The sequence below is a fragment of the Azospirillum oryzae genome (genome assembly GCF_900177515.1).
GTDB lineage: Bacteria > Pseudomonadota > Alphaproteobacteria > Azospirillales > Azospirillaceae > Azospirillum > Azospirillum oryzae_A.
The window spans coordinates 1-114382 of the sequence record NZ_FXAK01000009.1 but is presented as its reverse complement, the minus strand read 5'-3'; the positions used below and the strand labels follow the sequence as shown (position 1 = coordinate 114382).

The window sequence follows — 114382 nt, the reverse complement described above, 5'->3', positions numbered from 1 at the left end:
GCAACGAAACGGACGCGGAGGTCGCGGCATCCCTGCATGACGCCAAGCTCCGCGGCGAGACCGTGACGGCGGAGATGATCAATTACCGCAAGGATGGCGTTCCCTTCTGGAACATGGTCCGCCTCGCGCCCGTGCTCGACCCCGGCGGGTCGACGCTGGCGCATGTCGCCGTGCTCTGGGACACCACCGAGGCGCACCGCCACGAGGCGGAGGAGCTTCAGCGTCAGAAGATGGAGGCGCTTGGCCAGCTTGCCGGCGGCATCGCCCACGAGATCAACAACCTCCTGCAGCCGGTCATCACGCTGTCGAACCTGAACATCGGCGCTCCGGACCTGCCGGCGCCGGTTCGGGAGGATTTCGCCGACATCCTCAGCGCCGGGCGGCAGTGCCGTGACGTGGTCGGCGCCGTGCTGGCCTTCGCGCGCAAGGAGGGGACGGCCACGCAGCCCCTCGTGCTCGGCGACGCGGTGTGTCGGGCGCTGAGCTTCGCCCGCGGCGTGCTGCCTCCGGCGGTCGTCATCGACAGCCGGATCGGCGACCGCGAGGCCGTTGCGATGATCGGCGCCACCGAGTTGACCCAGGTGCTGATGAATCTGCTGACCAACGCCGCGGACGCGATGGACCGTTCGGGGACCGTGACCGTCACGCTCGACCGGCTGCCCGGGGGCGGCAGCCTTCGGTTGACGATCGGCGACGAGGGCTGCGGCATGGACGAGCGGGTGCGTCAGCGCCTGTTCGAGCCGTTCTTCACCACCAAGCCCCAGGGGAAGGGGACCGGGCTCGGGCTGGCGGTGGTGCACGGCATCGTGCGCGGGTGGCGGGGAACCATTTCAGTGACCAGCGCGCTGGGTCGGGGAACCTCGTTCGAGATCATGCTTCCCGTGGCTGAGTCACCCACAATCGGATACCCGGCGATCGAATCCCCCTCAGCATGACGGAGGCGCACGCAATGGCTCGCATTCTTCTGGTCGACGACATGCCCCTGATCCGCAAGACGGTCGGCCGGCTGCTCCGCCAGCATGGCCACGAGGTCGTCGCGGCGGCGGATGGCGAGGAGGCGCTGGCCGCATTGGGCGACGCCCGGCCGGAGCGGGCCGCGTTCGACGCCGCTCTGCTGGACATCTGGATGCCCCGGGTCGGTGGTCTGGAGTTGATGCGGACGCTCAAGGAGCGGTGTCCGGACCTTCCCGTCATCATCATGTCCGGCGGCGGACCGCGGGCCCCGCTGGAATATTCCCTGGCGGTGGCTGAGACCGAAGGGGCCGCCGCTGTGCTGGTCAAGCCGTTCGAGGACCAGCAACTCCTAGACGTCCTCGCCGTGGTCCTCGGTTCCTGAGCCGTCCGCTCCGGCCGACAGCAATCGGCCGAGCAGATCGCGCAATCCCGTGGACAGCCCCTCCTGCGCCTCCGGCGGCATGGCGGCGATGGCGGTCTCGACCACGAGCAGGGGATCCTGGGTGAGCAATGTCCGCCCCGCCTCGGTCAGCGACACGATCCGTGCCCGCTTGTCATCCGGCGAGACCACCACGGCGAGCAGCCCCCGCCGCACCAGCGTTCCGATGGTGCGGGACGCTGTGCCGGGATTGGTCCCCTGGTACCTGGCCAGCCCCACGACGTTGCGTGCGCGCTCTCCGGCCTTGCCGAAATAGCGCAGCGCCGACCATTGGGCCGCCTGCATGTCCGTTGTCCAGCACAGATCATGGACGGCGCGGGCCGTCTGTTCGACGAGGCTGGCGATTCCATGGAGTCGCGTGGCGCGGGGTGGGGCGGCGGCGGTTCCGGATGGGGTGGGTTCCGACGCCGGGGCAGGGGCGGGGCGGTCGGGAGGCGCGGTGGGAGCGATTTTATTTGTCACTGACAAAGATCTTCCCTCCGCATAGGCGCATCGGTATAGTTGTCTCTGACAAACATGTGGCGGGCCCGTAACCTCGGCAGGGCTGCCCGTATCACCCCAGGACCGGAGATTGCCGATCGCATCATGGTTCCCAAACCGTTCGCCCACACTGGCCATGGTGGATTGTGCATTGCCATATACGGTGTCATGGACGCAATGGATCCTAATTGCCGCGTGGTTTTGTGCGTCCGCAGCGGATTAGGGTGCTTCCGAAGAATGACGCTAGCAAGAATTTCGCAGTCAAAGATCACGGCTAAATCGAATTCAGATAATTTCATAAAATTGTTTTGTTGAGAACAGAATATTCTTCGAATCTTTAAGTATAGAAATGATTTCTTAAGAAAATCCGGAAATATTGAGAGCATGTGCTTTCAATATCGAAAGATAAAAACGCGATGACCGCCGTCTCTCTGAACTTATCGATCCGCGGAAAACTGTGGGGGCTTGTCGTGGCTGCGAGTGTCGCTTGCTTGGCAATCGCAGGCGCCGGCCTGTACCTGAACCACGAGCGCATGCATCAGGACCGGGTGGCCACGCTGAAGTCGCTGGTCGACATTGGGTACAGCATCGCCGAAAAATACGAGGCCGATGCCGTGGCCGGAAGGATCACGCGGGAAGAGGCGCAGGCGCGCTTCAAGGAGGCGTTGCTGTCGCTCAGATACCAGGGCAACGGCTATCTCTTCGCCTATACCTACGACAACTATGGCTTCGCGCATCCCAACGCCAAGGTAATGGGCAAGGACGCATCGGGCCTGAAGGACGCCAACGGCGTACCGATCCTCCCCGCCATGGTGAGAGTCGCCAGACAGGGGGAGGGTACGTACCTCTATCCCTGGTTCGTCAACAACAACGGGACCGACGAGACCGAGGAGAAGCTGTCCTATGTCCGGGGCTTCGAGCCCTGGAAGATCTTCATCAGCACTGGCATCACCATCGGCGATCTACAGGCCGCTACGGTGGGGCAACTCTGGAAGCTGCTTGGGATCGCGGCCCTCCTGGGGCTGCCGGCCATCGCGCTGATCGCGCTGGTCGGCCGGAACGTCAGCGCCGACGTCGCGCGGCTGAGCCGGAGCATGCACGCTCTGGCCGGGGGCGATCTGTCGGTCGCCCTTCCGGAAGCCGAGCGGCATGACGAGATCGGCGCTATGGCCAAAGCGGTCCAGGTGTTCAAGGAGAACGCCGCGGGCAAGGCCCGTCTGGAAGCGGAGCAGGCCGAATACGCCCGACGGGCGGAGCTGGAAAAGCGCCAGACCATGCTGACGCTGGCCGCCGACTTCGAGGGCCGCGTGAAGGGCATCGTCGACATGGTGGCGGCGGCGGCAACCGAGATGCAGGGCTCCGCGCGCTCCCTCTCGCATGTGGCGGAAGACAGCGTCCACCAGATCACGGCGGTGGCGGCGGCGTCCGAGCAGGCCTCCACCAACGTCCAGACCATCGCCGTCGCGGCGGAGGAACTGTCGGCATCCATCACGGAAATTGGGCGTCAGGTCGACACCTCCACCCGCATCGCCGGACAGGCGGTGACGGAGGCGCAGCGGACCGGCGATGCGATCCGCAGTCTGGTGGAGGCCGCCCACGAGATCGGCCAGGTGGTCGAGCTGATCAACAGCATCGCCGGCCAGACCAACCTGCTGGCGCTCAACGCGACAATCGAGGCCGCCCGCGCCGGCGAGGCCGGAAAAGGCTTCGCCGTCGTCGCCAGCGAGGTGAAGGCTCTGGCGACGCAGACGGCGCGCGCCACCGAAGGCATCCAGAGCAAGGTCGTTGAAATCCAGGCGGCGACCACCGGCGCGCAGGACGCGATCGGGGCGATCGCCAAGACCATCGGCCAGATGAGCGAGATCGCCACCGGCATCGCCTCCTCCATCGAGGAGCAGAACGCGGCGACGCAGAACATCGCCGGCAACATCACGCAGGCGGCGCGGGGCACGGAGGTCGTCTCGACCAACATCGTCGGCGTGAATCGGGTGGCCACCGACACCGGCAGCGCGGCGATCCAGGTGCTGGGCGCATCGCAGGGGCTGGCGCTCGAAGCGGAGCGCCTGCGGGAAGAGGTGGCGGGCTTCATTGCCACCATCCGGGTCGCCTGACGACCGGCCTAAGACGGCGGGGGCGGCATCGGCAGCGGGCCGGCGGATGCCGGTCGGTTCGGGCCGCCCCTGTGCGCACACCAAGCAAACCAATGGAAAGATGACGATGAGACGTACTGTGATGCTCGGGCTCGGCATGGTGCTGTACGCCCTGGCCTGTTCGGCCGGTTCGGCCGCCGATGGGATCACCGGGGCCGAGCATTGGGTCGAGAATGGCGGAATCCGGATTTATGTCTGGGAGAAATACGCCGACAAGCCGGCCGGCAAGAAGGTCGTGGTCCTGGCCCACGGTTCTGCCACGGCGGGCCGGGAAAGCTTCGACCTGCAGGTTCCGGGCAAGCCCTCCTACAGCCTGATGGACCGGTTGGCACGCGAGGGGTTCGACGTCTTCGCGCTCGACACCCGCGGGTTCGGACGCTCGACGCACCCCGACACGCACATGACCACGGCGCAGGCGAAGGACGATCTGAAGGCGACGATCGATTACGTCCTGAAGCTGCGGGGCGTGTCGAAGGTCAACCTGCTCGCCTGGTCCTGGGGAACGCAATATGGCGGGATGTATGTGATGGACCATCCCGGTACGGTCGATAAATACGTCAGCTATGCCCAGATGCACGCGAACAGCCCGGACGTCGCCCGGCGCCGCGCCCGGATCGACTCCTTCCGTGCGACTCCTTACATCACCATTCCCGAGGCCGGCTGGAAGCCGCGCTTCACCTCGATGGCGCCGGCAGAGGTCAATGAATCCAACGTCGTCGATGCCTTTGCCAAAGCCGCGGCGAAGGTGGAGGTGAAGACCGCGACCGGGCCGCAACTGGACCTTGCCACGCTTCTGCCGATGGTCAACGCCCGACTGGTATCCGTGCCGACGATGGTCATTCATGGGCAATACGACGATGTCGCCGATCCCGATGGCCTGTTGCCGTTCTTCGCACAGCTGCCAAACCCACAGAAGAAATACGTGGTCATCCCCAACGCGGGCCACATGATGCACCTGCAAACGGGGCATTGCCTGTTCCAGCATGAGGTCGTCAGCTTCTTCAACAGCCCGTGAACCGCCAATGGTGTGAGCAAAGTTACGAGCCGTTTCCATTCCTGTGCTTGACGCTCGTTGCCGATGGGCGTGCGGGCGTAAACGCTGACGAGGATGCCGCGCGCTGCCAGCATCTCCTCGACCATCCGCAGGCTAAGGGGGGAAGCGGAAGTACAGCCAGACCGCCGTCGCAATGACCTCGGCGGGGTAGCGGCAACCAGTATAGCGGTGGTCAGCGGGTGTCGTCATGCCGCTCCATATCCCGCCCTCGCCCGCTCCCGCAACCCGTTCAACGCCAACTTGACGGTGCCCCCGGCGGGTCATGAGACCGCCGGGGCCGGCCTTTCAGGCAAGCCCCAGCAGGCGGCGGGCGTTGCCGCCCAGGATCTCCGCGCAGTCCCCGTCCGTCAGGTCGGAGGCGAGGATTTCCAGCAGGGGGAACGGAACACTGAACAGTTTGGGCGAGGAGTAGAAATCCGTGCCCAGCAGCAGCCGGTGCGCTCCCACCTCGCGCACGAAGCGCTCGATCATATGGGAAACCGGAACCATCACCCCTGTGTCGAACAGGATGTTCGGGTGGCGCCGCGCGATGTGCGGCATCCAATGCGCGAAGTCGGGAGACGAGAAGGCGTCCAGCGCCACGAACTGCACATCGCGGAAACGTTCGGCCAGCACCTCCAGTTTCCAGGGCGACTCCAGCTTGGAATCGCCGATGATGTGGATGAAGGCCGGCACGCGGTGATGACGAACGCGCTCCAGCAGCGCGTCCATGCGCGGATGGTCGATGGCGCAGCCCTGGAACCGGTGGTGCCAGACGATGCCCTTCATCCCGAGCACCTGGATGCAGCGGTCGATCTCGTCCAGCGCCGCGTCCCCTTCCAGCGGGGACACGGTGGCGAGCGCCGCCGGGAAGCGGTCGCTCCAGCGGTCGCGATACTCGGCGACCTGATCGTTGACGTGGCGGGTGTCGGCGATGCCGTTGGGTGCCTGATAGCCGTTGGACGGCATCAGCAGGGCCTGGGCGATGCCGCAACGATCCATGAAGGCGATCCGCTGTTCGGCATCTGCCGCCATGCCGCCCGAGGCGCCGCCGCCTTTTGCGCCGCCGACGATGTCGAGCGAGCCGACATGGTGATGCAGGTCGAAGACCTGGAAAGATTTGGCGTCACGCATCCGATGTTCTCCAGAATTCGCTGTAGTCGGGCCGCCGCCGGTCGCGGAAGGCGCCCAGCCCCTCCGTCCATTCGCCGGCAGGCACTTCGGCCAACATTCCCCGCACTGCCGTCCAGTCGAGCGGCGCCGCGCGGCGCACCGCGCGCTTGACCGTGGCGATGGCGCCCGGCGGTGCTCCGTCGGTGATGGCGCGCGCCAGTTCCACTGCACTGTCCACTGCGTCTCCGGGCGGGACGACCCGGGAGACCAGCCCCATCGCCGCCGCCTCCTCCGCCCCGATGCGGCGCCGGCTCAGGATCAGGTCCAGAGCCTGGCGGGGGCCGGCGATCTGCGCCAGTCTGGCCAGCCCGGTGTTCGGCACCACCCCCAGCCCGAGTTCCGGCAGAGCGAAGACGGCGTCCGCCGCCGCGACCACCAGATCGCAGCACAGCGTCAGCTCGAACCCGCCGCCGAGCGCCCGCCCATGGACGGCGGCGATGGTCGGGCGGGAATGCCCGTCCAGCCGTTCGAACAGGTCCATCGGCGTCGGTCTGCTGGGCGCCGGCGTCATCCAGCCGGCGTCCAGAAGATCGCCGATGTCCGCCCCCGCGCAGAAGGACGGGCCGTCGCCAGCCAACACCAGGGCGGCAGCCTCGCGCGCGTCGGGCCGATCGAGCGTGGCGAGCAGGTCGGCCACCAGATCGGCGGCCAGCGCGTTGTGGCGGTCGGGCTTCGACAGGGTGATCAGCCCGACCGTTCCGCGGCGTTCGAAGCGGACCGTCATCTCACGGCGCCGGATAGACGAGCTTGCCGCTCGCCTTGGCCGGCGGATAGACGACCTCCTCGCCTTCCTTGCGGTGCTGTACGATGACCATCGTCTCATCCGACAACAGCTGGTGCAGGCCGCCGCCTTCCGACGGCCGGTAGCCGATCTTGCCATAGGGAGTGTCGAAGGTGGCGGTGGAGAGCACCTTGCGCACCTTGTCCTGGTCCAGCGTGCCGGCGCTTTCGATGGCCTTGGCCAGCGTCATCATGCCGGTATAGCCCTGGGGAAAGACGGGGGCGATAGTCTGGCCCTTCGCCTCCACCTTGCGGATCAGCTCGACGGCGGCAGGGGTGCGGTCGGCGGTGGACCATTCGGTGATCACGGTCAGCCCCTCGCTCATGTCACCGTAGTCGGCGCGACGGTCGCCGGCGGACACCACCATGGTCAGCTTCGGCTTGATCCCCAGGCTCTTCATCTGGCGGACGAGCTGGAGGTTGTCGCCCGAATAGCCGACGGAGAAGAAGGCGTCGGGGTTCAGCGACTTGACGCGGGTCAGCACCGGCGAGAAGTCGGGCGAGCCGGATTTGAACGGCTCCTTCATCACCAGCTTGATCCCGGCCTTCGTCAGATACTCTTCGGCATATTTGGCCGCGTCGGCGCCGTACAGGCCGTCCTCATAGGCCAGCGCCACCGTCTTGACCTTGGGGTCGATGGAGGCGAGGAAACTGGAGGCCGCCTTCTGACGGTGATAATCCCAGATGTAGATATGGTAGTACCAATCTTCCGTGCCGAAGGTCTTCTCCAGCTTGACGGACGAGGAGCCGGTGTGGATGAACAGCGGCTTGTAGCGCCTGACGCTGGACAGCAACGCGAAGTCGGCCGTGCTGCCGTATCCGCCGACGAAGGCGTAGACCTTGTCCTCCGTCACCATCTTGGACGCGATGGTGGCGGCTGTGTTCGGCTCGCTCTTGGTATCCTCGATCAGCAGCGAGACCGGACGGCCCAGCAGGCCGCCGGCGGCGTTGATCTCGTCCGCCGCGAACTGCACGCCGGCCAGGATGGTCTGCCCGCCCACCGCCAGGACTCCGGTCAGCGGCAGCGGCACGCCGATCCGGATCGGTTCCGCCGTCTGGGCGGCGGCCGGAGTTGGACCGGTCATCGTCAGCGCGGCGATACCGAGTGCTGCGGCGCCGGCCGCCAACCGTTTCACGAAGCGCATGGTTTCCTCCTGTTTTTATGGTCGTTGTTCGCGGGTGGCCTCCGCCGCGGGTTCAGCCGGCGGCGGCGCGTTGAAAGAAGGGGTATCGGCGGTCGCCGATCCGGGGAAAGACGACGGACACCGCGTCGCCACCGCGCACGGTCGAGGCATCGTCGCCGATCAGCCGACTGAGCATCCGGGGACCTTCGGCCAGATCCACCAGCACCACCGTGTAGGGAAGCTGGCCGCTCCATGCGCCGCCCTGGAAGGCGACATGGACATGGCTGTGGGAGAAGACGGTTCCCCGGCCCGACATCCTCTGCCAGCCGAGCGCCGTGTCGCCGCAAAGCGGGCAATGCCGGCGCGGGTAATAGAAGAGGTGTCCGCAGCGTCCGCATTTGGGGAACAGCAGTTCTCCCCGGTCGCACGCGTCCCAGAAGGGGGCGCTGGCCCCGGTCGGGTTCGGCGAGGTGGCGAGCAGATCCAGCATCAGGGTTTCTCCAGAATCATGGCGCCACAGACCGAGAAGATGCCGCCGTTGCCGCTGACCAGCGCCCGGCGCGCACCCTCCACCTGCCGCCGCCCGGCCTCGCCGCGCAGCTGGCGCACCGCCTCGGTGATGTGGAGCATCCCGCCGATGTGGGCCTGGGACAGCAGGCCGCCATGGGGGTTCAGCGGCCAGCGACCGCCGAGATCCATGGCACCCGAGCGCACCAGCGCTCCGCCTTCGCCGGGCCGGGCGAAGCCCAGGGCCTCCAGCGACACCAGCACCGAGATGGTGAAGGCGTCGTGCAGGTTGGCGACCTGGATGTCCTCCGGCCCCATCCCCGCCGCCTCGTAGGCGTCGGCACCGGCGGCCGCCATACCCAGTTCGGGGATGTCCGGCATCAGGGCCACCGAATTATGGGTGGTCTTCATGCCAATGGCGCGGATGGCGACGCCGCGGCCCCGGCCCTGCGGTGCCCGCCCGATCCGCGTCAGCACCAGCGCCCCTCCGCCGTCCGACACCAGCGAGCAGTCGAGCAGGCGCAGCGGGCTGCTGATCTGGCGGCTGGCCCGGTAGTCCTCCAGCGTCATCGGCTTGCGCATCTGCGCGTTGTCGTTCAGCAGAGCGTGACGGCGCGTGACCAGGGCGACCGCCGCCAGATCCGCGTCGGTGGCGCCGTAGAGGTCGAGATAACGCTGGGCGAGCAGGGCGTAGGGGATCACCATGCCGTGCAGGCCGAACGGCTCCTCCCACTCCTCCCCGCCCAGCAGATTGTGCATGTGCAGTCCCTGCGCGCCGGCCGGACGGCCGGTCAGGGCATTCTCGCCGTAGACGCAGGCGGCCACCTCGCAATAGCCGCTTTCGATGGCCCAGACCGCCTGTTGCAGCATGGTCATGCCGGTGACGGTGCCGCCGACATCGACCGTGCAGGCGAAGCGGGGCGCCACGCCCAGATGCTCGGCCAGCGTGGACGAGAACATGCTGTTGGGGGTGGCGTAGGGATCGAGGTTGATCAGTCCGTCGAGGTCGGACAGGGCGAAGCCCGCGTCGCGCAGCGCCGCGAGAACGGCCGCCGCCTGGATTTCGACCGGCGACCAACCGGGCAGGCGACCGACGGGGGTCTCGCCGATGCCCGCGATGACGACGTCGGAACCGACTGTCGGCATGGGGTGTCCTCCGTTTCCGATGCGTCAGATGCCGAGATAGGCGCTGCGCAGCTTTTCGTGATTGACGACCTCGGCCATCGGTCCGGAGAGGGCGGTCCGCCCCTCCTCCAGCACGACGCAATGGTCGGCGATGTGGGTGGCGTAGCCGACATTCTGTTCGGCCATGACGATGGCGCAGCCGGTCTCCCGCTTGATCTTGGCGAGGGTCACGAACAGCTCCTCGACGATGATCGGGGCCAGCCCGGCCGACGGCTCGTCCAGGATCAGGGCCGACGGCTCGGCCATCAGGGCACGGCCGATCGCCAGCATCTGGCGCTGGCCGCCGCTCATGGTGCCGGCGATCTGGCGGCTGCGGTCGCGCAGGATCGGGAAATAGCCGCACACCATGTCGCGCAATCGGCCGTAGGGCACCTGTTTCCGCCGCCCCGCCGCGGCGCCATGGGCGCCCAGCAGATTGTCCTCGACGCTCAGGTTCGGGAAGCAGCGCGCCCCGTCCGGGACCAGCACCACCCCATGGGCCGGAAGCTGCCAGGGCGCGCAGCCGCTCAAGTCCTCGCCGTCGAGCGCCAGATGGCGGCCGCTGGTGGCGACGGTGCCGGCGAGCGCCCGCAGCGCCGTGGTCTTGCCGGCGCCGTTGGAACCGAGGATGACGAGCATGTGCCCGCTCTCCACCGCGATGTCGAGCTGGTGGAGGACGCGCAGGCGGTCGTAGGAGGCGCCGCCGACCCGTCCGACGAAGCGGCTCATGACGCGAACCCCTTGCCCAGATAGGCCTCCCGCACCGCCTGGTCGGCCAGCACCGTGGCCGGCGTGCCTTCGGCCAGCAGGCGGCCGTTGTTCAGGACCACGACGCGGTGGCACAGGGTGGTGATGACGCGCATCAGATGCTCGATGATCACGATGCTGATCCCCTGTTCGTGGACATTGCGGATGAGGCCCATCACCTCCACCGAATCCTCGTGCGACAGGCCGGCCATTGCTTCGTCCAGCAGCAGGAGGTCCGGCGCGCAGGCGAGCGCCCGGGCGATCTCCAGCCGCCGAAGATCGGTGACCGACAGGTCGCCGCAGTAGCGGCGGAACAGCGGACCCAGGCCGCAGAAGGCGGCGATGGCGGCGGCGTCGCCCAGCCCCGGCAGCCGGTGGCGGTCACGTCCGGCATAGAGCAGGGGAACCGACAGCACCTCCTCGACCGTCAGGGTGGGGGGAACGCGCGGAATCTGGTAGGTGCGGGCCATCCCGGCGCGGACGATCCGGTCGGGGCGCCGCCCCGTCACGTCGCCGCCGCGCAGACTGATGCGCCCGCCACGGACGGGAAGCTGACCCGACACGGTGTTGACCAGCGTGCTCTTGCCCGAGCCGTTGGGGCCGATCAGGCCGGTGATCTCGCCCGCCGCGATGGACAGCGACACCCCGTCGAGCGCCTTCAGCCCGCCGAAGGCTACGGTCAGATCCTCTACCGCCAGGATCGCGCCGCCGGATTGCTGTGCAGACCGCCTGGCGGGGCTCAGAGAGGCTGTGTCACGCATGGCGTTCCCGTTCCTTCTTCTTCTCGCCGGTGGCGGTCCGCCGTCCGGCCAGCTTTCCGGCCTTGCGCAGCAGGCCGACGATCCCCTGCGGCATGCCGATGACGAACAGGATGATGACGGCGCCGTAGACCACCTGATAGCCGGTGCCGCCGATCACCGAGCGGGCCACCTCCTCCAGCGCCTTCAGTACGATGGCGCCGAGCAGCGGGCCGATGGTGGTGTCCATCCCGCCCAGCGTGGCGATGGCCAGCGGCAGCACGCTCCAGTTGGTGGTGAAGACGTCGGTCGGCACGACATAGCCGTAGAGGCCGCCGTAGCAGGCGCCGGCCAGACCGATCAGCACGCCCGACACGATGAAGGCGAAGATCTTCATGTGCACCACCGGCACGCCGCTGGCCGCCGCCAGTTCCGGCTTGGTGCGGATCATGAAGAAGGCCGGGCGGAAGCGCAGCCCCAGCAGCGTGTCCGACAAGGCCACCGCCGCCAGCAGCAGCAGCCCGATCAGCCCGAGCTGCCAGCGCGGGTCGCCGTCCGCCAGCACCGGCGGGGCGATGCCGCCCGAGCCGCCGGTCCAGTCGGGGAACACCACGACCAGCACCTGCATCGACAGGGCGAAGCCCAGCGTGGCGATGGCGAAATACATCCGGCGCAGCCGCAGGGTCAGCAGCCCCAGCAGAGTCGCCGCCAGCGCGCAGACCACAACGACCGCGACCCAGGCCAGCGTCAGCCCGATCAGCGGCTCGAAGATCGCCAGCGTGTAGGACCCGATGCCGAAGAAGGCGGCCGATCCCAGCGAGACCTGCCCGGTGCGAGACAGGATGTCCCAGGCCAGCGCCGTGATCGCGGTGATGGCGACGCCGATGGCGAGTTGGATCCAGAAGGGCTTGTCGATCCAGACCAGCGCCAGCGTGACCAGGAGGATGAGGACGTAGGGGAGAAGCCGCGTGAGTCCGGTCTTCATGCGCGCCGCTCCGATCCGAACAGCCCGGTGGGCCGCACGACCAGCACCAGGACGATGATGACGAAGGCGACCCCGTAGCCCCAGCTTCCCCCACCCGGCACGAAGGTGGCGGTCAGGTTCTCCGCCGCCGACAGCAGCACCGCGCCGATCAGCGCGCCGCCGATGCTGCCCAGCCCGCCCAGCGCCACGATGGCGAAGGCGCGCATCACCAGATCGACGCCGACCAGCGGCTGGACATACAGGATCAGCGCCACCAGCCCGCCGCTGACGCCCGCCGTCAGTCCGCCGATCAGGAAGGACAGGCGGAACATCCGCGTCACGTCCACCCCGGCCAGGACGGCCAGCTGCGGGTCGTCGGCGGCCAGACGCAGCAGCAGCCCCTGGCGGGTGTGCCGCATGAACCAGATCATCCCGGCATAGAGCGCGATGCCGACCAGCAGCACGACCAGATTGTTGCCCGGAACGATGACGTCGCCGAGCTGCAGCGGCGGCAGCAGGGGCGGGGCGTGCATCACGCGGGCGTCCGGCGTCCAGGCGATCATCGCCAGATTGATCAGCAGGATCGACAGGCCGATGGTGGCGAGGATCTGGTTGTGCTCGTCCTGTTTCAGCACCCTCGACAGGAAGCCGTCGAAGACGAGCCAGGACAGCGCGGTCATCGCCAGACCGGACAGGACCATGCCGGCCAGCGGCGGCACGCCCACCGCCTCGTACAGGAAATAGGTCAGGAAGGCGCCCAGCATGACGAACTCGCCATGCGCGAAGTTGATGATGCCGGTAACGCCGAATTCCAGGGTGAGACCGGAGGCGATGGCGGCGTAGAGCCCGGCGGTGGTCAATGCCAGCAGCAGGGATTGAACCAGAAGTGTGCTTTCCATCCGGGGCTGTCCTCACATCCGGTCGATCAGACTGCGCGCGATCTGGAGGCGCTGCATCTCGGAGGTTCCCTCGCCGATGCGGAAACCGCGGGCGTCGCGATAGATGCGCTCCACCGGCAGGTCGGCCATGAAGCCGGCACCGCCGAAGATCTGGAGGACCCGGTCGGCCACCCGCCCGACCATCTCGGTGCAATAGAGCTTGGCGCGCGATGCGGCGATGCGGGCGTCAGGATGCTTCTGGTCCGACAGGCGCGCCGCCTTGGCGCAGAGCAGCCGGCCGGCGTCGATCTCGACGTCGCAGTCCGCCAGCATAAAGGCGATAGCCTGATGGTCGGCCAGCCGCCGCCCGAAGGTGGTGCGGTCGCGGGCGTACGGCACCGCCAGATCGATCAGCCGCTGGGCCATGCCGACGCAGCGGCAGGACACGAACAGCCGGTCGTTGTTGATGGTCGCCATCATCACGCCGAAGCCGGCGCCGGGCGCGCCCAGCACATGGTCGTCCGGCACGAAGCAGTCGTCGAAGCTGAGCGCCGAGAGGTGGTAGCCGTGCCAGCCCAGCTTGCGGAAGCGACGCTCGACGATGAAGCCCTGCGCCCTGCGCGGCACGATGAAGGTGGTCAGCCGCCCCTTCAGCGGCGCGTCGCTGTCGGTCACCGCCAGCACGATTGTGTGGTCGGCGGTCTCCGCATGCGAGATGAAGGTCTTGGCCCCCGACAGCAGCCAGCCGCCGCCGGTCCGCCGCGCCCGCGTCCGCAGCGCGTTGAGGTCGGAACCGGCGTCCGGTTCGGTCAGGGCGTAGGCGACGGTGCGTTCACCGCGCATCAGCGGTCCGACGAACCAGTCGCGCTGGGACGCGTCGGCGAACAGCAGCGATCCCGGCAGATGGCCGCAGGCCTCGGCGAGCGGCATGCTGGTGTGGCCGGTCGCCTCGTCGATGGCCGAGATGGCGACCCGGCTCAACCCCGGTCCGCCGATCTCCTCGGGCATGTTGTAGCCGTAGATGCCGAGGTCGGCGGCCGACCGGCGCAGGTCGCGCATCAGGCCGGGATCGACGTCGTCGGCGCGGTCCACCGCCTCCTCGTGTGGCCGCAGGGCGGTCTGGACGAAGCCGCTCACCGTGCGGACAAGGGCGTCGAGCTCGGCGGCGTCGTCGCCGATGGCGGCGGCGGCATATGTGGACAGGCTGTCGCTCATGATGGCTCCACCGTCTGGCTTTCGACCCAACTTTCGATGACTCCGCGCTGCACCTTGCCGGTGGTGGAGCGGACGATGCGCTCGGGCGGTACGAAGTGGATGGCCTTGGGTTGCTTGAATCCGGCCAGCTCTCGCCGGCACAGGGCGGACAGCTCGGCGGCCTCCAGGTGGGGGTTTGCCGACACCACCACCGCCACCGGGATCTCGCCCCAGCGGTCATCCTTCTTGCGCACGACCACGGCGTCGCGCACGTCGGGATGCCCGACCAGAACCCGTTCGATCTCCGCCGGGTAGATGTTCTCGCCGCCGGACTTGATCAGGTACTTGGCGCGATCGACGAAGTCGTAGAGCCCGTCCGGCCGGCGGCGGAGCAGGTCGCCCATGTGGAACCAGCCGTTGCGGAAGTCCTTCCGGGTGGCCGCCTCGTTGTTCCAGTAGCCGCTGAACAGCGTCGGGCCACGCATGGCCAGTTCGCCGATCCCGCCGTCGGGAACGTCGTTGTCGTCCGGATCGACAAGCCGGATTTCGGCGCCGACGCTCGGCGCCTTGCCGAGATCGCCGGTGGCGCCGCGGGGAAGCTGGCGACCGGAGAGGGGCGGGGTGCCTGTCTCGGTCGATCCGAAGCAGTTGAGGAAGTCGGCGCCCAGCAATTCGCTCAGCCGCGCCACCTCGGCGGGGGGCGACAGGTCGGCCATGACGCCGCAGGTGCGCAGACCGAGCGGCTTGGTGCCGCGCCGTTCCAGCACCTCGATCATCCGGGCCAGCGTGCCCGGCATGATCGACACCCATTCGAACCGTTCTGTCTCGATCTTGTCGGCGATCCGTTCGGGATCGAAGGCGTCCAGCACGATCACCCGCCCGCCGGTCAGCAGCGCGTAATGGGCCGGCTCGGTGCCGCCCATGTGGTAGAGCGGCGGCCAGCACAGGTTGGTGTTGCCCGGCCGCACCCCGAGGTCAAACGGTGCCGCCGTCATGCGGGCCAGTTGGCTGCGATGGGTCAGCACCGCCCCCTTGGGCAGGCCGGTGGTGCCGCTGGTGTAGAGGATCAGCAGGGGATCCTCCGGCTCGGCGATGTCCGGCGGCGTGTCGGCGGATGCGGCGGCGAGGCGGCGCTCCCACTCCGGACCGAATTCGATCACCGGGACCCCCGCAGTCGCGGCGTCCGAGAGAGTACCCGTATGCCGGGGCGAGACCAGAATCGCCGTCGGCGCGACGAGGCCGATGCAGTGCTCCAGCTCGCGCGGGCTGAGGCGCCAGTTCTGGCAGGCGGTGATGGCTCCCAGCAGGGCGCAGGCAAGCTGCGTCTCGATATATTCCAGCCGGTTCTCCGACAGTACGGCGACGCGGGCACCGCGCGTCACCCCCAGCGCCGCCAGCGCCGATGCGCTGCGGTTCACACGTTCGGCCAGCTGGGCGAAGGTCAGGATGCGGACCTCTTCCTGGCCGTCATCCTCGATGGCGATGCGTTGCGGATAAAGCCGCGCGGTGGAAAGAAACAGGCTTCCCACGGTGGAGGCGGCAGCCCGTGCTACCAGTGCGGCGGCCGATCGGTCCATGCCGGTTGTCAAACTCATGACCAAGCTCCTCCCTGTTTTTCATTAGACTGTTGAGGACTTTTTTCCTTTTTGAGTCGTAATTATCAGCAATCCAAATGATGTCGAATATTCCGGTATGCACTCAACGGGGAATTCCGGTGGACTGCGCGTGGCTGCGTCTCAGCCAGGGCATGGCCCGTCCGCCCAGTGGCCGGCCCAGCAGGTGTCCGGCGACATCGACCGCTTCGATCAGGGCAGGCAGATCGACGCCGGTGGCGAGGCCGGACTTCTCAGCCAACAGCACCAAATCCTCGGTGGCGAGATTGCCGGCGGCACCGGGGGCGAAGGGGCAGCCGCCGATCCCGCCAGCGCTGGCGTCGAGCCGGCGGATGCCCGCTTCGATCGCAGCATGGGCGTTGGCGACACCGAAGCCGCGCGTGTCGTGAAAATGCATGCCGATCCGTTCCGCCGGCAGGCTGGGAAGCAGCGCCTGCAACAGGCCGGTCACCTGACCGGGAGCGGCTGCGCCGATGGTGTCGGCGATCACCACCTCACCGGCGCCGATGGCGGCGAAGCGTTCCGCCAGCCGGACGACGGCTGCCGGCTCCACCGGCCCCTCGAACGGGCATTCGAAGGCGACGGCGACATAGGCACGAACGCCCACGCCCGCCTCCAGGGCGCGGCCGATCACCTCCTCTGCGGCGGCGGTCGCTTGATCCAGCGTCATGTTGATGTTGCGCCGGTTCATTTCCTCCGTCGCCGCCACCACTGTGGCGATCTGCGGCGTTCCGCAGGCCAGTGCCCGGTCCAGTCCCCGCCCGTTCATGGCCAGGGCGGAGATCTCCACGCCCGGCAGCGAACGCGCTCCGGCGACGATCTCCTCGGCGTCGGCCATCTGCGGCACCGCCTTGGGCGAGGCGAAGCTGGCGGCCTCGATCCGCGTCAGCCCGGCCTTGGCCAGCTGCCGGATCAACTCCAGCTTGCCGGCGGTGGAAACGAGGATCGGCTGGTTCTGCAATCCGTCGCGCGGGGCGACCTCGGTCAACAGCAGGCGGTCCATGGCTTACCCCACCCGTCCGGCACGGCGCAGTTCGCCGATGTGCTCCGGCCCGTAGCCCAGCAGCGTTTCCAGAACCGCGTCGGTGTCGTGGCCCAACTCGGGGGGTGCGGTGAAGCGGTCGGGCTTGCCCCCGGACAGCTTGATCGGGTTGCCCGGCATTCGCACCGAGCCGCCCTGCGGCAGCGGCACCTCCACCACCATGTCGCGGGCGACCACCTGGGGATCGGACATCGCCTGGGCGAAGTCGTTGACCGGGCCGCAGGGCACCCGCGCCTCGCGCAGCCGGGCGAGCCAGCTGGCGGAGCTGTCCTTGACCAGTTCCTCCCCGACGATTCGCTCGATCCGCTCCTTGTCGGCGTAGCGGCCGGGTTGGAGGCGGTATTCCGGTGCTTCCAGTTCCGGTCGCCCGATGACCGGCAGCAGCCGCTCGAAGAAGGCGTCCCCGATGCAGGCGATGATGATGTGGCCGTCGGCGGTCCTGAAGGTGTTGTAGGGAACATGGACGAAGTGGCCGTTGCCCAGCCGTTCCGGCACATGCCCGGACATCAGGTGCATCGTGCCCATGTAGTTGAGCAGCGAGATCTGCACGTCCAGCATCGACACGTCCACATGGCGGCCGACGCCGGTCCGCTCCCGCTCCTGCAACGCGGCGAGCACGCCCAGTGCGCCGAACAGTCCGCCGCCCAGGTCGCCGATGGGAATGCCGGACCGCAGCGGCGGCCCGTCGGGCAGGCCGGTGATGCTCATGCCGCCGCCCATCGCCTGCACCACCTGATCGAAGGCGGGCCGGTTCGGATCGGGGCCGTTGCCGCCGAAGCCGGTGACCGAACAGGTGACGATGCGCGGATTGACGGCCGACAGCGACGCGAAATCGATGCCCAGCCGTTCCGTGACGCCGGCGCTGAAATTGTCGAACACCACGTCGCTCTTGCGGACCAGATCGAGGAAGACCGCGCGCCCCTCCTCGCTTTTCAGATCGATGCAGACGCTGCGTTTGCCGCGGTTGAGCGTGAGGAAATAGGCCCCCATGCCGTGCCGGGAATAATCGGGATCGCCGGCCAGCAACTGCCGCGTTCCTTCGCCCCGACCCGGCGGTTCGACCTTGATCGTCTCGGCCCCCAGATCGGTCAGCAGCATGGTGCCGTAGGGACCGGACAGCATGTGCGTCAGGTCGATCAGCCGGATGCCGTTCAGTGGTGCCATACCCTTCGCCCCAGATGCTTCGTTTGTGGAATGTTTGTTCGCTCATCAAACAGCAAGGGGTGTGCCAATCCGGCGCCCGATGATTTGTTCCTTCAATATCAATCGATTGATGAATCACGGGACTGAGAGAAGCGTTTCATGAAACAGGTGGCTTGTTGCGATGAAACGTGCGATGAAACGTTTGTTTGCGACGCTGATGAAACGGTGGCTGTCCCGGATCAATGTCGCCGGCCCCGTCGGGACGGATGCGGAGGGCGGATGGCCGGGGGTAAGGAACCATGCCAATGACGTTGGGCTATCCGAACAATGGGCGGTTGCGGCTGTGCTTTCTCAGCTACCGCCATCTCACCCGGCTGGCGCGTGCGGTTCTGGACGAATATGCCCAACGTGCCGAGATCGAGGTGATCGACCAAGCTTATGAGGCGGCATTGGCCGTGGCGCGGGAGCGCGAGGCCTCGGGTGCTGTGGACGCCTTCGTCAGCGCCGGCGCCAATGCCAGCTACCTGCGCAGCACCGTGAAGTCGCCGGTCGCCACCATCAAGGTCGGCGGCTACGACATCCTGCTGGCGCTGCTGAAGGCGCGGGAGCGGTCGAACCGGGTCGGTATCGTCATGCACCGCCGCATCATCCCGGAACTGGACGCCATCAAGGGGCTGCTGCGGACCGAGGTGGAGCAGGGCTGCTACGAGACACCGGACGAGGCCGTCGCCTGCGTCAAGGGCATGGCGGAGCGCGGCTTTCCCGTCATCATCGGGTCGAGCGTGGTGGTCGAGGCGACCGAGCGGCTGGGAATGGAGGGCATCCTGGCCTATTCGGTGGCGGGCGTGCGCCAGGGGCTGGACGACGCGCTGGAAATGGCCCGCATCGCCCGGCTGGAAAATGCACGCTACAGCCAGTTGAACGGCGTCCTCCAGAATGTTCAGGAAGCGGTGCTCGCAGTCGATCCGGCCGACCGGGTGACGGCGGTCAATCCGGCGATGGAAGCCCTGCTGGGCTTTCCCCCGAACGCCATTCTCGGCCGGGTCGCGGCGGAGGTGGCGCCGGAACTGTCGTTGCGCGGAGTGCTGGGCAGCGGCGAGGCGGAAAAGGGCAGTGTCCTGACGTTCCGCCGCCGCGACTGGATCGCCAACCGCATCCCGATCCGCGAGCATGGGCAGGTCACCGGTGCCATGATCACAGTCTACGACGCCCGCGCCATCAGCGAAGCGGACGTCAGCCTGCGGTCCCAGACCCGGCGGCGCCCCAACCGGACGACCCGCTACACGCTCGACGATATCCGCGGCGACAGTCCGGCCATCGAACAGGCGCGCGCCACGGCGCGGCGCTTCGCGGCGAGCGACCTGACGGTGCTGATCTCCGGAGACAGCGGGACGGGGAAGGAGCTGTTCGCCCAGGCCATCCACAATCTCGGCCCGCGCTCCGGCCGCCCCTTCGTGGCGATCAACTGCTCGGCCTTTCCGGATTCCCTGCTGGAATCGGAGCTGTTCGGCCATGAGGAGGGGGCCTTCACCGGGGCCCGTAAGGGCGGCAAGGTTGGGCTGTTCGAGGCGGCGCACACCGGCACGCTGTTCCTCGACGAGATCGGCGACATGCCGCTGGCCCTGCAAACCCGGCTGCTGCGCGTGCTTCAGGAGCGCGAGATCGTTCGTCTGGGCAGCGTCGTGCCAGTTCCGGTCGATCTGCGGGTGATCGCGGCCACCCATCAGCCATTGGAGGAACTGGTGCCGCAGCGCGCGTTCCGGGCCGACCTGCTTTACCGGCTGAACACGCTGCGCCTGCGCCTGCCGCCGCTGTGCGACCGGGTGGAGGATGTGCCGGTGCTGGCCGAGGGGTTCGTCGCCGCCTGCCTGGAGCGCACCGGGATCCGGCTGGCGCCTTCGGTCGTCGTCGAGCCTTTGAAATCCCGGCTCGCCACCTACCGGTGGCCGGGCAACGTCCGCGAACTGGAGAATATCTGCGAGCGTCTGACCATGCTTGTTCTGCAATTCGGCACCGTCGAGGACATTCCCGCCGGGATTCTGCGTCATGACTGTCCTGAGCTGTTTCTCGAACCGCCTGGGCAGGACAGGCCGGCCGGCGGGCACAGGGGCGAGGCTAACGGCCGGGAAGGGGCAACGGACCGGGATGGGGACCACGCGCGGGCCGCCATCGAGAGCGCGCTGTCCCGCACCCACGGCAATCGGGCGGAGGCGGCGCGCGCTCTGGGCATCAGCCGGGCGACGTTGTGGCGGCGCATGCGCCAGCTTGGTCTCGGCGGCTCCGCGGATGGCGAGTGCGCCGCAAGGGATTAGCGGCGCATCACCCCTTGTGCCGCCCCAGATCCACGATGTCGCCGGGATGGTCGTGCAGCAGATGGCGCTGAACCTTCTGGGTGGCCGTCTTCGGGATTTCCGTCCGCAACTCGACGAAGCGCGGACACATGAAGGCGGGGATGCGGCCGGTCAGGAAGGCCGGCAGTTCCAACGGGTCGAAGCCGGGGCGGGGAACAATCACCGCCTTGATCTCCTCGCCGAGGATGTCGTCCTGCACGCCGACGACGGCGCAGTCCTGAACGGCCGGATGCTTCAGCAGGGCCGTTTCGATCTCGACGGGGGCGATCATCTCACCGGCGCGCCGGATCAACTCCTTCATCCGGCCGTCGAAATGCAGGAAGCCGTCGGCGTCGATCATGCCGCGGTCACCGGTATGCAGCCACAGGTTCCGCGTCGCCGCCACTGTCGCTTCGGGTTTTTTCCAGTAGCCGTCGAACATCAAGCCGGGACGGCGGGGACGGACGACGATCTCCCCCTTCTCGCCGGGAGGGAGCTGGGTGTCGTCGGCATCGACCACACACAGCTCGGTGTCCGGCCGGGCGGCGCCGACGCTGCCGAACTTCGCGGCCTGCGCCGTGTTCATCGACACCCAGCCGCCGGTCTCGGTCATGCCGTATAGTTCGCGCACGGCGATACCCAGCCGCTCCTCGATCTCGCGCCAGACGCCGGGGGGTGCGCCGCCGCCGACCGCCCAGCGCAGGGAATGATCGCGCTCCGGCTCGGTCAGCCGCTTGGCGAGGATGCTCAGCACCGTGCCGACATAGGTGAAGCCGGAGGCGCCGTAGCGCCGCGCATCCTCCAGCAGCCGCGAGGCCGAGAAGCGCGGCAACAGTGCCAGCGCCGCCCCGGCCCGCAGGCAGGACATCACGCCGTACATCTGCGGGTTGGCGTGGAACAGCGGCAGGAACAGCAGGATCCGGTCCTCGTCCGTCAGTTCCAGCGCCGCGGCCATATGCTCGCCTGCCAACTCGTAGCAGGCGTTCGGAATGACCGCTCCCTTCGGCAGGCCGGTGGTGCCGGAGGTGTAGAGGATGGCGTTGGCCGTTCCGCCGGGCAGCGCGAGACGGCGGCGCGGTGGCCGTTCGGGGTCGGCAGCTATCTCTAAGAGCTCGTCCATCGGCAGCAGCGCCGGGGCCGAAGCGGGCAGGGCGGGGAGAAACTCCTCTTCGGCGATCAGCAGGGAGGCTTCGCTCTGTTCCAGCAAATAGCGCAGCCCCTCGCCGACCAGGGCGGTGTTGAGTGGAACCGTGATGGCGCCGAGTTCCGACAATGCGAACCATGCGACGAGAAAACCGGGCCGGTTGCCGACCATCATCGCCACGGTCTGGCCGGCCGTCACGCCCTGCGTGGCCAGCCGCTCGACGGCGTTGTCCACCAGCGCCGCCATGGCGCCGTAGGTGATGGTGAGGTCGCCGAACAGCAGGAAGGGACGGTCGGGCGTGGCGGCGGCGCGGGCATAGAGCGGATCGGCGATCACGACAGCGCCTCCTGCTGCCGGATCACATGCTGTTGCAGCCGCTTGGCGATGGTATTCTTGAGGATTTCTGACGATCCGCCGGCGATCTCGTAAGCCTTGGCATCGCGCAGGTACCGTCCGAAGCGCGCCGATTCCATGACGCCGTAGGCGCCGCAGATCTGCACGGCGCGGGCGGCGGTGTCGGTGGCGACCCGACTTGCCAGCAGCTTGGCCTCACTGCCGAAACGGGCGATGTCGTCATGGTCGTCCAGCTTGCGCGCGGCTTCATAGGTCAACAGCCGGGCGGCGTCGATTTCCGCCAGCATGTCGGCGAAGTACCATTGGATTCCCTGGAAATCGAGGATCTTGCGGTCGAAGGCACTGCGCCCGGCGGCAAAGGCCAGGGCACCGTCGAAGGCGGCCCGCGCGATGCCGAGGCTGATGGCAGCGGCCATGGTCCGCGAATAGTCCAGCGTCGTCACCGCTTGGCGGACGCCCTTGCCCTCCACCCCGATCAGATGATCGGCAGGCAACGCCACCCGGTCCAGCACCAGATCGACGTGCGGGCCGTTGCGCAGGCCGAAGGTGGCGGCGTTCGGCCCTTCCTCCGTCGACACGCCGTCCATGCCCTGACGGACGAAGAAGGCCGACACCCCGACCGGCGTTTCCGCCAGGATCACATAAGCTTCCGCCGCCGAGCCGGAGGTGATGAAGGACTTGCGCCCACTCAGGATCCAGCGGTCGCCGTTGCGCACTGCTTTGGTGTCGAGGCTGCGGATGTCGCTGCCGTGGTTGGCCTCGGTGAGGGCGTAGGAGGTGATGAGTCCGCGGCCGAACTCCGGCAGCACCGCCCGCTTCAGGCTGTCGGTGCCGAACAGGTTGATGATGGTCTGGGCCTGCAGGATGGTGATCAGGCTGATGCCGACGGCGGCGCTGGCGTAGGAGGCTTCCTCGAACAGCGCCGCGCAATGGGCGAAACCCAGGCCGCGCCCGCCCAGTTCCTCCGGCAGCGTCAGGCTGGTGTAGCCCCGGCGGGCCAGTTCCTTGATCGCCGCCACCGGATAGACGTCCTCGCGATCGACGGCGTCGGCATCGGGCTCGACATGCTCGGCCACGGCGCGCCTGAGGGGGTCGAGAAAGTCCGGTTCGACCAGATCGGTCCACAACGCTGCCGGCGTCTGCATCGGTGATGTCCTCCCTTGGAATTCTGTCGGAACCGGCAGCGGCGGCCGGCTCCGAGCGGCCGGCCTTCAAGCTGCCGGATGGGCCTGCTCCGGCTCCGCTTTTTGTTCGGTTCACTGATCGTTGATGTTTTCCATTGAACCCGTCCGCATACGATAATATGGTACCGATATATCGGCTGTACATCAACAGTATCTTCGGTTTGGAATTGAGGGAGGATGCCATGAGGCTGACCGACGCCCAGATGGCGGAGTATGAGGAGCGCGGATATCTGGTGTTTCCCGACCTCGTGTCGCGTGAGGAGGTGGAAATCCTGCGCCGCGACCTTCTGAGGGTGACGGGAAACGAGGCCGAAGGGGTGATCCGTGAGAAGAGCGGCACCGTTCGGACGGTCTTCCGAGTCCACGACAAACGCAGCCCGACCGCCTCGCCGCCGTTCCAGGCTCTGGCGACGCTGCCGCGGGTGATTGATCCGGCGCGCCAGGTGCTGGGCGACGAGCCGGTTTATGTCTACCACACCAAATGCAACCTGAAGGACGCGATCGACGGCGCCATCTGGCAGTGGCACCAGGACTACGGCTATTGGAAGACCGACGGCGTCGACCGGCCGGACATGACCACTTCGCTGCTGATGCTGGACGAGGCAACGGAGATTGGCGGCTGCCTCTACTTCATCCCCGGCAGCCACAAGCTGGGCCGGCTCGATCCTGAGATGGACGAAACCACGACGTCCTATAAGCTGTGGACCGTGCCCAAGGATCAGGTCATCGACATCATGCAGCGCTTCGGCGATCCGGTGGCGATCACCGGCAAACCGGGCACCGTGGTGCTGTTCCATCCGAACATTGTCCACGGCTCCGGCCACAACATGTCGCGCCATTCGCGCTGGCACATCTACACCGTCTACAATCAGGTCTCCAACCGGCCGCATGGCGTCGAAAATCCCCGCCCCGAATGGGTGGTGGCCCGGAACTGCGAGCCTCTGCAGACCGGTAGCGACGACGGCATCCAGCGTCAGGCCGAGGCCGAAATCCGGCAGCCGGCGGCGGAGTAGGGTGGATGGCGGGATCGACCTTCCAAGCGGCGGTGCTTCGCGAGACGGGAGCGCCGCTGTCCATCGAGCCGCTGACCCTCGCGCCGCTGGAGCCGGGCGACGTGCTGATCCGCATGCATGCCGCCGGCCTGTGCCACACCGACCGCGAGGCGATGACCGGAGCCTTCGCGGTGCCGCCGCCGGTGGTGCTTGGCCATGAGGGCGCTGGCGTGGTCGAGGCGGTCGGCTCCGCGGTGCAACGGGTGAAGCCGGGCCAGCATGTGGTGTGCACGATCTACGCCGCCTGCGGCCAATGCTATTACTGCCGCCGTGACCAGCCGATGCTGTGCGACATGGTGGTGCCCAACCATCGCGCCGCCACCCTGTCGTCAGGCCGCAAGCGGCTGCGCGATGCCGCCGGGGCGGAGGTCGGCCATTTCCTCAGCGTCTCGTCCTTCGCCGAATATGCCGTGGTTCCGGAGGCCGCGGCCATCCCGGTGCCGGACGATATTCCGTTCGACCGTGCCTGCCTGCTGGGCTGCAGCGTCATCACCGGCGTCGGTGCGGCGCTGCGCGTTGCCCGTGTCGGCCTGGGCGACAGCGTGGTGGTGGTCGGCAGTGGTCCGGTCGGGCTGAACGTCGTGCAAGGGGCAAGGCTGGCCGGGGCCGGGGTGATCATCGCCGTCGACCGCCGTGCCGACAAGCTGGAGCGCGCAGCCGCCTTCGGCGCCACCCACACCATGCTCGGCGGCGAGGATCTGGCCGCCCAGGTGCGCGCAATCACCGGCGGGCGCGGGGCCGACCATGCCTTCGAGGCGGCGGGCGTCATCGGTTCGTTGCAGGATTCGGTGGATTGCACCCGGCCCGGCGGCAGCGTCACCATCCTGGGCAAGACCGATCCCAATCGGCTTGTCGAGCTGCGCTTCGGCTCGATCAGCGGCGAACGGCGCATCCTGCGCTCCAGCCTGGGCGGGGCTAAGGCGGCCGACGATTTCCCTGCCTATGCGCAAGCCTATCTCGACGGTCGCCTGTGCCTGGACGAACTGATCGACCGGCGCCTGCCGCTCGGCTCCATCAACGAAGCCTTCGAGGACGTGGAGCGCGGCGACGTGATCCGCGCCGTGGTGGTGATGCATGAGTGACGATACCGACGAAGGCGCCGGCACCGTCCGGCTGGAACGCCGGGGCGCCGTCGCGATCCTGACGCTGGACGCGCCGAAGACCCGTAACGCCGTCACAGATCCGCCGGTGCTGGAGCCGCTGTTGGCGGCGCTGGAGGAGGTGGGAGCCGACCGGTCGGTGCGCGTGCTGGTGCTGACCGGCGCTGGCAAGGCGTTCAGCGCCGGCGGCAACATCCACGACATCCGCGACCGGCGCGGCATGTTCGGCGGTCCCGCCGATCAGGTGCGCAACGCCTACCGCGCCGGGGTGCAGCGCATTCCCCGTGCGATGGCGGCGCTCGAAATCCCGGTGATCGCGGCGGTGAACGGCCCGGCCTATGGAGCCGGCTGCGATCTTGCCTTCATGTGCGACCTGCGCATCGCCGGGGATTCGGCGCGCATCAGCTCCAACTTCGTGAAGCTGGGGCTGATTTCCGGCGACGGCGGGCTGTGGTTCCTGACACGCGTCGCCGGACCGGCGGTCGCCGCGGAAATGGCATTCACCGGACGGGCCGTCGGCGGGGCGGAAGCCGCGGCTCTGGGGCTGGTGTCCCGCATGGTTCCGGACGCTGAACTGATGCCGGCGGCACTCGCGCTGGCGGAGGAGATCGCCGCCAACCCGCCGGAGGCGGTGCGGATGACCAAGCGCATGCTGCAGCAGGCAGGCCGGGTCGATCTTTCCACCATGCTGGACATGGCTGCGGCATTGCAGGGCATCTGCCACGCTGGCGAGGAATCCCGTCTTGCCATCGCCGCGGCGATGAAGCCGACCAGCTGACCTTCTGAATTTCCGACCTTCAAGCCTCTGCGAAGGGCAGGCACCCAAAAGACCTGCCCGCCAGGACGGCTTCCTAAAACCAGACGATCACCTAACAAGGGAGGGACGCTCCATGATGACGCTTGTACTGCGCGGGTTCCTGGCCGCCACGGCCGCAGGCATCGCGCTGACCTTCTGCACGCTGTCAGGAGACGCAGCGGCCCAGACGCCGGCCACCCCGGCACCGGCCGCCCAGGCGCCCGCCGCGCAATCCGCGCCCGCCAAGGCGACCGGCCCGATCCGCATCGGCGTGCTGACCGACCTTTCCGGCTCGCTTGCCGATCTCAGCGGCAGCGGCAGCGTCGAAGCGGTGAAGATGGCCGTGGAGGATTTCGGCGCCTCCGTGCTGGGTCGCCCGGTGGAGGTGCTGTCCGCCGACCACCAGAACAAGGCGGACATCGGCGTGCAGATCGCCGCCGACTGGTACGACAACAGGAACGTCGAGGTGGTGATTGACCTACCCAATTCGGCGGTGATGCTGGCGATCCAGGAACTGACCCGGCGCAAGAACAAGCTGGCGATCCAGGAACTGACCCGGCGCAAGAACAAGATCGTCTTCGGCACCGCCGGCGGCTCGTCGGACTTCACCGGCAAGGCCTGCTCGCCCAACGGCATCCACTGGGTCTACGACACCTATGCGTTGGCCGCTGGAACCGGGCGTACCATGGTGAAGCAGGGCGGCGACAGTTGGTACTTCATCACGCTCGACTATTCCTTCGGCCTGTCGCTGGAGCGCGACACCGCTGCCTTCGTCACCGGGGCCGGCGGCAAGGTGCTGGGCTCAGCCCGCCATCCGCTGAACAGCGCCGATTTCTCCTCCTACCTGTTGCAGGCGCAGGCGAGCGGCGCCAAGGTCATCGGGCTGGCCAACGCGGGCGGCGACCTGATCAACACCGTCAAGCAGGCGGCGGAATTCGGCATCACGAAGCAGGGCCAGAAGCTGGCCGGGCTTCTGATGTTCCTGTCGGACATCCATGCGCTCGGCCTGGAGACGGCGCAGGGGCTGGTGCTGACCGAAGCCTTCTATTGGGACCAGAACGAGGAGACGCGGGCTTTCTCCAAGCGCTTCTCCGAACGGACCGGCCGCATGCCGACGATGGTGCAGGCCGGCAATTACGGCGCGATCACCCATTACCTGAAGGCGGTGAAGGCGGCCGGCACCACCGACACGCCAACCGTGATGAAGACAATGCGTGACACGCCGATCAACGACTTCATGACCAAAAACGGCCGCATCCGCGAGGATGGCCGGGTGTTGCGCGACATGTACCTGTTCGAGGTGAAGACGCCGGCGGAATCCAAGGACAAATGGGACTACTACAAGCAGCTGGGCGTCATCGCCGCCGCCGATGCGGCCCGTCCGCTGGCCGAGAGCGAGTGCCCGCTGGTCCGCAAATCGGCCGATGCCGGCAAGCCGTAACCAGCGGATCGGTATCGGGCGCCTCCGCCCGCTTGCGTCCCTGGTCCCGGCGCGCTAAAGCCAGGATGGGAAACGCATGCGAGTGTTGGATCGGACCGGGCTCGAACCGGCGGCAGGAGACGGGGGCGACAGGGTGACAGGGCCGGCCAGTCAGCAGATGGGGCAGCAGGCGGGAGCCCAGATCGAAGCCGGGTCGATGGCCGATCAGGCTTATGCCGCCATTGAGGAACTGATCGTGTCGGGCACGCTGCCGCCGCGTAGCTTCGTGTCTGAGAAGCAGATCAGCACCCAGCTCGGGATCGGCCGCACCCCAGTGCGCGAGGCGCTGAAGCGGCTGGAGATGGACGGCATGGTGACCATCGTCCCGTCACGCGGGATCATGGTCACCGAAGTGGACGTGAAGCTTCAGCTCTACGTGCTGGACGTGCGGCGCGAGTTGGAGCGCCTGATCGCCCGGCGCGCTGCCCGTTATGCGCTTCCGGCAGAACGGGAGCGATGCCGCGCCATCGCCGGTGAGATGCTGGAGGCGGCCCGCAACGGCGACGGCATGCGTTTCATGCATCTCGACCAGGAGGTGAACCAACTGCTGGACCAGAGCGCCCGCAACCCGGTGGCGACCCAGACCATTCGGCCGTTGCGGTCGCTATCCCGCCGATTCTGGTTCCAGAATTGCCACGCCCATATCGGCAGCCTGGAAGATGGGGCCAAGACCCATGCCGACCTGATGCTGGCGATCCACCGCGGCGACGCGGAGGAAGCGGCCGCGGCCTCGGACCGGCTGATGGCGTATGTCGAGGCTTACGCGCGCGAGACCCTGCGTTACCCGTTCGATGGTCCCGCGCCTCAATAGAGCGGGCCGACGGGGTCACCGGACGGGAAGGGTGCGGCGATTGCTCAGCCGATGCTGGAGCGCACCAGCCGGGCGAATTCGAGGACCGAATCTGAAATCAGAAAGCGGAGTTCGCCATCGTACGCTTTCGGGCATCGAATGGGGGGCTCGCAAGCCGCGGGCAACATCCAAGGTTGTCGGTCTTGAAAAAAGAGCAAGCATGATCGTATCCTCTCCCGAAAGGAGAAGCCGACCAATGCCGCCCAGTCCACCCGCCGATCCCGTCGCCGACCGTGCGGCCGAGCTCGTCCGCTCCGTCGCCGTGACCGCCGCCCCCGACGACACCGGCGTGGTGATCACCTCCAAGATCCTCGACGACCTCCTCCTGCCCGGCGCGCATACGTCCGAGCAGATCGTCGAGATCACCCGCCTCGCCAAGGCCGCCGCCCGCACCGTCGCCGCCCGCTACAGCCGCAACACCGAACGTGCCTACCGCGCCGCCTGGGTTGCCTACCAGGCTTGGGCCGTCAGCCTCGGCTTCGCGCCGCTCGGCGCCGACCCGCGGGTCGTCGGCATGTACCTCGCCAAAGCCTCCGAAACCCGCGCCCTGCCCACCCTCAAGGTCCACCTCTCGGCCATCCTGCTCGCCCACCGCCTCGCCGGCCGCTCGCTCGACGCCAAGCACCCCCTGATCGCCGACCAGCTCGCCGGTGTCGCCGCCCTGCAGGCCCGGCGCAAGGTCAAACAGGCCGCTCCCATCCTGCCGGATCTGCTCAGCCGGCTCGTCGCCGCCCAGCCCGACAGCGCCGCCGGACGGCGCAACGCCCTGCTGCTTCTCCTCGGCTTCGGCGCCGCCACCCGGCGCAGCGAGTTGGTCGGGCTGGACGTCGGCGATGTGGTGATGGTGCCGGGGCGGGGGCTCGAGGTGACGATCCGCGGCGGCAAGACCAAGCGCGGCCGCACCGCGGCGCTCTGGGCCGCCGACGACCCGGCGGTGTGCCCGGTGGAGGCGCTGCGCCGCTGGCGCGCCGTCTACAGCATGGAGGACGCCGACGCGCCGCTGTTCGTGTCGATCAACAAGGGCGGGGCGTTCGGCGGCCGGCTCTCCGACCGCAGCGTAGACCGGGTGGTGCGCGAGACCAGCCAAGCCATCGGCGAGACCGACGCCGATCTGATCCGCTGGACCCAGGGGCCCGAAATGGCGCAGCGCCTGGGCAGCCGCTTCTCCGCCCACTCGCTGCGCAGCGGCTTCGCCACCGCCGCCGCCGAGGAGGAGGCGTCGCTCAAAAAAATCATGGAGCAGACCGGGCACCAGAGCAGCGACGTTGCGCTCAAGTACATCCGCCACGCCGACCGCTGGCGCGACAACCCGACCCAGCGTCTGTTCCGCCGCAAGACCGACGCGGACTGACGACGCACAACGGTAGGGACAGGGCCCCGCTCAGGACCGAGCGGGGCCTGTCTCGGCGTCACACCACCTCGTAGGCGCCCACGTACAGATAGCCCTGGCTGCCCATGGCCGAGGCCATCGCGCGCAGACGCGGGTTGTCCGGGTGCTCCGGAGTGCCCAGCTCGCTTCCCCTGTGTCCAGAAGCTCGCGCCCTCCGCTTGGCCCGCCCCCTCGCCTCGGAAGGCCGGAGTTGTCTCCCAGATCCAGCCGCCCGCCTACTCCATCGCCGTCCCCGGCAGGGTGGGTGGATGACCGCGGCGGATGAAGGCCGGCTCTTCCAGCTCAGGCCGTGCCGCCGGGCAACGTGCCCGCAGAACCTTGTGCCCTTCGGCGACGCAGGCGAGCAGGTAAGCGTCCATCGACAGGCCCAATGCATCCGCAACCAGCTTGGCACGCTCGAAGGCCGCTCCTTCCTCACGGAACCGCAACGTCACACTCATCGATACCTCCTCATCCATCCTGTCCGTCGCAGCGGGGGAACCCTTGGGTTCGCGGCTTCACTCCGTTGTCTACAGCGCTCTGCCGCTTCACCCCACCGGAACCCCTGTCCGGATCGAATCTCCTGGCGGTTCCGCGGGCTCGAACTCCTGAGCGGCAGCCAAGGCGGAGGCCTTGCAGGGGGACCGGCAGCTTTCGCGCCGCTTGATCGAAACGGCGGGATGGAGGCGGAGGGCCAGTGGCTGAAGGGTGGCACAGCTCGCTCAGCCTTGCCATGGTCATGTGACGCCGGCACACCGTTGATCCATCGTGCTGTTCCAGCAACAGGGCGTCCACGAGGTGCATGACGACGCGTTCCCCAAGGACGATGCCAACAACGTTGGTGCGCCGCTTGATCTCGCCGTTCAGGCGCTCCAGCGGGTTTGTGCTGTGTCGCTCTCCGCCGTTCGCCGCGGCTTCAGGAAGGCCGTGACGTAGGAGCCGCGCCACAGTTTGGGGACGCGCACGTCGATCGCACCAGCCCGCGTCTCCCAAGGGCCCTCCCGCTATCCAGGGCGCTTGATCAGTCGCTCATCCGAGCGTTCGCCATCGCCGGCGCCGGTAACGCCTCGACCTCCGGTTCCATCAAGCGCTGGGCGGCGAAGCCAACCATCTCGTGCAAGACGTCGGCGTCGGCACTCTTCCCAATCAGATCCTGACGAACGATCCTGTCCTCGGTCATCGTGATCTCCGTCACGGTTGATGGTCGTCAAGCAGCCTCAACTTAGTTGAAGAATACGGTGACCGCCCGCTCCCGAATGGCTGTCCCGCCTGCGCCAGCTATAAAGGAACGCTCTGGCAGGCCAGCCTCACGCTTCAGACACCACCTGCCGGGGACATGGCCATGGCAGGACTTTCGCCGTATCGCCCCCCTACGACCGGCCCGCCATCAACCTCGCCGCCATCGCCCAAGATTTTCCAGGAAGGTCCGGTCAACTCGAGAGTTTGACGGCTAGAGCGACGATGACGCCGACCGCAGCAACGGTGACGATCAGGGCGCCGCCGATCCAGAGCTTCATCTCACGGAGGAAGTCGCGCATGGCGCTATCCAGGTCCGCCTTGGTGGCGAGATCGCCGGTCAGTTTACCCAGCATCTTGGTCATGCCTTCCGCCTCGGGCGTGTTGCAGCCATCCAGCTTCAGTGTGTTGGCGACAGCCTGGATGTCAATCATCCGTCTGACTTTCCCCACAGTCGTTGTCGTTCGTCGTCATCGACGGCTCCTTGGCCGTGAAAATTCGGTGGTGGCGAACCGCGCCACCGGTTTGGTCCGGAAAGCGAGGCGAGTGTTGCACGTCATCAAGGGCTGCGGAGGAGCGTAAGCGGGGCCGCATGCGCTTTTCGCATAACTCGCGTTGCTCACCCCGTTGATGTCAGCGCAGCGCCGCTCTATGCCGCGCTGCCCTTGCGGTCAGGGCACCGCTTGCAGACGGGTCTTCGGGAAATACGCGGTGCGCGGACTGGCACAGGACACTGGTCTGGTCATTCTCACACGCCCGGAACACCCCAATCCTCGGCCTCGTGGTCGGGCATCGGCGACGAACGAGCACCTGGAGGATCTCTTCAGGTTCCGCCAAGCGACCGGCAGCACAGGCGACCTCGCGGGCAGCCAGAACATAGAGGACCTGCTGAGCGGTGCCGCAGAGTTCAGCCAGGGTCTGCATGAGCCGTTCAGAGCGGTTCGCCGCGTCCTTGGCACCGCTCAAGGCACCGTCAGCTTGTCGATCCGGGCAGAGTGAACACACAGCGGACGGCAGCAGTCTGCTGATTACGCGGTCAGCGGCGCGCCGACGGTCCAAACCTGGAGTCGTCCGGGTACGAGCCTCTCGATAATCGGCAGAAGGGCGGTGGTCGCGCGAAGGTGGAACCGGTCCTGGCAACCAGCCAACCGACAAGTTGACGGCACCTCCCGTGCTCATCGCCACCATTTGAAGCGGCCGGAATGCCTTGGGCGGATCATGCCCGGGAGATAGGGGCGTGGGAAAGGGGCCAAAACGGCTAAAACCGGGCCGAAATATGGACCAACACATTGACGCAAAACGAAAGTAGCCGACTTTCTTCCGGAAATCCCGTGCATCTCAATGCAAAGGTGTGATCGAAATTTTCACCCTCTCCCTACCAGGGCGACACTCCATGGCCGAGCCGCTGCCGAACGTCCAACTGACAACCCAAGGTCGCGATTGATGCCGCGAGGCGCAGCCATCAGCCAAGCCTGCGACGCTGACCTGTATCGATGCCCCACTGCTGCGTCGTGTCCGCTGGCCTTCTGGATTCCGCGAGTGTGTCAACGCAGGCGTTTGCACCCCTGTAGCTGCTGGTTTGACCGCGCCCTGCTGTTCGCTGCTGCCCTGCAGATCAAAGGCAGACCCGCGTCAAGCCCCTGAATATCCGTGAGAAACGACCATTCTGTGGCGCGTCCGCTTTGAACCATCAGTCGTTGAGGCCCTGATCTAGCCGACAGCCTGGCCGACGTCCTGGTCACACTGAGCAGCTAAGAAAAGTGATCAAGATCGCGCGGCGCCGAAGGCGTCGCGCCGCGAATTTTCAGGCCACCCGACTGGCCAGAAACCACGCGCAGGGGTGGTGGTGATCCGCCACCAAGGCTCCGCTGAGAGCGGATGAATGGCCGCCACCCAGACGCAGGAGGGCGTCATGGGCGGACCATGTGGCAGGCAGAACACCGCCGTCGCACCAGCCGTGCAACGCCGTCGCACCAGCCGTCGCACCAGTCGAATCAACGGGAGCAACGCACAGCACCAGTCGCACCCTGGGAGCACTAAAGCGAGCAACGGACGTCGCAACGCCGTCGCCACGCCCAGTGCAACGTCGTCGCACCGGCCGTCGCAACGGGAGCTACGGCCGATGCACTGGACGTCGCTACGCGGCGTAGCACCCAACCGTGAAATCCGTTGCCGAGGTTCATCCAGTGGCCGGAGATCGAGAAGCGGCTACGCTGGCAGTGGCGCTACCCACGGTCGACCAGCTGGCGGGTCGACGAGACCTACGTGAAAGTGGGCGGCAAGTGGACCTACCTGTACCGGGCTGTCGACAAGCATGGCAACACCATCGACTTCCACCTCTCTCCCGTGTGGAACACCGCCGCCACCAAGCGCTTCCTGTCCAAGGCACTCAACGGTCTGAGTGGCTGTTTGTGGATGTCATGCGGGGGCTGCCTGGGTGACGAGCCGCTTCAGGCGACGTGAGAGGATCGAGATGAAGGCGATCTCGATGAAAGCGACGAGGTGCTCCTTCGTCCGCTCAACAATGGTGTTCAATCGTCGATAGCGGCTCAGCCATCCAAAGGAGCGCTCCACGACCCAGGCGATTTCGGTGGGAATGAACACGCCGTCGCGCCCTCTGGCGATCGGCTGAATGGTGATGCCAAGCGCCTCCCCGGCTTTGGCCAAGCGCTGGCCGCGATAGCCCAGGTCACCAATGGCCGGGCCATGGAAACCGCGGCCGGCGATCTCCCGCAGGACCGGGACGATGCCCTTGGTGTCGTGCACGTTGGCCGGCGCTGCATCAATCGCCAGCGGAATGCCGTACTTCTCGACGGCAATATGGACCTTCACGCCGCGGATCTTCTTGCCGCCGTCCACGCCCCGCGCGAAGCAGCTCGGGGCCGAAGGGCAGGTGCGGCTGTCGATCACCACTGTGCTCGGCTCGGCCGTATCGCCGCAGGCCAGCCGCCAAGTGCGGCGCAGCCGGTCGAGAAGGCGGCGCCACAACCCGAGCCGGGTCCAGCGGGCAAACAGAGTGTACAGCGTGCCGAACGGGATGCCGGAGAGCTGACCGATGGCGCCATTGCATGCCGCAGAAGCACACGCACCACACCGCCATGATCGCCTTGCGCAGGGTAGTGCCGGTGAGTGCTGGCTTCGAGCCGGATCGCGTTGTCCGCGTCCTCTCCGCCGCCATGGTTGTTAACTCCGTCAGCACCTCATCCACAAAGGCATCGACATTCGAGAACGCGTCCCAGGAAGCGGGCATGGTGCTTGCGGGACGAACGGCGCTGCCCATAGACTGCTGACCCAAGGCTGTTGACGACGCTCACAGCCCTACCAGATGGGCCACCCGGCGCAACACCCCTGTTCATCTTAAAGTAGCATCCCGCGCAGCACCGGTCAGGACGAGCCCGTCACGAACAAGCTCTCAAACATAATCGAGAGACTCCGATCAAACGGGCATCGGTCGGCCGGTAGTCCATGAAGGATCCCCAGCTGCCGCGCCATTGAGGGCCAAGCTTTGAGCAAATCGAATCCCGACAGATCGACTGCCGGCACGCCGGGGATCGCGGTCATCACCAAACAAGCCCCTTCCTCACCGTCACGCCAGTCGACGACTTCCGGGCAGGCTACGCATTGGCCATGGAGCCAGGCGAGCCGGTCACGTTCACCGGCCAGTTCCGCGGACCACGCAGCTGGCGCGATCTTCGCAAACGCGCGCCCATCGCCCCGTTGATAGACAAGATCGCCCGATTCACCAGACCTGACGGAGACCCAGTCGAAGCGCCTGCGGTCTAGTAGTGCATGCGTCCAGTCCAATTGTTCTCATCCTCTGATAGGCTGCACCCCGAATCAGGACACTTATAGTCCAGAGCACGTAAGTCTGCAGCCCCGAAACTTCGGCAGGATTGTATCCACTGACATAGACAAATAGTGATTTGCCTCAAACTGGGTGTGCATCGGCCTGCAACACTGGGCCAGTTTCAGGGGTGATCGGCGTCCAATAACCAGCCACCCCTGATCTGGCAGACTACCACCCTGGGTTTGGACGACAGGGTGGCGGACAGGGATGTTGACGGTGGAGACGATCGCACGGATACGACGCGAGCACGCGAAGGGGAAAAGCATCCGGGCCATTGCCCGGTCGCTGAAGGTGTCGCGGGAGACGGTGACGAAATACCTGCGCTCGGGCGAGACGGCGCCGCGCTACGAACGCCAGCACCAGCCGCTTCCGAAGTTGGCCGGGTTCCAGGAGGAGCTGGAACGGCTGATCACGGAGAACGAGCGGCGGCCGGTGCGTGACCGGCTCGATTATCTGGGGCTCTTCGGACGGCTGAAGGATGCCGGGTTCCAGGGCGGCTACGACACGGTGCGGCGCTACATCAAGCGCTTCAAGCAGCGCCAGCCGCCGAGTGGGCCGGTGAACGCCTACGTTCCGCTCACCTTTGCCCCGGCCGAGGCGTACCAGTTCGACTGGGCGGAAGAGTGGATCATCCTGGACGGCGTGACGACCAAGGTGCAGGTGGCCCATGCCCGCCTGTGCCACAGCCGCATGCCGTTCGTGGCGGTCTACCCGCGCCAGACCCAGGAGATGGTGTTCGACGCCCACGCCCGTGCCGCGGCCTTCTACGGCGGCCTGTGCGAGCGCGGCATCTACGACAACATGAAGACGGCGGTGGACGCCGTATTTGTCGGCAAAGAGCGCCGCTTCAACCGCCGCTTCGCCCAGATGTGCTCGCATTACCTGGTCGAGCCGGTGGCCTGCACCCCGGCTTCGGGCTGGGAAAAGGGCCAGGTCGAGAACCAGGTCGGCACCTTGCGCCAGCGGCTGTTCACGCCGCGCCTGCGCGCCAAGACGCTGGAAGAGGTGAACGACCGCCTGCACGACGAGGTGATCGTCTGGGCCCAACAGACGCCGCATCCAGAGGATAGGAGCCGGACGGTGTGGGAGGTGTTCCAGGCGGAGCGGCCGGCGTTGATCACCGTGAGCGATCCTTTCGACGGCTTCCACGAGGCCACGCTCAGCGTCTCGAAAACCTGCCTGATCCACTTTGACCGCAACCGCTACAGCGTGGCCGCGATCGCCGCCGGCAAGCCGGTGCAGGTCCGCGCCTACGCGACACGGATCGTGGTGTGGTTCAACGGCGCGATCGTCGCCGAGCACCCACGAGCTTTCGGGCACGGCCACACGCGGTACAATCCGCTGCACTACCTGCCGGTTCTCGTCCGCAAGCCGGGGGCGCTGCGCAACGGGGCGCCGTTCCGGGACTGGGATTTGCCGCCAGCCCTGGCGACGGTGCGGACCCGCCTGGGCCGCGGCGACGACGCTGACCGGCAGTTCGTTGGCGTGCTCGCCGCCATCCTCACCGATGGCCTGGAGGCGGTGGAGGTCGCCTGCCGCGAGGCACTGGCGAGCGGTACGCACAGCCGGGACGTGATCCTGAACATCCTCGCCCGGCGCCACGACGTCACACCGGCACCGGCCATGGCGGTGCCGACGGCGTTGACGCTGTCCATCGAGCCGGCCGCCGACTGCGGGCGCTACGACCGCCTGCGCGCGGTGCGGGAGGGCTGCCATGGAACGGCATGAGCTGATGGCGCTGATGGCCGAGCTCAGCTTGGCCGGCATGCGTGCCGCCTACGACGAGGTGATGAGCGACGGGCTGAAGCGGCAGCGCACCGTCCAGCAGATCCTGGGCGATCTGCTGGCGGCGGAGCGGGCGGAGAAGCAGGCGCGCTCGATCCGTTACCAGCTCGGCGCCGCCAAGCTGCCCCTGGCCAAGACGCTGGCCGAGTTCGACTTCACCGCCAGTCCCCTCAACGAGGGGCTGGTGCGCGACCTGCACGATGGCGGCTTTCTGGAAACCCAGCGCAACGCCGTGTTCATCGGGGGAACCGGGACCGGCAAGACGCACATGTGCATCGCCATTACGGCCAACTGCGTGCGCCGCGGCGCCCGTGCCCGGTTCTTCAACGTCATCGACCTGGTGAACCGGCTGGAGGCCGAAGCCCGGATCGGGCAGGCGGGCAAGCTCGCTGACCAGTTGACCCGCGTTGATCTCGTGGTGCTGGACGAACTCGGCTACCTGCCGTTCTCACAGAGTGGCGGCCAACTGCTGTTCCACGCGCTCAGCCAGTTGTACTCGCGGACCTCGGTGTTGATCACCACCAACTTGAGCTTCGCTGAATGGCCAACGGTGTTCGCTGGCGACGCCAAGATGACCACCGCTTTGCTCGACCGGCTGACGCATCACTGCGACATCCTGGAAACCGGCAACGAGAGCTGGCGGTTCAAGAACCGCTCCTGATCCAAAGCCCTCCCCCCGTCCGTTGCCCAGGGGGGCCCACAGGCCCCTCCCACACGCGCCGCTGCGTCAGCCATGAGGGCACTCCGCGGCGCGCGCGGGACCCTCCCGTGGACTCCCTGGACAACAGGTTCTGCAACCGCAAGCGTGGCTGGAAATTGCAAGCCGATGCCGGCTGGAAATTGGAAGCCGGTTGACACAGGGCCGGATTGGTGAACTCCACCTGCAGGTTCGCCGCTTCCGGTGTGCGGCGGCGGACTGTGCCCGCCGCATCTTCGCCGAGCCGCTGCCCACGGTGGCGGCCCCTCGGGTCCGGCGCACCCGGCGGCTTGCCGAGGCGCAGCGCGCCATTGCGCTGAGTGCCGGCGGAAATCCCGGCGCCCGGCTATCCACCCGGCTCGCCATGCCAGTCAGTGGCGACACACTGCTCCGCCTGATCCGCGCGGTGCCCGTGGCGCCGGTCTCGACACCTCGGATCATCGGAATCGATGACTGGGCTTGGCGCCGGGGCAAGCGTTACGGCACCATCGTCGTCGATCTCGAGCGTAACCGCCCCATTGACCTTCTACCCGACCGTCAGGCCGACACCATTGCCGCATGGCTGAAAGCCCATCCTGGCGTCGAGATTGTCGCCCGTGACCGTGCCGGCGCCTACGCCGATGGCGTCCGCCAAGGCGCCCCCTCCGCCGTCCAGACCGCAGATCGCTGGCATCTCCTGCACAATGTGACCGACGCCCTGCGGGAGATCCTCACCGGTCATCATCGCGACCTTCGGGCTGCCGCCAAGCTGGCTGTCGCTCCGGTGGAAGAAACTGAGCAGGAACTGCTCCTGACGCCGTCGGATGAGGTTTCCAGGCCACCAACCCGGCGAGAGCAGCGGAGCGCTGCCCTTCATGCCGCCCGTCATACCCGCTACAAAGAAGTCGTCGCGCTGAAAGCTCGCGGGTGGTCGCAAACGCGCATCGCTGAAACGCTCCACCTCGACCGCAAGACGGTGCGGGTGTGGCTGCGATCCGGGCAGCCGCCGGCATGGCGTCAACCGACCAAGGGGAGTCGGCTTGATCCGTTCCTTGATCACCTGCGGCAACGCTGGGATGACGGCTGCCACAACGCCGCTCAGCTCTGGCGGGAGATCAAGTCCCGCGGCTTCACCGGTCAGCGAACGCTGGTCCGGGACTGGGCACGGCCCCTGCGACAGGCCGTACAAAGCGCCGCGTCCATGGCATCGGCATCATGGCCGGCACCGTCGCGCCGACGGGCTGCATGGTTGGTAATCGCCGACGAGCAGGAGATCGACCCGACCGAACAGGTCTTCGTCTCGGCCCTGATCGCCCGTTCGCCGGAACTGGGACGAACCATCACCGTGGCCCGTGCCTTTCGGGCGATGGTCCGAGGACAACGAGCCGGAGAGCTGGACAACTGGCTGTTGACGGCGGAGGGCACCCCCTTGGCGGGCTTTGCCAATGGCTTGAAGCGCGATCTTGCTGCGGTACGGGCGGCTCTGTCCCTGCCGTGGAGCACTGGGCCGGTGGAGGGGCAGATCAGCAGGCTGAAGACGATCAAGCGGACGATGAACGGCCGCGGCGGCTTCGATCTGCTGCGTCATCGCGTGCTTGAGGCTGCCTGAATGCCCACGCCTAGGCTGCTACCCTGCACCGAGAATGCGGATGGGCCAAACTTCGTTCGGCCTTTACACGGCCCCGCTCGTCCAGGCTCGGACGCAGAAGGGCGTACTGGCGACGCAGCGCGGATTCATCGATCATGTCGCCGAGTCTACCGGCCCCCACTCCCGCTGAGAATCCCCAACCGCACAGAAAGCCCGGTCGATTCATCTATTTTGGCTCGGCTCCTTAGGGTGGTATCAACGGCACACGGCTTCTACGCCGAACTGCAAGCCACCGCCAATCCCGCATCCCTGCACCACGCTGACGTGGCCCCGTCACGGTGGTTGCTTCACTTGTCGGTGGATGCCCACGGCACGACAGTCGGAGTGTCGCCGATGTCGATTCGCATCAAATCCGTTCCGACAACGATCCGCCCCTCGGGCCACTGGCCCTGCGCCCGCTGCTTCAGTGCGGCGTCGGTGTTGGTTTCATCCTGCGGGCCGGGTCGGGAGATGTGCGAGAAGACGGCGAGTTTCGGATTGGCTTGCGCGAAGACCTTGCCCGCCTCCTCCGGGCTGGTGTAATGCGCGACCGACGGCTTGGCCCAGGCATCGTTGACATGTTTCGTCGCGATGATACTGACCTCGTGGATCAGCAGGTCGGCTCCTTTGGCCTCCTTGATGACGGCTGGGCTGTATCTGGTGTCACCGGACATGACGACACTGTGGCCGTTGTACTCCACCTTGTAACCGACGGCTGGCTTAATCGCCTCGCCATGATCGACCGTGAAGGCGGTGATGCGGACCCCGCCATGTTCGAAAACAACGCCGTCCTGTGAGAATTCATGCACGTCGATCCGTGTGGATTCCTCGGTCGATTCATGATCCTCCTGCCGGATTTTCACGTCGTCGGCGAACGTCATCTGCAGGCCATCGGCGACCTGCTTAGTTCCTTTCGGACCGTACAGCGCGAACGGGGTCTTTCGGCCGTTCTGGGGAGTTGGTAGGAAGCTGGTCGTCCAGAGGTCTCCCAGCCCATTCAAATGGTCAGAGTGGAAATGGGTCAGGAAAGTCGCGTCGACCTTGCCGAGCGGCAAATTGATCTGCGCCAAGCGGAGCGCATTGCCACGTCCGGCGTCGAAGACCAGATTGAGACCACCAGCCTGGACCAGCGTTGAGAAGCCGAACCGATTGGTGTTCAGGGTGGGCGTTCCGGTGCCCAGCAAGGTCACCGAAATGGCGGGGTTGGTGTCGGCGGACGGGGCGGAAGATTGCGCGTGCACCGTCATAGAAAAGCTGGCCAGCAGGAGGCCAGCGAGTGTGGATCTCCAGGTGTGCAGCATGTGCGGTTCCTTTCCATTTGGACAGGCTGCGGGCGGACTGTATTGTTCCCGTGGGGCCAACCCATTGTTATTGACGGCTGCTGATCAGGCGGTCGGGCTCGGTTCCACCTTGCGCTCGTCCCGCGCGGCGTCCCAAGCCAGCGCCGCGGCATCCTTGCCGGCTACGGAATAGAGAGCGCCGGGGGCGTTGCGCGTCTTCTGGAACTCCTCCAGCGTTTCGCCGCGCATGGCGGCGTAGATGTGCAGGTTGGAGGTTCCGACCACCGCCCCCAGCTTTTCCAACATGAAGAAGATCACGCCGTAATGGATCATGCCGCGCCAGTCGCGGTCGCGGACCAGTCGGCGTTCCTCCTCCGTCAGGCAGGCTTCTTCGAAGGCGGCCTCCGCTTCGGCGAGGAAGCGGGCGCGGTGCGCCGGCTCCACCATCCGGTGCAGGAAGCGGTTGAGGCGGTAGGCCTTGGCGCTGGTGGCGTGGGTGAAAGGGTAGGTGCCGGCGAGGTCTTCCGATCCCGCCAGTTGGCGGGCCATATGGGCGCGATGCGCGCCGACGATATCGGCCGGCGGCTCGATGGCCTCGTTCTCGTAGATGACGGTGGCGATGCCGGTCATCGAAGGCAGGTAATAGGTCTGGTGGATCTTGCGCACCGTCGCCGACATCGCCCCGCGCATCACCAGCCACATGATGACCTCTGCCCCCTCAAGCCCGCCAAGACGGGCGAAGTCGGCATGGGTCATGCGGGTCAGCGCCTCCGGGTCCTTTTCGATCATTTCAAGGAAGCGGGCGTCCCACTCGACATTGTTGAAGCCGGCGCGCTCGCCGTGGACCTGATGCGACAGGCCGCCGGTGGCGACGATCACCACCTTCAGATCCTCTGGATAGCTTTCGATGGCGCGGCGCAGCGCCTGTCCCATCTTGTAGCAGCGCAAGGCGGTGGGGATCGGGAACTGTAGAACGCCGACCTGCAACGGCACGATGGGAACTGGCCAGTCCGGCTCGTGCGGCAGCAGCATCGACAGCGGCGAGAAGCAGCCATGGTCGAGCGGCCGTTCCTGGAAGAAGGACATGTCGAACTCGTCCGCCATGAGCGAGGTGCCGATGTGGCGGGCGAGTTCCGCATGCCCCTTCACCGGCGGCAGCGCCCGCGCCCCACCACCCTCGTCGGCGACATGGTAGGATTCGCCGATGCCCAGCGTGAAGGCGGAGTAATGGTCGAAGAAGAAGGAAGTGACGTGGTCATTATAGACGAAGAACAGCACGTCCGGCTGCTTTTCGGACAACCACTGGCGGACAGGTTCATAGGCGGCGAAGATCGGCGCCCACACGGGATCGTCCTGCTTCTGGCGGTCGAAGGCGAAACCGATGGTCGGGGTGTGAGAGGTCGCGATCGACCCAACGATGCGTGCCACGTTGTCCTCCTGGAGCGTTCTTTGATTGGTATGACGGATCGTCCCGCCCACCCCTGTGCTCCGCCATTGTGATGCGGCAGGGCGTTGTTGTTTGAAGGAGTCGGCCGTTTCAGTTCTTGGCGGCAATCGCTGCCAGCACCTCGCGCGCAATGCGCCGCGCGTCCGCCGGCACCTCACCCCCGAAGCCCTCCTTCACGCCCAGGTCGGAGATCCATTGCTGATGGGCGGCGGTGGCGGTGGGGAGGAAGCTGCTGACGCCGGCATGGTCCAGCGTCGCCGCGACCTCGCGCATCTCGGCGGCGCGGCGCTTGCCGTGGACGACGACCCGCTCCATCACGTGATCGGCCAGATCGGCGAAGTCGATGTTGGACAGCGACGAGGCGACGGACGGGATGATGCGGTCCTCGATCCCCAGCTTCACCGCGGCGGTGACGCATTCCATCGTCACGCTTTCGAAGCCCTTGATGGCGATGCTGCGGATCATCTTGATGGTGGAGGCGTCGCCGGTCCGCTCCGACACCAGCTCGAACTTCATGCCGAGCGCCGTCAGGATCGGGGCCGCCTTTGCTGCCGCCGGACCGCTGATCAGCAGCGGCGTCTCGTGCAGGCGCGGATACACCGGGGCCATCACCGCGACATCCACCGTGCCTGCGCCACGCGCCGCCACCCGCTCCGCCGCGTCGGCCTTGCGGAAGGGGGCGGCGGAGTTGATGTCGAGCCACAGCAGACCTGGATGCACGCCCGGCAGCACGCTGTTCGCCGCGGCGAGCACCTGATCTGCGGTGACGGCGGAGATGACCATATCGGCCCTCGCCGCGGCCTCGGCGGCGCCGGCGACCGGCTCCACGTCCAGGGCGCGGCATTCGGCGCGCTTCGCCTCAGCGTGGACGGGATCGTCGAACAGGATGTCGTAGGCGATGACATTGACGGGACCGCGGGAGCGCCAGCCGCGGGTGAAGGCCTGGGCGGCTTCGCCGAAGCCGATGAAGGCGATGATGGGAGTGCTCATTCTGGTGTTCCGGGGCTCAGTGCAGGCCGCCGATGCCGCAGAGGGCGTCGAGCTTGGCGGGGTCGTCGATCAAGGCTTGGCTAGCGCCGTCGAAGGCGATACGGCCGCGGCTCATCACCATGGTGCGCGGAGCAAAGGCGAGCGCCAGTTTGGCGTGCTGCTCCACCATGATGATGGACAGGTTGCCCTCGTCGCGCAGGCGCAACAGGGCGTGGAACAGCTGCTCCACGATCACCGGGGCCAGCCCTTCGAAGGGTTCGTCCAGCAGCAGCAGGCTGGGGTTTGTCAGCAGCGCACGGCCGAACGCCAGCATCTGCTGCTCGCCGCCCGACAGCTGGTTGCCCATGTTGGTGCGGCGCTGCTGCAGGCGGGGGAACAGGTCATAGATACGCTCCAACGTCCAGGCGCCGGGACGCAGGCCAACCAGAAGGTTCTCCTCCACCGTCAGAGAGGGGAAAATCTCGCGCTGCTGGGGGACGAAGCCGATGCCGGCATGGGCGCGGCGGTTAGGCCGCAGCGCTGCGATATCGACGCCGCCAAGGCCAATGCGGCCAGCGTGCAGGCGGGTCAGCCCCATGATGGTGGCGAGCAAGGTGGTCTTGCCGACCCCGTTGCGGCCGATGATCGACAGCTTGCCGCCGACGGGGAGGTCGAAGCTCAGATCCTCCAGCACCACGGTGGCGCCGTAGCCGGCGCGCACGTTCGACAGGGACAGCGCCTCAGGCATGGATGCCCTCCCCCAGATAGACGGACTTCACGGTCTCATTGTTGGCGATCTCGTCGGGCGTTCCGCGGGCCAGCACGGCGCCCTGCACCAGCACGGTGATGCGTTGGGCGAAGCGGAAGACAAGATCCATGTCGTGTTCGATGATCAGCACGGCGAGGTTGCTGGCGAGGTTCTCCAGAACCTCGATCACCGTCCCGGTCTCGGTCGAGGGGATGCCGGCCGCTGGCTCGTCGAGCAGCAGCACCTTCGGCCGCAGGGCCAGCGCGATGGCGATCTCCACCAGCCGCTGGCGGCCATAGGGCAGTTCCCGAACCTCGCGGTTGCCCCAGGGGTCGAGGCCGAGGCGGCCGAGGATCTCGTACGCCTCGTCGCGGATCAGCCGGCGGCGCGACGGGCTGGGCAGCGGGCGCCAGCCCTGGCCATGGAACTCGTCCAGCGCCAGGATGACGTTCTCCGCCACCGTCAGGCTGTTGAACAGCGTGTTGATCTGGAAGGTGCGGACGAGGCCGCGTTTCACCCGAGCCTCGATCGACAGCGCAGTCACATCCTCGCCGTCGAGGATGACCGAGCCGGAGGTCGGCTGGACGAGGCCGGTCAGCAGGTTGACGAAGGTGCTCTTGCCGGCGCCATTGGGGCCAATCAGCGCCTCGAAAGTGCCGGGCTCCAGGGAGAAGTCGATGTTCTGCGCGACGGTCAGCGCGCCGAAATTCTTTTGGAGCGCGCGTGTTTCGAGAATTGGGGCGGACATCACGCGGCCTCCTTCGAACGGAACAGGGCGAGCAGGCGGTCGACCAGACCGATCAGCCCCTTCGGTGCGAACAGCACGATCACCGCCAGCAGCAGGCCGAGCCAGAAGTACCAGTAGGCGGGGTCGAGCGCCGACAGACGGTCCTTGAACAGGGTGAAGACCACCGCCCCCAGCAGGGCGCCCCACAGCCGGCCGGCGCCGCCCAGCGCCACGATGATCAGGATTTCGCCCGACAGGCTGAAATGCAGGACGTTGAGGCCGACGAACTGCGAAGTCTGGGCCAGCAGCGCCCCGGCAATGCCGGCGAGTGCGGCGGAGACGATGTAGATCGACAGCAGGCGGCGCTGCACGCCGGTGCCGATAGCCTGCATGCGCACCCGGTTCTCGCGGATGCCGACCAGCGAGCGGCCATAGGGCGAGCGCGTCATCAGCACGGCGAAGATCACGACGACGATCAGCACCGCCAGCGTATAGACGAAGGCGGTGAGGCCGAAGATGTCGAACTCGAACAGGCCGGCGACGGGGGAGACGACCATGCCCTGCAACCCGTCGGCGCCGCCGGTCAGTGGCTTCGCCCGGTTGGCGATCTCATAGACCAGGGAGGCGAAGGCCATGGTCAGCATCAGTTGCCCTAGGCCGCGGGTGCGCAGAACCAGGACGCCGGTGGCCGCCCCAAGCAGGGCCGAGACCGCGCCGGCCAGCAGCAGCGCGGACAGCGGCTCCGTCCAGCCGAACTGGACCGAGGCGATGCCGACCGCATAGGCGCCCAGCCCGAAGAAGACGGCATGGCCCAGCGTGACGATCCCGGCGAAGCCGACCAGAAGATCGACCGACAGCGCGAAGATCATGGTGATGGCGACCTGGGCGGCGAGCAGCCAATAGGCCTCGCCGAACAGCAGGGTGGCGAGCGCTGCCAGACCGAGCAGGACGGCGATGACGAGGTCGCTGCCGCCCCGCCCCATCGCCAGCCCCCGCCATGTGGAGGAGGCGGCAGCCCCCTGGTAGGAGACGGAGAGGCTTTTCACAGGTTCGTTCCTTGGGATTGGCCGTGCCATGTCTCAGCTCCGCACGCCGAAGAAACCGGCCGGCTTCGCCAGCAGGATGGCGATGACGACGCCGTAGATGAAGAAGGCGCCGAATTCCGGGATCAGGTACTTGCCCGCCACATCGACCACGCCGATGCACAGCGCCGCCAGGAAGGGGCCGAAGATCGAACCCAGTCCGCCGACCGCGACGACGATCAGGAACAGGACCAGATATTCCTGCCCGTAGGTCGGCGTGATCGACAGCACGTCGGCGCCGATGCCGCCGCCGAGACCGGCGATGCCGGTGCCGAGCGCGAAGGTCAGCGTGAACAGCATCCGGGTATCGACGCCGACGGCTTCCGCCATGTTGCGGTTGTCCACCGCCGCCCGGATGCGCATGCCCATGCGGGTGCGGCCGATCAGCAGCCACAGCGCAGCCAGGATGGCGACGCCGGCGACGATGACGAAGGCGCGGTAGGCCGGGAAGTCGATCCCGCCCAGCGTCACCTGACCCGACAGGGCCGCCGGGATCTCAGGCTGCTGCTGCAGCGGGCCGAAGGCCAGCGTGAAGCCGGCGATGGCCATGAACAGGAGGGCGATGGAGAACAGCACCTGCCGCAGCTCGTCAGCGCCGTAGAGGGTGCGAACCACCAGCCGCTCGACCACCGCCCCGGCCAGCGCCACGGTGACGAAGGCAGCCGGCAGGGCGACCCAGAAGGGCAGCCCCAGCGACCGGGTCGCCATGACCACGACATAGCCGCCAGCCGCGGCGAAGGCGCCGTGAGCGAGGTTGGCGAAGTTCATCAGGCCCATGGTGATGCCGAGCCCGACGGAGACGATGTAGAGGACCATCGCGAAGGCGAGGCCGTGGAACAGGATGGTCAGAGCAGCCGTGATCACGGGGCCGCACTCCCTTTTTCAAGAGCGGTGTTACTTGGCCTTGCCCGGATCCTTGACCGCGGCGAAGGTCTCGAATTCGACGTTGCGCAGCGCGCCGTTCACCTTCTCCACCCGGCGGATGTAGATGTTCTGCACGATGTCGCGGGTCTCCGGATCGATGGAGACGGATCCGCGCGGGCTTTCCGCCGTCCACTGGCTCATGGCGTCCACCGCGGCTTTGCCGTCGCCCTTTCCCTTCATCGCCTTGATGGCGTGATGGATGGCGGCCATCCCGTCATAGCCGCCGACGGCCATGAAGGTCGGCGTGCTGTCGGCGCCATAGGCGGCCTGCCACGCCTTCAGGAAATCGGCGTTGGCCTTGCTGTCATGCGCGGTGGAATAGTGAAAGCCTGTGACCACGCCCAGCGCGGCATCGCCCATGTTGGGCAGTTCGTCCTCCACCGTCACTTCGCCGGAGCCGATCAGGCGGATGCCGGCCTCCTTCAGGCCCAGGCTCTGGTACGCCTTCATCAGCGCGGTCGACTGGGTGCCGCCGGGCAGGAAGACATAGAGCGCGTCGGGCTTGGCGTCCTTCACCTTCTGCAGGAAGGGCACGAAATCGGGGCTCTGCACGGGCACGCGTACCGACTGCACGACCGATTTGCCGTCGCCCTTGAAGCCGGCGGTGAAGGCCTCTTCCGCCTCGATGCCGGGGGCGTAGTCGGAGACCAGCGTATAGACGGTCTTGATGTCGACCTGCTTGGACGCCCACTGCGCCAGCGGCTGGGTGAATTGCGGGATGGTCTGCGACACGCGGACGATGTAGGGCGAGGCCTTGGTCGTCGCCGACGCGGCGGCGTTCATGATGACGAAAGGCACCTTCGCCTGGGTGGCGATGGGAGCGATGGCGTTGGCGTTCGGCGTGAAGATGATGCCGGCCAGGAAGTCGACATGGTCGCGCACCACCAGCTCCTGCGCCAGCCGCTTGGCGACGTCGGGCGCCGGGCCGGTGTCGTCGCGCACGACCAGCTCGATCGTGTCATCGCCGAGGTCGGTCTTGTGCAGCTGTTCGTAGAGCCGCGCCCCGCGCTCGATCTGCTGGCCGAGCGATGCGGTCGGGCCGGACAGCGAGGCGATCAGTCCGACCTTGTAAGCCTTGGCATCGGCGCTGGCCGCCATCGGCAGCAGGGCGGCGGCTGCCATGGCGGTGCCGAGGGTGAGGGTGCGGAAGCTGGTCATTGTGGTGGGTCCTCCCAGGGACTTTGTTGTGGGTGTTTTGGGTAGGGGCGAGAAAAAGCGCGTCAGCGCCCCAACTCCTCCAGGCGGTCGACATAGACCAGCCCGGCCTCGGCCAGCGCCGGACGCATGTCGTACATGTCCAGGCCCAGTTCCCCGGACGCGAGGCGCTTGCGCTTGCCCTCCTCGTTGGCCGACCGCTTCTGGCCAAGGGCAGCCACGTCCGCAGCGCGCGAGGCCGGCACCACGACGACGCCGTCGTCATCGGCGACGATCACGTCGCCCGGATTGACCAGTGCCCCGGCGCAGACCACCGGAATGTTGACGGAGCCGAGCGTCGCCTTGACGGTGCCCTTCGCCGAAACCGCGCGCGACCAGACCGGGAAGCCCATCTCCTGCAGGCTGGCCACGTCGCGGCAGCCGGCATCGATCACCAGCCCGCGCACCTGCCGCGCCATCAGCGAGGTGGCCAGCAGGTCGCCGAACATGCCGTCCGTGTTGTCGGTGGTGACGCCGACCACCAGGATGTCGCCGGGGCGGCACTGTTCCACCGCCACATGCAGCATCCAGTTGTCGCCGGGCTGGGCTAACACGGTGACGGCGGTTCCGGCGACCCGCGCCCCCGGCCAGACCGGGCGCATGTAGGTCTTCATCAGCCCCAGCCGCCCCATCGCCTCATGAACGGTGGAGACGCCGAGCGTGGCGAGGCTCTCGACCGCCGCCCCATCGGCACGGTCGATGTTGCGGACGACGACGCCGAGTTTGGTCGGGATCATGCCAGTTCCTCCAGCACCATTGGGAAGACGCGCTGGTAGGCTTCGCCGTGGGTCATGCCCTGCTTGGTGCCATAGGTGGCGCCGCGTCCGGCGTTGCGGCCGCCCTGGGCGCCGCGCTGCAACGCTACGCGGGTGTAGTAGTCCCACAGATGCGTCTGGGCCGGCAGCGTCTCGAACGCCTTGCGCTTGATGTCCCAGACCTCGTCGATGTTCAGGATCACGTTCGGCTTGAAGTCGCACTGTTCGGGCTGGTGCGGCTCGAACAGGAAGACCGGCGGGGCGCCGAGCGTCTTCGTGCCGGGATCGTGGCCGGCGGCCTGGGCGATGATGCGGGCCTGCTGGGCGAAGCGGGCGGCGTCGGGATGGTCGTAGTTGTAAGGGTCGGCCGCCGCGTGGGTCAGGACGAAGGCGGGCTGGACGTCGCGGAAGATGTCGACCAGCCGGTCCAGCATCTCGCGGTTCAGCGCCAGCGGATAATCCTCGGTATCGAAGAACTCGATTTCCGCACCGAGGATTTCGGCGGCACGCAGGGCCTCGTCATGGCGCTGGCGCTTCACCGCCTCGAGCGTGGCGCCGGGCTGCTTCCACGCACCCTGGCTTTCGCCACGGGCGCCGTAGGACAGGCAGACGATCTTGACGCGATAGCCGCGTTTGGCGTGCAGGGCGATGGCGCCGCCGGCGCGCCAGACGAAGTCTCCCGGATGCGCGCTGACGACCAGCGCGCCCTTTTGCGATTGCGTGCTCATGGCGGTGTGCGCCTGTGGTTTGGAGGTTTGGTTGAATGACCGCCACATTTGGACGGCTGTACAAATGCTAGGCACCGCCGCAGTCCTGTGTCAACATGAATTTGACGGACGTACAATCGGTCTGTTTCAATGTTCAAATAATTTGTACAGACGACCAAATGGCGCTAGGATGGCGGCAGTTGTTCCGCTCCATCCGATCCGGAGGTCGATCCCGTGCTGACCGCGCAACGCCAGAACTCGATGAGGGAGGCGATCCTCGATGCCGCGGAAGATCTGTTCTCCAAGAACGGCTTCCGTGCGGTGTCGATGCGGGAGATCGCCCAGGCGTCGGGCGCCAATCTCGGCAGCATCAGCTATCATTTCGGCTCTAAGGACGGGCTGCTGCGCGCGATCTACGAACGCCACTCAGGCCCGATGAACCGGCGCCGGCAGGAATTGCTGACGGAGGCGCAGCGAATCCGTGATCCCGACGACCGGCTGGAGGCGATCGTGCGCGCCTTCATCCTGCCGTCGCTGTCGCAGACGGAGGGCAGCATCGGCGGCGGCGCCCGCTTCGCCCGGCTGCGCGCCGTGGTGATGGCGGAGCGTCACGAGGACGCGCAGAAGATCATCGCGGAGACCTTCAACCCCATCAATCTCGCCTTCATCGATGCGCTGCAGGCCTGCCTGCCGCATCTGCCGCGGGCCGACATCGTCTGGCGCACGCATTTCCTGCTGGGGGCGGTCAGCTACACGCTGATCAACCCGTGGCGGGTCACGCGCCTGTCGGACGGCGAGGCGAATGGCGAAAACACCGAAGAGGCGCTGGTCCAGATCGTGCGCGCCGCCGTTGCCGCTTTCCGCGCGCCGGCGGGGAGCGATCCCGCGCCCTGACCGATTAGGGAGCTTGAAACGATGACCGAGCAGATCGGCATCCGCTGCGCGCTGATGCGCGGCGGCACCTCGAAGGGCGCCTATTTCCTGGCGTCGGACTTGCCGGACGACCCGGCGGCCCGTGACCGCATCCTGCTGGCGGCACTCGGCTCGCCCGATCCGCGGCAGATCGACGGCATCGGCGGGGCGCATCCGCTGACCAGCAAGGTGGCGGTGGTATCGAAATCGGAACGGCCGGACTGCGACGTCGATTACCTGTTCCTGCAAATCGTGCCGGACAAGCCGATCGTCTCCGACAAGCAGAACTGCGGCAACATCCTGGCCGGCGTGGCTCCCTTCGCCATCGAACGCGGGCTGGTGCGGCCGGCGGGAGAGCGCACCACCGTGCGCGTCTACATGGTCAATTCCGACAGCAAGGCGGAGGTGACGGTGGAAACGCCGGCCGGCCGCGTGCGTTATGACGGTGACGTCGCCATCGACGGCGTGCCGGGCACCCATGCGCCGGTGACCCAGGCCTTCCTCGACACCGAAGGCTCGGCCTGCGGCGCGCTGCTTCCGACCGGACGGACGATGGACAAGATCGATGGCGTGCCCTGCACGCTGATCGACAACGGCATGCCGGTGGTCGTCCTGCCGGCCTCCGCCCTCGGCCTGACCGGCTACGAGGATGCCGACGCGCTGGAAGGCGACGCCGCCTTGAAGGAACGGCTGGAGCGAATCCGGCTTGCCGCCGGGCCGCTGATGGGGCTGGGCGACGTGCGGGCACAGACGGTGCCGAAGCTGACGCTGGTGGCGCCGCCCCGCGACGGTGGTATCATCTGCACCCGGACCTTCACGCCCTTCAGCCTGCATGCCTCGATCGGTGTGCTGGGCGCGGTGACGGTGGCGACGGCCTGCCTGCTGGACGGATCGCCGGCCCATGCGCTGGCGGCGGTGCCGGCTGGGCCGTCCAAAATCTGCGATGTGGAGCATCCGTCGGGCCGGCTGACGGTGGCGCTTGAGATCGATACCGCCACCGCGGGCTTCAAGCTGCGCCGCGCAGCCCTGGTGCGGACGGCGCGGCTGCTGATGGACGGGACCGTGTTTGTTACACCTGCCGCCCGACCTTGACCGGCATCGCTCAGCGCTTGGTCATAGCAGTCGCGCGCTGACCTTCTGGAACACGAGCCGCTTCAGGTGAGAGCTTGTTGGTGGCAGGCACGTCCCGGCTGGCGCTGAGCGGGATGCTGCTTTAAGCTGAGTAGGAGTGGTGCGGCGGGGCGCGGTCTGGTAGGTCTGAGGCCCTCGTTCTGACCGCTATGATCCGCACTCTATGGGCACTGCCGTTCGTCCCGCAAGCACCACGTCGGCGTCCTGGGATGCGTTTTGGGATGTCGATGCTTTTGTCGATGAGGTGCTCAGCGAACTGACAGCGATGGCGACCGACGGCAGTCGCCCAACCCGTTCCGGGCCGAAGCCGGCGCTCACGGGAGCAGCGTTGCGCAAGGCGATCATGGCAATCTGGTGCGTGTGCTTTTGCGGCATGCGATGGCGCACCATCGGTCAGCTCACCGGCATTCCGTTCGGCACGTTGTACACCCTGTTCGCCCGCTGGACCCGGCTCGGACTGTGGCGGCGCTTACTCGACCGGCTGTGCCGCATGTGGCGCATGGCATGCGGCGACACGGCCGAGCCGAGCACGGTGGTGATCGACAGCCGCACCTGCCCCTCGGCCCCGAGTTGTTTTGCGCGGGGCGTGGATGGCGGCAAGAAGATCCGCGGCGTGAAGGTCAGCATCGCGGTGGAGAAGTACGGCCTCCCGCTGGCGATCGACGCCATGCCGGCCAACGTGCACGACACCAATGGCATCGTACCGGTACTGCGCCAACTCGCTGGACGTGGGTTCCAAGGCCCCGCCATCGGTGATCTCGGCTATCGGGGTGAACGCTTGGCCAAAGCCGCGAAAGCGCTCGGCATCACCGTCCGGCCGGTCGTCCGCGGCCGTGACGGGGTGTTCATCCCTACCGAGATCGCCTGGGTCGTGGAGCGCTCCTTCAGCTGGATCAGCCGTTACCGACGATTGAACACCATCGTCGAGCGGACGAAGGAGCACCTCGTCGCGTTCGTCGAAATCGCCTTCATTTCCATCCTCTCCAGGCGCCTGAAGCGGCTCACGCCCCAGGAGGTCAGCACATGACGTCTACGAACAGGTTCTGAGGGCTTGCCTCCTGTGCCCGCAATCAAAGAACCAACGTCGCTCAGCCCCCGTTTTCTCCATTAGCGTGAGAGGCCCCCGGTTGTTCCTCAACGGCAGAACCCAGGCCCGATTACCGCATCTACCAAAAGTCACAGACCCACGAAATAGGAATTTAATTCTATATTGAGGTGGCGCTCACGATCACAATCGTTAACTCTTTAGCCGGATAGACTGCATCGAGCTGACCACCCGATAAGCAGTTGGCAGAGTCTCGGACAACCCAAGGCCGCTGTCCCCTCATCGGGTTGGTCGTCAGTAAAATGCTCATTGATTGTGTCTTTGCAAAGTGAACCCAAGTGAGCAGCCGGAGCGTTAGCGAGCACACGGAACAGACACTCTTCCAGCCTTTTAGGGTAACCTTGGACATGGGCAGGAATGCCCGGCTGCGATTGTTTATACGGTCGCATATCTCCGTGTCCTGCGCTGAAAGATGTGACTAGAAAGGGATAATCATGTCATCCCGGCAGACGGATGATTAAGCCGCCGTCCCATCCAAGTGGCCAAATTTTGCCACAAGCATCGGTAAGATTTTAACCAAATCAGCAATGTTTCGTTAACGTTTTCCACGCCAGCATGACTGCCAACGCAGCAAAAATAGGATAATAGTCATGAGCTCGACCGCAACTCTGAGCACGATCATCGTCAACGCCTATGGCAAGTCGGGGGATGGCGTCGCGCCGCATTTCAAACTTCTGGTCGACGGGCAGGAAGTCGGGGAAGCCTCCACGACATCCACCTCGTCCAAGGACTACAGCTTCACCACCGCGCTTGAAGAGGGAACGGCGCACACCGTCCAGATCGTCTACGACAACGACGCGGTGAACAGCGCCTATCGCGACCTCTATGTGCAATCGATCACCGTCAATGGCCATACGCTGGCGGCGACCGATGCCACCTATTCCCGCTACGATGACGCGGCGACCAGTGCCAATCAGGCGGGGCAGGAAAGCATGTGGTGGAACGGCGCGCTGACGTTCAGCACTCCGGCCAGCTACTATGGCGCGAGCACTGCCAGTTCCGCTGGAACCGCCACGAACTCCACCTCCACGGCTACCAGCATCGTGGTGAACGCCCAGGGCACTGCGGCCGGCGGGAAGAACGCTCATTTCACTCTCCTGGTCGACGGCCAGAAGGTGGGCGAGGGCACCGTCGATGCCGATAGCAAGGATTTCACCTTCACCACGGCGCTGGATGCGACCAGCGCCCACAAGGTGCAGGTGCAATACGACAACGATGCAGTCGTCGACGGCACCGACCGCAACCTGCAGGTCAACACCATCACCATCAACGGTCACGCCGTAGAGCCGACCGACAGCATCGTCAGCTATGATAGGGGCGCGCTCGATGGCAAGGACATGATCGACGGGCAATCGGACATGTGGTGGAACGGTTCGCTGGTGGTCGATGCGGACAAGAGCTATTTCGCCACACCCTCCGCCAGCACGTCCGCCAGCACCACCGCCGCGCAGAACGTGATCACCGTGAACGCCGCCGCCAGTACAGCCGGCGGCGAAGGCGCACACTTCACGGTGCTGGTTGACGGCAAGGAAATCGGCGAGGGCACGGCGACAGACACCGCCGCGAAGGATTTCAGCTTCACCACCAGCCTGACCCAGGATGCCGCTCACACGGTTCAGGTGAAATACGACAACGACGCCATCGTCGACGGCATCGACCGGAACCTGTACGTCAAGAGCATCAGCGTCGACGGAAAGTCCGTGGTGGCGACCGATGAGTCCGTGTCGGTCCACCGTGACGACAACGGCACCGACATCGGGGCGACCGGCAACCTCTATTGGAACGCCACCCTGACCGCCAAGCTGGATGCCGGCTATTTCGATGCGGCGGGAAGCAGCACGAACGACGGTTCTGTGGGCTCGACTGGCAGCAGTTCGGGCAACGGCACATCCGACGTCTCTACCGGCAGCAGCGGCGGCACACCATCAGTTACCGTCGGCAACGTTACCGTGTCCGATCCGGGCATGGTCGAAAGCAGCGGCTCGATCGATGGCTTTTTGCACACCGAAGGCAACCAGATCGTCGATGAAAGCGGCAACAATGTCAGGCTCACCGGCGTCAACTGGTTCGGCGGCGAGGGCTACAACTACGTGCCCTCCGGCCTGTGGGCCGACAGCTACCAGAACCACGTCGACAGCATGAAGGATCTGGGCTTCAACGTCATCCGCCTGACATGGTCGGACGATCTGTTCTCCAGCGACGCCGTCACCAATGGCATCGACTATTCCAAGAACCCGGATTTGGCCGGCCTGACCCGGCTGGAGGTCTATGACAAGATCATCGACTATGCCGGCTCGGTCGGCATGAAGGTGATCCTCGACCACCACCGCAACGACGGCGGTGCCGGCACCAACGAAGGCGGGCTCTGGTACACCGACAATTATTCCGAAGCCGATGTGATCGACCACTGGCAGACGCTCGCCACTCGCTATGCCGGTAACGAGGCGGTGATCGGCGCCGACCTGCACAACGAGCCCAGCGTGTCGGCCACCTGGGGCGACGGCAACCAGGCCACCGACTGGGCCGCGGCGGCCGAGCGCATCGGCAACGCCATCCAGTCCGTCAACAAGGACTGGTTGATGATCGTTGAGGGCACGGAATGGAGCAGCACCCTGGCCGGCGTTCAGGAAAGCCCGGTCGAGTTTGACGTGCCGAACAAGCTGGTCTATTCCCCTCACGCGTACGGTCAGAGCGTCTATAATTTTAGCTGGCTGCAGGATTCGAATTTCCCTGACAACCTGCCGGCTCAGTACGACAGCATGTGGGGCTACATCTACAAGAACAACATCGCCCCGATCCTGCTGGGCGAGTTCGGCGGTCAGATGACCAGCAGCGCCGAACAGACCTGGGCCAGCTCGCTGATCAAGTACCTGAACGGCGACTGGAATCTGGACGGCACCAGCGATATCGCCTCGGGCGATCAGGGGATGAGCTGGACCTATTGGGCCTGGACGCCGGAATCGGGCGATGTCGGCGGATTGCTGGAAGACGACTACAAAACCGTGGACTCCACCAAGATGGACATCATCAAGGCCGGCTTGGCGTCCAGCACCACCACCACAGTGGCCGGCACCGAGGAGGCGGTGTTCACCGTCCAACTGGCCAACGCGGTGACCACAACCACCACCATCGACTACGCGACCGAGGACGGCACGGCCACGGCCGGGTCTGACTACACCGCCGCCAGCGGCAGCCTGACCTTCGAGCCTGGTGAAACGACCAAGACCGTCACCGTTTCAATCATCGGCGACAACGCCACCGAAGGGACGGAGAATTTCCTTCTCCACCTGACCAGCGGCAACACGCTGATCGGCACCGCCACCGGCACCATCATGGATCACGTGGCATAGAAGCCGGCCAGACGACGCATTTAGCAAAAGAGCAGCCGGACCATCAATGGTGCCGGCTGCTCTACTCCAGCAGGGTGGCCGGCCTGTGGGTAACCTTACTTGCATGTGAGCAGTCGGGCCGCTCTTGGACAGTGCAGCCCAGTTCATCCACGCAGAATACAGAAGAACCATCGAACCGAGGCCAATATCACCGACGTCCTGTCCGTTTGGCTGAACGAGGCCGCCAGCAGCGACCTGCGGTCCTCCGCCGATGGTCTGCGTTCGGATTTCGCCGCGGCTCACGCCGCTTCTACCGCCCCATGGAACAATGGACAGACGGTAGGGCAGATTACACGCCTCGAACTCGTCAAGCGCTCGATCTACGGCCGCGCAAAGTTCTACTTTTCTCAATCTAAGCAACACAGTTATGCCCATTTTTATCACAGGAGGCACCTCCGGTCTTCGCGCATGAAATCTTTAGCTGCCTCGTAAGAGGTAATACGAAAGGTTTGGCCGCTATGAGGAGTGTGCTTATGGCAGAGAATCCGACGACCATTACGGTCACTGCTTGGAGAGCCGGTACCCACTGGGTTGCTCCTGATTTCACCCTGCTTATTGATGGAAAAGAAGTTGGGGTGGCTTCCGCCGATACGTACAGTGCGATGGATTATTCCTTTACCGTGGATCTCGATCCCGATCAGGCGCACACGGTGCAGGTTCGTTACCAGAGCGATACGTCCACCCGCGATCTTTTCGTCAGCGGTATCCAGATCGGCGAATTCACGATGAAGAGCACCGATCTCGGCGTGACCTACGACAAGGGCGCGATCGACGGTCGCGACGTCGTATCCGGCCAGGAGGCACTCTACTGGAATGGCGCGCTGAACTTCGAAATTCCGGCCGGCAGCATCGACTTGCCTCAGGCCGATGACGACAACCTGGTGTCGATCATGGTCACAGCCTCGGGCACCAGCACCGACGGGGAGCCGCCTCGCTTCAACCTGCTGTTGGACGGTGAGGTCATCGGCCAGGGAAGTGTCAGCTCCGGCAGCCCGACCGATTACGTCTTCAAGGTCGAGGTGCCCGCTGGACAGGAGCACGAGGTCCAGGTCCAATATCTGAACGACAGTTCCAGCCGCGATTTCTACATCCACAGCGTCACCATCGACGGCCAGGAGATCAAGTCGACCGACCCGAATGTCACCTACGATAAGGGGGCGCTGGATGGTCGGGACACCGTCGCCGGTCAGGAAGCGATGTACTGGAACGGCACGATGGTCTTCGGCGCTCCCGCCTCAATGTTCCCGGAAAGCATCGAAATCACGGTGACCGCCCGCCGAACAGGTTCCGATCCGACGCCGCCGCACCTCAAGTTGATGCTGGATGGCGAGGTAATCGGGGAAGCCGACGTCACCACGACCACCGACAGCACCTATCTCTTCACGGCGAAGGTCGCCCCCGAAGACGTCGAGCGCGTTCAGGTCCAGTACACCAACGACGCCTCGGGGCGCGACCTGTTCGTGACTGGCGTCGCTTTCAATGGGACCGACTATTTCTCGACCGGTTCAAACGTCGTCTACGACAAAGGCGCGCTGGACGGGCGGGATACCACCGCCGGCCAGGAAGCGATGTACTGGAACGGCACGATGGTTTTCGCGATCAAGGCCGACGGCTCCTCCGATCCCGCGGAGCCCACCGGGACGGACACCTCGACGGACGACAGTTACGATCTTGTCGTGACGGCATGGCGCACCGGAACGAACGCCCGGCCGCCGATCATGAAAGTCTTTATGGACGACGAACTCGTCGGCTCGGTATCGGTTTCCGCGACCTCGGCCACAGATTATGCCTTCACGATCACTGGCGATCCCAACGAGGCGCACAAGATCCAAATTATTTACGACAACGACGACTATGACCGGGACCTGCACGTGACCGGCATCACCATCGACGATCAGTTCATCGCCTCGACCAGCAGCTACGCCTCCTACGACAAGGGCGCGGTGGATGGCATCTACGTCGTTTCCGGCACGGAAGACCTCTACTGGGGCGGTGGCTTGACCTTTGGCTTGCCGGAGAGCGTGTTCAACGGATCGGCAACCGTGGAAACACCCTCCGAAACCGACGCGGGTGGCGATCTCAAAACGGTGGACATCACCGTCAACGCCTCTGGGACAGCCTCCAGCGGCACGACCCCCTATTTCAAGGTCATGGTGGACGGTCGGGTGGTCGGCGAAGCCAACGCTTCGGCATCCGACAGCAAGGCTTACACGTTCAGGGCCGACGTGGATCCGTCCGAAGCGCATGAGGTCCAGATCGTCTTCGACAGTGACGGCCAGGGGGGCAACCTCTCCGTTGACAGCATCGTCGTGAATGGCCGAACGGTGGACTCGACCGCTTCCAACGTGACTTACGACAAGGGTGAACTGGACGGCGAGGATGTCGTCGCCGGGCAAGCCAGCCTCTCGTCCACCGGCACTCTCGGCTTTGATATACCCGCCGGCACCTTCAGCGATACTGCCACTCCGCAAGCCCCGATGGAGACCGCCTACTATGTGTCGGCGGTCGGCAACGACAACTGGTCGGGTACATTGGCCGAACCGAACGCCGACGGTACGGACGGGCCTTTCGCCAGCCTGGAAAAGGCGCAGGCTGCCATGCGGACGAGCGACATTGAGACGACATATGTCCGTCAGGGCACCTACCACCTGGCGGAGACGCTGACCCTGACATCCCAGGACAGTGGGGTCGCCTTCAAGGCCTACCCGAGCGAGACAGTTGTGCTGTCTGGCGGCGAGGTGGTGACCGGCTTCACCGACGAGGGGAACGGCGTCTACTCCGCCAAGCTGGACGAGGCGACAGACCTCGATCTCAGCATCGGCGGCGAGCGCCAGCGTCTTGCCGAAAAGGGTGAGTGGGACGAAGACGACGTGACCGCCGGCTGGTATTTTGCCGACGCCGCGGCTGCTGGGGCAAGCAGCACCTCGCTCCGCTATCAGGGAGACGATGTATCCTTGAGCGACCTCGCTCCCGGAACCCGAATCCAGGTCATGAATTATGACCGTCTCGAGGACGCGATCGTCGAGATCAAGAGCATCGACACGGAAACCAAAACCATCACCTTCGAAACGAGCGCGGGGTTCGCGCTGGAAGAGGGAACGACCTTCCGTCTGGTCGATAACGCCGGCTACGTCGATCAGGAGACGGAATTCGCCTGGCGCGAGTCCGATGGCCGTCTGGTCTTTAAGCCGGCAAGTCCGCAGACCCTGGAGGAGGATGGCGTCGAGGTCGCGCGGCTCGATACGCTGATCTATCTCAACGAGGCGAAGAACGTCACCATTGAGGGCTTTACCTTCACCAACACCAAGTCCGGTGGGGAGGCGCTGCTTCTGAAAGACGCCGACAACAACCAGATTAGCAACAACGCCTTCCACAGTGTTGGGACCGGCATCGCACTGACCGAGGGCTCGAGCAACAACGTCGTGAGCGGGAACGACCTCGAACAGCTTGCCGAGCACGGCATCCTGCTGACCTATGGCAGCGACGCCAACCATATCACGGCCAACGACATCAGCCAGATTGGCATGGTTACCAAGCACGCCGGCGGAATTTATGCCTATGGCGTCAATGACAATATTATCTCGCATAATGAGATTTCGGACAGTTCGCGTTACGGCATCTCCATCAAAACCTGGGACGAATCGACGACCAGCAGCAACAATATTATCGAATACAACAAGATCGCAAACACCATGCTGGAAACTGCCGACGGAGGAGCCATTGAGACTCTCGGCCGCCTCGGAATGGACTCCGGCAACATCATCCGAGGCAACTGGATCGATGGTGCGGAGGGCTTGGCCACCAGCGCGAGCGACAAATGGATCGAAGGTCAGAAGGGCTTCGGCATCTATCTCGACGACATGTCCGGAGGTACGACGGTTGAAGGCAATTTCATCATGAACACGTCATGGGCCAGCATCATGATCCATGGCGGCGACAACAACTCTGTCACCAACAACATCGGCATCCTCGACGACAACAAGGAGGATTTCATCTGGATTGCCGCCGCGAACCCTTCCCATGGCGAGAAGGCCGTCCCTGTCAACAATACCGTGACCGGAAACATCATTTATGGCGAACTGCCGCTGGACGATTATATTCAGCTCGAGGCGGCCGGCACCTTTACCATCAACAATAATCTGGTCTACGACGCACCGACCTATGGATTGGACGATGTGACCGGCAATCCCCAATTTGCCAACCGACTGGCAGGAGACTACAGCCTCCAAGATGCCTCCCCGGCAAAGGTCATGGGATTCGAGGATCTCCAGTGGGAACTGATGGGAAATATACAGGGGTTGGATGCGTGACTTAAGTGACGGTTCTCGACTATGAAGAGGGCAGGCGCGGGGTGCTGTCAGGTTGACGAGCTCGCCCTGTCCTTGGCAGGCTTCCGGTCATGAGCACGCCCATCAACCCGTACCGCGGCTTCCGCTTTCCGGCGGCGATCATCAACGAGGCCGTATGGCTGTACCATTGCTTCAGCCTGAGCCTGCGCGAGGTCGAGCTGATCCTGGCGGCTCGCGGTATCGAAGTCAGAGCTTGTTGGTGGCAGGCACGTCCCGGCTGGCGCTGAGCGGGATGCTACTTTAAGCTGAGTAGGAGTGGTGCGGCAGGGCGCGGTCTGGTAGGTCTGAGGCCCTCGTTCTGACTGCCTGGATCCGCACTCTATGGGCACTGCCGTTCGTCCCGCAAGCACCACGTCGGCGTCCTGGGATGCGTTCTGGGATGTCGATGCTTTTGTCGATGAGGTGCTCAGCGAGCTGACAGCGATGGCGGCCGACGGCAGTCGCCCAACCCGTTCCGGGCCGAAGCCGGCGCTCACGGGAGCAGCGTTGCGCAAGGCGATCATGGCAATCTGGTGCGTGTGCTTTTGCGGCATGCGATGGCGCGCCATCGGTCAGCTCACCGGCATTCCGTTCGGTACGTTGTACACCCTGTTCGCCCGCTGGACCCGGCTCGGGCTGTGGCGGGGCGTACTCGACCGGCTGCGCCGCACGTGGCGCATGGCCTGCGGCGACACGGCCGAGCCGAGCACGGTGGTGATCGACAGCCGCACCTGCCCCTCGGCCCCGAGTTGTTTTGCGCGGGGCGTGGATGGCGGCAAGAAGATCCGCGGCGTGAAGGTCAGCATCGCGGTGGAGAAGTACGCCCTCCCACTGGCGATCGACCCATGCCGGCCAACGTGCACGACACCATGGGCATTGTACCGGTACTGCGCCAACTCGCTGGCTGCGGGTTCCAAGGTCCCGCCATCGGCGATCTCGGTTATCGGGGTGAACGCTTGGCCAAAGCCGCGGAAGCGCTCGGCATCACCGTCCGGCCGGTCGTCCGCGGCCGTGACGGGGTGTTCATCCCTACCGAGATCGCCTGGGTCGTGGAGCGCTCCTTCAGCTGGATCAGCCGTTACCAACGATTGAATACCATCGTCGAGCGGACAAAGGAGCACCTCGTCGCGTTCGTCGAAATCGCCTTCATTTCCATCCTCTCCAGGCGCCTGCAGCGGCTCACGCCCCAGGAGATCAGCGCATGACGTCTACGAACAGGTTCTAAGCGCCGCCACAGTCCGAGCCGGGTCCAGCGGGCGAACAGGGTGTACAACGTACCGAACGGAATGCCGGTGAGCTGACCGATGGCGCGCCATCGCATGCCGCAAAAGCACACGCACCAGATTGCCATGATCGCCTTGCGCAACGCTGCTCCCGTGAGCGCCGGCTTCGGCCCGGAACGGGTTGGGCGACTGCCGTCGGCCGCCATCGCTGTCAGCTCGCTGAGCACCTCATCGACAAAAGCATCGACATCCCAGAACGCATCCCAGGACGCCGACGTGGTGCTTGCGGGACGAACGGCAGTGCCCATAGAGTGCGGATCCAGGCAGTCAGAACGAGGGCCTCAGACCTACCAGACCGCGCCCTGCCGCACCACTCCTACTCAGCTTAAAGTAGCATCCCGCTCAGCGCCAACCGGGACGTGCCTGCTACGAACAAGTTCTCAGCGATGAGGCCGTGGAGCAGTGGAGCGCCGAGCCGAGCCGAGCCGAGCCACGCCGGGCGGGCAGCGCACCTGCTTCCACTTGGCGATCCTCATGGCGTTGATGCTGCGCGCGGTGTACCGCTTGGCTTTGCGGCAAACGGGGGGGCTGCTCGCCTCCATCATCCGGTTGCGCGGGCTCGATCTGGCGGTGCCAGATCATTCGGCGCTCAGTCGTCGGGCCAAGACCGTCACGTTCCTGACCCCGCCGGCAAAATCCACGGAGCCGGTCCGTCTGCTGGTTGACAGTAACGGCGTGAAGCTGTGCGGGCCCGGTGACTGGCTGGTCGAGCCGCACGGCGCGCGCCGGCGCCGCGTCTGGCGCAAACTGCACGTCGGCCTGAATGCCGCCATTGGGCGCATCGTCGCCGCGACCCTGACCGCCCATGATGTGGATGACGCCTCACAAGTCGGCCCACTGCTGGAGCAGATCGCCGAGCCCCTCGATGCCGTCATCGCCGATGGCGCCTACGACCAGAGAGGCGTCTATGAGACCGCGGCCAAACGGCATCCGGGAGCGGTCGTGGGCGTGCCGCCACGCTCCACGGCGGTGCCGAGCGACAACGCGCAGGCTAACCAAACACTGCGGGATCGGCATCTGCAGGCCATCGCAGACGGTGGTCGCATGGTTTGGCAGGCGACGTCCGGCTACAACGTGCGCGCGCTCGTGGAAGCCTTCTTTAGTCGCTACAAACACGTGATCGGAGATGGCCTACGCTTCCACACCGACGATCGACAACAAACCGAGATCGCGGTTGCCGTCCTCGTCCTGAACTGCATGCTCCACCTCGGACACCCGGACTCTGTCCGCCTTGTGTGATCAGGGACACCAACCCGCCGGCATCAGCTTTTGCTGCCTCCATGCAACAGCGTCGCGCCGGCACGACGATCAAGCTGGCGCGAAATCTGCCGGAACCGCTGCCAAACCCCGGGTGCATTGCATCAGTCCAAACAGAAGTTTTGCAAATGATAATTATAATCGTTAGCATGCGTCGGCGGACCGGCCCGGGGGGCGCGTCGGTCCTTTCTGCCCGGTCCGGGCCTGTCATGCGCCAAAACGCTCAGGCGTCTGCCGGCGCCCGCAGGTCCGGCGCACTCTGGATAATCTTGGGAGTTGTGATGACCATCGTGACGCGCCGCAGGGATCTGTTGACGGCAGGCCTGGCGATCGGGGTTTCCGGCTTGACGCCCCTCCTCATGCCGCGCGCGGCATTCAGCCAGACCGCCGCCGCTGGCACCATTCGCCATTCCCAGGGCGAGACGAAGCTGCCTAAGGCGGTGAATAAGGTCCTGTGCTTCGACATGGCGTCGCTCGACACACTGGATGCGCTGGGCATTCCGGTGGCGGGCGTGCCGACCGGGCTGAAGCCCGCCTATCTCGCCAAGTACGACGGCCCGGGCCATGTCAAGATCGGCACGCTGTTCGAGCCGGACTACGAAGAGGTGAACGCCGCCCAGCCCGACCTGATCATCGTCGGCGGCCGGTCCGCCCCGAAATACGCCGAGCTGTCGGCCATCGCCCCCACCATCGACCTGACGGTGAAGCCCGAGCGCTTCTTCGACAGCGCGCTGGAGAACGCCGACATCCTAGGCCGCATCTTCGGCAAGAGCGCCGAGGTGAAGACCCGTGCCGACAAGCTGCGCGCGTCGGTCGCCGAGGTTAAGTCGATCGCGGGCGGGGCGGGCAAGGGCCTGCTGATCCTGACCACCGGCGGCAAGATCAGCGCCTATGGTCCGGGGTCGCGCTTCGGCGTGCTCCACACCGAATATGGCGTGGTGCCGGCGGCCGAGAAGCTCGACACCTCCAACCACGGGCAGGTGATCAATTTTGAGTTCATCCTGCAGACCAATCCGGACTGGCTATTCGTGATCGACCGCGATTCCGCCATAGGGCGGGAAGGCCAGTCGGCGAAGCAACTGCTGGACAACGAGATCGTGCGCCGGACCACCGCATGGCAGAAGGGGCAGGTGGTCTATCTGAACGCGGCGAACTGGTACCTGATCGGCGGCGGGCTGACCGCCATGCAGCAGGATGCCGACGACATCAAGGCGGCCCTGACGAGAAAGGCGTGACCAAGTCCGCCTTCGCAATCGCTGCCGGCGGTGGGTCGCCGGCATGAGAGGGCTTGTTCTGGCTGCCGCCGGCGTCATCGCGCTGGCGGCAGCCAGCCTGTTCGTCGGCGTCAGCGACGTGACGATCGGCACGATTCTGAGCGGCTCCTCGGACGAGGCGACGCAGGTGCTGCTGGTCAGCCGCATCCCGCGCACGTTTGCCCTGGTCCTGGCCGGAGCCGGCATGGCGGTGTCGGGCCTGATCCTGCAGATGCTCGCCCGCAACAAGTTCGTGGAGCCGTCCACCGCCGGGACCGCGGAATCGGCGGTGTTCGGCATGCTGATGGTGACGCTGCTGGCGCCGGAAACGGCGATGTTGGGCCGGATGCTGGTGGCGGGCGTCTGCGCACTGGCCGGAACCGTGCTGTTCCTGGGCATCCTGCGGCGGATGCCGTTGCGCTCGCCGCTGATCGTGCCGCTGGTCGGCATCATGCTGGGGGCGGTCATCACCGCCTCGACGGAGTTCGTCGCCTACCGCTTCGACATGCTGCAGTCGGTGCGGGCGTGGGAGACCGGCGACTTCTCCGGCGTGCTGCGCGGGCGCTACGAACTGCTGTGGATCGGCGCCGCGCTGACCGCGGTCGCCTATGCCGCGGCGGACCGCTTCACCGTCGCCGGGCTGGGGGAGGATTTCACCACCAACCTGGGCCTGAACCATCGGCGCGTGGTGTCGCTTGGGCTGATCATCGTGTCGCTGGTGACGGCGGCGGTGATCGCCACCTGCGGCATGATCCCGTTCCTCGGTCTGATCGTTCCCAATCTGATCAGCCTGATGCGCGGCGACAACATGCGCCTCTCGCTGCCCTGGGTGGCGCTGTTCGGTGCCGGACTGGTGCTGGCCTGCGACATCGCCGGCCGGCTGGTGATCCGTCCCTACGAGATTCCGATCGGGACGACCATGGGCATCGTCGGCAGCGCGATTTTCCTTTACCTGCTTCTGCGGAAGAACCGCCATGCCGCCTGATCGCCGTTCGCTGCCTCCGGCCGTCCTGATCGCAGGCCTGGGCGGGCTGGCGGCCGCGTCCATCGTCCTGTTCCTGACCGTCGGCGCCAAGGGAAGCTGGAGCTTCATCCTGACCTTCCGCGGCACCAAGGTCGCGGCGATGGTGCTGGTCGGCTATGCCATTGCCATGTCCACCGTGCTGTTCCAGACCATCACCAACAACCGTATCCTGACCCCGTCGATCATGGGGTTCGACGCTCTCTACCGGCTGATCCAGACGGTGCTGGTGTTCCAGCTGGGATCCGCCGCGGTGGCCGGCTTCGACCCGCGCCTGCGCTTCGGAATCGAGGTCGCGGCGATGGTGGCCTTTTCCTGGCTGCTCTATCGCTGGCTGTTCTCAGGAAGCCTGCGCGGCCTTCACCTCCTGATGCTGGTCGGCATCGTCTTCGGCGTGCTGTTCCGCAGCCTGTCCGGCTTCCTGCAGCGGGTGATCGACCCCAACGAGTTCCTGGTGGTGCAGGACAGGCTGTTCGCCAGCTTCAACCGGGTGGACGCCCAGCTTCTGGCGGTGTCGGCGCTCGTCGTGCTGGCGGTGTCAGTGGTGGTGTGGCGCAAGGCCGGCGTTCTGGACGTGCTGGCGTTGGGACGCGACGCCGCCATCAATCTGGGCGTCGATCACCGGCGTGAGGTGATGCAGATGCTGGTGACGGTGTCGATCCTGGTGGCCGTCTCCACCGCGCTGGTCGGTCCGGTCACCTTCTTCGGCCTGCTTGTCGCCAATCTGGCCTACCTGCTCGTCGACACGCACCGTCACCGGCTGATCCTGCCGGTGGCGGCACTGGTCGCCATCCTGGTGCTGATGAGCGGCCAACTCGTCCTGGAACGGCTGCTGGGCTTCAACGGCGCGCTCAGCATCGTCATCGAGTTCCTGGGCGGAATCGTCTTCCTGATCATCCTTGTGCGGAGAGCGGCCCGATGATCGAGGTCCGGAATGCCAGCAAGTCCTACGGCGAAACGCTCGTGGTCGACGACGTGTCGATCACGCTGCCGGCCGGCGGCGTCATCTCGCTGATCGGGGCGAACGGAGCAGGCAAATCGACCCTGCTGTCGATGATCAGCCGCCTGCTGCCGGTGCCTGCCGGTACGGTGACGGTGGAGGGCATGGACGTTACGACGACGCCCGGCGACGTGCTGGCGCGACACCTGTCGATCCTGCGGCAGGACAACCAGATGACGGCGCGCCTGACCGTGCGCGACCTGATCGCCTTCGGTCGCTATCCCCACAGCAAGGGCCGGCTGACGGTGGAGGACCAGGGCCATATCGAGCGGGTCATCCGCTATCTGGAACTGGAGGCGGTCGCACACCGCTTCCTGGACGAGCTGTCGGGCGGCCAGCGCCAGCGCGCCTTCATCGCCATGGTGCTGTGCCAGGACACCGACTATGTCCTGCTGGACGAGCCGCTGAACAACCTGGACGTCAAGCATGCGGTGGCGATGATGAAGCTGTTCCGCCGCACTGCCGACGAGTTCCGCAAGACCATCATCCTGGTGCTGCACGACATCAACTTCGCCTCCTGCTATTCGGACCGGATCGTCGCGATGCGCAACGGCCGCATCGCCCATCAGGGCCCGCCGGAGGACATCATCACCCCTTGCGTCATCCGCGACGTCTATGGCGTGGAGGCAAACATCCACGAGATCGACGGCAAGCGCGTGGCGCTGTATTTCCGCTAACTAATCGTCCCAGGGTTTGGGATCGGGGCGGGTGTCGGGCGGCAGCAGGTCGTTGGTGTCCCAACTGAGCATCAGCAGCAGCACCCACTCAGCCCGGTTGGAGAAGCCGTATTGCGGCCCGCTGGCATCGCCCGTCCATTGTGCCCATGCCGGGCAGGATGTTGACGTCCATTACCGCTGGCATCCGCTGCATGGCCGTCGCGTCCGGGTGATGTGGAGCGAGGCGCGCGCCATCGGCCGTCTGGTTTTCGTCGAGGCGGCACCCGGCATCATCACGGTGCTGCCGGAATGGATGCTGGACCCTGTCATCTGCGCTGGCATGGAACTCGGTACGCCGCGGATCGCGGTGGAAGCGCTCATCAACCTTCAGCGTCAGCTGAGCGACGGCGGATTCAGGCGAAGCTCTCCAGGCGATCCGATCATCGTCCCGGAGGAGCGACATGAAAATGCCGTCAGCATCAACACGACGGGTCAAGACCCGGCGCCAGTTCAGCATGGCCTTCGACACCGCAAGGCTGCGGACGATCAGCCCGGCCGACCGCGCCGCGGCGGTGGTGCAATTGGCCCTTCTCCTAATGGAAGCCGCAGGTGCCGGAACCGGGGAGCGTGACGATGGCGAACCCTGATCTCCTGCCGCCGTCGGTGCTCAAGCGCAAGGCCGTGGTCTACGTCCGCCAGTCCTCCCCGGCGCAGGTCCAGACCAACCTGGAGAGCAAGCGCCGGCAGTACGAACTCGTCGACGCGGCCAAGCGCCGTGGGTTCCTCCGGGTCGAGGTGATCGACGACGATCTGGGACGCTCGGCCAGCGGTACCACGGCGCGGCCCGGGTTCGAGCGGCTGGTGGCGTCGCTCTGTGCCGGTGAGATCGGCGCCGTGCTGTGCCTCGACGCCTCCCGGCTCGCCCGCAACGGCCGGGACTGGCACCACCTGCTCGAACTCTGCGGGCTCGTCGAGGCCAGGGTGATCGACCTCGACGGCGTCTACGATCCGGGGCGGCCGAACGATCGGCTGCTGCTGGGCATGAAGGGCAGCATGAGCGAGTTCGAGCTGGGAGTGCTGCGGACCCGGATGCTCGATGCCGCCCGCAGCAAGGCGCGGCGGGGCGAACTGCGCATCAGCGTGCCGATCGGCTATGTCTGGCACCGGGAGATCGGTCTGGGCTTCGATCCCGATCTGCGGGTCCAGGAAGCGATCCGCCTCGTCTTCGCCCGCTTCCGGGAGCTGGGCAGCGCGCGCCAGGTCCTGCTGTCGCTGGCAGCGGAAGGAGTCTGCTTTCCGCGGCCGTCCGACGGGAAGAGACTGATCAGCTTCGACTGGACGCCGATCCGCTACCGCAACGTCATCAGCGTGCTCAAGAACCCCTTCTATGCCGGCGCCTACGTTTACGGAAAGAGCCAGCACCGCACCGAAATCGTCGAAGGGCGGGCGCGGAAGAGCTATGGCCACGGCAAGCCGCTTGAAGAGTGGGAGGTTCTGCTGAAGGATCACCACGAGGCCTACGTGGACTGGGACGAGTTTGAGCGCAACCAGACGCTGCTCGCCGCCAACGCCTACGGCCGGGTCGGCGGCGCGAAGTCGGGACGCGGCGGGCGCGCCTTGCTGGTCGGCGTCCTGAACTGTGCGCGGTGCGGGCGGCGGCTGACGGTGTACTACCGTGGCCGCAGCCCGAGCCAAGCCGGCTATCGCTGCGACCGCCCGAACCAGATGCTCGGGCTGCCACGATGCCTTGGGTTCGGAAGTTCCCGGGTGGACGAGGCGGTCGCCGGCGAACTTTTGCGAGCCGTCGAGCCGATGGCGATCGAGGCCGCGCTGGAAGCTGAGCGGAGGCATATGGAGCACCAGACCGAACGACGGCGGATGGCGGAGCTGGATCTTCAGAAGGCGCGCTATGAGGCGACGCTTGCGGAACGGCGCTATGCCGCCTGCGATCCCGACAACCGGCTGATCGCCGCGCAGCTGGAAAAGAACTGGGAGGCGGCGCTTCAGCGTGTCGAGGCGTGCGAAGCGCGGATCGCGTCCGTGTCAGCTCCCGTTCCGGCTCCCGCGGCGCCGGACTTCGCCGGGCTGGCGGACGACCTGCAGGCCGCCTGGAACGCGCCGGGGGTGACCACCAGGGCGCGTCAACGGCTACTGCGGACGTTGATCGTCAACATCATCGCCGACGTCGACGAGGCGGCGCGCGAGGTCATCCTCACCATCCATTGGCGCGGGGGCCAACACTCGCAGCTGCGTCTCATCAAGCCGCAAACCGGGGAGCACGGTTGCCGAACGCCGGAGGAAGCGATGGCGGTGATCCGCAGCATGGCGACGCGCTGGTCGGATGCGGACATCGCCGCGCAGCTGAACCGGATGGGCATGCGCACCGGGCAGGGGAAATCCTGGACTGGGCACCGTGTCAGCTCGTTGCGCCGGGTCCATGGCATCCGCGCCTACCGGTCGGCCGAGAAGGATGGCGAATGGCTGACCCAGTACGAGGCCGCCGCAGCGCTCGGCATCTCGCGCCACCGCCTTGTCCGGCTCATCAATGCCGGGCTGATCGTCGCCGAGCAGGTCGTGCCCGGCGCTCCCTACCAGATCCGCGCCTCCGACCTTCGGGAGCAACGGGTTCTTACCGCTATCGGGCGGAAGGGAGAACCGTGTCGCCTCGCTTCCGAGGATCAACTTTCAATGTTTCCAGACACTTGAAGAAGAGGGGCATAATGAACGCATCATCGGAGGAGACCAGAGCGCCGGTGTTCTTGTCATAGGCGGTGGCGGCGATCTTGGCGACGCCCTGGGTCAGCTCCTTCTTGAACAGCGAGATCTCCGGGGTGGAGGAAGTGCCGCTGACGGGCATCGGAATGTCGATGCTGGGAATGCCGAGAAGCGAGCTTTCGCTGTCCACCGACAGGGCGCCGACCCGCAGTTCCACGACGGTGGCCGCGGCGTCGCGCGTCTGGGCCATGGCAGCGCCATGGCGCAGCAAGGCGTCGCGGACGGCGAAGACGGCGTATTTGGTGTCGTAGCCCTCGACGCCGCTGGCATCGACATAGACGCTGCCCTTCACCGCCAGCCGGCCGGCCAGACGCTCCGCCGCCTGATCCGCGGCGGTGGAGATCAGAAGCTGTTCGGTGGCGGAACGGGCAGGCGTCGTCACATGCGCGGTGGAGCATCCGGCGAGACCAAATCCGACGGCGGCGAATAGAAGAAAGGCGGAGTTCCGGTATGGACGGTGCAGCGCCCTGTTCTTTCCCAATCGTGGCATGTGAAACGAAGTGACCCGTCTGCCGAACATTATGCCTTTCCCTGGCCTTTGCCACCGGTGGCCGCGTGCGCAGCAGGGAGCCACCTGAAGCGGCCTATCCAGACCGACGCCTCCGTCGCGGTCAACGGTGCAAATGTTCAGGTCCGGCGCTATGCGCTCGGAGCAAGCCCGCGGGGCACGACCTTGCGCGAAGGTCAGGGATCAATGGAAATCGGCGCTTCCCGCGCAGCATCGATATTGATAATCATTCGCAATACTGCTATCAGCGACGGACGGGCTTTTCCCGTTTCCATCCCCGGCTCCCTGAACCTAGCCCCAACCCATTGGCCCCAACCCATTCTGGACGGACATGGCATCCAACCGGGCTTCCGATATGGCCTCCCCCATGCGCCGCCTGTTGGTCGATGGCCTCTTCCGGCAGCACAACTCGGGTCTTCTGCGCTTCCTCGTCCGCCGGCTGGGCTGTCGGGAAAGTGCGGCCGATGCCGCGCAGGAGGTCTATCTGCGCCTGCTGCGCTTCGCCGGGTCGGGACCGATCAGCCATGAGACGTCCTACCTGTATGCCGCCGCCGCTAATGTCGCGGCCGACCTGGCCCGCGCCCGCCGGGCGGAGGAGCAGCGCGCGGCCGGCGACCTGCCCGATTGCCTGCCCGACCCGGCCGGCGCGGCCGAGACGGTGCGGCCGGACGATGCCGCCGCTGCCCGCCAGCGGGTGCGCCTGATGCAGGCGGTGGTGGACGAACTGCCGCCGCGTTGCCGCGAGGTCTTCCTGCTCAACAAGGTCGACGGGTTGAGCCACGGCGACATTGCGAATCGCCTTGGAATTTCGCGCAACATGGTGGAAAAGCACATCATCAAGGCGCTGCTGCATTGCCGGCAGAGGCTGGGCGACGGCACAGGCGACCAACCGTAGGGGGTAATCCCCCTTTGGACGTCAGGGAGGAAGCGCCTTCCCAGGTCCGATACGGTATGGGTCCAGCGAGCGTCAGGAACAGGCGATGACCTCCGAACACAGAAGCGCATCGGGAACCGCACCGGATGCCCTCACCGAAGAGGCGGCGCGGCGTCTCGTACGCCTGCAGTCCGATGCGGTGACGGATGCCGAACGGCGCGATACCGAGGCGTGGCTCGCCGCCAATCCGCAGCACCGTGCCGCCTTGGACGGCCTGCGCGCGGTGTGGAGCGCGCTGGACGCGATGCCCGACCCGCGCCCGACGGATTCCGTTCTGCCGATGCGCCGGAATGCTGCCGCCCGTCCCTCCGTCAGCCGCCGTATCGCCCCGCTGGCGTTGATGGCCGCGAGCCTCGCGGTTGCGGCGCTCTTCGGCCCGGCGACGCTGGACCGGTTGGGAAGCGACCACAGCACCGCGGCGGGGGAGTGGCGGACCGTGACGCTGGTCGATGGATCGCAGGTCCAGCTCAACACCGACAGTGCCATTGCGGTCGATTTCAGCGGTTCGAGCCGCCGCGTGACCCTTCGCCGGGGCGAGGCCTTCTTCACGGTCACGTCCGACCGCAGCCGCCCCTTCGAAGTGACGGCGATGGGTGCGGTCACCCGCGTTGTCGGCACGCGCTTCGCCGTGCGTCGGATGGACGGCTCCACCCGCGTGGCGGTGGAGGAGGGCACGGTCGAAGTCCATTGCCCGGCCGGCATGGCGTCGGCGGAGGACGGCGTCCGCCTGACCGCGGGGGAGACCGCGCGCTATGAGCAGGGCGCCTGTCCGGTGCGCGAGACCGGACTGAACGTCGCCCGCCTCACGGCATGGCGCGACGGCCGCGTGGTCTTCGACGATCGCAGCCTCAGCGAGGTGGTGGGGGAACTGAACCGCTACCGGCCGGGACCCATCATCCTGCTCGATTCCAAACTGGGGGAGCGGCGGGTCACCGGCGTCTTCGACATCCGCGATCCCGACCGCGCCCTGTCCGCCATCGAACAGGTGCTGCCCATCCGCGTCCACCGCATCGCCGGCTACTTCGCCGTCCTGACCGGGCAAGAGGGGTGAGCGTCTCTCAGAACATCCTCTGAGAATAATTCGCAAAATCGTCAAAACCGACGTCAGGGGTTTCGCGCCACCGCCGGTCTTATCAATCAGGAGGATCCCGGCTTGGCCTTGGCAACGGGCGGCGGGATCGATTGGAGATCGAAGAGACGACGATGGCGAGCGACATCCGCACGGCGGGGGGCAGGGGCCTGCTTCCGCTGCGACATTCCCTGCGGCATTACTTTCCCGGCAAGACCCTGCGCGTCCTGCTGCTGGCGACCATGGCCGGCGTGGCGGTGGGCGGCGGCGCGGCGCACGCCCAGCCGGCCGCGGTGAGCGATGCCCGCCAGTACGACATCCCGGCGCAGCCGCTGTCCACCGCGCTGACCGATTTCGCCAGCAAGGCCGGCATCCAGCTTCTCTACAGCTCCGACATGACGGCGAACCTGCGGTCGCCAGGGGTCAGCGGGCGGCTGTCGGTGGATCAGGCGCTGCCGAAGCTGCTGCAGGGCACCGGCCTGACCTGGCGCTACACCGATGCCGGCACGGTGACGCTGCTGCCGACGCCACCGGTGTCCGGCGATGCGGGCAGCGCCATCCAACTGCCGGAGGTCAATGTCCAGGCCACCGCTTGGCGGAGCTGGCAGCCGGTGGACGGCTATGTCGCGGGGGTGACCACCACCGGCACCAAGACCGACACGCCGCTGATCGAATCGCCGCAGTCGGTCAGCGTGGTGACGCGCGACCAGATGGACGACCAGGGATCGCAGACGGTGTCGCAGACCCTGCGCTACACCCCCGGCGTCCTGGCGGAGGTGCGGCCCAGCGCCCGCTATGACAGCGTGTTCGTGCGCGGCTTCGGCGGGCAGGGCGCCGGTGCGGCCTATGTCAACTTCCTGGACGGGCTGCGGCAGCAGCGCAGCATCTCCTACGCCATCCCGACCGTCGATCCCTGGCTGCTGGAGCGCATCGAGATCCTGCGCGGTCCGGCCTCCGTCCTCTATGGGCAGGCGGGCTCGGGCGGCATCGTCAATCTGGTCAGCCGGCGCCCGACCGAAACCGCCACGCACGAGGTGCGGGTGGAGGCCGGCAGCAACAACCGGCTGCAGACCATGTTCGATACCGGCGGCAAGCTGACGGAGGATGGACAGTTCCTGTATCGCCTGACCGGCATCGGCCGCAAATCGGGCACGCAGTTCGACGATGTGGACGACGACCGCATCGCCATCGCACCGGCCATCACCTGGAGGCCGACGTCCGAAACCAGCCTGACCGTGCTCGCCAGCTATCAGCGGGATCCTGAGGGTGGCTTCTACAATTTCGCGCCGGCCGTGGGCACCGTGCTGCCCAACCGCAACGGCAAGCTCAGCTCAAGCTTCTATGCCGGCGACCCGGCTTACGACAATTACACGCGCAACTCCGCGTCCATCGGCTATCAGTTCGAACACCGGCTGAGCGACGTGTGGACCCTGCGGCAGAACGCCCGCTACAACCACCTCAACTCGTCCTTCAACGCCATCTCCTTCTCGTCGCTGCAGGCCAACCAGCGCACGGCCAACCGGTCGATCAGCGACGTCAACGACATGGCCAACACCGTGGCGATCGACAACCAGGCGCAGGCCACGGTGATGACCGGGCCGGTCGACCACACGCTGCTGTTCGGCACCGACTGGTCGCGTGGCTTCGCCCGCCGCGATCTGGGCCAGTTCACCGGCGTGACCGTGCCGACGCTGGACATCTTCAACCCGGTCTACGGCTACAGCTATCCCACCGCGCGCAGCGTGCAGACAACGCGCCAGATCCAGACGCAGCTGGGCTTCTACGCCCAGGATCAGGTCGCCTACGAGAACTGGCGCCTGACCGTCGGCGTGCGCCACGACCGTGCCGACAGCGAGACGACGGTGCTGACCTCCAACAACAGCCGGACCAGCCAGTCGGACAACGCCTTCACCTGGCGGGCTGGGCTGCTCTATCTGTTCGACAACGGCATCACGCCCTACGTCAACTACTCCACCAGCTTCCTGCCGAACTCCGGCAGCTATTCACCGGCACGCGGCGGCAGCGCCTTCAGCCCGACCAAGGGCGAGCAGTATGAGGCCGGCGTCAAGTATCAGCCGCCGGGTATGAACAGCTTCATCCAGCTGGCCGGATATTCCATCCGCCAGCGCAACGTGCTGACCGTCGATCCGCTGAACAATCTCTACAGCGTCCAGACCGGCGAGATTCGCTCCCGCGGCATCGAGCTGGAGGGGCGGGCGAGCCTGACCAGCAGCCTGGACCTGATCGGTGCATACAGCTACATCGACGCCGAGGTGACCAAGTCCAACACTGCCGGCGTCACCGGCAACCGTGTGCCGCAGGTGCCGCACCACATGGCGAGCGGCTGGGTGAACTACCGCTTCCAGAGCGGCCCGCTCACCGGGCTGGAACTGGGCGGCGGCGTCCGCTATGTCGGTCCGACCGCCGGCAACGACGTGAACAGCTTCGAGGTGCCGGGTTACACGCTGGCCGATGCGGCGATCCGGTACGACCTGGGCGCCCTGAAGACGGAGCTGACGGGAGCGGAACTAACGCTGAACGTCACCAACCTGTTCGACAAGGAATTCGTGTCCAGCTGTTCCAGCGCGACGGCCTGCTTCTTCGGCGACCGGCGGCTGGTACTGGCGGGGGTGCGCTACAAATGGTGAGCGATTCGAAATTGACGCGGCGCGGCTTGATCGGCGCGTCGGTAGCGACCGCTGCGGCTGCCGACCTGATGCTGTGCGGTCCCGCCGCCGCCAGGGAGCCGGTGGCGGTGACGCTGCCCCGCACGGTGCAGTGGGACATGATGGCCGGCGGCGACCCGGCCCGGCCATACCGCATCTTCGCCTCCTGGCCGGAGACGCCGTCGCCGGAAGGCTGTCCGGTGCTGTATCTGCTGGATGGCAACAGCATCTTCGGCACGGCGACCGAGGCGATGCGGGTGGTCGGCGGCCATGGCGCCGCGGTGGGGATCCCGCCGGCCCTGGTCATTGCCATCGGTTATCCAACCGATAAGGCGTTCGACCAGCCCCGGCGCGGACGGGACTATACACCACCGGCCGCCGGCGCGCCGGCCGGGTCCGGCGGGGCCGACGCCTTCCTGGATTTCATCGAAGCCGAACTGAAGCCGGAGGTGGAGCGGCGATTCCGCGTCGACCGTAGCCGCCAAACCCTGTTCGGCCATTCCTATGGCGGGCTGTTCGTTCTGCATGCGCTATTCACGCGCTGCGAGGCGTTCCAGCGCTTCGTCGCCGCCAGCCCGTCGATCTGGTGGCAGGACCGCGCCATCCTGGGCGAGGAACGCCGCTTCACCGAGGCTCTGCCGCCAGCCGCCGCCACGCGCAGCCTACTGGTGACGGTGGGCGAGAACGAACTGCAGGCCCCGCCCGGCGAGCCGCCCGACCCGGCGCGCGAGGAGCGGCGGCGCAAGGCGCGGTTGGAGGAGAATGCCCGCGAACTAGCGGAGCGGCTGGCGGCGCTGGGTCCTCGCGGGCCGGCGGTGAGCTTCGTGTCCTTCGCCGGCGAGAACCATGGTTCGGTCATTCCAGCGGCAGTCAGCCGCGCGGTGGCCGTGGCGCTCCGGCGTTAGCCGGAGCCTTCACCGGGTCGGCAGACGGTCGAGGTGGTCGGGGTTGGGGATGCCATCAATGAGGCCACCGCGCCGCCCGGCTATCCGGTATTCCTGGTCAAGATGGGGCTTCTGATCGCGGTACCGGCCAATATCGCCCTGTTAGTTTGGGTGTCGGGACCTGGCGGGGCGGCGGGATGCTCTGTGCCCGGAGCCTGCTGGCTGCTCAAGAGGACGAGGCCGCCGCCGTCCGAAAGCCGATGACCGCGCAAAACACGACGCCCGCGGCCAAGCTGGTGTGGCCGCTGAACATGACGAGGCTAAGCCCCCAGCCCTGCCAATTCACCAGCAGCCCCAGCGCCAACAGCAAGGCGCTGGCTCCCATCACGCGGAGGGCGCGCGTCACGGCCGGCTTCAGTCGTCGCCCGAACAGGTCGTATTGCTGGCGCTCCATCCCCAGAGCCAGCGCCGCGAAGGCGGCAAGACACAGGGCGATAGACAGAAGGTGCATCATGTTCGTCCCTCTTCCGGTACGCCGCCGATGACGCCGACCCGCCCCTTCGCGGCGGTGGTCTGCGGCTTCGGCCGATGTCGGGCGGTGCGTACCGCCAGCACCGCATGGAGCACGGCCAGCGCCCAGCACATCAGGTCCATGCCGATGAACACCAAGTCGGCCTGACCCACGCTGTGCCACAGCGGCCGGTTGGTTGTGATGGCATTCAGCATCGGCAGCAGCGCCAGCAGCGCCGTCGCCGCCCACAACTGCTCGATCCAGGCCGCCTTGGCCGGACGCAGCACCGCGTGCGCCAGCGTCAACACCCAGACCGCGAAGAACAGATGGATTTCCCAGGCCGCGCGGTCCGCAATCCCTGCCGGCAGCAGCCGGTTGCCCCACAGGAATGCCGGCATGGCGACCGACAGCCCGGCGATGCTGGCGATGTTCAACCGCTCCACGATGCGGAAGCCGATATGGGGCAGCTCGGGATCGGCCAGCTTCTGCCGCCGCTTCACCGTCCACATCACCAACCCCGTGCCGACCATGGCCGTGCCCATCAGGCTGACGAGGAAATACAGCCAGCGTGTCACTCCGTCGCTGAACCGCCCCAGATGCAGGGCATAGAGCACGCCGCGCGTCTCCGCCGCCGAGCCGACGCCCTCGCGAATCTCCAGCAGCCGGCCGGTCGTGCCGTCGAACAGCATGTATTGCGGGCTCATGGAAACGCGGCCGGACTCGCCGCGCGCCACGGCCACGCGGGCGGTGGAATCGCCGGGATTGGTGGCGGTGACCCGGCCGATAGTGTCGCTGCCCCAGCGATCCTGAGCCTGCCGTACCATCGCCGCGACAGGGGCCAGCGGTACCGCCTGCCCGCTGGGCTTGCCCGGCTGGATGAAGGCGTTCAGTTCGGCAGTCAGTTGCTGGCGCTCGGCCTGCGTCTTGATCGCCAACTGCTCGCCCCAGGGCATGTAGAGCGCCATCAGCGTGACCAGCCCGGTGTAGGTGATCATGAAGTGGAAGGGCATGCCGAACACCGACAGCGCATTGTGGGCGTCGAGCCACGACCGCTGCCCCTTGCCGCCGCGGAAGGTGAAGAAATCGACGAAAATCTTCTTGTGGGTGATGACGCCGCTGACGATGGCGACCAGCATGAACATCGCCGCCGCCCCGGCAATCCACCGTCCCCACAGCGCCGGCATGTAGTGGAACTGGAAATGGAAGCGGTAGAAGAAGTCGCCGCCCAGCGTGTCTCGCGCGGTCACCTTGCCGCCGGTGGCGGGATCGAACGCCGCCTCTCCGAAGGCGCGCCGACCGGCTCCCGCCCCCGCCTCCCCGGGCGCCAAGCGCCAGAAGGCGTAGACGCTGTTGGTGCGCGCATCCGGCAGGCGCATGCTCCATTGCGGGCTGCCGGGCGCGATTACGGCCAGTTCGTCGGCGATGCGCTGGGCCACCAGGGCGGGGTCGGGCAACTCCGCCTGATGGGACAGTTCCGGCCGCATCCATTGCGACAGCTCGTCCTTGAAGTAGGACACCGTCCCCGTCAGGAACATGGCGTACAAGATCCAGCCCATCAGCAGGCCGGCCCAGATGTGCAGGCCCGACATGCTCTGGCGGATGCCGCGCCCGGCGGGACGCTGCGCCTTGTCCGTTTTTATGGTGTCCGTCTTCACGGGCTCTCTCCCCCTTACCAGATCGACCACGCAGCCGTCAGCAGCGGCACTGCCGCCGCCAGCAGCCCAGCCCAGGCCCGCAGGGCGCTGCGCGCCGCGAAAACCCAGACCACCGCGCCTGCATAGATGGCGAAGCTCGCCAGCATGCCGGTGAGCACGGCCTGCGGTTTGCTCATCGGCAGGGCCAGCGCCGCCACGCTGCCGAGCGCCGCCAGCGCATAGCCGCCGAACAGGGCGGCGACGATGCGCGAGCAGAGCGGCCCGACGCGGCGGACGCGGTCGACCAGCGGGGTCATTGGTGCGGCGCTGCCGCCGGACCGGCGGGAAGCGGCGCCAGACCGTCGCCATGGACGTAGGTCACCGTGGTGGCATAGCTCACGGCGTCATAGCGCTCCGTGCCGTTGGCGCCCGGACGCTCGCCAGGGGTGCGGTCGGTGAGGCTGACCTCGGCCACATAGGTGCCCTTCCACGGCAGGTCGAAGCTGACGAGCCCCTGGTCGTCGGTGTAGGCCTCCTTGGCCCAGCCGGACTGGGTCACCAGCGACACCTTGGTCTTCGCCTTGGGCTGCCCCTTGAAGAACAGCTTGAAGCGGCCCGGCTGGCCGGCGGGCACCAGATCCAGGGCCAGCTTCGGCTGCTGCTCCTTGAAGCCGGTGATCAGGCGCGCCGACGGGTGGTACCAGTTGGCGCTCTCCTTTCCGTTCTCCTTGCCGGGATAGAGCGGATAGAGCGGGTCGTCGGCGACGATGCTCTCGCCCTCGCCGGCCTTGAAGGGCAGGGTGAAGCCGGTGGCGGACTTGGCCGCTTCCGACGCCCGCTCCCCCTTGGCGGAGACTAGCGTGCCGGCCGGCTTGACGAACTTGTCGAGCAGGCCGGGAGACGCCTCGCGCAGGTTCTCGCCGAACTCGCCGAAGCGGATCACCGCGTTCTGGCCCTCGGGCTGTTCGATCCAGATCTGGTGGGCGTTGGCGGGCGCCGCGAGCCCCAGCAGGGCGACGATGGCGATGGACAGTCTGTTCATGGCTAATCCACTGGATCAGGGATTGGGGGATCAGAAATCGGCGGAGGCGGACAGCAGCACCGTGCGCGGCGCACCGACGGTCACGTAGGTGCCGGTGGTCAGCCAGTAGTCCTTGTCGAACAGGTTCTCGACATTGGCGCGGAAGGTGACCGGCGTCCCGACGATGGTGGCGGCATAGCGCGCGCCGATGTCGAAGCGGGTCCAGCCGTCGAAACGCAGGGTGTTGGCGTCGGTCAGGTAGGAGCCGGAGGTGTAGATTACCCGCCCGTTGAGGGCGAGGCCCTCGACCCACGGCGTTTCCCAATCCAGCCCGGCCGAGAACGTCTTGTCCGGCACGCCGGCGGCGTCGTTGCCCTGTACCGCGGCGGTGGCGGTGCGCGTCAGCTTCGGGTCCATAAAGGCGGCGCTGGCCATGCCGCGCAGGCCGGGCAGGATTTCGCCATAGACCGACAGCTCCAGGCCGCGGTTGCGCTGCTCGCCGTCATAGGCAAGCTCGTTGGCGGCGTTGCGAATCGAGTTCGGCTTGGTCAGTTGGAAGACCGCCGCCGTGGTGGTGATCGAACCCCAGTCGACCTTGACCCCGGCTTCGTACTGATTCGACTTGTAGGGGGCCAGCACTGCGCCGGTGTTGGCATAGCCGGCGCCGACCACGGTGCCGCGCGTCAGCCCCTCGGCATAATTCGCGTAGACCGAGACGTTGGACAGCGGCTTGACCACGAAGCCCGCCAGCGGCGAGGTTGCGCTGGCGTCGTAGGTGCCGGTCTGCAGGCCGGTCGTGGTGCTGAAGCTGTCGACATGGACCTTCTGCCGGCGGACGCCCAGCGTCAGCATCACCCGGTCGTCCAGCACCGACAGCGTGTCGGCTAGCGCGAAGCTGGTCAGCGTGGTTTCCGTCGACTTGCGCGCCGAGGTGCGGGCCGCGGTGATGGCCGGCAGCGCCGACGGGTTGTAGATGTTCGACAGGACGGAGCCGGCCGACTGGATGTAGGCGTTGCCCTCGTCGCGCTTGAAGCCGGTGTAGCCGACATTCAGCGAGTGATGGACCGGGCCGGTCTCGAACCGCCAGCGGGCGCCCGCGGTGCCGGTGACCGTGCGCGAGTAGGAATCGTAATAGGCGTTGCGGACCGTGAAGTTGCCCAGCGCGTTCACCGCGGCGGTCGAACTGGGGAAGGTCTGGTCGTTCTCGCCCTTGCGGTAGCCGATGCCGGCATAGGCGGTCAGGCTGTCGGTCAGGTCCACCTCGACGTTGGAGGCGACGGTGACGTCCTTCTGGACCAGGGTCGTGCCCGGATACCAGTTGCTGCGCGCGTCGGGCGGCGAGGGGATGGCGGTGGTGGTGGACAGCAGGCTGATCTGCGGACGGAAATTGTCGGTATCGTCGCGCTGGCTGATGGCGTCCATCGACCAGCGCAGGCGCTCGCCGCGGTAATCGACTGCCAGGGAGCCCAGGCCGGAGCGCAGGTTGCCGCCGTCGACCGACGCCTCGCCGTTGCGCATCAGGCCGTTGAAGCGGACGCCCCATTCCTTGTTCTCGCCGAACCGGCGGCCGACATCCACATGGGCGGTCAGGTTGGCGTCGCTCATGTAGGTGGTGGTGACTCGGGTGAGCGGCTGGTCGCCGGCCCGCTTGGCGAGGATGTTGATGCCGCCGCCGATGCTGCCGCCGGGAGCGATGCCGTTGGCCAGCGCGCCCGGACCCTTCAGCAGCTCGATCCGCTCGACGATCTGCGCCGGCACGCGGTTGGACGACACCAGCCCGAACATGCCGTTGAAGCCGACGTCGCCCGCCCCGACCGCATAGCCGCGGATCTGGAAGGTGTCGTCGAAGCCGTTGCTGCCGGTGGTGAGCCGGACGGAGGCGTCGTTGATCAGCGTGTCGGCCGCGGTGCGCGCCTGCTGGTTCTCGATCAGCTCCGACGTGTAGTTGACCGTGCTGAAGGGCGTGTCCATGACGTCGCGGCTGCCCAGCAGGCCCACCGATCCGCCCCGCGCCACCTGCCCGCCGGCATAGGGCTCCGCCAAGCCGCCGGGCATCATCCCGGAATTGGCGGTCACCTGCAGGGCCGGAAGGGTTGTGCTATCCGACGGTGAGGCCGGAGCCGCAGCGCTCTGCGCGACAAGGGCATAGCCGGACGACGTGCGAGCGATCCCGTAACCGCTGCCCGCCAGCAGGCGGCGGAAGCCGTCTTCCACCGTGGTGGCGCCCTTCAGGCTGGGCGAGGTTTTGCCCCGGACGATCGCCGGATCGGCCTGGACCGTCACGCCCGCCTGCGCGGCGAACCGGATCAGCGCCTCGTCCAGCGGACCGGCGGGAATGTTGGCGTTTACGGTGTCCGCCGTCGCCTGGGCATGGGCCGCAGGCGCAAGGAATGCACCGCCCGCCAGGACCGCGGCGGCCAGCCCGGCCGCGACGGCGGCGGGTCGCAGACCGGATTTGCGGATGTCAGCCGCGGCTGATCGGCCTCCACATGCATTGATTGTGTGGCGGACGGCGGCCTTGCCGCGAACTCGTTTCATGCTGTCGGCTCCCCTGCCAAACGATGTTTCACTACACCACGTCGGCGGCCGGCGCAGTTCCCCCCAAGCCGGTCGACCGTCGGTCTATATAAGCGATTAATAATTATTCGCATCGATAATGCGAATAATTCGCACTATAAGCAGCGAATTTCGTTCATTGCAACAGCGAGCTTTCCCGGCCGTCATTTCCGTGATGCTGCCGGCGGGTTTCGCGCCACCTTGCCGGTGGTGCAGCAGACTTCCGGACTTGGCGACGCATGACGCAAGTCGATCCGGCTCTATCTGCCGGTCGGGTAATCGCGACCATCATGCACAACACGCGTTCAGCGGCTCAGCCGCGCCTCGGGAACCGTTGCGACAGACTTTGGTGCAGAACTCGGCCTGAGGACGGTTTTTGCCCGGAGGCGATGGAATTCAGGCGACCTTCCGGGAGGTCGGCATGCCGAGGCTGGTCATCCGATTGATGACGGCGCAGGCGGCCCGGGCCTCGGCTTTTTGTGCGGGCAGAGTCCGGGCGCGCAGGCTGCGTCCGATGAGGACCTTGTACCTGAGCATCGCCACCTCGACCAACGATCTTCTGCCGTACTGGACGGCCCGCTGCCAACCCAGCCGACCACGATCAGCGATCACCTGGATATGGCGGTCGCGTTGGCTGGGGGCGGTCTCGGCGGTGTCGCTCACCACCGCGGTGGCACGCGGCGGGATGATGACGTCGGCGTTCGGCGCATGCGCCGCAACGGTCCGGTAGGTTGGCTCGCCGTCGTACGCACCGTCGGCGATGACCGCATCGATCGGGCGGGTGATCTGGCCGAGCAACGGGCCGACCAGTGAAGCGTCGCCCTCCGCGTTGCCCGTCAACTCCGAGGCAAGGACCTCGCCCGTGTCGGGATCGACCGCCAGATGGAGCTTCCTCCAACTCCGGCGCGGCGGGCCGCCGTGTTTCTGCAGGTGCCATTCGCCTTTGCCGAACACCTTCAGCCCGGTGGAGTCGATGGCCACGGTGACCGGCCCATCCGTCCTGGCCAGCGCCGTCGCGACTGCCAGATCGGCGCTGTGCCGGGAGAAGGTCGTGTGATCCGGGACCGGCAGGTCCAGGCCGAGCAGGCGCATGAGCGAGCCCAGCAAACCCTCGGTCTGTCGCCACGGCCGACCGAACGCCAGGCGCAGCATCAGCCCGGTCTCGATGGCGACGTCGGAGTAGCGCGCCGGCCGGCCACGCCGTCCCGTGTCGGGTGGCGTCCAGGCGGCGATCGCCTCCGGTGTCACCCAGATGGTCAGATCGCCGCGCCGACGCAGCGCCGCGTCGTAGGCCGCCCAGTTCTCCACACGGTACCGGGCCTTCGGGATCTTGGCGCGGCGGGGCTCGTTGGCCTTGTACGGCATCGGGGTCTCGGCTTCAGCGGAGGCCGATCCTTTACCCGCTCGCCCTCCCGGCCGCCACCACTCCGGTCCTTTTTGCACCAACGCCCTTCAGGTTGGTTCGCCGATGCTCAGCGAGATGGTGCCGACTTGGCTTATCGAGCCTTCGATCCGGCTACCGGGCTTGACGGGGCCGACACCCTCCGGGGTGCCTGTGTAGATCAGATCGCCCGGTTGCAGGTGGTAAAGGGGGTTCTGCCAGCCTTCGCGCCAGCTTGTTTGACGGCACAGGGTTGACGTAGAGGATCACCACCATTCCGGAGGTGACCGATGCACTGTCCACACTGCTCTTCGACCGCGACGACGGAGCGTTCGGATCGGACGGCCCACGGCTACCGCCGCTTCCGCTGCCAGGAGTGTGGGCGCGGTTTCAACGAGCGCACCGGCTCGCTGCTGAACCGGCTGCAGTTGCCTTCCGACATCGTCTTCCTAATCGTGCTGTGGCGCCTCCGGTTCAAGCTGAGCTTGCGCGATCTCGCCGAAATCCTGCTCCTGCGCGGCTTGGTCTTCTCGCACGAGGCGGTACGCGACTGGGAGACCAAGCTGGCGCCGTTGCTCACCCATGCCCTGCGCCAGCGACGCAGGGGCAAGATCGGCCGCAGCTGGTACGTGGATGAAACTTATCTGAAGGTTAGCGGGCGGTGGCAGTATCTGTACCGCGCCATTGACAGCGGCGGCAACTTGGTCGACGTCTATCTCAGCGCCAGCCGCGACCAGGCTGCCGCCGAGGCGTTCTTCGGCTCGGCCATTGAGGTGACGGGCGTCATCCCGGAGACCATCACCACCGACAAGCACGCCAGCTACCCGCCGGCCCTCGAGGAGGTGTTCGGAGACAACGTCGAGCATCGCATGTCGAAGTACAAAAACAACCATTTGGAGCAGGATCACCGCGGGGTGAAGGGCCGCACGCGCCCGATGCGCGGCTTCAAGTCCTCAACCAGTGCACACCGGTTCTGCCGGGCCTATGACGAGGTGCGCAACTTTCTACGGCCGGCGACGCAGCGCAAGCAGCACGTCCCGGCAGGCCAACGACGGGCAATCCATGTTCAGAGAATCGCCGCCCTGCGCGACATGCTTGCCATCGCGTAAACACGGCCGCTCGCGGCACGGCAATCCTCACCTCCAATCCGATGTTGGCGCGAGAACTGACGCAACCCCTTGATGATCCTGGCGCCGAAATCCCCCAGCATCTGGCTTGCGTATGGTCCTGCGATCACGGTGCTGAGGTCGATCACCGTTATCCCGTCGAGCGGCCCGGCCATGGCGTGCATCCTTCCCCTGACGATGTGTTCCCCTTGTGGCGTCGGCATTGGCTGCTGGCGGTGGACGGACGATTCACCGCCAGCAGCCAATGCCGGACTTAGCGGGCGGTGAAGCCGCCATCCACCGGCAGCGCGACCCCGGTTACGAAGGACGCGTCGTCCGATGCCAGCCACAGAACGGCGTGGGCGGCCTCTTCCGCCTTGCACAGCCGCCCCATCGGAACGGCGGTCAGCATCCGCTCCTGGTTCGCCGCCGCCTCGACCGGATCCCCCGAGCGACCGGTGAAGCCGAGCTTCATCGGAGTATCGGCGAGACCGGGGCAGACGACGTTCACGCGGACATTGTCCAGTGCGAAGCGTTGGGCTAGCGACTTGGTGAGACCAACGACGGCGAACTTGGCAGCGGAATAGACCGGGCTGAACATGGAGCCCACCAGCCCCGACACCGAGGCGGTGAAGACCACCGAACCGCCACCGCGCTTGCGCATGTGACCGATCACTTCGCCGGCGGCGAGGGTGGCGGAGGTGATGTTGAGCGAGATGGCGTGCTCGTAGGCGACAAGATCGAGGTTCTCGACACCGGCCGGACCGGGCGTGCCGGCGTGGGCCCACAGGATGTCGACGCCGCCCAGGCACTCCGCCGCGTCGTTGATGGAGCGGCGGACCTCCTCGGGTCGCGACAGGTCGGCGCGGACGATGTCGATGTCGTATCCCTTGGCCTTCATGTCCGCGGCAAGTGCGGCAAGGCCGTCGGCGCTGATGTCGATCGCAGCGACGCGGGCGCCTTCCCGCAGGAACAGTTCGACACCGGCGCGGCCCATGCCGGAGGCGGCCGCCGTCACCACGGCAAGCTTGTTGGCAAGACGCATGTTCGTTTCTCTCCTCGGACGATGTGGGATCAGACGGCGTAGGCGTCGGGGAAGCGGCCGGTGGTGCTGACCACCGTGGTGCGGGTGTCCAAATAGGAATCGAGCGCCTCAATCCCGTTCTCGCGGCCCCAACCGCTCGCCTTGAAACCGCCGTAGGGGGTGGACCAGCGGATGAACCGATAGGTGTTGACCCAGACCATTCCCGCACGGATGCGGCTGGACACACGGTGTGCGCGCCCGACGTCGCCCGTCCACAGGCCGGCGGTCAGGCCGTAGCTGGTGTCGTTGGCGATGGCCACCGCTTCGTCCTCGTGGTCGAAGGGAATCAGCGCGGCCACCGGACCGAAGATCTCCTCCCGGGCGATGCGCATCGCGTTGGTCACGCCGGCGAAGACTGTCGGCTGGATGAAATAACCGCCGTCGAGACCGGCTCCGCTCAGGCGATTGCCGCCGGCGACCAGTTCCGCACCCTCCTGGGTTCCGATGTCGATGTATGAGAGGGTCTTGGCCAACTGCTCGGCATGAGCCTGTGGCCCCATGTGGTTGCGCTCGTCCATCGGCTGGCCGACACGCACACGGGCGGCACGACGAACGAACTCCTCGACCACGCGGTCGTAGACTGGCCGCTGCACAAGCACGCGGGAACCCAGCGCGCAGCTTTGCCCGCACAGCGTCCAGGCGGAATTGGTGGCGGCGTTCAGGGCCTGTTCGACATCGGCATCGGCGAAGATGATGTGCGGAGACTTGCCGCCGAGTTCGAAGGTGAAGCGCTTCATCGTCTCGGCGCCGGTGCGCAGGATCGCCTTTGCCGTGGCGCCTTCGCCGGTGAAGGCGATTTTATCGACGCCCGGATGCGCCACCAGATACTCGCCCGCTCCATCCCTGCCGTATCCGGGGACGATGTTCACGACGCCGGGTGGAAATCCGGCCAGTTCGAACAGCTTGCCCAGCTCCAGCGAGGTGACGGGGGTGTGCTCGGCCGGTTTCAGCACCACGGTACAGCCGGCTGCGAGCGCCGGCCCCAGTTTCCAGGCGGCGGCCATCAGCGGCACGTTCCACGGCGTGATGGCACCGACAACACCGACCGGAACACGCGTCGTGAAAACGTGGACGCTGTCGTCGAAGGGAATCGTCCGGCCCGAATGCTTGTCGGCCAACGACGCCCACCAATGATATCCGTTGCAATGGCCGCCGACGTCGAGCAGGGATTCGCGCAGCGCCCGGCCGGAATCACGGGTCTCCAGAATGGCCAGCGTCCGCGCATGTTCCTTGTACAAGTCGGCGAAGCGGCGCATCAGCGCGGCGCGCTCGTGACCGGGCATGCGGCCCCAGGGACCGTCCAATGCGGCGCGGGCCGCAGCGACGGCCTTGTCGATGTCGCGCTTGCCACCATAGGCGACCATCGCCCAAGGCGTGCCCTGCGACGGGTCGATACTCTCCATGACCCCGCCATCCTCCGGGGCGACCCAGTCCCCGCCGATGAACAGATGGTCGTATCGGGCGATGTTTCCGGCCGGCGGCAAAGCCGGGGCGTTGGCGGTGGCGCTCATGCCCCCTCCTCGTATTGCGGTTGGATTGTTGCGGTGGTTGCGGCCGGAAGCCGATTCGGTCACGGGACCGGGCGAGGCCGTCCCGCACCGTCGGCGTCACTTGGCCAGCGGACACACGCTGTCGGCCAGCGGATGGAACGCCTGTTCGGCAGGGATCGTCGCCAAGACCTTGTAATAGTCGTAAGGTCCCGTGGATTCGGACGGCTTCTTCACCTGGACCAGCATCATCGGATGGGTGACGCGGCCGTCCTTGCGCAGGCTGGTCTTTCCGAACAGCGGATCGTCGAAGGTGCCGGCGTCGCGCATGGCCTTCACGACCGCAGCACCGTCCTTGGGCGATCCGACCTTTTCAACGGCCTTGAGGTAGGCCAGCGTTGCCGAATAGGCGCCTGCATGATTCATGGTTGGGTACCGGCCTCCGTTGCGGGCGGCGAAGCGCTTGGCGAACTCACGAGTCTTTTCGTTTTCGTCCCAGTAGAAGCCCGTGGTGAGTTGGAGTCCCTGTGCGGTCTGCAATCCCAGCGAATGGATGTCAGACAGGAACAGCAGCATGCCGGCCAGGGTCTGACCGCCGTCCGTCAGACCGAACTCGGACGCCTGCTTGATCGCGGTGATGGTGTCACCCCCGGCGTTGGCCAGGGCGACCACCTTCGCACCCGATCCCTGCGCCTGCAGAAGATAGGAGGAGAAATCCTTGGTATCGGTCGGATGGCGCACGCTGCCTACGACCTTGCCGCCGTCGGTCTGGATCACTCGCGAAGCGTCATTCTCCAGCGAGTGGCCGAGTGCGAAATCGACCGTCAGAAAGAACCAGGAGTTTCCGCCCTGCTTGACGATGGCATCCGCCGTGCCGTGGGCGAGCGCCCAGGTGTCGTAGGTCCAGTGCACTGAATTCGGCGTGCAGGCCTTGCCGGTCAGGTCGGATGTGCCGGCGGCCGTGAACAGCGCCACCTTGTTCTTTTCCTTCACCAGCGGCGCGATCGCCAGCGAGATGGCGCTGGTCGGAAGATCGACCACGGCATCCACGCCGTCGGAATCGAACCATTTGCGCGCGATGCCGCTGGAGATGTCGGGCTTGTTCAGCGCGTCGGCGGAGACGACCTCGACCTTCAGCGCGTCGCCGCCCGGCATTTTCTCGAAGTCTTCGACAGCCATGCGCGTCGCTTCGAGCGCGCCCTTGCCGCCGATGTCGGAGAAGATGCCGGACATGTCCGCGAGCACGCCAAGCTTGACCGGCACCTGCGAGGATGCGGCCGATGCGGCGGCGGTGGTTCCGAGAAGCACCGACAGGGCGAGCGCGAGCGTGGCTCCACGCCGGGATGACTGCATTGTTTCCTCCCAATCGCTTTGTTGAGTTCGTACGCCTGCGACGAGGCATCTGAACGGCTGGTTTTGCCGCTCACCGTGTTCACACTGATGAATTTCTTGTACATGAACTTTCTGTCCTGAGAAAGGAATTTGTTGTGTGAACCAACAAAGTCTCCGCAACCCAGCCAGATAGCGGGAGCGTTCATAGCTTTGTCGCGGCTTTGAATAAACTAAAGATCATGTGGAGTGGGAACCGTTCACGCCGGGATTGAAACCGGAAGGCCAATCGCGCCAGCCAAAAAATTCTTGTATATGATTTTAAAATTCCGATATACAGACAGGGTGCAACGCTGATGCACGGGCCTGAGCCGCTTTCCGATCAGCGGGGGCAGCCGGACGGGATCCGCGGCGCCTTCCAGGCTCGGTTCGGGCTTGGCGTCGTCAGGATCGATGGAAAAATGATCGACAAACCACGCCTGAAAGCGGCAGAACCGCTTCTGGCCGGAGGACGGCCATGAAGCATCCGACGCCACCCATTCCCCAGCCGCGGACACAGCAGGCCAGAATGCACGTCAAGCAGGCAGCCAATGTTCTCGAACTCTTGGAGTATTTCGCCAGGCGCAGGCGTCCGGCGACCCTAGCGGAGATGTCCGACGATCTGGGCTGGCCACGGTCCAGTACCTTCAACCTGATCGGGACGCTGGCCGACAAGGGCTTCCTGTACGAACCGCGGGTGCGCGGTGGCTATTACCCGACTCCGCGGTGGCTGGCCCTGGTGCAGTCAATCGCGGACGCCGAACCCTTGCCCGAGGCCGTCCACCAGCTCGCCGCGGAAATCGCTGGGGAAACCGGGGAGACCACCGCGGTCGCAGCCCCGGCGGGAACCTATTCGATCTTCATCCACGTGGTGGAGTCGTCGCACGCAATACGCTATATCACCAGGGTTGGGGACCGCATTCCACTGTATGCCAGTTCGGTCGGACGCGCGATTTTGGCGCAATACAGTTCGTCGGAGCGGGAGGCGCTCTACCGGCGCATGGAGTTCGAGCGCTTTTCCGAAACCACCTACACCAGCATAGACGCGGTGGAGGCGGAGCTTCGCCGGGCGACAGAGCGCGGCTATCACCAGAGCAACGCCGAATTCCAGCCAGACCTTGCCGGCGTGTCCCTTCCTCTGCCCATCGGTCAGCGCCGGCTATCCATCGTCGTCGCCGGGCCGGTGTCCCGATGCCTGGGACGGCGGCCGGAAACCGCGGCGATCATTCAACGGGGAATTCGCCGCTTCGCGGACGCGCTGAACCTTAGAAGCTGTTCGTAGACGTCACGCGCTGGCGGCTTGGGTGTCGATCCGGCGCAGGCGTCGGGAGAGAATGGAGATGAAGGCGATCTGGACGAAGGCGACGAGGTGCTCCTTTGTCCGCTCGACAATCGTGTTCAATCGACGGTAACGGCTGATCCAGCTGAAGGAGCGCTCGACGACCCAGGCAATTTCGGTCGGGATGAACACGCCGTCGCGCCCGCGGGCGATCGGCTGGATGCTGATGCCGAGCGCCGCTCCGGCCTTGGCCAGGCGCTCACCGCGATAGCCGAGATCGCCAATCGCTGGTCCATGGAACCCGAGTCCGGCGAGTTGGCGCAGCACCGGCACGATGCCCTTGGTGTCCTGCATGTTGGCGGACGTGGCGTCGATCGCCAGCGGGATCTTGTACTTCTCGACGGCGATGCTGATCTTCTCCCCGCGAATCTTCTTACCCCCGTCCACGCCGCGCGCGAAATAACTCGGGGCCGAACGACAGGTCCGGCTGTCGATCACGACGGTGCTCGGTTCCTCTGTGTCGCCGCAGACCAGCCGCCACGTCCGGCGCAGCCGGTCGGGCAAGCGGCGCCACAGCCCCAGCCGTGTCCAACGGGCGAACAGCGTGTACAAGGTGCCGAAGGGAATGCCGGAGAGCTGGCCGATGGCGCGCCATTGCATGCCTCAAAAACACACGCACCAGGACGTTGGTGCAGAACTCTGCGCGTTGACGGACACCGCCCTGGAAAGTTGTCGTTCAGGCGACCTTGCGGGAGGCCGGCATGCCAAGACTGGTCATCCTGTTCATGATCTTGCAGCCGACCGCCGCCTCGACTTTCTGGGCAGGCAGAGTCCGGGCACGCAGGGTGCGCCCGATCAGCTGCTTGTAGCGCATCATCGCGACCTCGCCCAAGGAGCGGCGGCCGTAGCGGACGTCCCGCTGCCAGCCTTGCCGGCCACGCTCGGCAATCCTACGGATGTGGCGGTCGCGTTGGCTGGGTGCGTTGGTAGCGGTCTCGCTCGGCACCGCGGTGGAGCGCGGCGGGATGATCACCTCGGCGTCGGGGGTGTGGGCGGCGACGGCGCGGTAGACCGGCTCACCATCATAGGCGCCGTCCGCCAGCACCGTGCCGATCGGGCGCTTGATCTGGTCGAGCAGCGGGCCGACCAACGAGGCATCGCCGTCCTGCGTGGCCGTCAGCTCCGAGGCGAGGATCTCGCCGGTATCGGGATCGACCGCCAAGTGGAGCTTTCTCCAGCTCCGGCGCGCTTGGCCGCCGTGCTTTTCCAGGTGCCACTCGCCTCTCCCGAACACCTTCAGCCCGGTCGAATCGATCAGCACGTTGACTGGCCCGTCCGTCCTGGAAAGCGCTGACGCGACTCTCAGATTGGCGCTGCGCCGAGAGAATGTCGTGTGATCCGGAACTGGCACGTCCAGGCCGAGCAGGCGCATGAGCGAACCCAGCAAACTCTCGGCCTGCCGCCACGGCCGGCCGAACGCCAGGCGCAACATCAGCCCGGCTTCGATCGCCACGTCCGAGTAGCGCGCTCGCCGACCGCGGCGGCCCGAAGCCGGCGGCGTCCACGCGGCGATCGCCTCCGGCGTCATCCAGATCGTCAGGTCACCGAGCCGGCGCAGCGCCGCATCGTAGGCGGCCCAGTTCCAAACCCGATAACGGGTCTTCGGGATCTTGTGGCGGCGCGGCTCGTTGGCTTTGTACGGCATCAGGGGCTCGGCGTCAGCGGGCCGCCTCTATACCTGCTCGCCCTCCCGACCACCACCAGCTCGGGCTTTGTGCACCAACGTCTCCACGGTCGGGTTCCACCACCGCGAAAGGTGGATGACGTGGTTGGCGCGGGTCAGCGTCATCCCATCAGAACCCAAACCTTGCTTTGCCTTGCCGGGAAGGCGAGCAGTCAAAGCCAGGAGACCTCGATGGAATTGTTTGAAGGAATTCCAAGATAGAAAAACAACCAAAGGTGATATATACGTAACAAACTTGCCATGTTCTGCTGAGTACTTCTAAAGGTCACACCAAGCTCTCTGATGATATTTGAAGTATGGAGCGAAAATTAAAAAGTCGTTTGTCTGGTGCTGAAGAACGCACTTGCCAGCTATAGAGCTTCGGCTGCTCCGCTCAAGCACAGTTCCGAGCAATCCCAACCTGTCCGGTTACAATGACTATAATGATCACTGCTTCTTAACCATTCGGCCGCCATTTTCCTGCGAACTGGAAAGGGCCCCTGAGGGCAGCGGCCAAGGGAGAGATGAGGTGAAGATTCTCGTTGCCGACGACCATCCCCTGTTTCGGGAGGCGCTGGAGTTGTCGATCAGCTTCCAATGGCCCGATGCGGAGTTCGTGTTCGTCGAAACGCTGGATGGTGAGGAACTGGAGACCGCCCAAGTCGCCGGGCACACTTTCGACCTGATCGTGCTGGATTGGCACATGCCCGGCATCGGCGACAGCGATCCGATCACGCGGCTGCGGGAGGCAGGGGTTCGCGGCCCCGTCGCGGTGGTGACCGGAGCCGAACGCCCAGCCATCGCGCTCGAGGCGTTCCGCGGAGGCGCCTCGGCCTTTCTGCCCAAGACGACGCCGCGCCGTATCCTCGGCCCGTCCCTGAAGGTGGTGGTCGAGGGTGGAACGACGGTGCCGGCGGGAATCCTGCTGGCTCTGGCCGGCGACGACCAGCCGAACACCCCCGAGGACGAAAGCGGGGAGGTCGACGGCGCGGGCGAACAGGCGGCACTGACCGACCGCGAGCGGGATGTCTTCACCCTGCTGTCCAACGGGGCGACCAACAAGGAAATCGCCCGCCAACTCGATCTGGCCGAAGTGACGGTCAAATTCCATACACGCCGCATCTTCAAGAAGCTGGGCGCTCGCAACCGTGCCGATGCGGTGCGCCGCGCCCAGGAAGCCGGCGTGCTCGACGGAAACGGAGCCTGACACGGTTCGAGCGGTACCCGCCGGAATGCAGGTCTTGAGAAAAAGCTGCCGGATCCTTGATGCCTTATTCGCATGTCAACACGCAAAGAGCCGGCCATTCGCTGTCGAAGCGGTTGATCCGGAACGCCGGCCTCACGGCGACGGTCCTCATGCTGGCTGTCTTCGGCGTCGCGCATTGGACCGGCTCCGACATGCTCGACCGCATCTCGGGTGTGCATCGGCCTGCAACACTGGGCCAGTTTCAGGGGTGATCGGCGTCCAATAACCAGCCACCCCTGATCTGGCAGACTACCACCCTGGGTTTGGACGACAGGGTGGCGGACAGGGATGTTGACGGTGGAGACGATCGCACGGATACGACGCGAGCACGCGAAGGGGAAAAGCATCCGGGCCATTGCCCGGTCGCTGAAGGTGTCGCGGGAGACGGTGACGAAATACCTGCGCTCGGGCGAGACGGCGCCGCGCTACGAGCGCCAGCACCAGCCGCTTCCGAAGTTGTCCGGGTTCCAGGAGGAGCTGGAACGGCTGATCACGGAGAACGAGCGGCGGCCAGCCCGCGACCGGCTCGACTACCTGGGGCTCTTCGGACGGCTGAAGGATGCCGGGTTCCAGGGCGGCTACGACACGGTGCGGCGCTACATCAAGCGCTTCAAGCAGCGCCAGCCGCCGAGTGGGCCGGTGAACGCCTACGTTCCGCTCACCTTTGCCCCGGCCGAGGCGTACCAGTTCGACTGGGCGGAAGAGTGGATCATCCTGGACGGCGTGACGACCAAGGTGCAGGTGGCCCATGCCCGCCTGTGCCACAGCCGCATGCCGTTTGTGGCGGTCTACCCGCGCCAGACCCAGGAGATGGTGTTCGACGCCCACGCCCGTGCCGCGGCCTTCTACGGCGGCCTGTGCGAGCGCGGCATCTACGACAACATGAAGACGGCGGTGGACGCCGTATTTGTCGGCAAAGAGCGCCGCTTCAACCGCCGCTTCGCCCAGATGTGCTCGCATTACCTGGTCGAGCCGGTGGCCTGCACCCCGGCTTCGGGCTGGGAAAAGGGCCAGGTCGAGAACCAGGTCGGCACCTTGCGCCAGCGGCTGTTCACGCCGCGGCTGCGGGCCAAGACGCTGGAAGAGGTGAACGAACGCCTGCACGACGAGGTGATCGTCTGGGCCCAACAGACGCCGCATCCAGAGGATAGGAGCCGGACGGTGTGGGAGGTGTTCCAGGCGGAGCGGCCGGCGCTGATCACCGTGAGCGATCCTTTCGACGGCTTCCACGAGGCCACGCTCAGCGTCTCGAAAACCTGCCTGATCCACTTTGACCGCAACCGCTACAGCGTGGCCGCGATCGCCGCCGGCAAGCCGGTGCAGGTCCGCGCCTACGCGACACGGATCGTGGTGTGGTTCAACGGCGCGATCGTCGCCGAGCACCCACGAGCTTTCGGGCACGGCCACACGCGGTACAATCCGCTGCACTACCTGCCGGTTCTCGTCCGCAAGCCGGGGGCGCTGCGCAACGGGGCGCCGTTCCGGGACTGGGATTTGCCGCCAGCCCTGGCGACGGTGCGGACCCGCCTGGGCCGCGGCGACGACGCTGACCGGCAGTTCGTTGGCGTGCTCGCCGCCATCCTCACCGATGGCCTGGAGGCGGTGGAGGTCGCCTGCCGCGAGGCACTGGCGAGCGGTACGCACAGCCGGGACGTGATCCTGAACATCCTCGCCCGGCGCCACGACGTCACACCGGCACCGGCCATGGCGGTGCCGACGGCGTTGACGCTGTCCATTGAGCCGGCCGCCGACTGCGGGCGCTACGACCGCCTGCGCGCGGTGCGGGAGGGCTGCCATGGAACGGCATGAGCTGATGGCGATGATGGCCGAGCTCAGCCTGGCCGGCATGCGTGCCGCCTACGACGAGGTAATGAGCGATGGACTGAAGCGGCAGCGCACCGTCCAGCAGATCCTGGGCGACCTGCTGGCGGCGGAGCGGGCGGAGAAGCAGGCGCGCTCGATCCGCTACCAACTCGGCGCCGCCAAGCTGCCTCTGGCCAAGACGCTGGCCGAGTTCGACTTCACCGCCAGTCCCCTCAACGAGGGGCTGGTGCGCGACCTGCACGATGGCGGCTTTCTGGAAACCCAGCGCAACGCCGTGTTCATCGGGGGAACCGGGACCGGCAAGACGCACATGTGCATCGCCATCACGGCCAACTGCGTGCGCCGCGGCGCCCGTGCCCGGTTCTTCAACGTCATCGACCTGGTGAACCGGTTGGAGGCCGAAGCCCGGACCGGGCAGGCGGGCAAGCTCGCTGACCAGTTGACCCGCGTTGATCTCGTGGTGCTGGACGAACTCGGCTACCTGCCGTTCTCCCAGAGTGGCGGCCAACTGCTGTTCCACGCGCTCAGCCAGTTGTACTCGCGGACCTCGGTGTTGATCACCACCAACTTGAGCTTCGCTGAATGGCCGACGGTGTTCGCTGGTGACGCCAAGATGACCACCGCTTTGCTCGACCGGCTGACGCATCACTGCGACATCCTGGAAACCGGCAACGAGAGCTGGCGGTTCAAGAACCGCTCCTGATCCAAAGCCTTCCCCCTATCCGTTGCCCAGGGGGGCCCACAGGCCCCTCCCACGCGCGCCGCTGCGTCAGCCATAAGGGCACTCCGCGGCGCGCGCGGGACCCTCCCGTGGACTCCCTGGACAACAGGTTCTGCAACCGCAAGCGTGGCTGGAAATTGCAAGCCGATGCCGGCTGGAATTTGGAAGCCGATTGACAGCATTTTCGCTACTGCAGGCCGGTTGGCAGTCCGTTGCGGGCGAGGCAGAGCACGGCCACTTCAATTCCGTCCGACAAGAGGCTTTGTCGCACCAGCGTCTCACGCACGCGATGGATGACCAGTGTGCTCTGCTAATCCTCGCTGTTGATCGGCACGAAGCGCATGCTGGGACGCTGGACGGCCTCGCAGATTGCCTCGGCGTCGGCTTGGTCGTTCTTGTGCCGCTTGACGTAGGGCTTCACGTACCGCGGCGGCATCAGGCGCACCGTATGCCCCAGCTTGCTGATTTCACGGGCCCAGAAATGCCCGCTGGCGCACGCTTCCATGCCGACCACACAGGCCGGCAGGTTGGCGAAGAAGCTCAGCACACCATCCCGGCGCAGGCGGTTGGTGAGAACGACCTCGCGGCGCTCGTCAACACCATGAACCTGGAACACCGACTTGGCCAGATCGAGGCCGATGATCATGGGCTGCATGGGAAGGATCTCCGTTTCCAGAGGGTCGATCCCCTTCAGGTGGTGTCACTCACCAGAAACAGGGGGGCGTCGTCCATCCCATCAGAACCACCAGAGCCATCCGTGCAGCAACGCGGTCAGCGCGACAATGTCAGGAACAGGTTCGGCAGGAGATCCGCCAAACGCTCGACGCGATCGACGACCGTGCTGTTGCGGGGCCCGAACATGCGCGTCAGACAGTCCTGGCCGCCGGGATCGAGCCCGATCCCGAAGACGTCGATCCCCTGCGCGGCGAGAGAGAACACGACCTGCCGCGCATCCTCAACTAGCAGGCGGCGGTCGGCCACATCAATGTCCGAAGGCTCGCCATCGGTCACGACCAGCAGCAGACGGCGATGGCTGGATTGTCGGGCGAGCAGGCGCCCGCCGTGACGCAACGCCGCTCCCAACCGTGTCGACAGGCCGGGGCTCAAGCTCGCAAGGCGCGCCATGGCCGTGTCGTCGTAAGCCTGTGCAAAGTTCTTCAGCCGGTAATAGCTGACGTTGCTTCTGCCGTTCGACCGGAAGGCATGGATGGCGAAACGATCTCCGATGCAATCCAGCGCGGTTGCGAACAGCGCGGCGGCATCCCGCTCCACAGCCAGCACCGGACGGGCGCCATCCGGCACTTGGTCGCCGGTCGATGCCGAGACGTCCAGCAGCAGAAGCGCCGACAGGTCGCGGGCGCGGTGCTGCAGCGCGGCGTGCACACGGGGGTCGGGAATCTCGTTGCGGCAGCGGCTCACCATGACCTCGATGCACGCATCCAGGTCGAGCCGGTCGCCCTCCAACTGGCGACGCAGGCGCCGCGGCCGCCCGACGCCGGCGGCGCGCACCAGCGCCGCCAGACGGTCGGCGACAGCGGCGTGGCGTGTGGCCGCGTTGCGAACCTCGACGGGATCCTCGACGCCGGGCACCCGCTCGACGACGCGGACCCAGTTCGGCCGCTCGCGGGCGATGCGGTAATCCCATTCGGAGTACAAAGCCGGTGGCGCCGCCATCTCCTCCTCGCCGGCGGGACAGGCGGGCGTTTCGGTGACGGGCCCCCGCTCTTCGACTTCGGCGCCCGGCGAGGCGTCGTCGGATCTGCCGTCGTCGCGTTCCTCGCGCTCGGTGCGGAGGGATTCGTAAGCGGTCTCGCCCTCCGCTGACGCCGGCAGATTGGATTCCCACAGACCAAGATTGTCGTCGCGATAGGCCGGCTCCACGACGTGCGTCTTAGGATTGAAGGACAGCCTCATTTGGCCGAGGTCGTTGCCCAGAAGTCCGCCGACGCGACGGCTGAACTCATGCGTTTCCCATTCCGCGCGTCCGTCAAAGAACAGGCTTCGCCCCTTTTTCACCCAGGCGTCGCCGTCGTCGTGGTCGGGATCGATCAGCGCCCGCGCCAACCGGGCCATCAGGCCCGGAGCGTTCGGAGTGCCGCCACCTTCGGCCACATGGAAGGGACGCCACACATGGAGCAGTCCCGGGTAGTCACGCATAGCCAAGTGTTCGACGCGCGCATCCTCGATCAGCGAGACCAGAGCCACCTGGATCGGCTTCAGCGTACCGACCGGGAACCGTGGGCCCGAAAAGCGAAGATGCGCCCCGGCATGAACCAGGGCGGCGCGATAGAGACCGGCGGCTTGATCGGCGTGGACACCGGGCAGGCTGTCCGGAACCCAGATCAACCCGTCGGTCAAGCGAAGGCGGCGGGGCAGCGTGCTGTTCGCATCGGCGCGCATCGGCCGGATTGGGGCGCGCAGTCGCCAGAGGGCCACCAAATAGGCGCTCAGCCGCCGCTCGAATGGGGCGAAGGGAACCGTCGGAACCGTCGGGTGCTCGTTCATGCCGGCGCCTCAAGCGGCGACGGCGGCGATGGCCGCGCGAACGGCATCCCGCAGATCGGCATCGTCCGTGATCGGAAGGACCAGCGCGATATCGCAGGCCGTCGCGAGCGCCACGCCGCGCGCAACCAACCGGGCCGCATGGACGAGCATGCGGGTGGATGCTCCTTCGCGCAGACCGTGGCCCTTCAGATTGCGCGAACTAACGGCGATGCGGACGAGCCGCGCCGCGATCTCTTCCGGCACGCCGGCCTCGGTGCAGACGATCCGCGTTTCGGCATCGGACGACGGATGGCCAAACTCGATCGCCGCGAAGCGCTGCTTGGTGGACTCCTTCAGGTCCTTCAGGACGCTCTGGTAACCGGGGTTGTAGGAGATGACGAGCTGGAAGTCGGGATGGGCGGCCACCAACTCGCCCCGCTTCTCCAACGGCAGGACACGGCGGGAGTCGGTCAGCGGATGGATGACGACGGTGGTGTCCTGGCGCGCCTCGACGATTTCATCGAGGTAGCAGATGCCGCCATGCCTCACCGCCTGGGTGAGTGGGCCGTCGTGCCAGACGGTGCCGCCGGCATCCAACAGGAAGCGACCGACCAGATCCGACGCGGTCATATCCTCGTGACAGGCGACGGTCACCAAGGGTCGGCCGAGCCGCCACGCCATATGCTCGACGAACCGAGTCTTCCCGCTGCCCGTCGGCCCCTTCAGCATCATCGGCATACGCGCGGCGTATGCGGCGTCGAACAGCGCAATCTCGTTGCCAATTGAGTGGTAGTAGGGTTCCTCGGTGATTCTGTATGCGTTCAATGCCATCGGCGGCGCCTCCTCATTGTTGCCCGCTCCCCGGGATGGAGCCCGGACGATGAGGACCGGGGCGGAAGCCCCGGCCCCCCGCCACTCCGCCTCAGCGGTGGAGCGCCGTTGTCGCGTTCGGGATGCCGTCAATCGGGCACTCTTCGGTGCCGACGGTGCTGCGCGTGAAGGCTTCGACCTGGGCGCGGGTCGCCTCCGGATCGGAGATCCACTGGCGGTAGAAGTCGTAGGCGCAGACCGCCTCGCCCTTGTCGCCCTCACCGGAGTTGATCTTGCCGGTGTAGCCGCGGTGGACGAGCTTGAACAAGTGGTTGTTCGACTGGCCGTTCTTGCGGAAATCCCGGATCAGCGAGGTGGAGAGCTGGGCGTACTGGATGCCGTACTCCTCCGTTCCGCACTCACCAAGCGACCGGCCGTCGAAGCCGACGATCGCCGAATGGCCGAAGTAGGAGTACACGCCGTCGAACCCCGCGGCGTTGGCTACGGCGACGTAGACGTTGTTGGCCCATGCCATCGCCTTGGCCATGGTGATCTGCTGCTCCTTGGCCGGATACATGTAGCCCTGGCAGCGCACGATCAGCTCCGCCCCCTTCATGGCGCAGTCGCGCCAGATCTCCGGGAAGTTGCCGTCGTCGCAGATGATCAGGCTGATCTTCAGCCCCTTGGGCCCTTCCGAGACGTAGGTGCAGTTGCCGGGATACCAGCCCTCGATCGGCACCCAAGGCATGATCTTGCGATACTTCTGTACGATCTCGCCCTGGTCGTTCATCAGGATCAGCGTGTTGTAGGGCGCCTTGTGCGGGTGCTCCTCATGCCGCTCGCCGGTCAGAGAGAACACGCCCCACACCTTGGCCTTGCGGCAGGCGGCGGCAAAGATCTCGGTCTCGTCGCCGGGGATGGTCGAGGCCGTCTCGTACATCTCCTTGGCGTCGTACATGATCCCGTGCGTCGAGTATTCCGGGAAGATAACGAGATCCAGGCCCGGCATGCCGGCCTTCATCCCTTGGACCATCTTCGCGATCTTATGGGCATTCTCCAACACCTCCTTGCGGGTGTGGAGGCGCGGCATTTTGTAGTTGACGACGGCGACACCGACGGTGTCGTTGCTGCTTGTGATATCACCATGCAACATGTGCTTTCTCCTTCTTGGATAGGTTGTGTTTTCGGTCGGGGTATGGACCGGAGCAGACCGGACGCGCCGGTGCAGGGGACGCCGGTAGGGACGGGACCTGGGGTTGATGCCGGTCACACCGTCATGTGACGATGCACAAGCTCGTCCGAGAGAAGCGCGGTGTCGCCGTGCGCGGCGACGCGCCCCTTGTCGAGCATCAGGAAGCGCTGTGATGCCCGACGGACGAACCGCACGTTCTGCTCGACCAGAACGATGGTCAGCCCGTGCTCGCGGTTGAGCGCGACGATGATGTTCTGGATCTGCTCGACGATATTGGGCTGAATGCCTTCGGTCGGCTCATCGAGCAACAGGACGGACGGGTTGGCGGCCAACGCCCGTGCGATGGCGAGTTGCTGCTGCTGCCCGCCGGACAGGTCTCCGCCGCGGCGGTTCAGGTTTTCTCCCAGGTAGGGGAACAGCTCGAACACAAGGGGTGGGATGGCGCGCTTGCCATCCGGCCGGGCGAAGCTGCCCATCAGGATGTTCTCGCGGATGGTGAACCGGCCGATGATGCCCCGCCCTTGCGGAACGTAGGCGATGCCGAGCTCGGCGCGGCGGTGGGTCGGTTCCGCCTGGATGTCGCGGCCATCCAGCCCGATGCCGCCGGTCGCCCGGTCGGTCAGCCCCATGATGGTGCGCATCAGCGTCGTCTTGCCGACACCGTTGCGACCGAGCACGCTGAGGACTGCGCCGCGCGGGACTGAGAGGCTGACGTTCTGCAGCACCGGGCTGCTGCCGTAGAAAGAGGTGACGCCGGTCATGTCAAGCATGGGAGATGCCTCCGCTGCCCAGATAGGCCTCGCGCACCTTGGGGTCGTTCTCGATCACGCGAATCGGCCCCTCGGACAAGCGGCGGCCCTGGTGCAGGACGGTGATGGTTTCGGCGATCTCGCGGACGAACCCCATGTCGTGCTCGACCACGATCAGGGTGTGCCGGCCACGCAGCCGCTGGAAGATGGCGGAGGTCTTGCCGGTCTCTTGGATGGTCATGCCGGCAGTCGGCTCGTCCATTAGGATGAGCGCGCTGTCCTGGACCAGCAGCATGGCGATCTCCAGCCACTGCGTCTGGCCGTGCGACAGGTGCCCCGCTCGGGTGTCAAGCGCATCTTCCAGACCGACGATCTCGACCACCTCGGCCACCCGCGGGCTCAGCCGGCGTCCGGGGAAGGCACGCAGCGTGCACCAGGGCTCCGGATGGCGCGAGCGCGCGATCTCCAGGTTTTCGCGGACGGACAACTCCTTGAAAACGCTGGGGACCTGGAACTTACGGCCGACACCCCGGCGCGCCCGGCGGTATTCCGGATCGTAGGTGATGTCGTGCTCGTCGAGCAGGATGCGTCCGCCGGTTGGCTGAGTCCGCCCACAGATCAGGTCCAGCGTCGTGGATTTCCCGGCGCCGTTCGCCCCCAGCAGGCAACGCAGTTCGCCGCGTTCCACCGACAGGTCCAGGCCGTTGACGGCCTTGAAGCCGTCGAAGCTGACCTCTAGTCCGTGCAGTTCGAGATAGGACATGGCTTCGCTCCCTCAGCGGCGGTTGAGCAGGGCGGACGGCGCGGCGGATCTAGCGGCCATGCCCCGCGCCCGGCCGCTCAGCCGCGCGCCCAGGCTGTTGGCCAGGCCGGCGATACCGTTGGGCAGGAACACCACGACAAGGATGAACAGGGCGCCCAGAATGAGCTGCCAACTGTCCAGGAAAGTTTCCGACAGGCTGCCCTGGGTGCCGTTGACCAGGATGGCGCCGACCGTCGCTCCGAGCAGCGAGCCGCGCCCGCCGACGGCCGCCCAGATCACCATGGAGAGGCTGATCGGCACGCCCATGAACGTCGGCGAGGCGAACTCCAGCACCATCGCGTAGAGCATCCCGGCCACGCCGGCCATGCTGGCCGAGAGCGAGAAGGCGAGACACTGGTAGGAAGCCATGTCGTACCCGAAGAACAGCACCCGGTCAGTGCCGCTGCCGATCGCCCGCAGCACCAGTCCCGCTTTGCTGCGCGTGAAGACCATTCCCAGCATGAGGAAGAACGCGAGGCAGCCGGCGGACAGGTAATAGAACGCGGGGCTGTAGGGGTCGAATTCGACGCCACCCATCTCGAACCATGCGAGGTCGGTGATGCCGTTGAGTCCACCCGTGTAAGCCTGCTGGTCGACAAACAGCAGGTTGGTCACCGCCAGCATCGCCAGCGTGATGATGGCGACGTAGACGCCGGCGATGCGCGCCCGGAACATGAACCAGCCGAGCAGCGCGGCGACCAGCGCCGGAAGCAGGACGGCGGCGGCGAGCGCGAACAGGCCGGAATGGAAGGGCTGCCAGAACCAGGGCAGGTGGTCGAGGTTGTTCCACACCATGAAGTCCGGGAGCCCGGCCGTTCCGGTATGGACCGGACTGGTCTTCAGCTTCAGGTGCATCGCCATCGCGTAGGCCCCCAGACCGAAGCCGACCCCCTGACCTAGGTTCAGGATGCCGCAATACCCCCAACTGAGCGCCAGTGCGGCAGCCGCCAGCCCCAGCGCCAGATAGCGGGCGAACTTGTTGAGAAGAAAGGGGTCCGAGACGATGGACGGGACGGCGAGAATGGCGCCGCAGAACAGGATGTAGGGAAGGAACTGCGCGGCCGAGGTGATGCGCGGCATTGACGCTCTCCAGGCGAAGGCCGATCACGGGGCGAGCCCCGCGCGGCGGTCGTGACAATCGGTGGACAGGCTGGTCACGGCGGGCTCCTCACCGGCGTCCCGTGGCGGCGAACAGCCCCTGCGGCCGGAAGCGGACCAGAACGATAACGCCGAGGAAGACCAGCGCCTTCGCCAGCGTGTCGTTCAGCAGGAAGGCGAAACCGGCCGTCCCGCCGCCGAGCAGGCCTGAGCTGGCCACGGTGCCGAACAGGCTGCCGACACCGCCGACCACAACGACCATGAAGGCATCGACGACGAAGTTGGTGCCCATGTCAGGCGCCACGCTCTTGATGGGCGCGACAAGCGCCCCGGCCAAGCCGGCAAGCCCGGATCCGAACGCGAAGGTCAGGCTGAAGACGCGGGCGCTGTCGATGCCGGTGCAACTCGCCATCTCTCGGTTCTGCGTCACGGCGCGGAGCTTCATGCCGAACTCGGTGCGCTGCACGACGAACCAGGTCACCCCGAGCAGAGCGGCGGCAAAAGCCAGAACGAACAGCCGGTAGCTGGGGATGGCGACGCCGGCGAGATCGATGCTGCCCGAAAGCGGGTTCGGCGTTTCCACGTAGCGCAGGTCGGCCCCGGCGGCCAGCCGCACGGCCTGCTGCAGCATGATGCCGACGCCCCATGTGGCGAGGATGGTGTCGAGGGGACGGCGGTAGAGGAAGCGCACGACCGTGCGCTCGACGGCCCATCCGGCGGCGGCCACCATCAGGAAGACCAGGAACAGGCACGGCAGCAGGGACAGGCCGAGCGTCGACTGCAGGAGCCAGGTGGCGTAGGCGCCCAGCATGACGAATTCGCCGTGGGCTAGGTTGATGACGCCCATGGCGCCGTAGATGATCGCCAGCCCGAGCGCCACCAGGAGCAGCACCGACCCGATGCTGAGGCCGGTGAAGAGTTGGCTCAAGAGAATGTCCATGAAAACCCCCTTCGGGCGACGCCGCGGAACCGGCGGCGCCTCGCCGTCATTGCGCGCTCATGCGCCCTTCAAGCCGTCCCTCGTGCAGCTTAGGCCCGGGTACGCCCAATAGGGCTCGGGCTTCACCCAGTCGGCGGACTGCTGGATGACCTTGAATTGACCGTTTGCCTGGGCCTGCCCGATTTTCGGCCAGAGGTAGCAATGCAGAGTGTCGGCATCGACCTTGACTCGACCTTGCGGCGCCTTGATCTCCTGGCCGCCGGCGGCATCGCGGATGTTGGTCGGCGTGATGTCGCCGGTTCCCAACTTCTCCACCGCCTGCCGGAAGAGGTGGACCTGGAAGTAGGCCGCTTCCGAGACGAAGTGCGTCACCGAATCCTTGCCGAACCGACGCTGGTAGCCTTCGATGAAGGCGGCGTTCTCCGCGGACTCATGGCCCATGAAGTATGGAGCCGACGTGAAGTGGCCAGCGGCGTATTCGCCGCCCATCGCCGCGATTTCGACCTCGGAGGTGGTGAGGCTGGCCATCGGCATCCTGTCGGGGCTGAAACCGGCCGCCTTGTACTGCTTGTGCAGGGCGATCACGCTGTCGCCGACCACCGTGGAGAAGATCACGTCCGGTTTCGTCTCCCGGAACTTGTTGAGCACCGAGCCGAACTCCGAGTGCCCGAGCGGCACGTATTCCTCGCCGACGACCTCGCCGCCCAGCTCCTTCAGAAGGATCTTGCAGACGTTGTTCTCTTCCTTCGGATAGATATAGTTGGAGCCGACCAGATAAAATCTCTTGCCGAAATTCCTCACCAGCCAGGGAATGAATTCTTTCTGCTGCTGGTTTGGCACGGCGCCTGTGTAAATGACGGACTTCGAGCACTCGCGGCCCTCATACAGCGTCGGGTACCAATAGAGGTTCTTGCGCTTCTCGAACACCGGCAGCACCGCCTTGCGCGACGCCGAAGTGTAGGAGCCGAAGACGGTGGCGCACCGGTCGTTCAGCACCAGCTTGTTGGCCTTTTCAGCGAAGGTCGCCGGATCGGAGGCGGGATCCTCGATCACGGGAACGACCTTCATACCGTTGATGCCGCCAGATGCGTTGATCTCGTCGATGGCCATCAGCGTTGCGTTGTGCAGCGACTTTTCCACCACCGCCGTGGTGCCGGTGAGCGAGAACAGCACGCCGACCTTGATCTCCTTGCCGGCCGCCCAGGCCATGCCGGAATTCTTGATCCAGAATTGCGGGCTGGCCGCCGTGCCGGCGGCGCCGGCGATGGCGGCGGACTTCAGGAAGTGTCGTCGGGTGAGAGTCATCTGTCGCCCCTTTTTCGTTTCGGCCCGGTGCGGCCCATCTCGGTAGATATTCGCGCAATAGTAGCGCTTTGATGCAAAAACGCCCCAATCAGGCGTCAGCCTGCTGGGGCGTCACTGCCGCTCGATCCAGCCCGGCGTCATCGGCGAGTGGTCGATTTCATACCCGAAGTGTAAGCCGTGTGCACAGACGCACATCATGCGTCATCCGCATTTCTCTCAAAGTAAAAAAGCAAAAATCCCCGTACTGGCGCTCACGCCATTACAGGGCTTCATTGCCAGCTTGTGGGCCCGACACCATTGGCGGGATCAAGCGAACTGCATCAATATTGACAATATGCTCGCACTACTGACATTTGGTCAATAGGATTTTATCAGACACACCGATTTTCTGAAGATAGGATCTCGGTCGCGTCGATGATGGCCGCGGCGACGGCTTCGATGGTGGTGCGCCGCGCCATGGCCCGTTCGCGCAGCAGACGATACGCCTCCTCCTCGCTGATGCGGCGGCTGTCGATCAGAATGGCTTTGGCTTTGGCGACCTTCTTCAGTCCGTCGAGCCGTCGCTCCGCCTTGGCCAAGCGACGCTGAGCCTTGCGCGCCTCGGCCGCCGTGTGGTGGGCCAGGAACATGGTTGTGAGGAGACCGAACGGGCGCACCGGCTTACCCACGAAGCCACATACGCCGTGCTCGACGAGCGCCTGCAGAACGGTCGGGCTCTCATAGTCGAGCAGCGCGACGATGGGCGGGCCGTCGGCGTCTGCCGACCAGGAGAGCTTGCCCTGCTCGGACAACAGCTTGGTCATGTCGAGAAAAATCAAGTCCACGCCCGCGGGGCGCTCCTTGGGTGGCGGCCAGTGGGTGGTGACCTCGCACCCGATGCGCCGCAGTTGACGCAGCAGTTCGTCCATCTCGGCGTCCCTGGGGTGGATCACCGCCACGCGGAAGCTGCGGATGTCGCGGAGCAGATCGATGGTCATGCGCAGCATGCTCCGGTGCTCGGCCGCGCCATCTCAGACCTCCGCCGGCCAGGGCTTCGGCTCGCCCGAAGCGCCGCTCACGTCGTGATTAATCCGGTAGGGATCGGGCTTTACCGCTCTGTCAGCCGCGGCCACGATGTCGAAGCGGCCGTCGGCGCCCACGCGCCCTACGCGCGGCCACAGATAGGTGTGGTGATTGTCGGGATCGACGCGCACCCGCCCCTGGGGCGCGTCGTACTCCAGCCCGAGCAGCGCCGTGCGGACACGTTCGGTTTCCATGCCACCCGCGCGCGCCAGGGCCTGCGCCAGGAGATGCATTTGGAAATACGCGGCCTCGCAGGAGGCGTTGGTCCGCTCGCCCTCGCCGAAGCGCCGACGATAGCTGGTCACGAAGCGCCGGTTGGCCTCGCTGTCCAACGATTCGAAATACGGCGCCGCAGTCAGATGCCCGGTCGCCGCCGCGACGCCCATCGCGTCGATCTCGACCTCGGTGGTGGTCAGGCTGGCGATCGGCATTCGGACCGGATCGAAGCCGGCTTCGGCATAGGCGTGATAGAGGTGCGTCGTTGCCTGCCCGACCACGGTGGAGAAGACGACGTCCGGCTGTTTGCGGCGGATGTCGCGCATGATCGCGGTGAAGTCTTTGCCCACCGCGTCGAGCGGCACATACTTCTCGGCCAGGATCTTACCCGCGCGCTGGGCGATCAGGTCCCGCATGATGCGGTTGGCCTCGTGCGGGAAAATGTAGTCGGAGCCGACCATATAGATCCGCGCGCCATAGTGCCCGACCAAATAGTCGGCGAGTTGACGTCCGTTCTGGTTGGGCGCCGCGCCGGTGTAGACGGCATTGCGTGAGCATTCGAAGCCCTCGTACAGCGTCGGGTACAGCAGCAGGCCATTGCGCCGCTCAAGCAGGGGCAGCACCGCCTTGCGCGTGCTCGACATGTAGCAGCCGGCGATCACCTCGACCCGCTCGTCGTCGAGCAGGCGTTCGGCCAGGGCGCGGAAGCGCGCCGGTTCGGACGCGGGATCGAGTGCGACCGGCTCGATCAGGTGACCGTTAACGCCGCCGGCGGCATTGATCTCCTCAATCGCCAGGAGGGTGCCGTGGAACTGCGTGCGCTCGATGTCGGCTGTCACACCCGACTGCGAGAACAGGACACCGATCCGCCAGGTCGACCCAGAATCTCCGCTTCGCCTCATGCGCGCTCATCCCCTCGTCTCAGGCTGAACGATGGACGCGATCCGCACCGACGGCGGCAATGCCACGGCGCGACCGTGGTCGCGCTTCACCTCACCCGTCATCGCGCTCTCCAGGGCCGCCATCGGGTCGGGTAGCGTGAAGGCCCCTTCAAGATCGCTGTGGATCGGCATGCAGCATCTCCAGCGGCGTGGACATGGTCCCCCCGCGTCGAAGCCACTCTTCGACGCCGTGATAGGGTGGATGGCCAGGTGGCCGGACGCTGCGGTTAGTGCCCCGCCCAGACCGCCGGCCGGCGCTCGATCCACGGCTCCGCCGATTCAAGCTGACCGGCCAGACGGAACAGCAGATCCTCGCGCCCAAATCCGGCAACGAACTGTGATCCAACCGGCATGCCGTTGTCGGTGTCCGTGAACAGCGGCATCGACATCGCCGGCAGGCCCGCCACGTTGGCGAGGGCGGTGAACGGGGAGCGGCGGAACACGCGGTCAACCCATTGGAAGCCGTCGAGCGCCTCCTGCCCTTGGTTGTATTCGCCGATCGGAGGCGGCAGGTCGGGAACCGTTGGCGACAGCAGAACGTCATACTGTGTGAAGAACCGGCCGATGTTCCGCGTGACCGCGTTGCGGACGTTCAGCGCCCCGAGGACGTCGAGACCGCTCACTCGCCGGCCGAACTGGTATGCCGCCAGCGTTGCCGGTTCGAGCATCGATCGATCGATGGCGCGGCCGGAGACCGATGCGATGTAGTCCATCCAGGCCGCCGTGTTGGCGGTCCAGAACTGTGCGTTGGCGTGGACAAAACCGTCCCAGCTCACGCCGAGATCGAGCGTAACTTCCTCGACATGATGCCCCAGGGTTTCGCACAGGCGCGCCGTCCGGCTGGTCGCGGCGGCAACACCGGCCGCCGTCTTGCGGCCGTTGAGGGGATGAAGCAGGACGCCGATCTTCAGCCGGCCCGGATCACGCCCCAGTTCGGACAAGTACGGCCGTTCCGGAGGGGCGATATAATAGGGTTCCCCGACCTCGCCTCCATGAACGGCGTCCAGGAGGGCGGCACTGTCGCGGACGGTGCGGCTGACCGCGAACTGGACCGCTAGGCCGCTCCAAACCTCGTCCACGTCGGGACCGTTTGAGACCCGGCCGCGCGTCGGCTTCAAACCGAAGATGCCGACGCTTGCGGCCGGTACGCGGATCGAGCCACCGCCGTCGGTGGCGTGAGCCACCGGCACCATGCCGGAGGCGACCGCCGCCCCGGCCCCACCGCTTGACCCACCCGCGCCGTGTCGGGGGTTCCAAGGGTTGCGGGTGGGGCCGGTGGCAACGGGCTCGGTGGTCGTGCTGATCGCGAACTCGGGAGTCGATGTCCGGCCGATCGTCACCAGACCGGCGTTGCGGAACCGGCGCATCAGGGAGGAATCGGACGGCGCGACGATGCCTTCCGCGAGCCGGCTGCCCAGCTCGTTGCGCCGACCCTCCATGGTGATCGCCAAGTCCTTGATCAGGAACGGCACCCCGTAGAACGGCGGAGACCGGTCGCCGCCGCGCGGTGTCTCGTCGCTCCAACTCTCGACCACCGCGTTCACGGTCGGGTTGACCGTCTCGATGGCTTGGAGCGCGGCCGCCGACACCTCCGCGGCACTCACCTCCTTGTTTGCGATGAGAGCCGCAAGCCCGAGTGCGTCATGCCTCGTGTAATCCGACACATTCATTGGATGCTCCTCCACTTCCCCTCGCGCAGGGCCAGGGCGCATGATGCCGAACGGCGATGGCTGGTTACGGACGGTATCTTTCAGAACCAACTGGTACCTATCGATACTGATAGGTATCTTACGGCACCAGCTGGTATCTTTGTCAAGGGGGGTCGGATTGCGCGTGTGGCAAATCGTGCGCAAATTCCAGGGTGCATCGCATCATGCACCGCCGACGTCAAAGATCGACGACCACCCGTCCCCTCACTTTGCCTGCCAGGATTTCAGCGGCGATGCGCGGCACCTCATCGAGCCCGATGTGACTGGTCATCTGATTAAGACGGGCGATGTCCAGATCCTTCGCCAGGCGAGCCCATGCCTCCTCCCGGCGCTGGCGCGGCGCCATGACGGAATCCACGCCCGCCAGCGTGACGCCGCGCAGAATGAAAGGCATCACGGTCAATGGCAGATCCGCCCCCTGGGCCAACCCGCAGGCGGCAACGGTCCCGCCGTAGCGCGTCCCCGCCACGACGTTCGCCAGTGTCCGACTGCCGACCGAATCCACGGCAGCCGCCCAACGCTCTTTCATCAGAGGACGGCCAGACCCAGCCAATTCCCGCGTGTCGATCACCTCGTCGGCCCCGAGCATGCGCAGGTAGGTTTCCTCCTCGGCTGCACGGCGCGACGACGCGACCACGCGGTAACCGAGCCGGTCTAGCAGCGCGATCGCGACGCTGCCCACGCCCCCGGCCGCCCCCGTCACCAGAACGTCACCCTGATCGGGGGTGATCCCGGCCCGTTCAAGCGCCATGACGCACAGCGCCGCCGTGTAGCCGGCGGTCCCGATTCCCATGGCCTGCTCGGTGGTAACGCTCTCTGGCAGCGCCACCAGCCAATCGCCCTTGACGCGCGCGCGTTGCGCGAAGCCCCCGAAATGGGCTTCTCCGACACCGTAGCCGTTGAGCACGACCCGGTCGCCCGGAGAGAAACGGGGATCGTCAGACCGCATCACCCGCCCGGCGAAGTCGATCCCAGGGATCATCGGGAAGCGCCGCAGGATCGGTGACGCGCCGGACACCGCCAACCCGTCCTTATAGTTGACCGTGGAGTGCTCGACGGCGACTGTCACGTCGCCGTCCATCAGGTCGTCCTCGCTGAGATCGACGAACTGGACGGTCTGATCACCGCCGTCTTCCGGCTTTGACACGCGGATCGCTTGAAATGTCTGGTTCATGGTCATGCTCATGCGGTTGGTTCGTGGTGGACGGCGGGGCGGAGGGGTGGCAGGCTCGCCAACCAAACGGACCTGGTTCCACGCAGGATGGCGTCGGCCCCCTTTTCCGCGATCATGATGGTGGGTGAGTTGGTGTTGCCCGAGGTGATGGTCGGCATCACCGACGCATCGACGACGCGCAGTCCCGGCACGCCACGCACCCGAAGCTCAGGGTCGACGACCGCCATATCGTCCAGACCCATGCGGGCAGTGCCGACCGGGTGGAAGATCGTGGTGGCGATGTCGCCGGCGGCGCGGACGAGATCCTCGTCCGTCCGGTAATCCGGGCCCGGCTTGAATTCCTCCGGCGCGTAGCGCTGGAGGGGAGACTGGGCGACGATCCGGCGGGTCAGCCGGATGGATTCCGCGGCCACCAGCCGGTCGCCGTCCGTCGACAGGTAGTTGGGGCGGATAGAGGGCGCCGTCCTCGGGTCCGACGTACGAAGGTGGATCGACCCGCGACTTTCCGGGCGCAGGTTGCAGACGCTCGCGGTGAAGGCCGGAAAGGGGTGCAGCGGCTCGCCGAAGCGGTCGAGGCTCAGGGGCTGGACATGGTACTGCAGATTCGCCGTGGAGAACCGGTCCGCCGACCGGGCGAACACGCCCAGTTGGCTCGGCGCCATCGACATCGGCCCCGACCGGAAGAGCGCGTACTCCAGGGCGATGCCGAGCTTGCCCAGCCAGCTGTTGGCCCGCACGTTGAGGGTCGGGACGCCGCGAACCTTGTAGGCGCAGCGGATCTGCAGGTGGTCCTGCAGATTCTCGCCGACCCCTGGCAAGTGCTGCTGCACGGCAATCCCGAGATCCCGTAGACGCTCCGCCTGCCCGATCCCGGACAGTTCCAGAATCGCGGGAGAACCGACGGCACCGGCCGACAGGATCGTTTCTCCGGCCCTTGCCAAGCAAACTTCGGATGCGAGTTCAAACTCGACGCCAACGGCGCGGCCGCCCTCAATGACGACGCGACGAACCTGCGCGCCCGTCTGGACGCGAAGGTTGGGCCGGGAGAGCGCCGGGCGCAGGAAAGCCTTGGACGTGTTCCAGCGCCAGCCCCCTCTCTGGTTAACGCGGAAATAGCTCGCCCCCTCATTGTCCCCGCGGTTGAAATCCTCGACCTTGGGGATTCCGGCGGCTTCCGCCGCGTCGCGGAACGCGTCGAGGATCTCCCAGGACAGGCGCTGCTCCTCGACCCGCCATTCGCCGCCGGCTCCGTGCATCTCGCAGGCGCCGGCGTGGTAGTCCTCGGACTTGCGGAAATAGGGGAGTACATCGCTCCACCCCCACCCCTCGTTGCCGAGGTCGCGCCAGCCGTCGTAGTCCTGCGCCTGCCCCCGCATGTAGATCATGCCATTGATCGAGGAGCAGCCGCCGAGCACGCGCCCGCGCGGATAGTTCAGGGCGCGTCCGTTGAGGCCGGGCTCCCCTTCCGTCCGGAAGCCCCAATCGGTACGCGGGTTGCCCATGCAGTAGAGATAACCGACGGGCACGTGGATCCACATGTAGTCGTCCGGCCCTCCCGCCTCGAGAAGGAGCACGCGGTGCGCCGGATCGGCGCTCAGGCGGTTGGCGAGCACGCACCCGGCGCTGCCCGCCCCGACGACGATGAAATCGAACGAACCGAACTCGGTGATGCGTTTAGGCCGCATGGCTGTCTTCCGGGGGTTTTATGGGAAGGCTGGCGTGGTAGCCGGCGCGTTGGCTCGGGTGCGGCACCCGCGCCAACGACGTTTCGGCGGAACGCAGGCGCTACGAAAGCGTCGGCATGACGAACTGCGAGGTGACCCGCTCGTCGTCCGGCCAGCGGGTGGTCACCGCCTTGAGCCGCGTGTAGAAGCGGATACCCTCCGGGCCATGGACATGGTGGTCGCCGAACAGCGAGCGCTTCCAGCCGCCGAAGGAATGGTAGGCCACCGGCACCGGGATGGGCACGTTGATGCCGACCATGCCGGCCTGGACGCGGTTTGCGAAGGCCCGGCCGACGCGGCCGTCGCGCGTGAACACCGCGGTGCCGTTGCCGAACTCGTGCTCGTTCACCAACCGCAGCGCCTCCTCGAAATCGGCGGCGCGCACCACCGCCAGCACCGGACCGAAAATCTCCTCCTTGTAGATCCGCATGTTCGGCGTCACCCGGTCGAAGAGGGTCGCCCCCAGGAAGAAGCCGCCCTCGTGCCCCGGGATCATAACGACACGGCCGTCTACCACTAGGTCAGCGCCCTCCTCAACGCCGAGGTCGATGTAGCCGCGGACCTTGTCCCTGTGCTCGCGGGTGACCAGGGGGCCCATCTCGGCGGCGGGATCGGTCCCAGGAGCGACTTTGAGGGCGGCGATCCGCCGCGTCAGTTCGGCCACCAAGCGGTCGCCCACCGCGTCGCCCACCGCCACTGCCACCGAGATCGCCATGCAGCGTTCGCCGGCCGCGCCGTAGGCAGCGCCCATCAGCGCGTCGACCGCCTGGTCGACGTTGGCGTCCGGCATGACCACCATGTGGTTCTTGGCGCCGCCGAGCGCCTGCATGCGCTTGCCGGTGGCGGTGCCGCGCGCGTAGACATACTGGGCGATCGGCGTCGATCCGACGAAGCTGACCGCCGCCACGTCCGGATGGTCGAGCAGCGCATCGACCGCCTCCTTGCCGCCGTTCACGACGTTGAACACGCCGTCGGGAAGCCCCGCCTCCTTGAGCAGCGCCGCGAGTTCCAGGCACAGGGACGGATCGCGCTCGCTGGGCTTCATGACGAACGTGTTGCCGCAGGCCAGCGCAACGGGGAACATCCACATCGGCACCATGGCCGGGAAATTGAACGGCGAGATGCCGGCACAGACGCCGACCGGCTGCCGGATCGAATAGGTGTCGATGCCCGCGCCGACATCCTCGGACATCTCGCCCTTGAGCAGGCTGGGAATCCCGGTCATGTACTCGACCACTTCGAGCCCGCGGACGAGTTCGCCCTTGGCGTCCGACAGGACCTTGCCGTGCTCTTCGGTAATGCGGGCCGCCAGCCGGTCGATGTTGTGTTCAAGCAGGTCGCGGAAGCGGAACAGGATGCGCGAGCGCCGGATCGGGGTGGTCGCCGCCCAGCGTGGCAGGGCGGCCTTTGCGGCGGCGACGGCGGCATCGACATCGCCGGCGGAGGCGAGGGCGACGGTGGCGACGCGCTCGCCGGTGGCCGGATTGAAGACGTCGGTGGTGCGCCCGGACCTTCCGGGAACGGCGGCGCCGTCGATGAAATGGCCAAGGCCGCGCAGTCCCGGCCGGTCACCGGCAGGGTTCAGGATGCTGTCCATGGGTTCTGGTCCTCTTCGTGGATTGCGGGCATACGGGGGCCCGCGCCGGGAGTGGGCGCCGTGCGGATGACAGGATCGATGGTCGGCGTTGGCGCGCCAGCGGGCGTCAGCGGTTGCGGAAAACCGGCGCGCGTTTGGCCAGAAAGGCGTGCATGCCCTCTTTCTGGCCCTCTGTCGCGAAGGCCGCCTGGAAAAGGCGGCGCTCGTGCATCAAGCCTTCCGCCAGATTGGTTTCCAGGGCGCGGTTGACCGCCTCCTTGGCCATGCGGACGGCGGGAGCGTTGTACCCGGCGATGGTGTGCGCCGCCTCCAGGGCCGTCTGCAGAAGGTCGCCGGCCGGGACGACCCGCGCGACGATGCCGGCAGCCTTGGCTTCGGCCGCGCCGATCGTCCGTCCGGTGAGAACCAGATCCATTGCCAGCGCCTTGCCGGCGGCATGGGTGAGGCGTTGCGAGCCGCCGATGCCGGGGAGGATGCCGAGTTTGATCTCCGGCTGGCCGAACTGCGCGTCCTCCGACGCCACGATGAAGTCGCATAAAAGCGCCAGCTCGCAGCCGCCGCCGAGAGCGTAGCCCCCGACAGCGGCGATAATGGGCTTTTTGATGAAGCGGACCTGGTCCCAATCGGCGAGAATATCGTCCGCGTTGAGATCGGCGAAGGTCTTGTCGGCCATTTCGGCGATGTCCGCCCCGGCCGCAAAGGCCCGCATGCTGCCGGTGATCACCATCGCGCCGATGCGATCGTCGGCGTCGAACTCGCGGAGCGCGGCCAGCACCTCCGCCGCGAGCCCGCGATTCAGGGCATTGAGGCTCTTGGGACGGTTCAGCGTGATGAGTCCGACACGCTCGCGGCGCTCCACGAGGATGGTCTCGCGCGTATCGCCCGCCGGCGTCGCGGTGGCGTCGGCGCCCTGTTCGAATTCGGTCGCGGCGGTCTGACGAGCGGTTCTGCGGACCGGCGTGAGGTTGGCGTTCATGTCTCTTGCTCCTGAGGCGAAGTGGCGTCGAGGCGGCCTAGGCATCGGCGGACACGGGCGTGTCCGCCCCGTCCCGTTCCCCGCCGACGGGAGCGGCAGCATAGGCACCAACACCGGCCATAAGTTCGTGGAGGATGGTTTCCCGGTGCTGGTTCAGTGCCGGCGCACGCAACGGAACGGCTGGATCGAAATCGGCGTAGGCGCCCATCTTTATCGGGTTTCCGGCGGTGCGCACCGCGCGCTCTCCCTGTCCCTGGACCTGGATGACCATGTTGCGGGAAAGGAGCTGCGGGTGAGAGAACAAGCGGTCGATGGTGTTGATGGGCGCGCAGGGCACGCCGGCCCCGTTTAGCCGGTCGATCCAGTGCGCGACCGGCATCGTGCGCGTCACCACCTCAATCGCCTCCACCAGCGCGGCGCGGTTGCGCACACGCAATTCGTTGGTCACGAAGCGCGGATCGAGCGCCAAGCGGGGATTGTCCAGCGCATCGCCCATGAGCATGAAGAGCGTGTCGTTGCCGACCGCGATGACGAAGCGCTCGTCGCTTGCCGCGATCGTCTCGAAGGGGGCCAGCGAGGGGTGGCTGTCACCGGTGCGCGTCGGGATCCGGCCTTCGACGTCGTACCGCGCCAGCGCTGTTTCCATCAGCGCCGCCTGACAGTCGAGCATGCCGATGTCGACGCGCGTTCCCTGCGCGTCCCGCGTGCGCCTGAATAGCGCGGAGACGATCCCAATTGCCGCGAAGAGGGCGGCCCCGAGATCGCCAAAGCTCGTACCGACGCGGGCCGGCGGCCCGTCGGGCCAACCGGTCAGGCTCATGACGCCCCCCATCGCTTGCACGACCATGTCGTATCCCGGGAGATCGGTCATCGGCCCGGAGTGACCGAAGCCGGAAATGGATGCGTAGACGATGTGCGGGTGTGTCTTCGCCAGACGCTCGGGCCCGTAGCCCAGACGATCCATGACGCCCGGCCTGAAATTCTCGACGACCACGTCGCAGGTGTCGAGCAGGCGTTCCAGGAGTTCGCGATCACGGGGCGACTTGACGTCGAGGACGATGCTTTCCTTATGTCGATTGAAGCACATGAAATATGCGGACTCCGACCCGACGAAGGGGCCGAAGGCTCGCGTATCGTCGCCGGTGCCGAACTTCTCGATCTTGATGACGCGCGCACCAAGGTCGGCAAGGACCATCGTGCAATACGGCCCAGCCAGAACGCGGGAAAAGTCGAGCACCGTGATGCCGGACAGGGGGCCCTGTCGTGTACCGGATATGTTTTCGCCAGCCATGGTTGCCCTCCTGTTTGCGGCGCTAACGTATCTTGGCCTGCTGTTACAGGAAGCCAAGGTTCGCCGTTGCCGCAGCTTGGCCGCCAAAACGATATTTGTCAAACCTATATTTAATATGAAAAACTCTTCTTTCCCAGGCCGCCGGAGGATTCGGGTCGAACGCCCCATGTGGGCGCGTTGCCGTGGGGTCTTCATGTGAATCCCCGCTGGCCGTGCACTTTGTTTGGAAGCCCTTATCGCTTTGCCTCCAGACAATGGAATAAGAGATATTTGTTTGACAAATAGTAACTTATGGTCCAGCTTGAGGGGCACCAGATTCGTCACTTGCAAATCGGGAAGCGCCGCCAGCGTTGCTCCGGATTCAGGTGGTTCCCATGAAAATGCCAAGACAATGCTCGCCGCAATCAATAAGACA

101 protein-coding genes and 6 pseudogenes (1 of these 107 cut by a window edge) are annotated in these 114382 nt (G+C 66.2%); 40 read left to right on the top strand and 67 right to left on the bottom strand.

Annotated features, from left to right (window positions below; translation table 11 throughout):
• Together B9N97_RS28965 and B9N97_RS28960 are read left to right on the top strand one after the other, a co-directional pair.
• Window positions 1-935, top strand: partial view of an ATP-binding protein gene (locus B9N97_RS28965; RefSeq protein WP_085091296.1) — the end only. It extends 1564 nt beyond the left edge of the window; the window shows 935 of its 2499 coding nt (coding positions 1565-2499); the start codon falls outside the window, past its left edge; its stop codon occupies window positions 933-935.
• A 14-nt stretch (window positions 936-949) separates the two neighbouring features.
• Window positions 950-1336, top strand: a complete 387-nt coding sequence (locus B9N97_RS28960) for a response regulator (RefSeq protein WP_167393412.1) — start codon at window positions 950-952, stop codon at window positions 1334-1336.
• Here B9N97_RS28960 and B9N97_RS28955 read toward each other — a convergent pair.
• Window positions 1304-1855 carry a MarR family winged helix-turn-helix transcriptional regulator gene (locus tag B9N97_RS28955; RefSeq protein WP_167393411.1) on the bottom strand — a complete coding sequence of 184 codons (552 nt, stop codon included), beginning with the start codon at window positions 1853-1855 and terminating at the stop codon, window positions 1304-1306. The genes B9N97_RS28960 and B9N97_RS28955 overlap by 33 nt on opposite strands.
• A 509-nt stretch (window positions 1856-2364) precedes the next feature.
• On the opposite strand from B9N97_RS28955, the gene B9N97_RS28950 reads away from it, so the two are divergent.
• A complete protein-coding gene (locus tag B9N97_RS28950; protein ID WP_244560987.1) occupies window positions 2365-3984 on the top strand; it encodes a methyl-accepting chemotaxis protein in 1620 nt (539 codons plus the stop codon).
• A 46-nt stretch (window positions 3985-4030) separates the two neighbouring features.
• Window positions 4031-5038: an alpha/beta hydrolase gene (locus B9N97_RS28945; protein WP_085091292.1), complete on the top strand. Its 1008-nt coding sequence runs from the start codon at window positions 4031-4033 to the stop codon at window positions 5036-5038.
• A gap of 83 nt (window positions 5039-5121) precedes the next feature.
• Here the strand turns inward: B9N97_RS28945 and B9N97_RS36535 are convergent.
• From B9N97_RS36535 to B9N97_RS28880, 14 genes and pseudogenes are all read right to left on the bottom strand, one after another.
• Window positions 5122-5266: pseudogene (locus B9N97_RS36535) on the bottom strand (IS6 family transposase); the annotation flags it as partial.
• A gap of 96 nt (window positions 5267-5362) precedes the next feature.
• A complete protein-coding gene (locus B9N97_RS28940; protein ID WP_085091291.1) occupies window positions 5363-6190 on the bottom strand; it encodes an amidohydrolase family protein in 828 nt (275 codons plus the stop codon).
• Window positions 6183-6953 carry an enoyl-CoA hydratase/isomerase family protein gene (locus B9N97_RS28935; protein WP_085091290.1) on the bottom strand — a complete coding sequence of 257 codons (771 nt, stop codon included), beginning with the start codon at window positions 6951-6953 and terminating at the stop codon, window positions 6183-6185. The genes B9N97_RS28940 and B9N97_RS28935 overlap by 8 nt, the downstream gene beginning before the upstream one ends.
• A 1-nt stretch (window position 6954) precedes the next feature.
• Entirely contained in the window at window positions 6955-8154 is a 1200-nt protein-coding gene (locus B9N97_RS28930; RefSeq protein WP_085091289.1) for an amino acid ABC transporter substrate-binding protein, read from the bottom strand.
• Window positions 8155-8206: 52 nt separating this feature from the next.
• Window positions 8207-8623, bottom strand: coding sequence for a Zn-ribbon domain-containing OB-fold protein (locus B9N97_RS28925; RefSeq protein ID WP_085091288.1), 417 nt, complete (start codon window positions 8621-8623; stop codon window positions 8207-8209).
• Window positions 8623-9786: a thiolase family protein gene (locus B9N97_RS28920; protein ID WP_085091287.1), complete on the bottom strand. Its 1164-nt coding sequence runs from the start codon at window positions 9784-9786 to the stop codon at window positions 8623-8625. Before B9N97_RS28920 ends, B9N97_RS28925 begins: the two co-directional genes overlap by 1 nt.
• Window positions 9787-9810: 24 nt before the next feature.
• Window positions 9811-10533, bottom strand: a complete 723-nt coding sequence (locus tag B9N97_RS28915; protein WP_085091286.1) for an ABC transporter ATP-binding protein — start codon at window positions 10531-10533, stop codon at window positions 9811-9813.
• Window positions 10530-11312: an ABC transporter ATP-binding protein gene (locus B9N97_RS28910; protein ID WP_085091285.1), complete on the bottom strand. Its 783-nt coding sequence runs from the start codon at window positions 11310-11312 to the stop codon at window positions 10530-10532. Before B9N97_RS28910 ends, B9N97_RS28915 begins: the two co-directional genes overlap by 4 nt.
• Window positions 11305-12273 (bottom strand): branched-chain amino acid ABC transporter permease, encoded by a 969-nt coding sequence (locus tag B9N97_RS28905; RefSeq protein ID WP_085091284.1) that lies wholly within the window; start codon window positions 12271-12273, stop codon window positions 11305-11307. Before B9N97_RS28905 ends, B9N97_RS28910 begins: the two co-directional genes overlap by 8 nt.
• Complete coding sequence (locus B9N97_RS28900) at window positions 12270-13151, bottom strand: branched-chain amino acid ABC transporter permease (protein ID WP_085091283.1); 882 nt, start codon at window positions 13149-13151, stop codon at window positions 12270-12272. The genes B9N97_RS28905 and B9N97_RS28900 overlap by 4 nt, the downstream gene beginning before the upstream one ends.
• A gap of 12 nt (window positions 13152-13163) precedes the next feature.
• Complete coding sequence (locus B9N97_RS28895) at window positions 13164-14345, bottom strand: acyl-CoA dehydrogenase family protein (RefSeq protein ID WP_085091282.1); 1182 nt, start codon at window positions 14343-14345, stop codon at window positions 13164-13166.
• Window positions 14342-15919 carry a class I adenylate-forming enzyme family protein gene (locus B9N97_RS28890; RefSeq protein WP_208621299.1) on the bottom strand — a complete coding sequence of 526 codons (1578 nt, stop codon included), beginning with the start codon at window positions 15917-15919 and terminating at the stop codon, window positions 14342-14344. Before B9N97_RS28890 ends, B9N97_RS28895 begins: the two co-directional genes overlap by 4 nt.
• 103 nt (window positions 15920-16022) lie before the next feature.
• Complete coding sequence (locus B9N97_RS28885) at window positions 16023-16940, bottom strand: hydroxymethylglutaryl-CoA lyase (RefSeq protein WP_085091280.1); 918 nt, start codon at window positions 16938-16940, stop codon at window positions 16023-16025.
• A 3-nt stretch (window positions 16941-16943) separates the two neighbouring features.
• A complete protein-coding gene (locus tag B9N97_RS28880) occupies window positions 16944-18143 on the bottom strand; it encodes a CaiB/BaiF CoA transferase family protein (RefSeq protein ID WP_085091279.1) in 1200 nt (399 codons plus the stop codon).
• Window positions 18144-18427: 284 nt separating this feature from the next.
• On the opposite strand from B9N97_RS28880, the gene prpR reads away from it, so the two are divergent.
• Entirely contained in the window at window positions 18428-20434 is a 2007-nt protein-coding gene (prpR, locus tag B9N97_RS28875) for a propionate catabolism operon regulatory protein PrpR (protein ID WP_143266916.1), read from the top strand.
• A gap of 7 nt (window positions 20435-20441) precedes the next feature.
• Here prpR and B9N97_RS28870 read toward each other — a convergent pair whose 3' ends face one another.
• Both B9N97_RS28870 and B9N97_RS28865 read right to left on the bottom strand, forming a co-directional pair.
• Window positions 20442-21932 (bottom strand): class I adenylate-forming enzyme family protein, encoded by a 1491-nt coding sequence (locus tag B9N97_RS28870; RefSeq protein ID WP_085091277.1) that lies wholly within the window; start codon window positions 21930-21932, stop codon window positions 20442-20444.
• Window positions 21929-23095, bottom strand: a complete 1167-nt coding sequence (locus B9N97_RS28865; RefSeq protein WP_085091276.1) for an acyl-CoA dehydrogenase family protein — start codon at window positions 23093-23095, stop codon at window positions 21929-21931. The genes B9N97_RS28870 and B9N97_RS28865 overlap by 4 nt, the downstream gene beginning before the upstream one ends.
• Window positions 23096-23316: 221 nt before the next feature.
• Between B9N97_RS28865 and B9N97_RS28860 the strand changes: the two genes are divergently transcribed.
• From B9N97_RS28860 to B9N97_RS28835, 6 genes are all read left to right on the top strand, one after another.
• Entirely contained in the window at window positions 23317-24147 is an 831-nt protein-coding gene (locus B9N97_RS28860; protein WP_085091275.1) for a phytanoyl-CoA dioxygenase family protein, read from the top strand.
• 5 nt (window positions 24148-24152) lie between these two features.
• Window positions 24153-25268 (top strand): alcohol dehydrogenase catalytic domain-containing protein, encoded by a 1116-nt coding sequence (locus B9N97_RS28855; RefSeq protein WP_085091274.1) that lies wholly within the window; start codon window positions 24153-24155, stop codon window positions 25266-25268.
• On the top strand, window positions 25261-26064 hold the full coding sequence (locus tag B9N97_RS28850) for an enoyl-CoA hydratase-related protein (protein WP_085091273.1): 804 nt from the start codon (window positions 25261-25263) through the stop codon (window positions 26062-26064). The genes B9N97_RS28855 and B9N97_RS28850 overlap by 8 nt, the downstream gene beginning before the upstream one ends.
• Before the next feature lie 112 nt (window positions 26065-26176).
• Window positions 26177-27523, top strand: a complete 1347-nt coding sequence (locus tag B9N97_RS28845; protein WP_244560986.1) for an ABC transporter substrate-binding protein — start codon at window positions 26177-26179, stop codon at window positions 27521-27523.
• A gap of 76 nt (window positions 27524-27599) precedes the next feature.
• Complete coding sequence (locus B9N97_RS28840; RefSeq protein ID WP_085091272.1) at window positions 27600-28373, top strand: GntR family transcriptional regulator; 774 nt, start codon at window positions 27600-27602, stop codon at window positions 28371-28373.
• 235 nt (window positions 28374-28608) lie between these two features.
• Entirely contained in the window at window positions 28609-29763 is a 1155-nt protein-coding gene (locus tag B9N97_RS28835) for a tyrosine-type recombinase/integrase (RefSeq protein ID WP_143266915.1), read from the top strand.
• A 254-nt stretch (window positions 29764-30017) separates the two neighbouring features.
• Here the strand turns inward: B9N97_RS28835 and B9N97_RS28830 are convergent, their stop codons facing one another.
• The 4 genes and pseudogenes from B9N97_RS28830 to B9N97_RS28825 all read right to left on the bottom strand — a co-directional run bounded on the left by B9N97_RS28830 (window position 30018) and on the right by B9N97_RS28825 (window position 31451).
• Window positions 30018-30242 (bottom strand): hypothetical protein, encoded by a 225-nt coding sequence (locus B9N97_RS28830; protein WP_143266914.1) that lies wholly within the window; start codon window positions 30240-30242, stop codon window positions 30018-30020.
• Between the two features lie 10 nt (window positions 30243-30252).
• A complete protein-coding gene (locus B9N97_RS37070) occupies window positions 30253-30729 on the bottom strand; it encodes a transposase (protein ID WP_432264215.1) in 477 nt (158 codons plus the stop codon).
• Window positions 30678-30961, bottom strand: a pseudogene (locus tag B9N97_RS37065) (transposase); the annotation flags it as partial. The gene B9N97_RS37070 and the pseudogene B9N97_RS37065, both read right to left, overlap by 52 nt.
• A gap of 250 nt (window positions 30962-31211) precedes the next feature.
• The gene (locus B9N97_RS28825) at window positions 31212-31451 is read right to left on the bottom strand and encodes a hypothetical protein (protein WP_085091269.1); all 240 of its coding nucleotides are present in this window, start codon (window positions 31449-31451) and stop codon (window positions 31212-31214) included.
• A 1756-nt stretch (window positions 31452-33207) separates the two neighbouring features.
• On the opposite strand from B9N97_RS28825, the pseudogene B9N97_RS28820 reads away from it, so the two are divergent.
• Window positions 33208-33417 (top strand): annotated as a pseudogene (locus tag B9N97_RS28820) (DDE-type integrase/transposase/recombinase); the annotation flags it as partial.
• An 18-nt stretch (window positions 33418-33435) separates the two neighbouring features.
• Here B9N97_RS28820 and B9N97_RS28815 read toward each other — a convergent pair.
• A complete protein-coding gene (locus B9N97_RS28815) occupies window positions 33436-34005 on the bottom strand; it encodes a transposase (protein WP_208621298.1) in 570 nt (189 codons plus the stop codon).
• Window positions 34006-34085: 80 nt separating this feature from the next.
• Here B9N97_RS28815 and B9N97_RS28810 point away from each other — a divergent pair, with 80 nt between their 5' ends.
• Window positions 34086-34307, top strand: a complete 222-nt coding sequence (locus B9N97_RS28810; protein WP_085091266.1) for a hypothetical protein — start codon at window positions 34086-34088, stop codon at window positions 34305-34307.
• 124 nt (window positions 34308-34431) lie between these two features.
• Here B9N97_RS28810 and B9N97_RS28805 read toward each other — a convergent pair.
• Window positions 34432-34821, bottom strand: a pseudogene (locus B9N97_RS28805) (phosphotransferase); the annotation flags it as partial.
• Window positions 34822-35071: 250 nt separating this feature from the next.
• On the opposite strand from B9N97_RS28805, the gene istA (B9N97_RS28800) reads away from it, so the two are divergent.
• From istA (B9N97_RS28800) to B9N97_RS28790, 3 genes and pseudogenes are all read left to right on the top strand, one after another.
• Entirely contained in the window at window positions 35072-36592 is a 1521-nt protein-coding gene (gene istA, locus B9N97_RS28800) for an IS21 family transposase (protein ID WP_085082850.1), read from the top strand.
• Window positions 36579-37310, top strand: coding sequence for an IS21-like element helper ATPase IstB (gene istB, locus B9N97_RS28795; protein WP_085082852.1), 732 nt, complete (start codon window positions 36579-36581; stop codon window positions 37308-37310). Before istA (B9N97_RS28800) ends, istB (B9N97_RS28795) begins: the two co-directional genes overlap by 14 nt.
• Window positions 37311-37500: 190 nt before the next feature.
• A pseudogene (locus B9N97_RS28790) lies at window positions 37501-38934 on the top strand (ISL3 family transposase); the annotation flags it as partial.
• Between the two features lie 326 nt (window positions 38935-39260).
• Here B9N97_RS28790 and B9N97_RS28785 read toward each other — a convergent pair.
• The 10 genes from B9N97_RS28785 to B9N97_RS28740 form a co-directional block, all read right to left on the bottom strand.
• Window positions 39261-40253, bottom strand: a complete 993-nt coding sequence (locus B9N97_RS28785) for an MBL fold metallo-hydrolase (protein WP_085091264.1) — start codon at window positions 40251-40253, stop codon at window positions 39261-39263.
• Between the two features lie 84 nt (window positions 40254-40337).
• Window positions 40338-41660: a gallate dioxygenase gene (locus tag B9N97_RS28780; RefSeq protein ID WP_085091783.1), complete on the bottom strand. Its 1323-nt coding sequence runs from the start codon at window positions 41658-41660 to the stop codon at window positions 40338-40340.
• A gap of 109 nt (window positions 41661-41769) precedes the next feature.
• Window positions 41770-42669: a DUF1932 domain-containing protein gene (locus B9N97_RS28775; RefSeq protein WP_085091263.1), complete on the bottom strand. Its 900-nt coding sequence runs from the start codon at window positions 42667-42669 to the stop codon at window positions 41770-41772.
• A 16-nt stretch (window positions 42670-42685) separates the two neighbouring features.
• Window positions 42686-43396 (bottom strand): ABC transporter ATP-binding protein, encoded by a 711-nt coding sequence (locus B9N97_RS28770; protein ID WP_085091262.1) that lies wholly within the window; start codon window positions 43394-43396, stop codon window positions 42686-42688.
• Window positions 43389-44144, bottom strand: a complete 756-nt coding sequence (locus B9N97_RS28765; protein ID WP_085091261.1) for an ABC transporter ATP-binding protein — start codon at window positions 44142-44144, stop codon at window positions 43389-43391. The genes B9N97_RS28770 and B9N97_RS28765 overlap by 8 nt, the downstream gene beginning before the upstream one ends.
• Window positions 44144-45169, bottom strand: coding sequence for a branched-chain amino acid ABC transporter permease (locus B9N97_RS28760; protein WP_208621297.1), 1026 nt, complete (start codon window positions 45167-45169; stop codon window positions 44144-44146). The genes B9N97_RS28765 and B9N97_RS28760 overlap by 1 nt, the downstream gene beginning before the upstream one ends.
• A 33-nt stretch (window positions 45170-45202) precedes the next feature.
• Entirely contained in the window at window positions 45203-46069 is an 867-nt protein-coding gene (locus tag B9N97_RS28755) for a branched-chain amino acid ABC transporter permease (RefSeq protein WP_085091259.1), read from the bottom strand.
• A gap of 30 nt (window positions 46070-46099) precedes the next feature.
• Entirely contained in the window at window positions 46100-47287 is a 1188-nt protein-coding gene (locus tag B9N97_RS28750; protein ID WP_085091258.1) for an ABC transporter substrate-binding protein, read from the bottom strand.
• A 62-nt stretch (window positions 47288-47349) separates the two neighbouring features.
• The gene (locus tag B9N97_RS28745) at window positions 47350-48060 is read right to left on the bottom strand and encodes a 4-carboxy-4-hydroxy-2-oxoadipate aldolase/oxaloacetate decarboxylase (RefSeq protein WP_085091257.1); all 711 of its coding nucleotides are present in this window, start codon (window positions 48058-48060) and stop codon (window positions 47350-47352) included.
• Window positions 48057-48806, bottom strand: coding sequence for a PIG-L deacetylase family protein (locus B9N97_RS28740; protein ID WP_085091256.1), 750 nt, complete (start codon window positions 48804-48806; stop codon window positions 48057-48059). The genes B9N97_RS28745 and B9N97_RS28740 overlap by 4 nt, the downstream gene beginning before the upstream one ends.
• A 213-nt stretch (window positions 48807-49019) precedes the next feature.
• Here B9N97_RS28740 and B9N97_RS28735 point away from each other — a divergent pair, with 213 nt between their 5' ends.
• From B9N97_RS28735 to B9N97_RS36525, 7 genes are all read left to right on the top strand, one after another.
• The gene (locus B9N97_RS28735) at window positions 49020-49679 is read left to right on the top strand and encodes a TetR/AcrR family transcriptional regulator (RefSeq protein WP_208621296.1); all 660 of its coding nucleotides are present in this window, start codon (window positions 49020-49022) and stop codon (window positions 49677-49679) included.
• A 21-nt stretch (window positions 49680-49700) separates the two neighbouring features.
• Window positions 49701-50789: a 4-oxalomesaconate tautomerase gene (locus B9N97_RS28730; RefSeq protein ID WP_085091255.1), complete on the top strand. Its 1089-nt coding sequence runs from the start codon at window positions 49701-49703 to the stop codon at window positions 50787-50789.
• 202 nt (window positions 50790-50991) lie between these two features.
• Window positions 50992-51855 carry an IS5 family transposase gene (locus B9N97_RS28725; RefSeq protein ID WP_208621295.1) on the top strand — a complete coding sequence of 288 codons (864 nt, stop codon included), beginning with the start codon at window positions 50992-50994 and terminating at the stop codon, window positions 51853-51855.
• Window positions 51856-52523: 668 nt separating this feature from the next.
• Window positions 52524-55283 carry a cellulase family glycosylhydrolase gene (locus tag B9N97_RS28720; protein ID WP_085091254.1) on the top strand — a complete coding sequence of 920 codons (2760 nt, stop codon included), beginning with the start codon at window positions 52524-52526 and terminating at the stop codon, window positions 55281-55283.
• 512 nt (window positions 55284-55795) lie between these two features.
• Window positions 55796-59632 carry a carbohydrate-binding domain-containing protein gene (locus B9N97_RS28715; protein WP_167393408.1) on the top strand — a complete coding sequence of 1279 codons (3837 nt, stop codon included), beginning with the start codon at window positions 55796-55798 and terminating at the stop codon, window positions 59630-59632.
• An 89-nt stretch (window positions 59633-59721) separates the two neighbouring features.
• Complete coding sequence (locus B9N97_RS28710) at window positions 59722-59898, top strand: hypothetical protein (RefSeq protein ID WP_208621294.1); 177 nt, start codon at window positions 59722-59724, stop codon at window positions 59896-59898.
• Between the two features lie 94 nt (window positions 59899-59992).
• A complete protein-coding gene (locus B9N97_RS36525) occupies window positions 59993-60742 on the top strand; it encodes a transposase (protein ID WP_143266912.1) in 750 nt (249 codons plus the stop codon).
• Here B9N97_RS36525 and B9N97_RS36520 read toward each other — a convergent pair.
• Window positions 60729-61181, bottom strand: a complete 453-nt coding sequence (locus B9N97_RS36520) for a transposase (RefSeq protein WP_085091251.1) — start codon at window positions 61179-61181, stop codon at window positions 60729-60731. The genes B9N97_RS36525 and B9N97_RS36520 overlap by 14 nt on opposite strands.
• 154 nt (window positions 61182-61335) lie before the next feature.
• Here B9N97_RS36520 and B9N97_RS28695 point away from each other — a divergent pair, with 154 nt between their 5' ends.
• From B9N97_RS28695 to B9N97_RS28675, 5 genes are all read left to right on the top strand, one after another.
• On the top strand, window positions 61336-62172 hold the full coding sequence (locus tag B9N97_RS28695; RefSeq protein WP_085091250.1) for an IS5 family transposase: 837 nt from the start codon (window positions 61336-61338) through the stop codon (window positions 62170-62172).
• Between the two features lie 299 nt (window positions 62173-62471).
• Window positions 62472-63425, top strand: a complete 954-nt coding sequence (locus tag B9N97_RS28690) for a siderophore ABC transporter substrate-binding protein (RefSeq protein WP_143266911.1) — start codon at window positions 62472-62474, stop codon at window positions 63423-63425.
• A gap of 43 nt (window positions 63426-63468) precedes the next feature.
• The gene (locus tag B9N97_RS28685; protein ID WP_085091249.1) at window positions 63469-64428 is read left to right on the top strand and encodes an ABC transporter permease; all 960 of its coding nucleotides are present in this window, start codon (window positions 63469-63471) and stop codon (window positions 64426-64428) included.
• Entirely contained in the window at window positions 64418-65386 is a 969-nt protein-coding gene (locus B9N97_RS28680; RefSeq protein ID WP_085091248.1) for an iron chelate uptake ABC transporter family permease subunit, read from the top strand. Before B9N97_RS28685 ends, B9N97_RS28680 begins: the two co-directional genes overlap by 11 nt.
• A complete protein-coding gene (locus B9N97_RS28675) occupies window positions 65383-66141 on the top strand; it encodes an iron ABC transporter ATP-binding protein (protein WP_085091247.1) in 759 nt (252 codons plus the stop codon). The genes B9N97_RS28680 and B9N97_RS28675 overlap by 4 nt, the downstream gene beginning before the upstream one ends.
• A gap of 88 nt (window positions 66142-66229) precedes the next feature.
• Here B9N97_RS28675 and B9N97_RS28670 read toward each other — a convergent pair whose 3' ends face one another.
• Window positions 66230-66637, bottom strand: a complete 408-nt coding sequence (locus B9N97_RS28670; RefSeq protein WP_085091246.1) for a hypothetical protein — start codon at window positions 66635-66637, stop codon at window positions 66230-66232.
• Between B9N97_RS28670 and B9N97_RS36850 the strand changes: the two genes are divergently transcribed.
• Together B9N97_RS36850 and B9N97_RS28665 are read left to right on the top strand one after the other, a co-directional pair.
• Window positions 66636-66767 carry a hypothetical protein gene (locus B9N97_RS36850; RefSeq protein WP_280174737.1) on the top strand — a complete coding sequence of 44 codons (132 nt, stop codon included), beginning with the start codon at window positions 66636-66638 and terminating at the stop codon, window positions 66765-66767. The two genes, B9N97_RS28670 and B9N97_RS36850, sit on opposite strands and share 2 nt — an antisense overlap.
• Complete coding sequence (locus B9N97_RS28665; protein WP_085084297.1) at window positions 66754-68826, top strand: recombinase family protein; 2073 nt, start codon at window positions 66754-66756, stop codon at window positions 68824-68826. The genes B9N97_RS36850 and B9N97_RS28665 overlap by 14 nt, the downstream gene beginning before the upstream one ends.
• Here B9N97_RS28665 and B9N97_RS28660 read toward each other — a convergent pair.
• Complete coding sequence (locus tag B9N97_RS28660; protein WP_348520101.1) at window positions 68756-69385, bottom strand: DUF6655 family protein; 630 nt, start codon at window positions 69383-69385, stop codon at window positions 68756-68758. The two genes, B9N97_RS28665 and B9N97_RS28660, sit on opposite strands and share 71 nt — an antisense overlap.
• Before the next feature lie 385 nt (window positions 69386-69770).
• Here B9N97_RS28660 and B9N97_RS28655 point away from each other — a divergent pair, with 385 nt between their 5' ends.
• The 4 genes from B9N97_RS28655 (at window position 69771) to B9N97_RS28640 (ending at window position 74977) form a co-directional block, all read left to right on the top strand.
• Window positions 69771-70298 carry a sigma-70 family RNA polymerase sigma factor gene (locus B9N97_RS28655; protein WP_085091779.1) on the top strand — a complete coding sequence of 176 codons (528 nt, stop codon included), beginning with the start codon at window positions 69771-69773 and terminating at the stop codon, window positions 70296-70298.
• 85 nt (window positions 70299-70383) lie between these two features.
• On the top strand, window positions 70384-71388 hold the full coding sequence (locus B9N97_RS28650) for a FecR family protein (RefSeq protein ID WP_085091244.1): 1005 nt from the start codon (window positions 70384-70386) through the stop codon (window positions 71386-71388).
• Between the two features lie 152 nt (window positions 71389-71540).
• Window positions 71541-74054, top strand: coding sequence for a TonB-dependent siderophore receptor (locus B9N97_RS28645; RefSeq protein ID WP_244560983.1), 2514 nt, complete (start codon window positions 71541-71543; stop codon window positions 74052-74054).
• Complete coding sequence (locus B9N97_RS28640) at window positions 74048-74977, top strand: alpha/beta hydrolase (RefSeq protein WP_244560982.1); 930 nt, start codon at window positions 74048-74050, stop codon at window positions 74975-74977. The genes B9N97_RS28645 and B9N97_RS28640 overlap by 7 nt, the downstream gene beginning before the upstream one ends.
• Before the next feature lie 205 nt (window positions 74978-75182).
• On the opposite strand, the gene B9N97_RS28635 is transcribed toward B9N97_RS28640, so the two are convergent.
• The 7 genes from B9N97_RS28635 to B9N97_RS28610 form a co-directional block, all read right to left on the bottom strand.
• The gene (locus B9N97_RS28635) at window positions 75183-75470 is read right to left on the bottom strand and encodes a DUF3325 family protein (protein ID WP_085091242.1); all 288 of its coding nucleotides are present in this window, start codon (window positions 75468-75470) and stop codon (window positions 75183-75185) included.
• On the bottom strand, window positions 75467-77122 hold the full coding sequence (locus B9N97_RS28630; protein ID WP_244560981.1) for a PepSY-associated TM helix domain-containing protein: 1656 nt from the start codon (window positions 77120-77122) through the stop codon (window positions 75467-75469). The genes B9N97_RS28635 and B9N97_RS28630 overlap by 4 nt, the downstream gene beginning before the upstream one ends.
• 14 nt (window positions 77123-77136) lie before the next feature.
• Complete coding sequence (locus B9N97_RS35275; protein ID WP_143266910.1) at window positions 77137-77418, bottom strand: DUF3649 domain-containing protein; 282 nt, start codon at window positions 77416-77418, stop codon at window positions 77137-77139.
• Window positions 77415-78143, bottom strand: a complete 729-nt coding sequence (locus B9N97_RS28625) for a DUF4198 domain-containing protein (RefSeq protein WP_085091240.1) — start codon at window positions 78141-78143, stop codon at window positions 77415-77417. Before B9N97_RS28625 ends, B9N97_RS35275 begins: the two co-directional genes overlap by 4 nt.
• Before the next feature lie 30 nt (window positions 78144-78173).
• Window positions 78174-80660, bottom strand: coding sequence for a TonB-dependent receptor (locus B9N97_RS28620; protein ID WP_085091239.1), 2487 nt, complete (start codon window positions 80658-80660; stop codon window positions 78174-78176).
• 414 nt (window positions 80661-81074) lie between these two features.
• Entirely contained in the window at window positions 81075-82043 is a 969-nt protein-coding gene (locus B9N97_RS28615) for an IS5 family transposase (RefSeq protein WP_085091238.1), read from the bottom strand.
• Between the two features lie 87 nt (window positions 82044-82130).
• Window positions 82131-82259 carry a fumarylacetoacetate hydrolase family protein gene (locus B9N97_RS28610; RefSeq protein ID WP_348520105.1) on the bottom strand — a complete coding sequence of 43 codons (129 nt, stop codon included), beginning with the start codon at window positions 82257-82259 and terminating at the stop codon, window positions 82131-82133.
• Between the two features lie 90 nt (window positions 82260-82349).
• On the opposite strand from B9N97_RS28610, the gene B9N97_RS28605 reads away from it, so the two are divergent.
• Entirely contained in the window at window positions 82350-83168 is an 819-nt protein-coding gene (locus tag B9N97_RS28605) for an IS6 family transposase (RefSeq protein ID WP_085091237.1), read from the top strand.
• On the opposite strand, the gene B9N97_RS28600 is transcribed toward B9N97_RS28605, so the two are convergent.
• From B9N97_RS28600 to B9N97_RS28585, 4 genes are all read right to left on the bottom strand, one after another.
• A complete protein-coding gene (locus B9N97_RS28600) occupies window positions 83126-83341 on the bottom strand; it encodes a CoA transferase (RefSeq protein WP_085091777.1) in 216 nt (71 codons plus the stop codon). The two genes, B9N97_RS28605 and B9N97_RS28600, sit on opposite strands and share 43 nt — an antisense overlap.
• Window positions 83342-83439: 98 nt before the next feature.
• On the bottom strand, window positions 83440-84210 hold the full coding sequence (locus B9N97_RS28595; RefSeq protein WP_085091236.1) for an SDR family NAD(P)-dependent oxidoreductase: 771 nt from the start codon (window positions 84208-84210) through the stop codon (window positions 83440-83442).
• A gap of 29 nt (window positions 84211-84239) precedes the next feature.
• Entirely contained in the window at window positions 84240-85760 is a 1521-nt protein-coding gene (locus B9N97_RS28590; RefSeq protein WP_143266909.1) for an aldehyde dehydrogenase, read from the bottom strand.
• Window positions 85761-85856: 96 nt separating this feature from the next.
• Complete coding sequence (locus B9N97_RS28585) at window positions 85857-87089, bottom strand: ABC transporter substrate-binding protein (RefSeq protein ID WP_085091235.1); 1233 nt, start codon at window positions 87087-87089, stop codon at window positions 85857-85859.
• Window positions 87090-87582: 493 nt separating this feature from the next.
• On the opposite strand from B9N97_RS28585, the gene B9N97_RS28580 reads away from it, so the two are divergent.
• Window positions 87583-88386 carry an IclR family transcriptional regulator gene (locus B9N97_RS28580; RefSeq protein WP_208621292.1) on the top strand — a complete coding sequence of 268 codons (804 nt, stop codon included), beginning with the start codon at window positions 87583-87585 and terminating at the stop codon, window positions 88384-88386.
• A 3-nt stretch (window positions 88387-88389) separates the two neighbouring features.
• Here the strand turns inward: B9N97_RS28580 and B9N97_RS28575 are convergent, their stop codons facing one another.
• Together B9N97_RS28575 and B9N97_RS28570 are read right to left on the bottom strand one after the other, a co-directional pair.
• Complete coding sequence (locus B9N97_RS28575) at window positions 88390-89043, bottom strand: transposase (protein WP_085091233.1); 654 nt, start codon at window positions 89041-89043, stop codon at window positions 88390-88392.
• A 76-nt stretch (window positions 89044-89119) separates the two neighbouring features.
• Entirely contained in the window at window positions 89120-90088 is a 969-nt protein-coding gene (locus B9N97_RS28570) for an IS5 family transposase (RefSeq protein WP_085091232.1), read from the bottom strand.
• Window positions 90089-90635: 547 nt separating this feature from the next.
• Between B9N97_RS28570 and B9N97_RS28565 the strand changes: the two genes are divergently transcribed.
• The 4 genes from B9N97_RS28565 (at window position 90636) to istB (B9N97_RS28550) (ending at window position 93879) form a co-directional block, all read left to right on the top strand.
• Entirely contained in the window at window positions 90636-91313 is a 678-nt protein-coding gene (locus tag B9N97_RS28565) for a LuxR C-terminal-related transcriptional regulator (RefSeq protein WP_085091231.1), read from the top strand.
• A gap of 59 nt (window positions 91314-91372) precedes the next feature.
• A complete protein-coding gene (locus B9N97_RS28560; RefSeq protein WP_085091230.1) occupies window positions 91373-91564 on the top strand; it encodes a hypothetical protein in 192 nt (63 codons plus the stop codon).
• Between the two features lie 76 nt (window positions 91565-91640).
• On the top strand, window positions 91641-93161 hold the full coding sequence (gene istA, locus B9N97_RS28555; RefSeq protein WP_085084042.1) for an IS21 family transposase: 1521 nt from the start codon (window positions 91641-91643) through the stop codon (window positions 93159-93161).
• Window positions 93148-93879, top strand: coding sequence for an IS21-like element helper ATPase IstB (gene istB, locus B9N97_RS28550; protein ID WP_085084044.1), 732 nt, complete (start codon window positions 93148-93150; stop codon window positions 93877-93879). The genes istA (B9N97_RS28555) and istB (B9N97_RS28550) overlap by 14 nt, the downstream gene beginning before the upstream one ends.
• Before the next feature lie 331 nt (window positions 93880-94210).
• Here the strand turns inward: istB (B9N97_RS28550) and B9N97_RS28545 are convergent.
• From B9N97_RS28545 to B9N97_RS28465, 18 genes and pseudogenes are all read right to left on the bottom strand, one after another.
• Window positions 94211-94552: pseudogene (locus B9N97_RS28545) on the bottom strand (IS110 family transposase); the annotation flags it as partial.
• Window positions 94553-94668: 116 nt separating this feature from the next.
• Window positions 94669-96402 (bottom strand): nitric oxide reductase activation protein NorD, encoded by a 1734-nt coding sequence (locus B9N97_RS28540; protein WP_085091228.1) that lies wholly within the window; start codon window positions 96400-96402, stop codon window positions 94669-94671.
• Window positions 96403-96411: 9 nt separating this feature from the next.
• The gene (locus B9N97_RS28535; RefSeq protein WP_085091227.1) at window positions 96412-97212 is read right to left on the bottom strand and encodes a CbbQ/NirQ/NorQ/GpvN family protein; all 801 of its coding nucleotides are present in this window, start codon (window positions 97210-97212) and stop codon (window positions 96412-96414) included.
• Between the two features lie 91 nt (window positions 97213-97303).
• Window positions 97304-98344 (bottom strand): aliphatic amidase, encoded by a 1041-nt coding sequence (locus B9N97_RS28530; RefSeq protein ID WP_085091226.1) that lies wholly within the window; start codon window positions 98342-98344, stop codon window positions 97304-97306.
• A gap of 113 nt (window positions 98345-98457) precedes the next feature.
• Window positions 98458-99153 carry an urea ABC transporter ATP-binding subunit UrtE gene (urtE, locus tag B9N97_RS28525; protein WP_085091225.1) on the bottom strand — a complete coding sequence of 232 codons (696 nt, stop codon included), beginning with the start codon at window positions 99151-99153 and terminating at the stop codon, window positions 98458-98460.
• Entirely contained in the window at window positions 99146-99895 is a 750-nt protein-coding gene (gene urtD, locus B9N97_RS28520; protein ID WP_085091224.1) for an urea ABC transporter ATP-binding protein UrtD, read from the bottom strand. The genes urtE and urtD overlap by 8 nt, the downstream gene beginning before the upstream one ends.
• 12 nt (window positions 99896-99907) lie before the next feature.
• Window positions 99908-101014, bottom strand: a complete 1107-nt coding sequence (urtC, locus tag B9N97_RS28515; RefSeq protein WP_085091223.1) for an urea ABC transporter permease subunit UrtC — start codon at window positions 101012-101014, stop codon at window positions 99908-99910.
• 88 nt (window positions 101015-101102) lie between these two features.
• Window positions 101103-101972, bottom strand: coding sequence for an urea ABC transporter permease subunit UrtB (urtB, locus tag B9N97_RS28510; RefSeq protein WP_085091222.1), 870 nt, complete (start codon window positions 101970-101972; stop codon window positions 101103-101105).
• Between the two features lie 57 nt (window positions 101973-102029).
• A complete protein-coding gene (locus tag B9N97_RS28505) occupies window positions 102030-103277 on the bottom strand; it encodes a transporter substrate-binding domain-containing protein (RefSeq protein ID WP_085091221.1) in 1248 nt (415 codons plus the stop codon).
• 371 nt (window positions 103278-103648) lie between these two features.
• Window positions 103649-104254, bottom strand: coding sequence for an ANTAR domain-containing response regulator (locus B9N97_RS28500; protein WP_167393406.1), 606 nt, complete (start codon window positions 104252-104254; stop codon window positions 103649-103651).
• Window positions 104255-104287: 33 nt separating this feature from the next.
• The gene (locus B9N97_RS28495; RefSeq protein WP_085091219.1) at window positions 104288-105457 is read right to left on the bottom strand and encodes a transporter substrate-binding domain-containing protein; all 1170 of its coding nucleotides are present in this window, start codon (window positions 105455-105457) and stop codon (window positions 104288-104290) included.
• Window positions 105458-105463: 6 nt separating this feature from the next.
• Window positions 105464-105628: a hypothetical protein gene (locus B9N97_RS35765; RefSeq protein ID WP_167393405.1), complete on the bottom strand. Its 165-nt coding sequence runs from the start codon at window positions 105626-105628 to the stop codon at window positions 105464-105466.
• 95 nt (window positions 105629-105723) lie between these two features.
• Window positions 105724-107256: an amidase gene (locus tag B9N97_RS28490; protein ID WP_208621291.1), complete on the bottom strand. Its 1533-nt coding sequence runs from the start codon at window positions 107254-107256 to the stop codon at window positions 105724-105726.
• 127 nt (window positions 107257-107383) lie between these two features.
• The gene (locus tag B9N97_RS28485) at window positions 107384-108391 is read right to left on the bottom strand and encodes an acrylyl-CoA reductase (NADPH) (RefSeq protein ID WP_432264214.1); all 1008 of its coding nucleotides are present in this window, start codon (window positions 108389-108391) and stop codon (window positions 107384-107386) included.
• Window positions 108388-110064 (bottom strand): GMC family oxidoreductase, encoded by a 1677-nt coding sequence (locus B9N97_RS28480; RefSeq protein WP_208621290.1) that lies wholly within the window; start codon window positions 110062-110064, stop codon window positions 108388-108390. The genes B9N97_RS28485 and B9N97_RS28480 overlap by 4 nt, the downstream gene beginning before the upstream one ends.
• Window positions 110065-110164: 100 nt before the next feature.
• Entirely contained in the window at window positions 110165-111700 is a 1536-nt protein-coding gene (locus B9N97_RS28475) for a CoA-acylating methylmalonate-semialdehyde dehydrogenase (protein WP_085091217.1), read from the bottom strand.
• A gap of 106 nt (window positions 111701-111806) precedes the next feature.
• The gene (locus tag B9N97_RS28470; protein ID WP_085091216.1) at window positions 111807-112676 is read right to left on the bottom strand and encodes an enoyl-CoA hydratase-related protein; all 870 of its coding nucleotides are present in this window, start codon (window positions 112674-112676) and stop codon (window positions 111807-111809) included.
• Between the two features lie 37 nt (window positions 112677-112713).
• Window positions 112714-113967 carry a CaiB/BaiF CoA transferase family protein gene (locus B9N97_RS28465; RefSeq protein ID WP_085091215.1) on the bottom strand — a complete coding sequence of 418 codons (1254 nt, stop codon included), beginning with the start codon at window positions 113965-113967 and terminating at the stop codon, window positions 112714-112716.
• Window positions 113968-114382 lie beyond the last annotated feature (415 nt).

What these genes read in the sequence shown, in the direction of transcription:
- B9N97_RS28595 (WP_085091236.1), bottom strand. Translation starts at nt 84,210, where the DNA reads ATGCGTCTTGCCAACAAGCTTGCCGTGGTGACGGCGGCCGCCTCCGGC.
- B9N97_RS35765 (WP_167393405.1), bottom strand. Translation starts at nt 105,628, where the DNA reads ATGCCGATCCACAGCGATCTTGAAGGGGCCTTCACGCTACCCGACCCG.
- B9N97_RS28730 (WP_085091255.1), top strand. Translation starts at nt 49,701, where the DNA reads ATGACCGAGCAGATCGGCATCCGCTGCGCGCTGATGCGCGGCGGCACC.
- urtD (WP_085091224.1), bottom strand. Translation starts at nt 99,895, where the DNA reads ATGTCCTATCTCGAACTGCACGGACTAGAGGTCAGCTTCGACGGCTTC.
- B9N97_RS28685 (WP_085091249.1), top strand. Translation starts at nt 63,469, where the DNA reads ATGAGAGGGCTTGTTCTGGCTGCCGCCGGCGTCATCGCGCTGGCGGCA.
- B9N97_RS28640 (WP_244560982.1), top strand. Translation starts at nt 74,048, where the DNA reads ATGGTGAGCGATTCGAAATTGACGCGGCGCGGCTTGATCGGCGCGTCG.
- B9N97_RS36520 (WP_085091251.1), bottom strand. Translation starts at nt 61,181, where the DNA reads ATGGGCACTGCCGTTCGTCCCGCAAGCACCACGTCGGCGTCCTGGGAT.
- B9N97_RS28745 (WP_085091257.1), bottom strand. Translation starts at nt 48,060, where the DNA reads ATGATCCCGACCAAACTCGGCGTCGTCGTCCGCAACATCGACCGTGCC.
- B9N97_RS28475 (WP_085091217.1), bottom strand. Translation starts at nt 111,700, where the DNA reads ATGGACAGCATCCTGAACCCTGCCGGTGACCGGCCGGGACTGCGCGGC.
- B9N97_RS28825 (WP_085091269.1), bottom strand. Translation starts at nt 31,451, where the DNA reads ATGATTGACATCCAGGCTGTCGCCAACACACTGAAGCTGGATGGCTGC.
- B9N97_RS28830 (WP_143266914.1), bottom strand. Translation starts at nt 30,242, where the DNA reads ATGAGTGTGACGTTGCGGTTCCGTGAGGAAGGAGCGGCCTTCGAGCGT.
- B9N97_RS28710 (WP_208621294.1), top strand. Translation starts at nt 59,722, where the DNA reads ATGAGCACGCCCATCAACCCGTACCGCGGCTTCCGCTTTCCGGCGGCG.
- B9N97_RS28635 (WP_085091242.1), bottom strand. Translation starts at nt 75,470, where the DNA reads ATGATGCACCTTCTGTCTATCGCCCTGTGTCTTGCCGCCTTCGCGGCG.
- B9N97_RS28560 (WP_085091230.1), top strand. Translation starts at nt 91,373, where the DNA reads ATGCCTTATTCGCATGTCAACACGCAAAGAGCCGGCCATTCGCTGTCG.
- B9N97_RS28660 (WP_348520101.1), bottom strand. Translation starts at nt 69,385, where the DNA reads ATGCCACGATTGGGAAAGAACAGGGCGCTGCACCGTCCATACCGGAAC.
- istB (WP_085082852.1), top strand. Translation starts at nt 36,579, where the DNA reads ATGGAACGGCATGAGCTGATGGCGCTGATGGCCGAGCTCAGCTTGGCC.
- B9N97_RS28620 (WP_085091239.1), bottom strand. Translation starts at nt 80,660, where the DNA reads ATGAAACGAGTTCGCGGCAAGGCCGCCGTCCGCCACACAATCAATGCA.
- B9N97_RS28680 (WP_085091248.1), top strand. Translation starts at nt 64,418, where the DNA reads ATGCCGCCTGATCGCCGTTCGCTGCCTCCGGCCGTCCTGATCGCAGGC.
- B9N97_RS28650 (WP_085091244.1), top strand. Translation starts at nt 70,384, where the DNA reads ATGACCTCCGAACACAGAAGCGCATCGGGAACCGCACCGGATGCCCTC.
- B9N97_RS28485 (WP_432264214.1), bottom strand. Translation starts at nt 108,391, where the DNA reads ATGAGCATGACCATGAACCAGACATTTCAAGCGATCCGCGTGTCAAAG.
- istA (WP_085082850.1), top strand. Translation starts at nt 35,072, where the DNA reads ATGTTGACGGTGGAGACGATCGCACGGATACGACGCGAGCACGCGAAG.
- B9N97_RS28935 (WP_085091290.1), bottom strand. Translation starts at nt 6,953, where the DNA reads ATGACGGTCCGCTTCGAACGCCGCGGAACGGTCGGGCTGATCACCCTG.
- B9N97_RS28500 (WP_167393406.1), bottom strand. Translation starts at nt 104,254, where the DNA reads ATGACCATCGATCTGCTCCGCGACATCCGCAGCTTCCGCGTGGCGGTG.
- B9N97_RS28725 (WP_208621295.1), top strand. Translation starts at nt 50,992, where the DNA reads ATGGGCACTGCCGTTCGTCCCGCAAGCACCACGTCGGCGTCCTGGGAT.
- B9N97_RS28530 (WP_085091226.1), bottom strand. Translation starts at nt 98,344, where the DNA reads ATGTTGCATGGTGATATCACAAGCAGCAACGACACCGTCGGTGTCGCC.
- B9N97_RS28585 (WP_085091235.1), bottom strand. Translation starts at nt 87,089, where the DNA reads ATGCAGTCATCCCGGCGTGGAGCCACGCTCGCGCTCGCCCTGTCGGTG.
- urtE (WP_085091225.1), bottom strand. Translation starts at nt 99,153, where the DNA reads ATGCTTGACATGACCGGCGTCACCTCTTTCTACGGCAGCAGCCCGGTG.
- B9N97_RS28905 (WP_085091284.1), bottom strand. Translation starts at nt 12,273, where the DNA reads ATGAAGACCGGACTCACGCGGCTTCTCCCCTACGTCCTCATCCTCCTG.
- istB (WP_085084044.1), top strand. Translation starts at nt 93,148, where the DNA reads ATGGAACGGCATGAGCTGATGGCGATGATGGCCGAGCTCAGCCTGGCC.
- prpR (WP_143266916.1), top strand. Translation starts at nt 18,428, where the DNA reads ATGACGTTGGGCTATCCGAACAATGGGCGGTTGCGGCTGTGCTTTCTC.
- B9N97_RS28885 (WP_085091280.1), bottom strand. Translation starts at nt 16,940, where the DNA reads ATGGACCGCCTGCTGTTGACCGAGGTCGCCCCGCGCGACGGATTGCAG.
- B9N97_RS28575 (WP_085091233.1), bottom strand. Translation starts at nt 89,043, where the DNA reads ATGCAATGGCGCGCCATCGGCCAGCTCTCCGGCATTCCCTTCGGCACC.
- B9N97_RS28765 (WP_085091261.1), bottom strand. Translation starts at nt 44,144, where the DNA reads ATGTCCGCCCCAATTCTCGAAACACGCGCGCTCCAAAAGAATTTCGGC.
- urtB (WP_085091222.1), bottom strand. Translation starts at nt 101,972, where the DNA reads ATGGACATTCTCTTGAGCCAACTCTTCACCGGCCTCAGCATCGGGTCG.
- B9N97_RS28770 (WP_085091262.1), bottom strand. Translation starts at nt 43,396, where the DNA reads ATGCCTGAGGCGCTGTCCCTGTCGAACGTGCGCGCCGGCTACGGCGCC.
- B9N97_RS28625 (WP_085091240.1), bottom strand. Translation starts at nt 78,143, where the DNA reads ATGAACAGACTGTCCATCGCCATCGTCGCCCTGCTGGGGCTCGCGGCG.
- B9N97_RS28775 (WP_085091263.1), bottom strand. Translation starts at nt 42,669, where the DNA reads ATGAGCACTCCCATCATCGCCTTCATCGGCTTCGGCGAAGCCGCCCAG.
- B9N97_RS28750 (WP_085091258.1), bottom strand. Translation starts at nt 47,287, where the DNA reads ATGACCAGCTTCCGCACCCTCACCCTCGGCACCGCCATGGCAGCCGCC.
- B9N97_RS28940 (WP_085091291.1), bottom strand. Translation starts at nt 6,190, where the DNA reads ATGCGTGACGCCAAATCTTTCCAGGTCTTCGACCTGCATCACCATGTC.
- B9N97_RS28495 (WP_085091219.1), bottom strand. Translation starts at nt 105,457, where the DNA reads ATGAGGCGAAGCGGAGATTCTGGGTCGACCTGGCGGATCGGTGTCCTG.
- B9N97_RS28850 (WP_085091273.1), top strand. Translation starts at nt 25,261, where the DNA reads ATGAGTGACGATACCGACGAAGGCGCCGGCACCGTCCGGCTGGAACGC.
- B9N97_RS28615 (WP_085091238.1), bottom strand. Translation starts at nt 82,043, where the DNA reads ATGCCGTACAAGGCCAACGAGCCCCGCCGCGCCAAGATCCCGAAGGCC.
- B9N97_RS28470 (WP_085091216.1), bottom strand. Translation starts at nt 112,676, where the DNA reads ATGAACGCCAACCTCACGCCGGTCCGCAGAACCGCTCGTCAGACCGCC.
- B9N97_RS28855 (WP_085091274.1), top strand. Translation starts at nt 24,153, where the DNA reads ATGGCGGGATCGACCTTCCAAGCGGCGGTGCTTCGCGAGACGGGAGCG.
- B9N97_RS28605 (WP_085091237.1), top strand. Translation starts at nt 82,350, where the DNA reads ATGCACTGTCCACACTGCTCTTCGACCGCGACGACGGAGCGTTCGGAT.
- B9N97_RS28900 (WP_085091283.1), bottom strand. Translation starts at nt 13,151, where the DNA reads ATGGAAAGCACACTTCTGGTTCAATCCCTGCTGCTGGCATTGACCACC.
- B9N97_RS28655 (WP_085091779.1), top strand. Translation starts at nt 69,771, where the DNA reads ATGCGCCGCCTGTTGGTCGATGGCCTCTTCCGGCAGCACAACTCGGGT.
- B9N97_RS28665 (WP_085084297.1), top strand. Translation starts at nt 66,754, where the DNA reads ATGGCGAACCCTGATCTCCTGCCGCCGTCGGTGCTCAAGCGCAAGGCC.
- B9N97_RS35275 (WP_143266910.1), bottom strand. Translation starts at nt 77,418, where the DNA reads ATGACCCCGCTGGTCGACCGCGTCCGCCGCGTCGGGCCGCTCTGCTCG.
- B9N97_RS28535 (WP_085091227.1), bottom strand. Translation starts at nt 97,212, where the DNA reads ATGGCATTGAACGCATACAGAATCACCGAGGAACCCTACTACCACTCA.
- B9N97_RS28860 (WP_085091275.1), top strand. Translation starts at nt 23,317, where the DNA reads ATGAGGCTGACCGACGCCCAGATGGCGGAGTATGAGGAGCGCGGATAT.
- B9N97_RS28580 (WP_208621292.1), top strand. Translation starts at nt 87,583, where the DNA reads ATGAAGCATCCGACGCCACCCATTCCCCAGCCGCGGACACAGCAGGCC.
- B9N97_RS28740 (WP_085091256.1), bottom strand. Translation starts at nt 48,806, where the DNA reads ATGAGCACGCAATCGCAAAAGGGCGCGCTGGTCGTCAGCGCGCATCCG.
- B9N97_RS28465 (WP_085091215.1), bottom strand. Translation starts at nt 113,967, where the DNA reads ATGGCTGGCGAAAACATATCCGGTACACGACAGGGCCCCCTGTCCGGC.
- B9N97_RS28840 (WP_085091272.1), top strand. Translation starts at nt 27,600, where the DNA reads ATGCGAGTGTTGGATCGGACCGGGCTCGAACCGGCGGCAGGAGACGGG.
- B9N97_RS28675 (WP_085091247.1), top strand. Translation starts at nt 65,383, where the DNA reads ATGATCGAGGTCCGGAATGCCAGCAAGTCCTACGGCGAAACGCTCGTG.
- B9N97_RS28505 (WP_085091221.1), bottom strand. Translation starts at nt 103,277, where the DNA reads ATGACTCTCACCCGACGACACTTCCTGAAGTCCGCCGCCATCGCCGGC.
- B9N97_RS28845 (WP_244560986.1), top strand. Translation starts at nt 26,177, where the DNA reads ATGATGACGCTTGTACTGCGCGGGTTCCTGGCCGCCACGGCCGCAGGC.
- B9N97_RS28880 (WP_085091279.1), bottom strand. Translation starts at nt 18,143, where the DNA reads ATGGCACCACTGAACGGCATCCGGCTGATCGACCTGACGCACATGCTG.
- istA (WP_085084042.1), top strand. Translation starts at nt 91,641, where the DNA reads ATGTTGACGGTGGAGACGATCGCACGGATACGACGCGAGCACGCGAAG.
- B9N97_RS28835 (WP_143266915.1), top strand. Translation starts at nt 28,609, where the DNA reads ATGCCGCCCAGTCCACCCGCCGATCCCGTCGCCGACCGTGCGGCCGAG.
- B9N97_RS28915 (WP_085091286.1), bottom strand. Translation starts at nt 10,533, where the DNA reads ATGAGCCGCTTCGTCGGACGGGTCGGCGGCGCCTCCTACGACCGCCTG.
- B9N97_RS28480 (WP_208621290.1), bottom strand. Translation starts at nt 110,064, where the DNA reads ATGCGGCCTAAACGCATCACCGAGTTCGGTTCGTTCGATTTCATCGTC.
- B9N97_RS28720 (WP_085091254.1), top strand. Translation starts at nt 52,524, where the DNA reads ATGAGCTCGACCGCAACTCTGAGCACGATCATCGTCAACGCCTATGGC.
- B9N97_RS28925 (WP_085091288.1), bottom strand. Translation starts at nt 8,623, where the DNA reads ATGCTGGATCTGCTCGCCACCTCGCCGAACCCGACCGGGGCCAGCGCC.
- B9N97_RS28600 (WP_085091777.1), bottom strand. Translation starts at nt 83,341, where the DNA reads ATGGCCGGGCCGCTCGACGGGATAACGGTGATCGACCTCAGCACCGTG.
- B9N97_RS28960 (WP_167393412.1), top strand. Translation starts at nt 950, where the DNA reads ATGGCTCGCATTCTTCTGGTCGACGACATGCCCCTGATCCGCAAGACG.
- B9N97_RS28865 (WP_085091276.1), bottom strand. Translation starts at nt 23,095, where the DNA reads ATGCAGACGCCGGCAGCGTTGTGGACCGATCTGGTCGAACCGGACTTT.
- B9N97_RS28715 (WP_167393408.1), top strand. Translation starts at nt 55,796, where the DNA reads ATGGCAGAGAATCCGACGACCATTACGGTCACTGCTTGGAGAGCCGGT.
- B9N97_RS28785 (WP_085091264.1), bottom strand. Translation starts at nt 40,253, where the DNA reads ATGCTGCACACCTGGAGATCCACACTCGCTGGCCTCCTGCTGGCCAGC.
- B9N97_RS28810 (WP_085091266.1), top strand. Translation starts at nt 34,086, where the DNA reads ATGCCGCAGAAGCACACGCACCACACCGCCATGATCGCCTTGCGCAGG.
- B9N97_RS28690 (WP_143266911.1), top strand. Translation starts at nt 62,472, where the DNA reads ATGACCATCGTGACGCGCCGCAGGGATCTGTTGACGGCAGGCCTGGCG.
- B9N97_RS28590 (WP_143266909.1), bottom strand. Translation starts at nt 85,760, where the DNA reads ATGAGCGCCACCGCCAACGCCCCGGCTTTGCCGCCGGCCGGAAACATC.
- B9N97_RS28540 (WP_085091228.1), bottom strand. Translation starts at nt 96,402, where the DNA reads ATGAACGAGCACCCGACGGTTCCGACGGTTCCCTTCGCCCCATTCGAG.
- B9N97_RS28890 (WP_208621299.1), bottom strand. Translation starts at nt 15,919, where the DNA reads ATGAGTTTGACAACCGGCATGGACCGATCGGCCGCCGCACTGGTAGCA.
- B9N97_RS28895 (WP_085091282.1), bottom strand. Translation starts at nt 14,345, where the DNA reads ATGAGCGACAGCCTGTCCACATATGCCGCCGCCGCCATCGGCGACGAC.
- B9N97_RS36850 (WP_280174737.1), top strand. Translation starts at nt 66,636, where the DNA reads ATGGCCTTCGACACCGCAAGGCTGCGGACGATCAGCCCGGCCGACCGC.
- B9N97_RS28920 (WP_085091287.1), bottom strand. Translation starts at nt 9,786, where the DNA reads ATGCCGACAGTCGGTTCCGACGTCGTCATCGCGGGCATCGGCGAGACC.
- B9N97_RS28910 (WP_085091285.1), bottom strand. Translation starts at nt 11,312, where the DNA reads ATGCGTGACACAGCCTCTCTGAGCCCCGCCAGGCGGTCTGCACAGCAA.
- B9N97_RS28945 (WP_085091292.1), top strand. Translation starts at nt 4,031, where the DNA reads ATGCCGGTCGGTTCGGGCCGCCCCTGTGCGCACACCAAGCAAACCAAT.
- B9N97_RS28645 (WP_244560983.1), top strand. Translation starts at nt 71,541, where the DNA reads ATGGCGAGCGACATCCGCACGGCGGGGGGCAGGGGCCTGCTTCCGCTG.
- B9N97_RS28930 (WP_085091289.1), bottom strand. Translation starts at nt 8,154, where the DNA reads ATGCGCTTCGTGAAACGGTTGGCGGCCGGCGCCGCAGCACTCGGTATC.
- urtC (WP_085091223.1), bottom strand. Translation starts at nt 101,014, where the DNA reads ATGCCGCGCATCACCTCGGCCGCGCAGTTCCTTCCCTACATCCTGTTC.
- B9N97_RS28670 (WP_085091246.1), bottom strand. Translation starts at nt 66,637, where the DNA reads ATGCTGAACTGGCGCCGGGTCTTGACCCGTCGTGTTGATGCTGACGGC.
- B9N97_RS28570 (WP_085091232.1), bottom strand. Translation starts at nt 90,088, where the DNA reads ATGCCGTACAAAGCCAACGAGCCGCGCCGCCACAAGATCCCGAAGACC.
- B9N97_RS36525 (WP_143266912.1), top strand. Translation starts at nt 59,993, where the DNA reads ATGGGCACTGCCGTTCGTCCCGCAAGCACCACGTCGGCGTCCTGGGAT.